Annotated in this window: 106 protein-coding genes, 2 tRNA genes, 2 other RNA genes and 1 pseudogene (2 of these 111 cut by a window edge); 57 read left to right on the top strand and 54 right to left on the bottom strand. The window is 56.7% G+C overall.

Going from position 1 to position 112,385, the window contains the following annotated elements; translation table 11 throughout:
* The 11 genes from tmk to yceD all read right to left on the bottom strand — a co-directional run.
* Positions 1-341: the 5' portion of a dTMP kinase gene (tmk, locus tag ACMYSO_RS23615; RefSeq protein WP_434668448.1), read on the bottom strand. Its footprint begins 301 nt before the window's first position; only the first 341 of its 642 coding nucleotides appear in the window; its start codon is at positions 339-341; its stop codon lies beyond the left edge, outside the window.
* Positions 331-1,353, bottom strand: coding sequence for a cell division protein YceG (gene yceG, locus ACMYSO_RS23610; protein WP_434668446.1), 1,023 nt, complete (start codon positions 1,351-1,353; stop codon positions 331-333). Before yceG ends, tmk begins: the two co-directional genes overlap by 11 nt.
* 2 nt (positions 1,354-1,355) lie before the next feature.
* Entirely contained in the window at positions 1,356-2,165 is an 810-nt protein-coding gene (gene pabC, locus ACMYSO_RS23605; protein ID WP_434668444.1) for an aminodeoxychorismate lyase, read from the bottom strand.
* 129 nt (positions 2,166-2,294) lie between these two features.
* Positions 2,295-3,536 (bottom strand): beta-ketoacyl-ACP synthase II, encoded by a 1,242-nt coding sequence (gene fabF / locus ACMYSO_RS23600; protein WP_434668442.1) that lies wholly within the window; start codon positions 3,534-3,536, stop codon positions 2,295-2,297.
* An 86-nt stretch (positions 3,537-3,622) separates the two neighbouring features.
* The gene (gene acpP / locus ACMYSO_RS23595) at positions 3,623-3,859 is read right to left on the bottom strand and encodes an acyl carrier protein (protein WP_000103754.1); all 237 of its coding nucleotides are present in this window, start codon (positions 3,857-3,859) and stop codon (positions 3,623-3,625) included.
* A gap of 210 nt (positions 3,860-4,069) precedes the next feature.
* The gene (fabG, locus tag ACMYSO_RS23590) at positions 4,070-4,804 is read right to left on the bottom strand and encodes a 3-oxoacyl-ACP reductase FabG (protein ID WP_123753820.1); all 735 of its coding nucleotides are present in this window, start codon (positions 4,802-4,804) and stop codon (positions 4,070-4,072) included.
* Positions 4,805-4,816: 12 nt separating this feature from the next.
* Positions 4,817-5,746 (bottom strand): ACP S-malonyltransferase, encoded by a 930-nt coding sequence (gene fabD, locus ACMYSO_RS23585; protein ID WP_434668440.1) that lies wholly within the window; start codon positions 5,744-5,746, stop codon positions 4,817-4,819.
* 15 nt (positions 5,747-5,761) lie between these two features.
* Positions 5,762-6,715 (bottom strand): beta-ketoacyl-ACP synthase III, encoded by a 954-nt coding sequence (locus ACMYSO_RS23580; RefSeq protein WP_123753818.1) that lies wholly within the window; start codon positions 6,713-6,715, stop codon positions 5,762-5,764.
* A 54-nt stretch (positions 6,716-6,769) separates the two neighbouring features.
* Complete coding sequence (gene plsX, locus ACMYSO_RS23575; RefSeq protein ID WP_434668437.1) at positions 6,770-7,867, bottom strand: phosphate acyltransferase PlsX; 1,098 nt, start codon at positions 7,865-7,867, stop codon at positions 6,770-6,772.
* Positions 7,868-8,009: 142 nt separating this feature from the next.
* Complete coding sequence (rpmF, locus tag ACMYSO_RS23570; RefSeq protein WP_000290724.1) at positions 8,010-8,183, bottom strand: 50S ribosomal protein L32; 174 nt, start codon at positions 8,181-8,183, stop codon at positions 8,010-8,012.
* Positions 8,184-8,199: 16 nt separating this feature from the next.
* Complete coding sequence (gene yceD / locus ACMYSO_RS23565; protein WP_123753816.1) at positions 8,200-8,721, bottom strand: 23S rRNA accumulation protein YceD; 522 nt, start codon at positions 8,719-8,721, stop codon at positions 8,200-8,202.
* 141 nt (positions 8,722-8,862) lie between these two features.
* On the opposite strand from yceD, the gene ACMYSO_RS23560 reads away from it, so the two are divergent.
* Positions 8,863-9,447, top strand: a complete 585-nt coding sequence (locus ACMYSO_RS23560) for a Maf family protein (RefSeq protein WP_434668434.1) — start codon at positions 8,863-8,865, stop codon at positions 9,445-9,447.
* Between the two features lie 131 nt (positions 9,448-9,578).
* Entirely contained in the window at positions 9,579-10,817 is a 1,239-nt protein-coding gene (locus ACMYSO_RS23555; RefSeq protein WP_434668432.1) for an MFS transporter, read from the top strand.
* A 34-nt stretch (positions 10,818-10,851) separates the two neighbouring features.
* Here the strand turns inward: ACMYSO_RS23555 and rluC are convergent, their stop codons facing one another.
* Positions 10,852-11,805 carry a 23S rRNA pseudouridine(955/2504/2580) synthase RluC gene (rluC, locus tag ACMYSO_RS23550; RefSeq protein ID WP_434585487.1) on the bottom strand — a complete coding sequence of 318 codons (954 nt, stop codon included), beginning with the start codon at positions 11,803-11,805 and terminating at the stop codon, positions 10,852-10,854.
* Between the two features lie 822 nt (positions 11,806-12,627).
* Between rluC and rne the strand changes: the two genes are divergently transcribed.
* A complete protein-coding gene (rne, locus tag ACMYSO_RS23545; protein ID WP_434668429.1) occupies positions 12,628-15,915 on the top strand; it encodes a ribonuclease E in 3,288 nt (1,095 codons plus the stop codon).
* Between the two features lie 42 nt (positions 15,916-15,957).
* Here rne and ACMYSO_RS23540 read toward each other — a convergent pair whose 3' ends face one another.
* Entirely contained in the window at positions 15,958-16,983 is a 1,026-nt protein-coding gene (locus tag ACMYSO_RS23540; protein ID WP_434668426.1) for a LysR family transcriptional regulator, read from the bottom strand.
* A gap of 16 nt (positions 16,984-16,999) precedes the next feature.
* Here ACMYSO_RS23540 and ACMYSO_RS23535 point away from each other — a divergent pair, with 16 nt between their 5' ends.
* Entirely contained in the window at positions 17,000-18,214 is a 1,215-nt protein-coding gene (locus ACMYSO_RS23535) for an MFS transporter (protein ID WP_434668423.1), read from the top strand.
* 52 nt (positions 18,215-18,266) lie between these two features.
* On the opposite strand, the gene murJ is transcribed toward ACMYSO_RS23535, so the two are convergent.
* The 4 genes from murJ to rimJ all read right to left on the bottom strand — a co-directional run bounded on the left by murJ (position 18,267) and on the right by rimJ (position 22,079).
* Positions 18,267-19,802, bottom strand: coding sequence for a murein biosynthesis integral membrane protein MurJ (murJ, locus tag ACMYSO_RS23530; RefSeq protein ID WP_434585491.1), 1,536 nt, complete (start codon positions 19,800-19,802; stop codon positions 18,267-18,269).
* A 112-nt stretch (positions 19,803-19,914) separates the two neighbouring features.
* A complete protein-coding gene (locus tag ACMYSO_RS23525; protein WP_434670863.1) occupies positions 19,915-20,838 on the bottom strand; it encodes a Gfo/Idh/MocA family protein in 924 nt (307 codons plus the stop codon).
* On the bottom strand, positions 20,838-21,485 hold the full coding sequence (locus ACMYSO_RS23520; protein ID WP_434668420.1) for a YceH family protein: 648 nt from the start codon (positions 21,483-21,485) through the stop codon (positions 20,838-20,840). The genes ACMYSO_RS23525 and ACMYSO_RS23520 overlap by 1 nt, the downstream gene beginning before the upstream one ends.
* Positions 21,486-21,494: 9 nt before the next feature.
* Positions 21,495-22,079: a ribosomal protein S5-alanine N-acetyltransferase gene (rimJ, locus tag ACMYSO_RS23515; protein WP_123753806.1), complete on the bottom strand. Its 585-nt coding sequence runs from the start codon at positions 22,077-22,079 to the stop codon at positions 21,495-21,497.
* Between the two features lie 229 nt (positions 22,080-22,308).
* Here rimJ and mdtH point away from each other — a divergent pair, with 229 nt between their 5' ends.
* The 7 genes from mdtH to ACMYSO_RS23480 all read left to right on the top strand — a co-directional run bounded on the left by mdtH (position 22,309) and on the right by ACMYSO_RS23480 (position 27,785).
* A complete protein-coding gene (gene mdtH / locus ACMYSO_RS23510; protein WP_123753805.1) occupies positions 22,309-23,517 on the top strand; it encodes a multidrug efflux MFS transporter MdtH in 1,209 nt (402 codons plus the stop codon).
* Positions 23,518-23,630: 113 nt separating this feature from the next.
* Positions 23,631-24,191: a lipoprotein gene (locus ACMYSO_RS23505; protein WP_434585494.1), complete on the top strand. Its 561-nt coding sequence runs from the start codon at positions 23,631-23,633 to the stop codon at positions 24,189-24,191.
* A 122-nt stretch (positions 24,192-24,313) separates the two neighbouring features.
* The gene (pyrC, locus tag ACMYSO_RS23500; RefSeq protein WP_434668417.1) at positions 24,314-25,360 is read left to right on the top strand and encodes a dihydroorotase; all 1,047 of its coding nucleotides are present in this window, start codon (positions 24,314-24,316) and stop codon (positions 25,358-25,360) included.
* Between the two features lie 71 nt (positions 25,361-25,431).
* Positions 25,432-25,683 carry a DNA damage-inducible protein I gene (gene dinI / locus ACMYSO_RS23495; RefSeq protein ID WP_434585498.1) on the top strand — a complete coding sequence of 84 codons (252 nt, stop codon included), beginning with the start codon at positions 25,432-25,434 and terminating at the stop codon, positions 25,681-25,683.
* A 387-nt stretch (positions 25,684-26,070) separates the two neighbouring features.
* Positions 26,071-26,325, top strand: coding sequence for a biofilm formation regulator BssS (bssS, locus tag ACMYSO_RS23490; RefSeq protein WP_004860493.1), 255 nt, complete (start codon positions 26,071-26,073; stop codon positions 26,323-26,325).
* Positions 26,326-26,464: 139 nt separating this feature from the next.
* Positions 26,465-27,577 carry an N-methyl-L-tryptophan oxidase gene (solA, locus tag ACMYSO_RS23485; RefSeq protein WP_434585500.1) on the top strand — a complete coding sequence of 371 codons (1,113 nt, stop codon included), beginning with the start codon at positions 26,465-26,467 and terminating at the stop codon, positions 27,575-27,577.
* 94 nt (positions 27,578-27,671) lie between these two features.
* Positions 27,672-27,785 (top strand): DUF2770 family protein, encoded by a 114-nt coding sequence (locus ACMYSO_RS23480; protein ID WP_123753799.1) that lies wholly within the window; start codon positions 27,672-27,674, stop codon positions 27,783-27,785.
* Here the strand turns inward: ACMYSO_RS23480 and ACMYSO_RS23475 are convergent.
* The gene (locus tag ACMYSO_RS23475; RefSeq protein ID WP_123753798.1) at positions 27,771-28,835 is read right to left on the bottom strand and encodes a rhodanese-related sulfurtransferase; all 1,065 of its coding nucleotides are present in this window, start codon (positions 28,833-28,835) and stop codon (positions 27,771-27,773) included. The genes ACMYSO_RS23480 and ACMYSO_RS23475 overlap by 15 nt on opposite strands.
* 210 nt (positions 28,836-29,045) lie before the next feature.
* Between ACMYSO_RS23475 and ACMYSO_RS23470 the strand changes: the two genes are divergently transcribed.
* The 3 genes from ACMYSO_RS23470 (at position 29,046) to ACMYSO_RS23460 (ending at position 31,851) form a co-directional block, all read left to right on the top strand.
* A complete protein-coding gene (locus ACMYSO_RS23470) occupies positions 29,046-29,966 on the top strand; it encodes a Kdo(2)-lipid IV(A) acyltransferase (RefSeq protein ID WP_434668414.1) in 921 nt (306 codons plus the stop codon).
* 156 nt (positions 29,967-30,122) lie between these two features.
* Positions 30,123-31,373 carry a multidrug efflux MFS transporter MdtG gene (gene mdtG, locus ACMYSO_RS23465; RefSeq protein WP_434668411.1) on the top strand — a complete coding sequence of 417 codons (1,251 nt, stop codon included), beginning with the start codon at positions 30,123-30,125 and terminating at the stop codon, positions 31,371-31,373.
* Between the two features lie 91 nt (positions 31,374-31,464).
* Positions 31,465-31,851 (top strand): MysB family protein, encoded by a 387-nt coding sequence (locus ACMYSO_RS23460; protein ID WP_004860482.1) that lies wholly within the window; start codon positions 31,465-31,467, stop codon positions 31,849-31,851.
* Here ACMYSO_RS23460 and ACMYSO_RS23455 read toward each other — a convergent pair whose 3' ends face one another.
* The 3 genes from ACMYSO_RS23455 to mdoG all read right to left on the bottom strand — a co-directional run bounded on the left by ACMYSO_RS23455 (position 31,852) and on the right by mdoG (position 36,220).
* Positions 31,852-32,079 carry a YceK/YidQ family lipoprotein gene (locus ACMYSO_RS23455; protein ID WP_123753795.1) on the bottom strand — a complete coding sequence of 76 codons (228 nt, stop codon included), beginning with the start codon at positions 32,077-32,079 and terminating at the stop codon, positions 31,852-31,854.
* A 66-nt stretch (positions 32,080-32,145) separates the two neighbouring features.
* Positions 32,146-34,674, bottom strand: coding sequence for a glucans biosynthesis glucosyltransferase MdoH (gene mdoH, locus ACMYSO_RS23450; RefSeq protein WP_434668408.1), 2,529 nt, complete (start codon positions 34,672-34,674; stop codon positions 32,146-32,148).
* Positions 34,667-36,220, bottom strand: a complete 1,554-nt coding sequence (mdoG, locus tag ACMYSO_RS23445) for a glucans biosynthesis protein MdoG (RefSeq protein WP_434585506.1) — start codon at positions 36,218-36,220, stop codon at positions 34,667-34,669. Before mdoG ends, mdoH begins: the two co-directional genes overlap by 8 nt.
* 251 nt (positions 36,221-36,471) lie before the next feature.
* Between mdoG and mdoC the strand changes: the two genes are divergently transcribed.
* Positions 36,472-37,632, top strand: coding sequence for a glucans biosynthesis protein MdoC (gene mdoC, locus ACMYSO_RS23440; protein WP_434668405.1), 1,161 nt, complete (start codon positions 36,472-36,474; stop codon positions 37,630-37,632).
* A gap of 73 nt (positions 37,633-37,705) precedes the next feature.
* On the opposite strand, the gene ymdB is transcribed toward mdoC, so the two are convergent.
* The 5 genes from ymdB to ghrA form a co-directional block, all read right to left on the bottom strand.
* Positions 37,706-38,230, bottom strand: a complete 525-nt coding sequence (gene ymdB, locus ACMYSO_RS23435; RefSeq protein ID WP_434668402.1) for an O-acetyl-ADP-ribose deacetylase — start codon at positions 38,228-38,230, stop codon at positions 37,706-37,708.
* Between the two features lie 215 nt (positions 38,231-38,445).
* A complete protein-coding gene (locus ACMYSO_RS23430) occupies positions 38,446-38,952 on the bottom strand; it encodes a DUF1097 domain-containing protein (protein WP_434668399.1) in 507 nt (168 codons plus the stop codon).
* Between the two features lie 91 nt (positions 38,953-39,043).
* Positions 39,044-39,598, bottom strand: a complete 555-nt coding sequence (locus ACMYSO_RS23425) for a TorD/DmsD family molecular chaperone (RefSeq protein ID WP_434585511.1) — start codon at positions 39,596-39,598, stop codon at positions 39,044-39,046.
* A gap of 22 nt (positions 39,599-39,620) precedes the next feature.
* Positions 39,621-40,358, bottom strand: a complete 738-nt coding sequence (locus ACMYSO_RS23420; protein WP_434585513.1) for a phosphatase — start codon at positions 40,356-40,358, stop codon at positions 39,621-39,623.
* 84 nt (positions 40,359-40,442) lie between these two features.
* On the bottom strand, positions 40,443-41,381 hold the full coding sequence (ghrA, locus tag ACMYSO_RS23415) for a glyoxylate/hydroxypyruvate reductase GhrA (protein WP_434668396.1): 939 nt from the start codon (positions 41,379-41,381) through the stop codon (positions 40,443-40,445).
* Between the two features lie 268 nt (positions 41,382-41,649).
* On the opposite strand from ghrA, the gene ACMYSO_RS23410 reads away from it, so the two are divergent.
* The 3 genes from ACMYSO_RS23410 to ACMYSO_RS23400 all read left to right on the top strand — a co-directional run bounded on the left by ACMYSO_RS23410 (position 41,650) and on the right by ACMYSO_RS23400 (position 45,341).
* A tRNA-Ser gene (locus ACMYSO_RS23410) sits at positions 41,650-41,737 on the top strand.
* A gap of 766 nt (positions 41,738-42,503) precedes the next feature.
* Positions 42,504-42,639, top strand: a non-coding RNA gene (locus tag ACMYSO_RS23405) — RtT sRNA.
* Positions 42,640-43,163: 524 nt separating this feature from the next.
* Entirely contained in the window at positions 43,164-45,341 is a 2,178-nt protein-coding gene (locus ACMYSO_RS23400) for a TonB-dependent siderophore receptor (protein WP_434668393.1), read from the top strand.
* 37 nt (positions 45,342-45,378) lie between these two features.
* Here ACMYSO_RS23400 and ACMYSO_RS23395 read toward each other — a convergent pair whose 3' ends face one another.
* Positions 45,379-46,284, bottom strand: a complete 906-nt coding sequence (locus ACMYSO_RS23395) for a LysR family transcriptional regulator (RefSeq protein WP_434668391.1) — start codon at positions 46,282-46,284, stop codon at positions 45,379-45,381.
* 114 nt (positions 46,285-46,398) lie between these two features.
* Between ACMYSO_RS23395 and ACMYSO_RS23390 the strand changes: the two genes are divergently transcribed.
* The 4 genes from ACMYSO_RS23390 to ACMYSO_RS23375 all read left to right on the top strand — a co-directional run bounded on the left by ACMYSO_RS23390 (position 46,399) and on the right by ACMYSO_RS23375 (position 49,356).
* A complete protein-coding gene (locus ACMYSO_RS23390) occupies positions 46,399-47,259 on the top strand; it encodes a pirin family protein (protein WP_434668388.1) in 861 nt (286 codons plus the stop codon).
* A 213-nt stretch (positions 47,260-47,472) separates the two neighbouring features.
* Positions 47,473-47,560: transfer RNA gene (locus ACMYSO_RS23385), tRNA-Ser, on the top strand.
* Between the two features lie 45 nt (positions 47,561-47,605).
* A non-coding RNA gene (locus ACMYSO_RS23380) (RtT sRNA) lies at positions 47,606-47,741 on the top strand.
* Between the two features lie 373 nt (positions 47,742-48,114).
* Positions 48,115-49,356, top strand: a complete 1,242-nt coding sequence (locus tag ACMYSO_RS23375; RefSeq protein ID WP_434668385.1) for an MFS transporter — start codon at positions 48,115-48,117, stop codon at positions 49,354-49,356.
* Between the two features lie 86 nt (positions 49,357-49,442).
* Here the strand turns inward: ACMYSO_RS23375 and phoH are convergent, their stop codons facing one another.
* From phoH to efeU, 4 genes are all read right to left on the bottom strand, one after another.
* Positions 49,443-50,231, bottom strand: a complete 789-nt coding sequence (gene phoH / locus ACMYSO_RS23370) for a phosphate starvation-inducible protein PhoH (protein WP_434585522.1) — start codon at positions 50,229-50,231, stop codon at positions 49,443-49,445.
* 512 nt (positions 50,232-50,743) lie between these two features.
* Positions 50,744-52,027: an iron uptake transporter deferrochelatase/peroxidase subunit gene (gene efeB, locus ACMYSO_RS23365; RefSeq protein WP_434668382.1), complete on the bottom strand. Its 1,284-nt coding sequence runs from the start codon at positions 52,025-52,027 to the stop codon at positions 50,744-50,746.
* A gap of 4 nt (positions 52,028-52,031) precedes the next feature.
* Positions 52,032-53,159 (bottom strand): iron uptake system protein EfeO, encoded by a 1,128-nt coding sequence (gene efeO / locus ACMYSO_RS23360; RefSeq protein WP_434668379.1) that lies wholly within the window; start codon positions 53,157-53,159, stop codon positions 52,032-52,034.
* A gap of 47 nt (positions 53,160-53,206) precedes the next feature.
* Positions 53,207-54,046: an iron uptake transporter permease EfeU gene (gene efeU, locus ACMYSO_RS23355; RefSeq protein WP_434585527.1), complete on the bottom strand. Its 840-nt coding sequence runs from the start codon at positions 54,044-54,046 to the stop codon at positions 53,207-53,209.
* 271 nt (positions 54,047-54,317) lie between these two features.
* Here efeU and ACMYSO_RS23350 point away from each other — a divergent pair, with 271 nt between their 5' ends.
* Positions 54,318-55,502, top strand: a complete 1,185-nt coding sequence (locus ACMYSO_RS23350; RefSeq protein ID WP_434668376.1) for a NupC/NupG family nucleoside CNT transporter — start codon at positions 54,318-54,320, stop codon at positions 55,500-55,502.
* Positions 55,503-55,565: 63 nt separating this feature from the next.
* Here the strand turns inward: ACMYSO_RS23350 and ACMYSO_RS23345 are convergent, their stop codons facing one another.
* On the bottom strand, positions 55,566-56,000 hold the full coding sequence (locus ACMYSO_RS23345) for a DUF3574 domain-containing protein (protein ID WP_434668374.1): 435 nt from the start codon (positions 55,998-56,000) through the stop codon (positions 55,566-55,568).
* 107 nt (positions 56,001-56,107) lie between these two features.
* A complete protein-coding gene (gene putP / locus ACMYSO_RS23340; RefSeq protein WP_434668372.1) occupies positions 56,108-57,616 on the bottom strand; it encodes a sodium/proline symporter PutP in 1,509 nt (502 codons plus the stop codon).
* 423 nt (positions 57,617-58,039) lie between these two features.
* Here putP and putA point away from each other — a divergent pair, with 423 nt between their 5' ends.
* Both putA and ACMYSO_RS23330 read left to right on the top strand, forming a co-directional pair.
* On the top strand, positions 58,040-62,002 hold the full coding sequence (gene putA / locus ACMYSO_RS23335) for a trifunctional transcriptional regulator/proline dehydrogenase/L-glutamate gamma-semialdehyde dehydrogenase (RefSeq protein WP_434668369.1): 3,963 nt from the start codon (positions 58,040-58,042) through the stop codon (positions 62,000-62,002).
* A gap of 130 nt (positions 62,003-62,132) precedes the next feature.
* Entirely contained in the window at positions 62,133-62,546 is a 414-nt protein-coding gene (locus ACMYSO_RS23330; RefSeq protein ID WP_434668366.1) for a lysozyme inhibitor LprI family protein, read from the top strand.
* Here ACMYSO_RS23330 and rutR read toward each other — a convergent pair.
* Positions 62,543-63,181 carry an HTH-type transcriptional regulator RutR gene (gene rutR / locus ACMYSO_RS23325; RefSeq protein WP_434668363.1) on the bottom strand — a complete coding sequence of 213 codons (639 nt, stop codon included), beginning with the start codon at positions 63,179-63,181 and terminating at the stop codon, positions 62,543-62,545. The two genes, ACMYSO_RS23330 and rutR, sit on opposite strands and share 4 nt — an antisense overlap.
* A 284-nt stretch (positions 63,182-63,465) precedes the next feature.
* Here rutR and rutA point away from each other — a divergent pair, with 284 nt between their 5' ends.
* The 7 genes from rutA to rutG are packed head-to-tail and all read left to right on the top strand — an operon-like array spanning position 63,466 to position 68,886.
* Positions 63,466-64,557 (top strand): pyrimidine utilization protein A, encoded by a 1,092-nt coding sequence (rutA, locus tag ACMYSO_RS23320; RefSeq protein ID WP_434587005.1) that lies wholly within the window; start codon positions 63,466-63,468, stop codon positions 64,555-64,557.
* Positions 64,557-65,267 (top strand): pyrimidine utilization protein B, encoded by a 711-nt coding sequence (gene rutB / locus ACMYSO_RS23315; protein ID WP_434668360.1) that lies wholly within the window; start codon positions 64,557-64,559, stop codon positions 65,265-65,267. The genes rutA and rutB overlap by 1 nt, the downstream gene beginning before the upstream one ends.
* Positions 65,260-65,655, top strand: a complete 396-nt coding sequence (gene rutC, locus ACMYSO_RS23310; RefSeq protein WP_123753772.1) for a pyrimidine utilization protein C — start codon at positions 65,260-65,262, stop codon at positions 65,653-65,655. The genes rutB and rutC overlap by 8 nt, the downstream gene beginning before the upstream one ends.
* Positions 65,652-66,437: a pyrimidine utilization protein D gene (gene rutD, locus ACMYSO_RS23305; protein ID WP_434668358.1), complete on the top strand. Its 786-nt coding sequence runs from the start codon at positions 65,652-65,654 to the stop codon at positions 66,435-66,437. Before rutC ends, rutD begins: the two co-directional genes overlap by 4 nt.
* A 13-nt stretch (positions 66,438-66,450) precedes the next feature.
* Positions 66,451-67,041: a malonic semialdehyde reductase gene (locus ACMYSO_RS23300; RefSeq protein ID WP_434668355.1), complete on the top strand. Its 591-nt coding sequence runs from the start codon at positions 66,451-66,453 to the stop codon at positions 67,039-67,041.
* Between the two features lie 9 nt (positions 67,042-67,050).
* On the top strand, positions 67,051-67,545 hold the full coding sequence (rutF, locus tag ACMYSO_RS23295; protein WP_123753769.1) for an NADH-dependent FMN reductase RutF: 495 nt from the start codon (positions 67,051-67,053) through the stop codon (positions 67,543-67,545).
* A gap of 21 nt (positions 67,546-67,566) precedes the next feature.
* The gene (gene rutG / locus ACMYSO_RS23290; protein ID WP_434668352.1) at positions 67,567-68,886 is read left to right on the top strand and encodes a pyrimidine utilization transport protein G; all 1,320 of its coding nucleotides are present in this window, start codon (positions 67,567-67,569) and stop codon (positions 68,884-68,886) included.
* 149 nt (positions 68,887-69,035) lie between these two features.
* On the opposite strand, the gene ACMYSO_RS23285 is transcribed toward rutG, so the two are convergent.
* Positions 69,036-69,209, bottom strand: coding sequence for a general stress protein (locus tag ACMYSO_RS23285; RefSeq protein ID WP_004860412.1), 174 nt, complete (start codon positions 69,207-69,209; stop codon positions 69,036-69,038).
* A 380-nt stretch (positions 69,210-69,589) separates the two neighbouring features.
* Here ACMYSO_RS23285 and wrbA point away from each other — a divergent pair, with 380 nt between their 5' ends.
* Both wrbA and ACMYSO_RS23275 read left to right on the top strand, forming a co-directional pair.
* A complete protein-coding gene (wrbA, locus tag ACMYSO_RS23280) occupies positions 69,590-70,186 on the top strand; it encodes an NAD(P)H:quinone oxidoreductase (RefSeq protein ID WP_123753767.1) in 597 nt (198 codons plus the stop codon).
* 20 nt (positions 70,187-70,206) lie between these two features.
* Positions 70,207-70,434: a YccJ family protein gene (locus ACMYSO_RS23275; RefSeq protein ID WP_123753766.1), complete on the top strand. Its 228-nt coding sequence runs from the start codon at positions 70,207-70,209 to the stop codon at positions 70,432-70,434.
* Between the two features lie 80 nt (positions 70,435-70,514).
* Here ACMYSO_RS23275 and agp read toward each other — a convergent pair whose 3' ends face one another.
* Positions 70,515-71,762 carry a bifunctional glucose-1-phosphatase/inositol phosphatase gene (agp, locus tag ACMYSO_RS23270; protein WP_434668348.1) on the bottom strand — a complete coding sequence of 416 codons (1,248 nt, stop codon included), beginning with the start codon at positions 71,760-71,762 and terminating at the stop codon, positions 70,515-70,517.
* A gap of 167 nt (positions 71,763-71,929) precedes the next feature.
* Here agp and ACMYSO_RS23265 point away from each other — a divergent pair, with 167 nt between their 5' ends.
* Positions 71,930-72,379 (top strand): winged helix-turn-helix transcriptional regulator, encoded by a 450-nt coding sequence (locus tag ACMYSO_RS23265; protein ID WP_434668345.1) that lies wholly within the window; start codon positions 71,930-71,932, stop codon positions 72,377-72,379.
* A gap of 103 nt (positions 72,380-72,482) precedes the next feature.
* Entirely contained in the window at positions 72,483-73,298 is an 816-nt protein-coding gene (locus tag ACMYSO_RS23260) for an SDR family NAD(P)-dependent oxidoreductase (RefSeq protein WP_434668342.1), read from the top strand.
* Here ACMYSO_RS23260 and ACMYSO_RS23255 read toward each other — a convergent pair.
* The gene (locus tag ACMYSO_RS23255) at positions 73,295-73,654 is read right to left on the bottom strand and encodes a winged helix-turn-helix transcriptional regulator (RefSeq protein WP_434668339.1); all 360 of its coding nucleotides are present in this window, start codon (positions 73,652-73,654) and stop codon (positions 73,295-73,297) included. The genes ACMYSO_RS23260 and ACMYSO_RS23255 overlap by 4 nt on opposite strands.
* A 102-nt stretch (positions 73,655-73,756) precedes the next feature.
* Here ACMYSO_RS23255 and ACMYSO_RS23250 point away from each other — a divergent pair, with 102 nt between their 5' ends.
* Positions 73,757-74,506: an SDR family oxidoreductase gene (locus ACMYSO_RS23250; protein ID WP_434668336.1), complete on the top strand. Its 750-nt coding sequence runs from the start codon at positions 73,757-73,759 to the stop codon at positions 74,504-74,506.
* Positions 74,507-74,526: 20 nt separating this feature from the next.
* Here ACMYSO_RS23250 and ACMYSO_RS23245 read toward each other — a convergent pair whose 3' ends face one another.
* Positions 74,527-74,751 carry a hypothetical protein gene (locus tag ACMYSO_RS23245; protein WP_434585563.1) on the bottom strand — a complete coding sequence of 75 codons (225 nt, stop codon included), beginning with the start codon at positions 74,749-74,751 and terminating at the stop codon, positions 74,527-74,529.
* A gap of 245 nt (positions 74,752-74,996) precedes the next feature.
* On the opposite strand from ACMYSO_RS23245, the gene ACMYSO_RS23240 reads away from it, so the two are divergent.
* Entirely contained in the window at positions 74,997-75,119 is a 123-nt protein-coding gene (locus ACMYSO_RS23240; RefSeq protein ID WP_154143297.1) for a small membrane protein, read from the top strand.
* Positions 75,120-75,216: 97 nt separating this feature from the next.
* Here the strand turns inward: ACMYSO_RS23240 and ACMYSO_RS23235 are convergent, their stop codons facing one another.
* Together ACMYSO_RS23235 and ACMYSO_RS23230 are read right to left on the bottom strand one after the other, a co-directional pair.
* On the bottom strand, positions 75,217-76,608 hold the full coding sequence (locus tag ACMYSO_RS23235) for an APC family permease (RefSeq protein WP_434585566.1): 1,392 nt from the start codon (positions 76,606-76,608) through the stop codon (positions 75,217-75,219).
* Between the two features lie 353 nt (positions 76,609-76,961).
* Positions 76,962-78,380 (bottom strand): glutamine synthetase family protein, encoded by a 1,419-nt coding sequence (locus ACMYSO_RS23230; protein WP_123753759.1) that lies wholly within the window; start codon positions 78,378-78,380, stop codon positions 76,962-76,964.
* 226 nt (positions 78,381-78,606) lie between these two features.
* On the opposite strand from ACMYSO_RS23230, the gene puuD reads away from it, so the two are divergent.
* From puuD to ACMYSO_RS23210, 4 genes are all read left to right on the top strand, one after another.
* Positions 78,607-79,359 (top strand): gamma-glutamyl-gamma-aminobutyrate hydrolase, encoded by a 753-nt coding sequence (gene puuD / locus ACMYSO_RS23225; protein ID WP_174510323.1) that lies wholly within the window; start codon positions 78,607-78,609, stop codon positions 79,357-79,359.
* Between the two features lie 25 nt (positions 79,360-79,384).
* Positions 79,385-79,942, top strand: coding sequence for an HTH-type transcriptional regulator PuuR (gene puuR, locus ACMYSO_RS23220; protein ID WP_123753757.1), 558 nt, complete (start codon positions 79,385-79,387; stop codon positions 79,940-79,942).
* A gap of 256 nt (positions 79,943-80,198) precedes the next feature.
* Complete coding sequence (gene puuC, locus ACMYSO_RS23215) at positions 80,199-81,686, top strand: aldehyde dehydrogenase PuuC (protein ID WP_434668332.1); 1,488 nt, start codon at positions 80,199-80,201, stop codon at positions 81,684-81,686.
* Positions 81,687-81,688: 2 nt separating this feature from the next.
* Positions 81,689-82,969 (top strand): NAD(P)/FAD-dependent oxidoreductase, encoded by a 1,281-nt coding sequence (locus tag ACMYSO_RS23210; protein WP_434668329.1) that lies wholly within the window; start codon positions 81,689-81,691, stop codon positions 82,967-82,969.
* Here ACMYSO_RS23210 and ACMYSO_RS23205 read toward each other — a convergent pair.
* A complete protein-coding gene (locus ACMYSO_RS23205; protein WP_434668326.1) occupies positions 82,966-83,955 on the bottom strand; it encodes a LysR substrate-binding domain-containing protein in 990 nt (329 codons plus the stop codon). The genes ACMYSO_RS23210 and ACMYSO_RS23205 overlap by 4 nt on opposite strands.
* 82 nt (positions 83,956-84,037) lie before the next feature.
* Here ACMYSO_RS23205 and ACMYSO_RS23200 point away from each other — a divergent pair, with 82 nt between their 5' ends.
* Positions 84,038-85,126, top strand: coding sequence for a tartrate dehydrogenase (locus ACMYSO_RS23200; RefSeq protein WP_434668323.1), 1,089 nt, complete (start codon positions 84,038-84,040; stop codon positions 85,124-85,126).
* 55 nt (positions 85,127-85,181) lie between these two features.
* On the opposite strand, the gene ptsP is transcribed toward ACMYSO_RS23200, so the two are convergent.
* Complete coding sequence (gene ptsP, locus ACMYSO_RS23195) at positions 85,182-87,683, bottom strand: phosphoenolpyruvate--protein phosphotransferase (protein WP_434668320.1); 2,502 nt, start codon at positions 87,681-87,683, stop codon at positions 85,182-85,184.
* 310 nt (positions 87,684-87,993) lie between these two features.
* On the opposite strand from ptsP, the gene ACMYSO_RS23190 reads away from it, so the two are divergent.
* The 5 genes from ACMYSO_RS23190 to ACMYSO_RS23170 are packed head-to-tail and all read left to right on the top strand — an operon-like array spanning position 87,994 to position 92,960.
* Positions 87,994-89,070: a PTS fructose transporter subunit EIIC gene (locus ACMYSO_RS23190; protein ID WP_154143586.1), complete on the top strand. Its 1,077-nt coding sequence runs from the start codon at positions 87,994-87,996 to the stop codon at positions 89,068-89,070.
* A gap of 20 nt (positions 89,071-89,090) precedes the next feature.
* Positions 89,091-89,411, top strand: coding sequence for a PTS fructose-like transporter subunit IIB (locus ACMYSO_RS23185; protein WP_434585578.1), 321 nt, complete (start codon positions 89,091-89,093; stop codon positions 89,409-89,411).
* Between the two features lie 53 nt (positions 89,412-89,464).
* Positions 89,465-91,762 (top strand): formate C-acetyltransferase, encoded by a 2,298-nt coding sequence (locus ACMYSO_RS23180; protein WP_434668317.1) that lies wholly within the window; start codon positions 89,465-89,467, stop codon positions 91,760-91,762.
* Positions 91,728-92,603, top strand: coding sequence for a [formate-C-acetyltransferase]-activating enzyme (locus tag ACMYSO_RS23175; RefSeq protein ID WP_434668315.1), 876 nt, complete (start codon positions 91,728-91,730; stop codon positions 92,601-92,603). The genes ACMYSO_RS23180 and ACMYSO_RS23175 overlap by 35 nt, the downstream gene beginning before the upstream one ends.
* 15 nt (positions 92,604-92,618) lie before the next feature.
* On the top strand, positions 92,619-92,960 hold the full coding sequence (locus tag ACMYSO_RS23170; protein ID WP_434668312.1) for a PTS fructose-like transporter subunit IIB: 342 nt from the start codon (positions 92,619-92,621) through the stop codon (positions 92,958-92,960).
* 108 nt (positions 92,961-93,068) lie between these two features.
* Here ACMYSO_RS23170 and ACMYSO_RS23165 read toward each other — a convergent pair whose 3' ends face one another.
* Positions 93,069-93,836 carry a phytanoyl-CoA dioxygenase family protein gene (locus ACMYSO_RS23165; protein WP_434585581.1) on the bottom strand — a complete coding sequence of 256 codons (768 nt, stop codon included), beginning with the start codon at positions 93,834-93,836 and terminating at the stop codon, positions 93,069-93,071.
* A gap of 252 nt (positions 93,837-94,088) precedes the next feature.
* Here ACMYSO_RS23165 and ACMYSO_RS23160 point away from each other — a divergent pair, with 252 nt between their 5' ends.
* Positions 94,089-94,922 (top strand): helix-turn-helix transcriptional regulator, encoded by an 834-nt coding sequence (locus tag ACMYSO_RS23160; protein ID WP_434668310.1) that lies wholly within the window; start codon positions 94,089-94,091, stop codon positions 94,920-94,922.
* Between the two features lie 12 nt (positions 94,923-94,934).
* Here ACMYSO_RS23160 and ACMYSO_RS23155 read toward each other — a convergent pair whose 3' ends face one another.
* Positions 94,935-95,846 carry a GGDEF domain-containing protein gene (locus ACMYSO_RS23155; protein WP_434668308.1) on the bottom strand — a complete coding sequence of 304 codons (912 nt, stop codon included), beginning with the start codon at positions 95,844-95,846 and terminating at the stop codon, positions 94,935-94,937.
* Positions 95,847-96,328: 482 nt separating this feature from the next.
* Between ACMYSO_RS23155 and ACMYSO_RS23150 the strand changes: the two genes are divergently transcribed.
* The 3 genes from ACMYSO_RS23150 to ACMYSO_RS23140 all read left to right on the top strand — a co-directional run bounded on the left by ACMYSO_RS23150 (position 96,329) and on the right by ACMYSO_RS23140 (position 99,284).
* On the top strand, positions 96,329-97,402 hold the full coding sequence (locus tag ACMYSO_RS23150; RefSeq protein ID WP_434668306.1) for a helix-turn-helix transcriptional regulator: 1,074 nt from the start codon (positions 96,329-96,331) through the stop codon (positions 97,400-97,402).
* Positions 97,403-97,690: 288 nt separating this feature from the next.
* Entirely contained in the window at positions 97,691-98,170 is a 480-nt protein-coding gene (locus tag ACMYSO_RS23145) for a hypothetical protein (RefSeq protein WP_434668303.1), read from the top strand.
* A gap of 46 nt (positions 98,171-98,216) precedes the next feature.
* Positions 98,217-99,284, top strand: coding sequence for a hypothetical protein (locus ACMYSO_RS23140; RefSeq protein WP_434668300.1), 1,068 nt, complete (start codon positions 98,217-98,219; stop codon positions 99,282-99,284).
* A 304-nt stretch (positions 99,285-99,588) separates the two neighbouring features.
* On the opposite strand, the gene hpxK is transcribed toward ACMYSO_RS23140, so the two are convergent.
* From hpxK to hpxU, 7 genes are all read right to left on the bottom strand, one after another.
* Positions 99,589-100,851 carry an allantoate amidohydrolase gene (gene hpxK / locus ACMYSO_RS23135; RefSeq protein ID WP_434668297.1) on the bottom strand — a complete coding sequence of 421 codons (1,263 nt, stop codon included), beginning with the start codon at positions 100,849-100,851 and terminating at the stop codon, positions 99,589-99,591.
* Positions 100,848-102,089 (bottom strand): pyridoxal-phosphate-dependent aminotransferase family protein, encoded by a 1,242-nt coding sequence (locus ACMYSO_RS23130; RefSeq protein ID WP_434668295.1) that lies wholly within the window; start codon positions 102,087-102,089, stop codon positions 100,848-100,850. Before ACMYSO_RS23130 ends, hpxK begins: the two co-directional genes overlap by 4 nt.
* A gap of 13 nt (positions 102,090-102,102) precedes the next feature.
* Entirely contained in the window at positions 102,103-102,840 is a 738-nt protein-coding gene (locus tag ACMYSO_RS23125; protein ID WP_123753742.1) for an amino acid ABC transporter ATP-binding protein, read from the bottom strand.
* The gene (locus ACMYSO_RS23120) at positions 102,821-103,477 is read right to left on the bottom strand and encodes an amino acid ABC transporter permease (protein WP_174510340.1); all 657 of its coding nucleotides are present in this window, start codon (positions 103,475-103,477) and stop codon (positions 102,821-102,823) included. Before ACMYSO_RS23120 ends, ACMYSO_RS23125 begins: the two co-directional genes overlap by 20 nt.
* The gene (locus tag ACMYSO_RS23115) at positions 103,477-104,142 is read right to left on the bottom strand and encodes an amino acid ABC transporter permease (RefSeq protein WP_434585589.1); all 666 of its coding nucleotides are present in this window, start codon (positions 104,140-104,142) and stop codon (positions 103,477-103,479) included. Before ACMYSO_RS23115 ends, ACMYSO_RS23120 begins: the two co-directional genes overlap by 1 nt.
* Before the next feature lie 9 nt (positions 104,143-104,151).
* A complete protein-coding gene (locus ACMYSO_RS23110; protein ID WP_123753739.1) occupies positions 104,152-104,937 on the bottom strand; it encodes a transporter substrate-binding domain-containing protein in 786 nt (261 codons plus the stop codon).
* Positions 104,938-105,150: 213 nt separating this feature from the next.
* A complete protein-coding gene (hpxU, locus tag ACMYSO_RS23105; protein WP_434585590.1) occupies positions 105,151-105,990 on the bottom strand; it encodes a MurR/RpiR family transcriptional regulator HpxU in 840 nt (279 codons plus the stop codon).
* Between the two features lie 163 nt (positions 105,991-106,153).
* Between hpxU and hpxW the strand changes: the two genes are divergently transcribed.
* Genes hpxW through hpxZ form a run of 4 tightly spaced genes read left to right on the top strand, consistent with a single transcriptional unit; the run spans position 106,154 to position 109,712 of the window.
* Positions 106,154-107,737: an oxamate amidohydrolase gene (gene hpxW / locus ACMYSO_RS23100; RefSeq protein ID WP_434668293.1), complete on the top strand. Its 1,584-nt coding sequence runs from the start codon at positions 106,154-106,156 to the stop codon at positions 107,735-107,737.
* A 9-nt stretch (positions 107,738-107,746) separates the two neighbouring features.
* Positions 107,747-107,935: an oxalurate catabolism protein HpxX gene (gene hpxX / locus ACMYSO_RS23095; RefSeq protein ID WP_434668291.1), complete on the top strand. Its 189-nt coding sequence runs from the start codon at positions 107,747-107,749 to the stop codon at positions 107,933-107,935.
* Positions 107,932-109,329 (top strand): AtzE family amidohydrolase, encoded by a 1,398-nt coding sequence (locus tag ACMYSO_RS23090; RefSeq protein WP_434668288.1) that lies wholly within the window; start codon positions 107,932-107,934, stop codon positions 109,327-109,329. The genes hpxX and ACMYSO_RS23090 overlap by 4 nt, the downstream gene beginning before the upstream one ends.
* On the top strand, positions 109,326-109,712 hold the full coding sequence (gene hpxZ / locus ACMYSO_RS23085) for an oxalurate catabolism protein HpxZ (protein ID WP_434668285.1): 387 nt from the start codon (positions 109,326-109,328) through the stop codon (positions 109,710-109,712). Before ACMYSO_RS23090 ends, hpxZ begins: the two co-directional genes overlap by 4 nt.
* Positions 109,713-109,790: 78 nt before the next feature.
* On the opposite strand, the gene puuE is transcribed toward hpxZ, so the two are convergent.
* The 3 genes and pseudogenes from puuE to ACMYSO_RS23070 form a co-directional block, all read right to left on the bottom strand.
* The gene (gene puuE, locus ACMYSO_RS23080; RefSeq protein WP_434668282.1) at positions 109,791-110,723 is read right to left on the bottom strand and encodes an allantoinase PuuE; all 933 of its coding nucleotides are present in this window, start codon (positions 110,721-110,723) and stop codon (positions 109,791-109,793) included.
* A 51-nt stretch (positions 110,724-110,774) separates the two neighbouring features.
* A pseudogene (gene hpxA / locus ACMYSO_RS23075) lies at positions 110,775-111,482 on the bottom strand (allantoin racemase); the annotation flags it as partial.
* Positions 111,482-112,198: a GntR family transcriptional regulator gene (locus ACMYSO_RS23070; protein WP_434668279.1), complete on the bottom strand. Its 717-nt coding sequence runs from the start codon at positions 112,196-112,198 to the stop codon at positions 111,482-111,484. The pseudogene hpxA and the gene ACMYSO_RS23070, both read right to left, overlap by 1 nt.
* A gap of 144 nt (positions 112,199-112,342) precedes the next feature.
* Between ACMYSO_RS23070 and ACMYSO_RS23065 the strand changes: the two genes are divergently transcribed.
* Positions 112,343-112,385, top strand: the 5' end (the start) of a protein-coding gene (locus tag ACMYSO_RS23065) for an NCS1 family nucleobase:cation symporter-1 (RefSeq protein ID WP_434668277.1). It continues 1,451 nt past the right edge of the window; 43 of the gene's 1,494 nt are visible here — the first part of the coding sequence; it begins with the start codon at positions 112,343-112,345; its stop codon lies off the right edge, out of view.

Below are 112,385 nucleotides of genomic sequence, written 5' to 3'. Positions count from 1 at the left end.
CCACGCCCTCCGCCCTGATAGGCCTGGGTCGACAGATCGTGACGGTCGCCGATCACCCACTGTCCGTTGGCCAGCGCTGGCTTAATCACCGTTTCCACCAACTGAACGCGGGCGGCATAAAACATCAGCACTTCGGCTTTGTCATTAATGACTTCATCGCCGGTGGACTGGATATCCAGTACCAGGCTGCGCAGTTTTTCAGCGAGAATGGTCCCGCCCGGTTCCCGGGTAAACACCAGATCGCTGATGCCCGATTGTTGCAGCGCCTCCACGACCAGATTGCGTGCCGTGGTCTTTCCCGCGCCTTCCAGGCCCTCGATGACAATATAATTACTGCGCATTTTTTTCCTTAAGTACTTTCAGATAATCCTGAACCGAGCGGTTGTGGCTGGCCAGATTAGTATTAAACGTATGCCCGCCCTTGCCGTCGGCAACAAAATAGAGATACGGCGACTTCGCCGGGTGGGCCGCCGCGTTCAGCGATGCCTCTCCCGGTGCGGCGATAGGCCCCGGCGGCATACCGGCGATCACGTAGGTATTGTAAGCCGTCGGCGTCTCGAGATCTTTGCGACTCAGCTTGCCATTATAGCTCTCACCCATCCCGTAGATCACCGTCGGGTCAGTCTGCAACCGCATGCCAATTCGCAGACGGTTAATAAATACCGACGCCACGCGGTCGCGCTCTTCCGCAACCGCCGTCTCTTTCTCAATGATGGATGCCATGGTCAGCAGCTGATTCTGGTCTTTGTACGGCAGGTTATCCATCCGCCCTTCCCAGGCTTTGTTGACCTGAGTGACCATTTTCTGATGCGCACGCTTGAGGATCGCCACATCGCTGGTATTGGCGGTATACATCCAGGTATCCGGCCAGAACCAGCCTTCAACCCAGTCCGCATGTTCAAGATCCAGAGCTTTGGCGACCGTAGCGTAGCTGTCGTCGGCAAGCGTATGTTTGACATAAGGCGCATCACGAAGCTGGCGCAGATAATCGCTGACCCGCATCCCCTCCACGAAACGCAGCGGGAACTGCGCCTCTTTGCCGCTACCCAACAATTGCAGCATCTCGCGCACCGTCATGGACGGCGTGAGGCGGTAGGTACCGGCTTTAAAATGGGATAATTCAGGCTCCAGGCGCAGCAACCATTGGAACACGCGTGGTCGGTTGATTAGCTTGTCGCCATAGAGCTGCTCGCCCAACGCCATGCGGCCGGTGCCAGCCTCCAGGGTGAAGATGGTCTCTTCTTTAATCAGCAGTTTGCTATCGGCAAGCTGGCGAACTTTCCAGATGCCCGCGCCGGCAGCAATGCCCAGCACCACCAATAACAGCAGGATAAAACGTAACATTTTCTTCATGACTAACCAGACAGCTCACACAATGGGGCTAAAAAATGATAAAGCTCTCGCGAGGACCAGCATGTCTCGTCCCAGCGGCGAACCGGTACCAGCGGCATCAGCGCATTGCAAATCAGCACTTCGTCAGCCTCCTGCAACGCATCGGGAGCCGCTGTGACTTCGACAACGCCAAACGGAGATTGTGCCAGCTGTGAAATACAGTGCTGGCGCATAATGCCGTTGACCCCCGCCTGATCGAGGCGCGGTGTAAAAACCCTCGTCCCTTTACGCCAGAACAGATTCGCGGCACAGCATTCCGTAAGCCACCCGTCGCTGTCAAGAACCAGCGCTTCATCGGCTTCCGTCTGCTCAAGATGAGAACGGATCAGCACCTGCTCCAGTCGGTTCAGATGCTTTAGCCCGGCCAGCGCCGGGTTACGTCCCAGCCGAATCGGGCTAAGTGCCAGGGTGACGCCCGTCTCTTGCCAGCGGGTATAGTGTGTCGGGTAAGGCGAAACGCTCAGAATACGCGTCGGTGCCTGGCATAACGTGCCGCTATAGCCGCGGCCGCCTGCACCACGGGTCAGAATGACTTTCAGCACACCGCTTTGCTGCGCAAGGGCAAGGCGCTGCATTTCCGCTTCCAGCGTTTGCCATTGGGTGTAGGGGATCAGCAGTTTTTCGCAGGCTTGCTGTAAGCGTCGCAGATGAGCCGGCAGCATTTGCACCTGACCGTCAACAATGCGCGCGGTGGTAAAGCACCCGTCGCCAAACTGTACGGCCCGGTCGCTGGCGGCCAGGGTGTCCTGTTCAATGCCATTAATCAAGAACATAGCGGCTCCTTATCGATGGCCTGTCAGTGTCTCAGGATGAATGTCGTGGGACAAGCAGAGAAAGCTGAAGAAAAAAGAAGGCCTGCATAAATGCAGGCCTGAGAGATGTCAGCGGGGTAAACGAGACGCTTAAACCTTTTTAAAGATCAGCGATCCGTTAGTGCCACCAAAACCAAAGGAGTTACACAGGGTGTATTCCATACCGGCAACCTGACGCGCTTCGTGTGGGACGAAGTCCAGGTCACAACCCTCATCCGGATTATCCAGGTTGATGGTCGGCGGAACCACGCCATCGCGCAGCGCCAGAATGGAGTAGATAGATTCTACTGCCCCGGCGGCGCCCAGCAGGTGCCCGGTCATTGATTTGGTTGAGCTGACCATCACACGGCTTGCTGCATCACCGAAGACCGACTTAACGGCCTGCGCTTCTGCTTTATCGCCAGCCGGCGTGGAGGTACCGTGCGCATTGACGTAAGCGATTTGACCCGCTTCAATCCCGGCATCGCGGATAGCATTAACCATCGCCAGCGCGGCGCCCGCGCCGTTCTCCGGCGGAGAGGTCATATGGTAAGCATCGCTGCTCATGCCAAAACCGACGATTTCTGCGTAGATTTTCGCGCCGCGTTTTTTCGCGTGCTCGTACTCTTCCAGCACCACCATACCCGCGCCATCGCCCAGTACAAAACCGTCGCGATCTTTGTCCCACGGACGGCTTGCAGCCTGTGGGTTTTCGTTGTGGGTAGAGAGCGCACGCGCAGCACCAAAGCCACCCACGCCAAGCGGGGTACTGGCTTTTTCTGCACCGCCAGCCACCATTGCGTCAGCATCGCCATACGCAATGATACGCGCGGCCTGACCAATGTTATGCACGCCTGAAGTACAAGCTGTCGCGATAGAGATACTTGGTCCACGCAGACCAAACATGATGGTCAGATGCCCGGCCACCATGTTAACAATTGTAGACGGTACAAAGAACGGGCTAATCTTACGAGGACCACCGTTCGTTAAAGAACTATGGTTTTCTTCGATCAGGCCGAGGCCGCCAATACCGGAACCGATAGCGGCACCGATGCGGGTTGCGTTCTCTTCCGTTACTTCAAGACCAGAATCCTGCATGGCCTGAACGCCAGCGACAATTCCATATTGAATGAAGGCATCCATCTTGCGCTGTTCTTTGCGCGAGATAATGTCATCACAGTTAAAATCCTTTACTAAGCCAGCAAATTTTGTTGCATAGGCGCTAGTATCGAAATGGTCGATCAGGCTGATGCCACTCTGACCGGCAAGGAGAGCTTTCCAGGTAGACTCTACGGTATTGCCGACAGGAGACAACATGCCCAGTCCGGTCACAACTACACGACGCTTAGACACGGTTGTCCTCCAGGGAGGGAAAATAGATTCTTGTGGGACAAAAAGATAAAACTCAGGCGGTCGAATGACCGCCTGGAGATGTTCACTTACGCCTGGTGACCGTTGATGTAATCAATGGCAGCCTGAACAGTGGTGATTTTCTCAGCTTCTTCGTCCGGAATCTCAGTATCAAACTCTTCTTCCAGAGCCATTACCAGCTCAACGGTGTCAAGAGAATCAGCGCCCAGGTCTTCAACGAAGGAAGCATTGTTGGTAACTTCTTCCTGCTTAACGCCCAGCTGTTCGCCGATAATTTTCTTAACGCGTTCTTCGATAGTGCTCATACTCTTAAATTTCCTATCAAAACTCGCTTTCGCGATGGTTTTCGTAGTGTATAAAATGTTGAAAAATTTGCAACTAAATCCCGGCAGGTCTTACCACGATTTTACGCTATTTTGAGGCCGTTTGCCCTCAGAACGCAAATCATTTTGCACAAAACCGTATGAGGGATCGCACAGACTGCGCGGTTCCTGAACGTTTTGTGCAAATCTCGGTCAGACCATGTACATTCCGCCGTTGACGTGCAGGGTTTCACCAGAGATGTAACCTGCTTCGTCAGAAGCTAAGAATGCAACCGCACTGGCGATTTCTTTTGCATCGCCGAGGCGACCCGCCGGAACTTGCGCCAGAATACCCGCACGCTGATCATCAGACAGCGCACGCGTCATGTCCGTTTCAATAAAGCCCGGAGCAACAACGTTAACCGTAATACCGCGGGACGCGACTTCACGTGCCAGCGATTTACTAAAACCAATCAGACCCGCTTTCGCCGCAGCGTAGTTGGCCTGACCAGCATTTCCCATGGTACCGACCACAGAACCGATAGTAATAATGCGGCCGTGACGCTTTTTCATCATAGCGCGCATTACTGCTTTTGACAGACGGAAAACTGATGACAGATTGGTTTCGATAATATCGTTCCACTCGTCATCTTTCATCCGCATTAACAGGTTATCACGAGTAATACCGGCATTGTTAACCAGGATATCAACTTCACCAAACTCTGCGCGAATATTTCCCAGAACAGATTCGATAGATGCTGGATCGGTCACATTCAACAGCAGACCTTTACCATTAGCACCTAAATAATCGCTGATCGCCTGCGCACCGCTCTCGCTGGTGGCAGTACCAATCACTTTCGCGCCACGGGCGACGAGAGTCTCTGCGATTGCACGGCCAATACCGCGACTTGCACCGGTAACCAGCGCGACTTTTCCTTCAAAACTCATGGTATTCCTCTTTTATTGCTCAAGCGCCGCAGACATCGCTGCAGGCTCGTTAAGCGCGGAAGCGGTCAGGGTGTCAACAATACGTTTAGTCAGACCGGTGAGGACTTTACCCGGACCCACTTCATACAGATGCTCTACGCCCTGGGATGCCATAAACTCAACGGTTTTGGTCCACTGAACCGGGCTGTACAGCTGGCGAATCAAGGCATCGCGAATCGCATCAGGTGCCGTTTCACATTTCACATCAACGTTGTTCACGACGGAAATGACCGGTGCGTTGAAAGTGATTTTCTGCAGTTCAACCGCCAGTTTCTCTGCTGCAGGTTTCATCAGTGCGCAGTGGGACGGCACGCTCACCGGCAGCGGCAGCGCACGTTTAGCACCCGCGGCTTTACAGGCGGCACCAGCACGCTCAACGGCTTCTTTGTTGCCGGCAATGACCACCTGGCCCGGAGAGTTGAAGTTTACAGGAGAAACCACCTGCCCTTCTGCAGACTCTTCACAGGCTTTCGCAATGGATGCATCGTCAAGGCCGATAATGGCGGACATCGCGCCGGTGCCTTCCGGTACCGCTTCCTGCATGAATTTACCGCGCAGCTCAACCAGACGCACGGCATCAGCAAAATCAATCACCCCGGCGCAAACCAGCGCGGAGTATTCACCGAGGCTGTGACCAGCCAGCAGCGCCGGGGCTTTGCCGCCCTGCTGCTGCCAGGCGCGATACAGCGCCACGGATGCGGTCAACAGTGCCGGCTGAGTCTGCCAGGTTTTGTTCAGTTCTTCTGCCGGGCCCTGCTGAACCAGCGCCCACAGGTCGTAACCCAACGCCGCAGAGGCTTCGCGGAATGTCTCTTCGATAACCGGAGAGGTTGCTGCCATGTCAGACAACATACCGACGGTCTGAGAACCCTGTCCCGGGAACACAAAAGCAAATTGCGTCATGTCTAAATCCTTATACTAAAAACGAACCAGCGCGGAACCCCAGGTGAAACCGCCACCAAAGGCTTCCAGCAGAATCAGCTGACCACGTTGAATGCGACCATCGCGTACCGCTTCATCCAGCGCACAAGGAACGGAAGCCGCAGAGGTGTTGCCATGACGGTCAAGCGTCACAACCACATTATCGATCGACATTCCCAGTTTCTTCGCCGTCGCGCTGATGATGCGCAGGTTCGCCTGATGCGGCACCAGCCAGTCCAGCGCGGAACGTTCGAGATTGTTCGCCGCCAGCGTCTCATCAACAATGCGCGCCAGCTCGGTCACCGCCACTTTAAATACTTCGTTGCCAGCCATCGTCAGATAGATCGGGTTTTCCGGATCCACGCGATCGGCGTTTGGCAGCGTCAACAGCTGGCCGTAACGACCATCTGCATGCAGATGGGTAGAGATAATGCCCGGCTCTTCAGAAGCGCCCAGCACCACGGCACCCGCACCATCACCAAAAATGATGATCGTCCCGCGATCGGTCGGATCGCAGGTGCGTGCCAGCACGTCAGCACCAATCACCAGCGCGTAATCTACTGAACCGTTTTTGACGTATTGATCGGCAATGCTCAGCGCATAGGTGAACCCTGCGCAGGCCGCCGCAACATCAAAGGCCGGGCAACCATTAATACCCAGCATAGACTGAATCTGACAGGCTGAACTTGGAAACGCGTGAGTCCCGGAGGTGGTCGCAACGATGATCAGACCAATTTGCTCCGGCGAAACACCCGCCATCTCCAGCGCATTTTTTGCCGCTTCAAAACCCAGCGTAGCAACGGTTTCATTCGGTGCAGCAATACGACGTTCACGGATACCCGTACGGGTGACAATCCACTCGTCAGACGTATCTACCATTTTCTCCAGGTCGGCGTTAGTACGCACTTGCTCGGGCAGATAGCTGCCGGTACCAATAATCTTCGTATACATGTACGCTCAGTCACTCTAGGGTAATATACCCGCCTTGTTCGAACCGCTGGTGCGTCAGTCTTGCAGGTTCGTCCCGCTTTGCTGACGGGAGTTGCCGTTGCTGTCGCCCGTGGGCAGTTCAAAACCAGCTGGGTATAAAGATTCCAGGCGAGCGGCAATCCGCTGAGGAATCTGCCGCTGCACCGCCTGCACTGCCTGCTCTATCGCCACGCTGAAGGCGCGCTGATTGGCAGCACCATGACTCTTAATCACGGAACCGCGCAATCCTAACAGACAGGCGCCATTATACTGGTCGGGGTTGAGGTGACTGAATCGCCTGGCCAGGCTTTTTTGTAACCAACGCTTCAATAACAGCAGCCACCACGACCGTTTTTTGCCCTCACCCTGCGATTTCAGCAGCGAAAGGAACATTCTGACAACACCTTCCATAGTTTTTAATGTGACGTTGCCCGTGAATCCATCACAAACCAGTACATCGGTTTTGCCCGCCAATAATTCGTTAGCTTCAAGATAGCCGATATAGTTAAGTGACGGCAGCGTTTTCAACACTGCAGCAGCATCACGGATGCTGCTGAGTCCTTTCATCTCTTCTTCGCCGATATTCAGCAGCGCGACGCGAGGATTTTCAATACCGACCACTTCTTCTGCCAGCACCGCCCCCATCACCGCAAACTGCACCAGCATCGTGCTATCACAATCGACGTTAGCGCCTAAATCCAGCACCACCGTTTTGCCCTTCTGCTGATGCGGCAGGACCGTCACCAGCGCCGGACGCTCAATCCCCTCAATGGGCTTGAGTAATAATTTTGCCAACCCCATCAGCGCACCGGTATTCCCGGCGCTGACACAGGCTTGCGCCCGGCCTTCTTTTACTAACTCCAGCGCCACGCGCATTGAGCTTCCGCGACTGCTGCGGATCGCTTGTGCGGGCCGCGCATCACTAGCAATAACTGACTGCGCAGGAATGACCTGCAGACGCGAACGTTGTTCGAAATCAGCTTTGGCAAGTAATGGCGTGATGGTGTCGGGATCGCCGACTAAAAGAAGTGTGAGTTGCGAATTAGAGTTCAGTGCCTGCAGTGCTGCAGGCACTGTCACGGTGGGGCCAAAATCGCCCCCCATGACATCTAACGCCAGGGTTAGACGTGTCAAGGTATCGTCGCTGCCCGCTTCGGTTATTCCCCAGTTGCCTGGGGATATCCTCGCTAAGCTTCATCACGCTTTTACTCTTTGTCTTTTACGCAACAAGTCGCTTGCGCTTTCTTGTCACGAAAATCCTGGGAGTAGTGCGTGATTACTTAGCGATGACCTTGCGACCGCGGTAGAAACCGTCGGCAGTGATGTGGTGACGCAGGTGTTTCTCACCAGAAGTTTTGTCTACAGACAGGCTGGTGACTGCGGTCAGAGCGTCATGGGAACGACGCATGCCACGTTTGGAACGGGTTGGTTTATTCTGTTGTACGGCCATGGACCTTACTCCTCAATTACTTATGCTTTAAGCTGGCTAATACGGCAAATGGATTTGGTTTTTGTGCCTCTTCAGGCAGTTCACCAAACACCATGTCCGCGTCGGACACTTCACAGTGTTCAGAATCATGCACCGGAACTACAGGCAAGGAGAGAATGATTTCATCCTCGACCATCGCTTGCAGGTCGATTTCACCGAATTCGTTAACCTCAATCGGCTCATACGCTTCCGGGAGTGCCTCAGCCTGCTCATCATTTTTGATCGGGCTGAAACAATACGTTATGTGGACATGACGGGGGAACGGTTTCCCGCAACGCTGACATTCGAGGGTTACTGATACCTTTGCATCACCGGTAATAACGGCAAGGCGCTGATTATCAATAGCGAACGACATGCTGCATTCCACATCGCTGTCCACGCTGACTACAGAATCGGCTACACGTTCAACCTGATCACGGGCATAAATACCTTCGTAATCGAGGCGTTTTTGAGCCGTGCGGACCGGATCAAGAGTCAGGGGTAATTTTACCTTTTGCATAGGGCGCGCATATTAACTTTGTAATGTCATAGAGTCAAAGAAAAAGGCAGCCTCAGGTTGCCTTTCGCCATTTATTCGCACACATTGCGGCCCATAGTTTAAAATGATGCTCTTCGAAGCGCTATATGTGGATGAAAAAATATGTCTGAGATTATCCTGGCGTCGACATCGCCCTGGCGACGCATGCTGATGGAAAAGCTGGCGATGCCGTTTGACTGCGCCGCGCCTGATGTCGATGAAACCCCACATCCCGGCGAACCTGCTCGCCAGTTAGTGGTCCGCCTGGCGCAGGCGAAAGCCCAGGCTCTGGCTGCACGTTACCCGAATCACTTAATTATCGGTTCTGACCAGGTCTGCGTCCTGGACGGTCAAATCACGGGCAAACCCCACACCGAGGAGAATGCCAGACGCCAGCTGCGTGCCGCAAGCGGGACGATTGTTACCTTCTATACCGGACTGGCGCTCTATAATTCAGCGAACGGTCATTTACAGACCGAGTGTGAACCCTTTGATGTCCATTTTCGCCACTTAAGCGATCAGGAGATCGACCATTACGTCCGCAAAGAGAACCCACTGCACTGTGCCGGGAGCTTTAAAAGTGAAGGGCTCGGCATTACGTTGTTTGAACGCCTCGAAGGACGCGATCCCAATACTCTGGTGGGCCTGCCGCTGATTACACTGTGCCAGATGCTGCGTCGGGAAGGCTGTAATCCGCTGTTAAGCTAAATCCCCTTCTCTTTTATCGGGCCGGAGTCTTCGCTCTGGCCCTGCTGTGGGTCATCATTTTTTCGTCATAGCTTTTTCAGCGCGCTGTCAGTACTCTCAGCATATTCCCCCTTTGCCGACTAAAACTCATCGTGGACTCACTTTCAGCAAAACCTGCCGCCGCCAGGATGTGGCTGCCTATTGCGCTCGCCAGCCTGATATTACTCATCACTATGGGCATCCGTCAGACCGTCGGCCTGTTTGTCCATCCGCTGATGGGCGAAACCACCATGAATATTGCCGAAATCAGTATGGCGCTGGCGATTGGCCAACTGATGTGGGGAGCATTTCAGCCGCTGTTTGGCGCCTGGGCCGACAAGCGCGGCGCGTTAGGCGTGCTGGTGATCGGTGCCCTGCTGATAGCCCTCGGGCAACTGGCGACGCTGTGGGCGACCTCCTTCTCCTCATTGACCCTGGCTCAGGGGCTGCTCAGCCCGGCTGGTGCGGCCGCGGGCAGCTTTTCCGTCCTGATTGGTATCGTCGCCGGGCGTTTACCTACCGACAAAGGGTCGATGGCCAGCGGGCTGATTAACGCCGGCGGTTCAATGGGGCAATTTATTTTTGCGCCGCTGGTGCAGCTGATCGTTAGCCTGCGTGGCATGGCTTCCGGGCTGATCTTTCTGGCGATTGCGGCGCTGGCGACGCTGTTCCCCTCGTGGCTGCTGTGCCGGGATAGCGTGAAAAAAGCCGATACTTCGCACGCCTGCGCGCCTGAACAAGGGCTGAAGCAGCAGATCCATGCGGCGTTTCGTAATCGTAGCTACCTGCTGTTACATACTGGATTTCTCACCTGCGGCTTCCATGTTGCCTTTTTGACCACCCATCTCCCGGGTGAAGTCACGCTGTGTGGACACGAAGCCTCGGTCTCAGCGGTCAGCCTGTCGCTGATTGGCCTATGTAATATTGCCGGCAGTATCTTCGCGGGCTATCTCGGCAAGCATTTTCCGATGAAATATATCCTCGCCGTGCTGTATGCCTCGCGTGCGGTGCTGATTGGCCTGTTCCTGGTCTCCGACAAAAGCGTACTCGACTTTTATATTTTTGCCGCGGCAATCGGCTTTACCTGGCTTGCCACTGTGCCACCGACCGCCGGGATCATTGGGAAACTGTTCGGCACCCGCTATCTGGCGACCTTATTTGGTTTCACCTTGTTCAGCCATCAGATTGGCGCCTTCTTCGGTGCCTGGCTTGGCGGACTGGCGATGGAGCACAACGGTAATCTGGATTGGGTGTGGTATGCGGATATCGCCCTCGCCCTGCTGGCGGCGCTGGTGAACTTACCGATAAAAGAGAAAAGCGTCGCCGTTAGTCTTAACGAAACGACGCAATAGCTTACAGCGGCGGACCGATGGCCCGCCGGGGGAATTACTTGGTTTTACGCAGCACCTGCAGACAGCGCTTAAGCTGGCTATCAAGCGGAGCTTCGACACGCATTTCCTCACCCGTTCCCGGATGAGTAAACTTCAGCGCGGCGGCGTGCAGGAACAGGCGATTGAGGCCAGTACCCGCCAGTTGCTTATCGAACTCGCGGTCACCATAGCGATCGTCAAAGGCAATAGGGTGGCCGGCGTACTGCGTATGCACACGGATCTGGTGCGTACGTCCGGTCACCGGACTACAGCGTACCAACGTCGCATGGGCATAGCGCTCTTCGACCTTAAAACGGGTCTCAGACGGTTTACCTTCCTGGCTGACGCGGACAATACGTTCACCGCTTTGCAGGATATTTTTAAGCAGCGGTGCCTGCACTACTTTAGTGTGCGACTGCCACTCCCCGCGCACCAGCGCCAGGTAATCTTTTTGCATGCCTTTTTCACGCAGCTGTTCATGCAGCGAACGCAGCGCAGAACGCTTCTTCGCCACCAGCAACACGCCGGACGTATCGCGGTCAAGGCGATGCACCAGCTCAAGGAAGCGCGCTTCCGGTCGCAAGGCGCGCAGGCCTTCTATCACGCCGAAGCTCAGGCCGCTGCCGCCGTGTACCGCGGTTCCGGAGGGCTTATTGAGCACCAGAATATGGTCATCTTCATACAGAATCACGTCCGCCAGCGCGGCGACCTTCTGCAGATGCGGAGAGATTGCCTCGTCTTCACGTTCGGCTACCCGAACCGGTGGAACCCGAACCTCGTCGCCTGCTTCCAGTTTGTATTCCGGCTTAACGCGTTTTTTATTCACCCGCACCTCGCCTTTACGCAAGATGCGATAAATCATGCTCTTCGGTACGCCCTTCAGCTGCGTACGCAAAAAGTTATCGATACGTTGCCCCGCTTCATCGGCGGTAATGGCAATCATTTTTACGCTTGGAGTCTCAGTTTTCATGGTGCGCGATTCTAAATAGCCCGACGCATTAGCGCCACTCATTTTTATATGCTTATATTTATCATTATCCGGTTTTGAGTGGATGCTTCATCGTCGTTTTGTTTGTTATTAGAACAATCTCAATGAGCTGGTGAAAAAACTGTGAGTAACCGGGTGATAAAAGGTAAAAGTCAACTTGCTATAACAAGCTTAGCAATGGAATAATGATGCCGTTTTCCGTGTTGAATCTTGTTAGAACAAGAAATTAGCGGAATGACCAATTTTGTCTGACCGATCATCCACGCAGCAATGGCGTAAGACGTATTGATCTTTCAGACAGTTAGCGGGCTGCGGGTTGCAGTCCTTACCGGTACAGGCCTCTATGGATTTCACGTCGCAGGAAGGCGTCGACTCCGGGTATTCCCGGGTGCGCTTCTCAGTCCACTGATTGAGGAGAGCGGGTTAAGCCACTACCTCTGCAACGTGAAAGACGACGAGATATACGCAACGTGACTCAGGATGCGTCAAGGCGGCGAAAGAAGAGAAACCCCGAAACTGACATCGTCAGTAACAGGGGTGAACGAGCATAGCCGACGCAGAAGCAACCTGAAAAATGACGTGTATAAATGGAATCTTCTCTGGTGATACATCCCAGGCTGTTCCCCTGCTAATTGCGCTGTGTTTCCGTTTGAAATACAGGCGACCGACACTCTGCGCCTCTTAAGCGAGCGACAACCGTGAGGTTGGCGACGTGAAACAGACACGAGGCCATCGGTTTTCCCCGGCAAGGCAATACTCTGCCCGCAGCTTAGTCGTCAATGTAAGAATAATGAGTAAGTTACGATGAAAAGAATGTTAATCAACGCAACTCAGCAGGAAGAGTTGCGCGTCGCCCTTGTTGATGGGCAGCGCCTGTACGACCTGGATATCGAAAGCCCCGGGCACGAACAGAAAAAAGCGAACATCTACAAAGGCAAAATTACCCGCATTGAACCTAGCCTTGAAGCGGCGTTTGTCGATTACGGTGCCGAGCGTCATGGTTTCCTCCCCCTCAAAGAAATCGCCCGCGAATACTTCCCTGCCAATTATAATTCTCACGGTCGTCCGAACATCAAGGATGTGCTGCGTGAAGGTCAGGAAGTCATTGTTCAGATTGATAAAGAAGAACGTGGCAACAAAGGTGCTGCGCTCACTACCTTTATCAGCCTGGCGGGAAGCTATCTGGTTCTGATGCCGAATAACCCACGTGCTGGCGGTATCTCACGTCGTATCGAGGGTGATGACCGTACTGAACTGAAAGAAGCGCTGGCCAGCCTAGAGCTGCCAGACGGCATGGGACTTATCGTGCGCACCGCAGGCGTCGGCAAATCAGCCGAAGCTCTGCAATGGGACCTCAGCTTCCGCCTGAAACATTGGGAAGCTATCCAGAAAGCCGCAGAAAGCCGCCCGGCGCCGTTCCTGATCCATCAGGAAAGCAACGTCATCGTGCGCGCATTCCGTGACTACCTGCGCCAGGACATCGGCGAGATCCTGATCGATAACCCGAAAGTGCTTGAGCTGGCTCGCCAGCACATTGCCGCGCTGGGTCGTCCGGATTTCAGCAGCAAAATTAAACTGTACACCGGTGAAATCCCGCTGTTCAGCCATTACCAGATCGAATCGCAGATCGAATCCGCTTTCCAGCGTGAAGTTCGCCTGCCTTCCGGCGGCTCTATCGTTATCGACAGCACCGAAGCGTTGACCGCTATCGATATCAACTCCGCTCGCGCAACCCGCGGCGGCGACATTGAAGAGACGGCGTTTAACACCAACCTGGAAGCAGCCGATGAGATTGCCCGTCAGCTGCGTCTGCGTGACCTTGGCGGTCTGATCGTTATCGACTTTATCGACATGACCCCGGTTCGCCACCAGCGTGCGGTTGAAAACCGTCTGCGTGAAGCCGTCCGCCAGGACCGTGCGCGCATTCAGATCAGCCACATTTCCCGCTTCGGTCTGTTGGAAATGTCGCGTCAGCGTCTGAGCCCGTCACTGGGTGAATCCAGCCACCACGTCTGTCCGCGTTGTAGCGGTACTGGTACCGTGCGTGATAACGAATCGCTGTCGCTCTCTATCCTGCGTCTGATTGAAGAAGAAGCGCTGAAAGAGAATACCCAGGAAGTTCACGCTATCGTGCCGGTGCCGATTGCGTCCTACCTGCTGAACGAAAAGCGTGCAGCTGTGAGCGCCATCGAAACCCGTCAGGGCGACGTTCGCGTGATCATCGTGCCAAACGATCAGATGGAAACGCCGCACTACTCTGTTCTGCGCGTTCGTAAAGGCGAAGAGACCTCAACCCTGAGCTATTTGCTGCCGAAACTGCACGAAGAAGAGATGGCGTTGCCAGCCGATGAAGAACCGGCAGAGCGTAAACGTCCTGAGCAACCGGCTCTGGCTACCTTCGTGATGCCAGACGTCCCGCCTGCGCCAGAACCAGCAGCACCTGTTGATGCCCCGGTCGCTGCAAAAGCCACCGCCGCGTCTACAACCGTTGCTGCACCAGCTCAGCCTGGCCTGCTCTCGCGTTTCTTCGGCGCACTGAAGAATATCTTCTCTGGCGCAGAAGAAGCTAAACCGGCTGAACCGCAGCAGGTTGAGAAGAAAGCCGAAGAGAAACCAGAACGTCAGCAGGAACGCCGTAAACCGCGTTCCAACAACCGCCGCGATCGCAACGATCGTCGCGATAATCGTGACAACCGCGATAATCGTGACAACCGCGATAACCGTGATATTCGCGCGGAAAATGGCGAAGGTCGTGAACCGCGTGAATCCCGCGAGGAAAACCGCCGTAACCGTCGCGAGAAACCGCAGCAGAACGTAGAGCAGCGTGAATCTCGTCCAGCGACGGCCGACGATGCTGATAAAGGCAAAACCCGCGATGAGCAGCAACCGCGTCGCGAGCGTAACCGTCGTCGTAACGATGATAAGCGTCAGGTATCCCAGGAAGCAAAAGCGCAAACCCGTGACGAGCCGGTTGTTCAGCCGGAAATCGAGCAGGAAGAGCGTGTTCAGACCCTGTCACGTCGTAAACCGCGTCAGTTAGCCCAGAAGGTTCGCATCGAGTCTGCCACGACTGAAACGGTTGAACAGATTGTTGAAACCGCTGTCGTTGCACAACCAGAAGTCGCTGCCCCACGCACCGCTCTGGCGAAAGTCGACCTGCCTGCCGTTGTAGAAAATCACGCTGAGCATGACGATAGCAACGACGCACGTGAATCCAACGGTATGCCGCGTCGCTCACGTCGTTCACCGCGCCATCTGCGCGTCAGCGGTCAGCGTCGTCGCCGTTACCGCGATGAGCGCTACCCGACCCAGTCAGCGATGCCTCTGACGGTTGCCTGCGCATCCCCGGAAATGGCTTCAGGGAAAGTGTGGATCCGTTACCCGGTGACTCGTCCACAGGATCAGCAGGAAGAGCAGCAGGTTGCTGAAGTTGTTGCTGAGGCTATTGCACCTCTCGCAGCCGCTGAGCCAGTTATCGCGCAAGCCGCCCCGGCTGTTGAAGCCGCTCCGGTTGCTGTAGCTGCTCCGGTTGCTGAAGCTGCTCCGGTTGTTGAAGCCGCCCCGGTTGTTGAAGCCGCCCCGGTTGTTGAAGCCGCTCCGGTTGTTGAAGCCGCTCCGGTTGTTGAAGCCGCTCCGGTTGTTGAAGCCGCTCCGGTTGTTGAAGCCGCCCCGGTTGTTGAAGCCGCTCCGGTTGTTGAAGCCGCTCCGGTTGTTGAAGCCGCTCCGGTTGTTGAAGCCGCTACAGTTGTTGAAGCAGCTCCGGTTGTTGAAGCCGCTCCGGTTGTTGAAGCCGCCCCGGTTGTTGAAGCAACTCCGGTTGTTGAAGCAACTCCGGTTGTTGAAGCCGCTCCGGTTGTTGAAGCAACTCCGGTTGTTAAAGCAGCGCCGGTTGCCTCCGCGGCGAGCGTTGCCAACCACCATGCTACGGCACCGATGACCCGTGCACCGGCTCCGGCGTATGAGCCAGAAGCACCGCGTCACAGCGACTGGGTTCGCCCGTCCTTTGACTTCGGTGGCAAAGGTGCCGCAGGTGGTCACAGCGCAACCCACCAGGCAACGGCGGAACCAACCCGTCCACAGCCTGTCGAGTAAGCGCGACACAACGTGTAAAACCGGCCTTAGGGCCGGTTTTTTTTATTCTCCTTCAGGCCGCTTCATCCCAGCCACCTGCGGCATCACCTCCCGCATCAGATCGAGAAATTTCCGCAAGCGGGTTGGATAATAACGCGCCCACGGATAGACCAGATGTACCGGCAGTGGCGCCGCTCGCCACGAGGTAAACGGCTCGACCAACCTCCCGGCGGCAATATCCTCAGCCACCGCCCAGCTCGATACGATAGCCACCCCCAACCCCGCTAGTGCGGTATTGCGTGCCACATAGACGCTATCGGTACTCAGACAGGGGACAATGCCAAACGTCAGTTCCTGGCCCTCCTCCTGCTGCAGCTTCACTTCATGCTGGTAGAACGTGCTGATGGCCACCCACGGCAGCTGTGACAGCTCCTCGGGCCGCGTTAATTCGGGATAACGCGCCAGCAGCGCGGGCGAAACCACCAGACTGCGGGGAACTTCCGCCAGCAGCACCGACACCGTCGCCGGGTCAACCTCCGCGCCCACTCGAATCGCACAATCGATATTGTCACTGAGGAAATCGACGGTTTTGTCGTTGAGCATCCACTCCACCGCCAGTTGCGGGTAGCGCTGCAAAAAGCTGACCAACGGATCTAATAGCTGCTGCTGGCCGAAGGCATGAGGCGCCCGAACCCGCAATGTACCCACCGGCCGGTCGTCAGCAATGCTCAAATCATCTTCCAGGGCCAGCCACGCATCCATCACCTGTCGCGCGTGTTGGTAGCAACGCTCACCATCATCAGTCAGTTTCATCGCGTGGGTGGTGCGCAGAATCAGCTTGCTGCCGAGCATCCCTTCCAGCGACTGCAGACGGCGACTCACCGTCGCCTGCGTCGTCTCCAGCTGCAGCGCCGCTGCGGAAAGCGAGCCGGCTTCAACAATGCGAATAAAGGTCCGCATCAGTTCAATCCGATCTATACGCTCCGGCTTCTTCATTATCATTTTCTCTATACGTTCTACGTATAACCGTTTTACCACCACGCTATCTACCGCGCCAGCCGTATTCGGGGAACAATAGCGCCATCTCATCTACGAGGACTTCATCATGACTCCAACGCCGTTATCCTCCCGCGAGGCAGGCTGGATTATTTTTATACTCGCTCTTGGCGCTGGCTTTAGCGTCGCGTCAATTTATTACGCTCAGCCTCTGCTGCCATTGATGGGGGCCAATCTGCATCTCAGTGTTGAAGGGATGGGGCTGGTCCCAACCCTGACTCAGGCGGGCTACGCGCTGGGCATTCTGTTCCTTCTGCCACTCGGCGACCGTCACGACCGACGGACGCTGATCCTGATGAAAAGCGCGGCGCTGGCGGTATTGCTGCTGCTGTGCAGCCTGACGGACCAGCTAACGTCACTGCTGGTGGTCAGCCTGCTGATCGGCATGGCCGCAACGATGGCGCAAGATATTGTCCCGGCCGCGGCGATTCTGGCGCCGGCAGGAAAACAGGGGAAAATGGTTGGCACGGTGATGACCGGCCTGCTGCTGGGGATTTTACTTTCAAGGACCGTTAGCGGGCTCGTCGGGGCGCTGTTTGGCTGGCGAGTAATGTATCAGGCCGCAGCGGTAAGCATCGCGCTTATTGGGGTGCTGATGTGGCGTGTTCTGCCCCGTTTTGCGATTCACTCGACCCTAAGCTATCCGCAACTGATGGCATCGATGGCGCACCTCTGGCGACGCTACCCTGCCCTGCGTCGCGCCGCCGTGGCTCAAGGTTTTTTATCTATCGCCTTTAGCGCCTTCTGGTCAACGCTGGCGGTAATGCTGCTCGAACATTATCAGATGGGCAGTGCCGTCGCCGGCGGATTCGGTATCGCCGGGGCCGCCGGGGCGTTAGCCGCACCGCTGGCTGGCGGGCTGGCCGATAAATATGGCGCCGGCAGAGTGACCCAACTGGGTGCCGGGCTGGTGACCATCTCGTTTGCCCTGATGCTCCTGATGTCGGCATTGCCGCCCCATGGCCAACTGATATTGATCGGGCTTTCGGCTATCGGTTTTGACCTTGGCCTGCAGTCCAGCCTGGTGGCGCACCAGAACCTGGTGTACAGCCTGGAGCCACAGGCCCGTGGCCGACTCAACGCCCTGCTGTTCACCGGCGTATTTATCGGCATGTCGCTCGGTTCAGTCCTCGGCAGTAAACTTTATGTGGTGGCAGGCTGGAACGGCGTAGTGATTCTGGCGGTGGTGACCGGCGCCATCGCCCTCGCCATCCGTCTGCGTGAAAGTGCCAGTCTGGCTGCCGCCCAGCGGATAAACCGATAAAAAAACCCGCTCCGCAAAGCGGAACGGGTCTCTTTCAGTCTGACGCATCATGTCATGCGGTGCGTCGGGCAAACTCTTTGATTCTAAAGCCCAGCAGCAGCAAGGTGGCGAAATAGGCCACCACACCCACTACCACCACCGCCATCAGACGCAGCAGACGGTACGGCATTGACCCCAGCGACCATTCAGGCATCAGATACATCATGCCGAGCAGCGCCGCGGACATCACCAGCACCGCCACCACCAGACGCAGCAGGAACGAGAACCAGCCCGGCTGCGGGGTGAAGATCTGTTGCTTACGCAGCTGCCAGTAGAGCAATCCGGCATTAAGACAGGCCGCCAGACCGATAGACAGCGACAGACCCGCATGCTTTAACGGCCCGATAAAGATCAGGTTCATCACCTGGGTCATTATCAGCGTCACGATGGCGATCTTCACCGGGGTTTTGATGTCCTGACGCGAGTAGAACCCCGGCGCCAGCACCTTAACGACAATCAATCCCATCAGCCCTACGGAGTAAGCCACCAGCGCACGCTGGGTCATCGCGGCATCAAAGGCGCTGAATTTCCCGTACTGGAACAGCGCCACGGTCAACGGCTTGGCAAGGATCCCCAGCGCCACCGCGCTCGGTAAGGCCAGCAGAAAACACAGGCGCAAGCCCCAGTCCATCAGGCGACAATACTCGTCATGGTTACCGCTGGCGAAGCTTTTTGACAGCGACGGCAGCAGAATCGTCCCCAGCGCCACGCCCAGCACTCCCGACGGGAACTCCATCAGGCGATCGGCGTAATACATCCACGAGACGGAGCCCGACACCAGGAATGACGCAAAAATGGTGTTAATGATTAACGAAATCTGGCTCACCGAGACGCCGAGGATCGCCGGCCCCATCTGTTTTACCACCCGTATCGCCCCGGCATCTTTAAGGCTGATACGCGGCAGGACCAGCATGCCAATTTTTTTCAGATGTGGCAGCTGATAGGCCAGTTGCAGCACGCCGCCCACGGTCACCGCCCAGGCCATCGCCAACATTGGTGGATGGAAATACGGGGCGGCAAACAGCGCAAAGCCAATCATGCTGACGTTAAGGAACGTCGGAGCAAACGCCGGAACGGAGAAGCGGTTCCAGGTATTGAGGATCGCCCCGGCTAATGAGGCCAGTGAAATCAGCAGGATATACGGGAAAGTGATCCGCAGTAGTTGGGTGGTCAGTGCAAATTTATCAGGGCTGTCGGCAAAACCCGGCGCGGTCACGGTGATGACCCAGGGGGCCGCCAACATCCCCAGCACGGTCACGACCGCCAGCACCAGCGTCAGCAGGCCAGAAACATAGGCCACAAAGACACGGGTCGCATCTTCACCCTGCTTGCTTTTATACTCCGCCAGAATCGGGACAAATGCCTGAGAGAACGCCCCTTCTGCAAAAATGCGACGCAATAAATTGGGTAATTTGAATGCCACGAAAAAGGCATCCGTCGCCATCCCGGCGCCAAAAATTCGGGCGACGATCGCATCACGCGCAAACCCGAGAACGCGCGAGAACATCGTCATCGAACTGACTGCCGCCAGTGATTTTAATAGGTTCATTAACGTGTGATTCCACAACCCTGAAGTAAAACGCCCGCAATGGCGGGCGCTGGAAAGTGGCGATAGTCTACCGGGTTCGTGATGAATTACTACTCCCAGTTGTTACAACCAATTATTCACTCATCGCCTCGCGCCAGAGTTTTTCAACGATGCGCTGGGCCAGCAAAGCCTGTTCGCCCGAGGTTTCGGGAACCGTCTGATTTTGCACGCATTCGATAAAATGCCGGGCGCAGCCGGTAAAACCGCGTTGCTCCAGCGTGGTCTGCCAACCCGGCACCGGGCGCTGCACCACACCCTGCCCGCGCTCTTCCTGCCATTCACGCATATCGCGGACTTCATACAGACCGCCATCGGTAACGGCCTGCACCCACTCCCTCTGGCTGCCGGCACGCCGGTGCATACTGGTGGTCACTTCAAGCTGCCCGGCGCTGAAATGGTGTTCAGCATAGAGCATTTCACCCTGGGCCGTCGTCTGCAACGTACCGCCGCTCAGGCGCGTGTTACCGCCAGCCAGCCACAGCGCGGTATCCACCACATGCAGATAATCATCCAGCAGCGTGAAACGCAGATCGTGGCCCACGCTGTCAGCGCGATGTTTATCCATGCGCAGCGATGCACCACTGCCCAGTTGCGCTTTGAGTTCGCGATAGAGTGGCGCAAATCGGCGGTTAAACCCGACCATTAACGTCAGCTTACGCCGCGCGGCAAGTTCAACTAACGATTCCGCCTCGTTCAGTTTATCGGCCAGCGGTTTATCGACACAGACGTGTACTCCAGCGTTCAGCAGACGGCTGACGACCTCAAAATGTGAGGCCGTCGAAGTATGGACGAATACCGCATCACACTGCGCCGCCAGTTGCTCCAGCGATCCCGCGTAGGGGATCCGCCAGGTATCGCAAACACGCAGCGCCTTTTCTTTGCCTGGCGACCAGGCGGTCTGCAGCGTCCAACCATCCGCGGCGCCGAGCACCGGTAGCCAGGCCTTCTGCGCAATGCCTCCCAGCCCCACCACGCCAACACGTAATGTCGTCACGATTAATCTCCCAGGTGTGCCAGCAATGAGTCCAGCCGGGCTTTGAGTTCAGCCACTTCATCTTCCAGTGCCGCCACTCTGCTGACCAGATCGTCCGCCGGTGGCGAGACGGCCTCCACAGCGGTAATCAGCGAGTCCATGTCGTCACAGAACAGGTGCATATAGCGGGACTCACGCTTCCCTGGCTCACGGGGCAGGCGTGCCACGAAGGGGCCGTCCTCACGATTGGCCAGCGTCTCCAGCACCCCTTCCACCTCAGCCATATCGCTGAAGTCATGCATTCGCTGGGCGCGGCTACGCAGTTCACCCGGCGTCTGTGCGCCGCGTAGCAGCAGGGTCGTGACTACCGCCACTTCCGCCGACGTCAGCTTCAGATCGCCAAATTCGGAATTGCAGAAGCGCTGTTCATATTTAGTCACCCGATTGCCAAAACCGCTGACCGTACGCAGATAGTGGCGTTTGACTAAGGTATCCAGCAGATCCTGAATATCACTTTCACTGAGCGACATCACCGGTTCACGGTTGGTTTTCTGATTACAGGCGGTTACCACCGCGTTTACCGACAGCGGGTACTGCTCTGGCGTGGTCACCTGCTTTTCCAGCAAACACCCAATCACGCGCGCTTCATGTGCGGTTAACTGATATTTCATGCTTTCTCCTTAGCGACCCGGAGTCCAGTCCGGTGTCGTTAACGCCGTCAGTACATGGTCACGCCACTGCCCATCAATGAGCAGATAATTTTTGGCATAACCCTCTTTTTCAAAACCGAGACGCGCCAGTAAACCGCCGCTGCGCTGATTATGCGGCATATAGTTGGCCATAATGCGATGGATATGCTGCGTACGCTGCATATAACGAATCGCTGAGGTCAATGCTTCAAACATCAGCCCCTGTCCCTGCCATTTCTCACCAATAGAGTAGCCGAGGTAGCAGGCATGAAATGACCCGCGAACCACATTGGAAAAATTCGCCACGCCAATAATCTCTTTCTCTTCCGGATCGAGCAGCGCAAAATAGAACGCTGTCCCTTGCTTGTGAAACTCAGAGATCATCGACAAGCGCGCCTGCCAGCCAGAGGGGTAGCAGTGGCTGTCATCGCGCACTGGCTCCCAGGGTTTTAAGAACCCTTTATTCTCCGCGTAATAATCGGCCAGACGCCAGGCGTCACGATCGTATACCAGCCGCACTACCAGCCTGTCCGTCGTCAAACGCACCTTCGGCACGTTACTGCGATAGCCAAACATTCCCTTCTCCTGTTCCCCTGACTGATTACCCTGCTCCCTTCACTATACCTGTCCTGAACGATTGTGTGAAAACAGCAACATACCATTTTCTGCACCATCTCCCCTTTTCGATGAATAGACTCTATCGATCTTGCATTTTGATAAAAAAATATTGTCACGGGGATGCTGGGAAAGTCTGCCGCTTCCCCGCACACTATCCGGGCAACTCTTTATTTTCCCAGGAGGGGAAATGTCCCGCGTATCGCAGGCAAGGAACCTGGGTAAATATTTCCTGTTAGTCGATAATATGCTGGTAGTGCTCGGCTTTTTTGTCGTCTTTCCACTCATTTCCATTCGTTTTGTCGATCAGATGGGCTGGGCCGCATTGATGGTCGGCATTGCCCTCGGTTTGCGCCAGTTAGTCCAACAAGGGTTGGGCATTTTTGGCGGCGCGGTCGCCGATCGCTTTGGCGCCAAACCGATGATCGTCACCGGCATGCTGATGCGCGCGGCCGGTTTCGCAGCGATGGCCGTCGCCCATGAACCGTGGGTGCTGTGGCTCTCCTGTATTCTCTCCGGGTTAGGCGGCACCCTGTTCGACCCGCCCCGTGCGGCGCTGGTGGTCAAACTGGTACGCCCGCATCAGCGTGGTCGGTTCTTCTCCATCCTGATGATGCAGGACAGCGCCGGGGCGGTGATCGGCGCCCTGCTCGGCAGTTGGCTGTTACAGTACGACTTCCGCCTGGTGTGTAGCGTGGGCGCTGCAATGTTTATTGCCTGCGCCGCGTTCAACGCCTGGTATCTCCCGGCATGGAAACTGTCGACGGTGAAAACGCCGGTACGTGAAGGGCTCGGCCGGGTACTGCGCGATAAGCGCTTTGTGACCTACGTTCTGACCCTCACCGGGTATTACATGCTGGCCGTCCAGGTGATGCTGATGCTGCCGATTATGGTCAATGATATCGCCGGCTCGCCCACTGCAGTGAAGTGGATGTATGCCATTGAAGCGGCAATATCGCTGACCCTGCTCTATCCCATCGCCCGCTGGAGTGAACAGCGTTTTCGTCTGGAGCACCGGCTGATGGCCGGATTGCTGGTGATGACCGCCGCCATGTTGCCGATTGGCCTGACCAGCAATTTACAGCAGCTGTTTACCCTGATTTGCCTGTTCTATATTGGCTCTATCATCGCTGAACCGGCTCGCGAGACCCTCGGCGCATCGCTGGCTGACGCCCGCGCACGCGGTAGCTATATGGGGTTTAGTCGGCTGGGACTGGCCTTCGGCGGTGCCTTTGGTTACGCCGGCGGCGGCTGGCTGTTCGACTCCGGGAAAGCGCTGAATCAACCGGAACTACCGTGGCTGATGCTGGGGATTATCGGCTTTATTACCTTTATTGCCTTGTGGTGGCAGTTCAGCCAGAAACGTTCCACATCCGGTATGCTCGAGCCCCGAACCTGACCGACATTCAGGCTGAAGCGCATTTTCAGCCTTTTCCGCTATTCCCTTCGGTACTGGCAGGCCATGCTGCTTTATGTCAGGATAAGTGCATGGCACGACCGTTAAGGAACCCAATGAAAAAGATGTTTATCGTGGCCGCGCTCATGGTTAGCGGCCTTCTGAGCGGCTGTAATCAGCTTACGCAGTACTCGGTGAGCGAGCAGGAAATTAACCAGGCGCTGCAGAAACGTAACCACTTCGCCAAGGATATAGGCCTGCCCGGCGTGGCGGATGCACACATTGAACTACACAATCTGACCAGCGCCATCGGCCGTGAAGAACCCAATAAAATCACCCTGAGCGGTATCGCCAATCTGGATCTGAACTCATTGTTTGGCAACCAGAAGGCCACCATTGACCTTAAATTGAAAGCGCTGCCGGTCTTTAATAAAGAGAAAGGGGCTATCTTCCTGCAGGAAATGGAAGTGGTTGACGCCAAAGTAACGCCCGACAAGCTGCAGTCCGTCGTGCAGACGCTGATCCCTTATCTGAATCAATCTCTGCGCAGCTATTTTAACCAGCAACCGGCCTACGTGCTGCGTGAAGATGCCAGCACCGGCGAAGCCCTGGCGAAAAAATACGCCAAAGGCATAGAAGTGAAGCCTGGGGAAATTATCATCCCGTTCACCAATTAATATCCCGGGCGCATTGGCGCCCGTTTTTTTACAGAAATTGATGCAAAGGGAAACGTTTACGCTTATCCTTAGTGCCCGGCAAAAACAGCCCTGATGACTGACCCTATTAGCCGGAGCTCTCCATGACAGCACAATCCCAGGTATTGAAAATCCGCCGCCCTGACGACTGGCATATCCATCTGCGTGATGACGATATGCTGAAGACCGTCGTGCCTTACACCAGTGAGTTTTATGGCCGGGCGATCGTGATGCCGAATCTGGTGCCGCCTGTCACCACCGTCGAGGCCGCCATCAGCTATCGCCAGCGCATCCTCGATGCCGTACCGGCCGGGCATGATTTCACGCCGCTGATGACCTGCTACCTCACCGATACGCTCGACCCGGCAGAGCTGGAGCGCGGCTTCCACGCAGGCGTGTTCACCGCAGCCAAGCTTTACCCGGCCAATGCCACCACCAACTCCAGCCACGGCGTCACCAGCATCGATGCGATTATGCCGGTGCTTGAGCGCATGGAAAAAATGGGCATGCCGCTGCTGGTTCACGGCGAAGTGACACACGCAGAGATCGATATCTTCGATCGTGAAGCGCGCTTTATCGAAACAGTGATGGAACCTCTGCGCCAGCGCTTACCGGGTCTTAAAGTGGTGTTTGAACACATCACCACCAAGGACGCCGCCGAGTACGTTCGGGATGGCAATGACCTGTTGGCCGCCACCATTACTCCGCAGCACCTGATGTTTAACCGTAATCACATGCTGGTTGGCGGCGTGCGTCCGCATCTTTACTGCCTGCCCATTCTGAAACGCAATATCCACCAGCAGGCGCTGCGTGAACTGGTCGCCAGCGGCTTTACCCGCGCATTCCTCGGCACGGATTCGGCGCCGCATGCCCGTCATCGTAAAGAAGCCAGCTGTGGCTGTGCCGGTTGCTTCAATGCTCCGACGGCGCTTGGCAGCTACGCAACGGTATTTGAAGAGATGAATGCTCTGCAACACTTTGAGGCATTCTGCTCGCTGAATGGCCCGCGCTTCTATGGGCTGCCGGTCAATGAGACCTTCGTTGAACTGGTACGCGAAGAGAGCACCGTCGTCGAGAGTATCGCGCTTCCGGGCGATACGCTGGTGCCGTTCCTTGCCGGCGAAACCGTGCGCTGGACGATGAAAAAATAAAAACGGTCCCCCTGTTGTAAACGCCAAATGCATACTGTATAAATAAACAGTATATTACACAGGGGGCAATCATGCGCATTGAAGTGTCTATCGCCAAAACTACAGCCTTACCCAACGGCGCCTTAGAAGCGCTAAACAATGAACTCTCCCGACGCATTGAACAACAATTCCCGACTAACCCAAGCCAGGTCACCGTACGCTTTGCCGCCAGCAACAATCTGTCTGTGATTGGTGGCCTCAAAGAAGATAAAGACCGGATTAGCGAAATCCTGCAAGAGACCTGGGAAAGCGCCGATGACTGGTTTATCCATGACGTATCCTGACGCCCTTTCGGCAGCCTGAAGACGCGTACGCGATCCACCCGCGTGCTCAGCGCGAGTTAATCTCGTGTTTTTACCAGGGTTGTCTGAAGTGTGGCAGGTGCAACAAATAACATTTGCTCCCTCATTGTGCTTTTTTTTGCCGGGTCGCCCCGGCTTTTTTTATCCCGCAAAATTCAGACTTTTCATTCCCCTCATGATTATTTCCTTTAAAAATAACCCTTCGCGACACTATATTTGTGCAAAAAAGCGTCAAACAGAGGAGTATTCGCTCTGTTTGCGTTAATTTCTCGAGTTTATTCTTAACTCCTGATATAATTAACTTGCTTCAAAAAACATGCATTAAACCTCGAGAATTGTTGTCTTTTAACATGTGAATAAGGGGTTATGATGGAAAAGAATAATGAAGTCATCCAGACCCATCCCCTCGTCGGATGGGACATCAGCACCGTTGATAGCTACGATGCAATGATGTTGCGCCTGCACTACCAAAACCCCACTCAAGAAAGCAGTAACGAAGCTGAAATTGGCCAGACGCTATGGCTCACCACGGAAGTCGCACGTCAATTTATCTCTATTCTGGAAGCAGGTATTGCCAAGATTGAATCAGGCGAATACCAGGCAAATGAGTACCGCAGGCATTAAAGATTATGCCGCACGCAATATACACACACTAAACAGGCACCCGTCGGGTGCCTGATTTATTTTCGTGCTTGTATTCGCACTTGTATAAGTGCAGACGGTTAATTACCCTGCTTATTAAAACAAAAAACCGGAACCTATCATGCAATACGATCTCATCATTATCGGCAGCGGCTCAACGGGTGCTGCCGCTGGCTATTATGCCCGCCAGGCGGGACTTAACGTGCTGATGACCGATGCGCACCAGCCACCACACCAGGAGGGCAGCCATCACGGTAATACGCGCCTTATCCGTCACGCCTACGGCGAAGGTGAAAGATATGTTCCGTTGGTCCTGCGCGCTCAGACATTGTGGGATGAGTTCGCCGCCAGCAGTGGCGAAGCAGTATTCGAACGCACCGGGGTCATTAACCTGGGTCCGGCAAACTCGACGTTCCTCGCTAACGCCGCCCACAGCGCCAGCACCTTTCAGTTGGAGACAGAAGAACTCGATGCCCAGGCCATCATGGCCCGCTGGCCTGAAATTCGCGTACCGCAAGATTATCGCGGCATTTTCGAACCCGCCTCCGGAGTGTTACGCAGCGAGCTGGCAATCAAAACCTGGATCCGCCTGGCGCGTGAAGCTGGCTGCGCACAGCTGTTCAACTGCCCGGTGACCGCCATCCATCACCATGCAGATGGCGTTTCTATCGAGACCGCTGATGGCACTTACCACGGTAAGAAGCTGCTGGTCAGCGCCGGAACCTGGGTTACGCGCCTGCTACCGGATCTGCCGATCCAGCCGGTACGTAAAATCTTTGCCTGGTTCCAGGCTGATGGTCGCTACAGCAGCAAAAACAACTTTCCGGCCTTTACCGGCGAGCTACCGAACGGCGATCAGTTCTATGGTTTCCCGGCGGAAGATAACGAACTGAAAATTGGCAAGCACAACGGTGGCCAGCCGATTGCCGCGCCGGAAGAGCGCACACCGTTTGGCGCAGTGGCCACCGATGGCTCTGAATCGTTTAATTTCCTGCGTAATGTCCTGCCGGGCATTGGTGGCTGCCTGCACGGTGCCTCCTGCACTTACGACAATACGGTAGATGAAGATTTTATCATTGATACCCTGCCCGGCCACCCGGATACCCTGCTGATAAGCGGGCTGAGCGGCCATGGTTTCAAGTTTGCGCCGGTGTTGGGTGAGATTGCTACCCAGTTTGCCCGTGGAGAGACGCCGGCCTTTGATCTGACGCCCTTCTCACTGTCACGTTTTTAGTCATACTGCAGGCTTTTCAGGCCGCGCAAACGTGGCCTGACATCACAGATAAAAAAACGGCCTCAACAGAGGCCATGGAATACCGAGAGAGATTATGCGTCGCCTGTATGAATTACTGGTCAACAACGTCCGCGAGCACTTTATGATTTACCTCGCGCTGTGGCTTCTGCTGGCGATCATCGATCTCATCTGGTTATGGTTTTTCTGACAGGTCAGGGTCGGGGATCCCCAGCTTGGTATTCAGACGACCGCGTGATTTATTGAAAATCTTGTTGCCATTTTCCCGCCCGGCACGCAGCTGACGCTGCTCTTCTTCCGGGAGCTTATGCTCTTCCATACACGCCTCACTGCAGCAGCCGGCAAATTTTTCGGCACAGCTCGGGCACTGGATAAACAGCAGATGGCAGCCGTCGTTCAGGCAGTTCGTGTGGCTGTCGCACGGCGTGCCGCACTGGTGACAATGGGCAATCACATCATCGGAGATGCGCTCACCCATACGCTCATCAAAGACAAAGTTTTTGCCAATAAAGCGGACCGGCAGCCCCTGTTCGCGGGCACGGCGTGCATATTCAATGATCCCGCCTTCGATATGCCAGACTTTGCTGAAACCGTTATGCTTCATCCAGGCACTGGCTTTCTCGCAACGAATTCCGCCGGTGCAGTACATCACGATCTTTTTATCTTTATGATCCTGCATCATTTCAACCGCTTTTGGCAGCTGATCGCGGAAGGTATCAGCCGGAATTTCAAGCGCCTGCTCAAAATGGCCGACTTCATACTCGTAGTGGTTACGCATATCGATAAAGACCGCGTCAGGATCGTCCAGCATCGCATTCACTTCCGCAGCTTTCAGATAATCGCCCACGTCTGACGCATCGAATGTCGGATCGTCGATACCATCCGCCACGATGCGGTCACGGACTTTCAACCGCAGTACCCAGAAGGATTTACCGTCGTCGTCCAGGGCAATGTTCATCCGCAGGCCATCCAGCGCCGGGTCGAAGGCGTAGAGAAACTCACGCAGGGCATTCACCTGGCTTTCAGGCACGCTAATTTGGGCGTTGATCCCTTCATGGGCCAGATAGATGCGGCCAAAGACGTTTAATCGGGTGAGGGCAATCCACAGTGCATCGCGCGTCGCTTTCGGATCTACGATGGTGAAATATTTATAAAACGAGATCGTCGTACGCGGTTCGCTCTCGGCTAACATCTGCGCTTTTAACGTCTCATTTGAAATGCGGTTGTGTAACACTGGCATGGTGTACCTGCTCGGCATAGGAAATGAGTAAAATAAACGGCCGGCATCATATAGCAAACAACCAAAATTTACATCCCCTCATTTTGCGCTACATTTCCCTCACGCCCCTGGGTTGCCGTTTAACAATAAATGCCACCTGGGACTGTCGTTTTGGCTGATGCACTAAATAATGCGATAATAGAACGAGTTGCTTACTTGAACAGGTATAAGATGACCCACTTACCTAAATTCTCTGTGGCGTTGCTGCACCCGCGTTACTGGCCACTGTGGTCAGGTATTGGTCTGCTGTGGTTGGTTGTCCAACTGCCCTATCCGCTGATTTACCGTCTTGGCACCGCCATTGGCCGCCTGGCACTGCGCTTTATGAAACGTCGCGCTAAAATCGCCTACCGTAATCTGGAACTCTGCTTCCCGGACAAAACTGAAGAAGAACGTCACCAGATGGTGGTGCAAAACTTTGAATCCGTCGGCATGGGATTAATGGAAACCGGGATGGCCTGGTTCTGGCCGGCACACCGCATCGCCCGCTGGACCGACTCTATCGGGGTCGAGCATATCAGAGCAGTTCAGGCCCAGCATCGCGGGATTCTGCTGATCGGCATCCACTTCCTGACGCTCGAAATGGGGGCCAGGATGTTTGGCATGAATGAACCCGGCATCGGCGTCTACCGTCCGAATGACAACCCGGTCATCGACTGGCTGCAAACCTGGGGACGCCTGCGTTCCAACAAAGACATGATCGACCGTAAAGATCTGAAGGGTATGATCCGTGCGCTGAAGAAAGGTGACGTGATCTGGTATGCCCCCGATCACGACTACGGCCCTACCGCCAGCGTCTTTGTGCCATTTTTCGCCGTCGACCAGGCCGCCACCACTTCCGGGACCTGGATGCTGGCGAAAATGTCGAAAGCCTGCATTGTGCCTTTCGTTCCGCGCCGTAAGCCCAATGGCCAGGGCTATGAACTGATTATCCTGCCACCGGAATGCGACCCACCGTTGGATGATGCTGAAACCACCGCGGCGTGGATGAACCGTATCGTCGAAAAGTGCATTCTGATGGCGCCGGAGCAGTATATGTGGCTGCATCGCCGCTTTAAAACTCGTCCACCTGATATGCCTTCACGCTACTAAGTTGCTCTCCCTCCGGTAGCATTAGCCTGCCGGAGGAGCCTCCCTTCTCGCGCTTTTAATCACTTGCCTTTATTGCGATGATCATTTCTCAGGCGCATAATTAGCAGGCTCATATTTCCACTTTGTCTGACCTGCCTGGCAGGCCACCGGAAGCCTATGTTGTCTGCAGATACCCCGATTAACTGGAAGCGAAATCTCACTGTTACCTGGTTTGGCTGTTTCTTGACTGGCGCCGCCTTCAGTCTGGTCATGCCCTTTCTCCCGCTCTATGTCGAGCAGCTCGGGGTCACGGGGCATAGCGCCCTGAATATGTGGTCCGGGTTAGTGTTCAGCATTACGTTCTTATTCTCAGCCGTCGCGTCCCCCTTCTGGGGCGGACTGGCCGACCGCAAAGGACGTAAAATCATGTTGCTGCGTTCGGCCCTGGGGATGGCTATTGTCATGATGCTAATGGGGCTGGCGCAAAATATCTGGCAGTTTATGGTACTGCGGGCTTTGCTGGGGCTGCTTGGCGGGTTTATTCCGAATGCCAATGCGCTTATCGCCACCCAAATCCCCCGTCAGAAGAGCGGCTGGGCGCTGGGCACGCTTTCCACCGGGGCAGTCAGTGGCGCCCTGCTCGGCCCACTGGCGGGCGGATTTCTCGCCGATCACTGGGGTCTGCGCATGGTGTTTTTTCTTACCGCCAGCGTACTTCTCATCTGCTTTATCCTGACGCTGCTGCTCATCCGCGAGCAGTTTGTACCGGTGGCGAAAAAAGAGATGCTGAACGCCCGCGCGGTGTTCTCCTCCCTGAAGAGTCCAAAGCTGGTCCTCAGCTTGTTTGTGACCACGATGATTATTCAGGTTGCCACCGGGTCAATTGCCCCTATTCTGACGCTCTACGTGCGTGACCTGGCAGGAGATGTTAGCAATATTGCCTTTATCAGCGGCATGATAGCTTCCGTGCCCGGCGTTGCGGCACTGATCAGCGCGCCGCGCCTCGGCAAGCTCGGCGATCGTATCGGCCCGGAAAAAATTCTCATCGTCGCCCTGCTGTTATCCGTGCTGCTGCTGATCCCGATGGCGTTCGTCCAGACGCCGCTACAACTCGGGATATTGCGCTTTCTTCTGGGGGCAGCCGATGGTGCGCTACTGCCTGCGGTACAGACGCTGCTGGTTTACAACTCCACCAGTCAAATCTCCGGACGAATCTTTAGCTATAACCAGTCGTTTCGCGATATTGGCAATGTCACCGGCCCGTTGATCGGTGCCTCTGTTTCTGCCAGCTACGGTTTCCGGTCGGTATTCTTAGTAACGGCCGCCGTGGTGCTGTTCAATGCCCTCTATTCCACCTTGAGTTTGCGGCGCCCCAACCGCGACAACTCCGCGCCACGTACCGATACCCGCGACGGTTCGGTAAATTAAGTTCAACATGGGGCCTTCCCCTTGACGCATTGCCGACTGCCTTCTATAGATTGAATCGTGTCCATTTTTCATTCTTCTTAGGGGGTTAGCCATGCCAAAGGATTCGATTTTCTACGCCACACTCGAAGAAGCTATCGATGCGGCCCGTGAAGAGTTCCTTGTCAATAATCCGGATAGCGACGAGGAGAGTGCCAACGTTGAGCAACTGAATATTCAGAAGTACGTTCTGCAGGATGGCGATATCGCCTGGCAGGCTGAATTTTTTGCCGACGAAGATGAAGAAGGTGAGTGCCTGCCCATGTTAAGCGGCGAGGCGGCACAGAGCGTGTTTGACGGTGATTATGATGAGATAGAGCTGCGCCAGGAGTGGCTGGAAGAGAATACGCTACATGAATGGGATGAAGGCGAATTCCAGCTGGAACCCTCTCTGGACACCGAAGAGGGTCAGACTGCCGCGGACGAATGGGACGAGCGCTGATCAGTTATACGGGCCGTGGCTGGCATCCAGCGGTAGCAACAGCGTATCGAAGACCAGCGAAAATGGCAGGTCGAGAATAGTGATATAGCGCCATGACGAATCACGGACATCCCATTGCACACCGGGATAATACTGATTTCCATGCCCCTGCCCTGGCACCGTACGGCTAATGATGCTGCCGCAGCCGCTAAGCAGCAGCGTCATGGCGACAATCAGTAAAACTCTCATCTCTACCTCAATTCTCAGATAAAAAAATACCGGCACTATTGCCGGTATTTTTCCTTAATAAACGGCTTATTTCGTCTTTAACGCCAGCGGGTTGAGCGTCGTCTGCTGATACGCACTCACCCACGAAGAGTATTTCTCCGGTGCAGCCCACACGCGATAGTGTAAACGAGACAGGGTGACCGGGTCACTCAGCAACACCAGACGGCGATCGCGATTGAGCTTATCCGGCGTTTCATTCAACGCCTGCTCAACGTGACGCTCACGGGCGATGTCCAGAATATGCCCGTGACGGTGACGTGCCGTTGCCATCGCTGTCGCCAGCGCGTTAAACGATGGGTTAAACACGGCATGCATAAAGCCATCATCCAGCGAACGCTGACGGTTCAGAGTCAGATAAGCATCAGTATCTTTCAGCACCTGCGGCGGCGAATACTCTTCCGGGATCAGGAACAGCTTCCAGCGTTTGGTGCGCAGGCCCATGGTCGCCCGGCTGGAGATCACCGAGACAAACGGCGACAGGATCAGCGAGAAGACAATCGGTGCCAGCCAGAACAGGAAACGCAGATCCAGCCAGGCCATACCAACCGCCCACACCAGACCCAGCAGCAGCTGAGAACCATGGCGCATAAAGGCCTCACCCCACGGCGTGGAGTCATCATCACGCTGCGGTGAGTTCCAGACCACTTCCCAGCCGAGGAACGCGCTGACCACAAACACGGTGTGGAACAGCATACGCACCGGCGCCAGCAGCACGGAGAACAGAACCTCCAGCAGCAGAGAAAGTGTCACGCGGAAAAATCCGCCGTACTCTTTCGAGCCTTTGCACCACACCAGAATAATGCTCAGCAGTTTCGGCAGGAACAGCAGCACCATCGTGGAGGCAAACAGCGCAATCGCCAGTTCAGGACGCCACTGCGGCCAGACCGGGAACAGCTGACGCGGCTGCAGGAAGTACTGCGGCTCCGTCAACGCATGAACGACCTGCAGCGCGGTGGACAGGGCAAGGAACATAAACCACAGCGGCGCCGACAGGTAGGACATCACGCCGGTCAGGAACACCGCACGGTGAACCGGGTGCATACCTTTCACCAGGAACAGACGGAAGTTCATCAGGTTGCCGTGGCACCAGCGGCGGTCACGCTTGAGTTCGTCCAGCAGGTTTGGCGGCAGCTCCTCGTAGGAACCCGGCAGATCGTAGGCGATCCACACGCCCCAGCCGGCACGACGCATCAGCGCCGCTTCGACGAAGTCATGTGACAGAATCGAACCGGCAAAGGAGCCTTCTCCCGGCAGCGGCGCCAGCGCGCAGTGCTCGATAAACGGTTTCACGCGGATAATGGCGTTGTGACCCCAGTAGTGCGATTCACCCAACTGCCAGAAATGCAGACCTGCAGTAAACAGTGGGCCGTAGACCCGGGTCGCAAACTGCTGGCAACGCGCATACAGGGTGTCCATTCCGGAGGCGCGCGGCGAGGACTGGATGATCCCGGCATTCGGGTTCGCTTCCATCAAACGCACCAGCCCGGTCAGACACTCACCGGTCATCACCGAGTCAGCATCCAGCACCACCATGTAGCTGTACTGGCTGCCCCAGCGGCGGCAGAAGTCATCGATGTTTCCGCTTTTACGCTTCACACGACGACGACGGCGGCGGTAGAAAATCTGCCCTTCGCCCTGCACTTCGGCAATCAGTTCCATCCACGCTTTCTGCTCAGCAACACAGATGTCCGGGTTGTAGCTATCGCTGAGGATATAGACGTCAAAATGCTGCTGTTGGCCGGTGGCCTTCACCGATTCCCAGGTCGCACGCAGCCCGGCGAAGACGCGATCGACGTCTTCGTTACAGATCGGCATGATCAGCGCGGTGCGGTGTTCGGGATTCAGCGGCTCGTCACCGACGGTAGAGGCGGAAATACTGTATTTATCTCGCCCCATCAGCAGCTGCAGGAAGCCCATCAACGCCGTCCAGAAGCCTGCCGATACCCAGCAGAACAGCACAGCAAAGAGGATCAGAATCCCGGTCTGCAGCATGTATGGCAACAGCTGCATAAAGGAGACCCACAGGTTCTGCCCTACCATATCTGCCGGGTTGATTAACGCCCAGCCCTGATACGGCAGAATCGTTTTCATATACCAGGTCGCGACGACGGTCTGCGCCAGCGTCAGCAGCAGCAGTGTGTAGCGACGAATGGTGCCGACGGTACGCCACTTCTGCTCACTCTCCTGCTCTTCCTTGGTCAGGCGAGAGAGATAGCGCGGGGTTACGTCGCGGCCACGCAGACGATCCCAGAAGCGGCCCACCGGATTGGTGCGCCACGGGTCCGGGAACATCGAGGAGCGCTTAGCTTTCGGCATTGCCTGTAACTGCGTGCGGCCTTCATCATCTTTTATCAACTGGTCAGCGGCCAGGGAGTCAGGCCAGCTGTGTTCCAGACGTGATTTAACGGACCCCAGTGGTGAGTCGTCTTCGCGAGCAAAAGTATGATGCTCCGCATCCAGCGCTTCGTGTACCGCCTGCAGGCTGGTCTCCGGAAGCGCCGCTTTTTCAGCATCGGACAGCGGCAATGCGTCAATGTACTTCGTTATCTTATTCATTGGCAGGCAGCTGATAGCTCCAGGTTTCGCTCAGCGGCTGATCAGCATTGACCAGTGCAGCGCGCATTTCCGTGGTTTTCTTCGGATCTTTGACTTTTACGCGCAGGATCATACGCCAGCCCTTAGTTACCGGGTTGTAACGCACGGTATTCTCAACGATCTCCGCGTTATCACCGATGCTCGCCTGCGCCGTTACCGGCGTGTCTGACGGCATTTTTTTCATGTCAGCGCCGGTAAAATCGACGATAAACGCAATGGTGCCATCCGGTTGACGGATCAGGTTTGACTGCTTCACATCGCCTGTGGAACGGCGAGTCTGCATCACGTAGGCGTTATCCGGCGCATGCAGTTTGTCTTCATCGCGACTGAAGGTAATCGAGTATTTGAAGTTCATCTCTTTACCCGGCTCCGGCAGCTGATCCGGCGTCCAGTAGGTCACGATGTTATCGTTAGTTTCGTCATTGGTCGGGATTTCAACCAGCTCGATTTTCCCTTTGCCCCAGTCGCCTTTCGGGGTGATCCACGCGCTCGGGCGGAGATCGTAACGATCGTCGAGGTCTTCAAAGCGGGAGAACTGGCGGCCACGCTGGAGCAGGCCAAAGCCCTGCGGATTTTCCATCGCATAGCTGCTGACGGCCAGATGTTTTGGATTATTCAGCGGACGCCAGATCCACTCACCGTTGCCGGCAAGAATCGACAGACCGTTGGAATCATGCAGCTCCGGACGGAAGTTAGATGCCGCGGAAGGCTGATTCGGCCCAAACAGGAACATACTGGTCAGCGGCGCCACACCCAGTTTGCCAACCTTGTCGCGCAGGTACACCTTGGACTGCACGTCAACCACGGTGTCGCGGCCCGGCATGATCACAAAACGATAGGCACCGGTGGCGCGCGGTGAGTCCAGCAGGGCATAAATCGTCAGGCGCTTATCCGTGGCTTTTGGACGTTCAATCCAGAACTCACGGAAACGCGGGAATTCTTCGCCGGAAGGCAGCGCGGTATCGATCGCCAGACCACGAGCGGATAATCCATACACCTGGCCCTGACCGAGAACGCGGAAGTAACTGGCGCCGAGCATGCTGACAATTTCGTCGTTCTTATCTTTGCTGTTGATCGGGTACAGTACTTTGAATCCGGCGAAGCCGAGGTCTTTCACCGTATCTTTATCATGCTGGACGCTGCCAAAATTAAAGTAATCCGGGCTATATTTAATCTTACGCACGCTGTTCACGGTGACTTCATTGATGGTTACCGGCGTGTCGAAGTACATACCCTGATGATAAAACTCAAGCTTGAACGGCGTCTTTTGATTGTTCCAGTAAGCCTTGTCGTGATTAAACTGAATTTGCTGATAGTCCGCGTATTTCATATCGCGGAAAACGGAGGGCAGGTTGCTCTTAGGGGCTTCATAGCCTTTCCCGGCTAACGTTTTGGCCTCTTTTGCAACGTCATCAATGCTAAACGCCCATGCAGATGAAGTACACAGGGACAACATTACGGCTGCGCTTAACCAGCGCATTTTCATCATCTGTGGTTTAAGTTTCATATAAGTAAGCACTTCCCCCTTTGTGTGCTTAAATCGATCCGATCTATTTTAATGGTAATTCAGGCAATCCGACAACATAATCCCTGCTTTGTTCATCTCAGCGGTGCAGGTAACAGACTGTTAACTCCACTTTTGTACTTTGCGTACTTATCCTGGAGACAGATACCCTGAGTTGATGTAGGGTTGCTGGGAATTTAAACGTTATCACCTTGAGTGATAAGACGAATTGTCTGAGAATGTAGTGATATTGTATGAATAACGCGCCAGCACAACGTGAATACTTCTTCGATAGCATCCGCGCATGGCTTATGCTGCTGGGGATCCCTTTTCATATATCCCTGATTTACTCCAGCCACAGCTGGCATGTGAATAGCATCGAGCCCTCCTGGTGGCTGACGTTGTTCAACGACTTTATCCATGCGTTTCGCATGCAGGTCTTCTTTGTTATTTCCGGCTATTTCTCCTACATGCTGTTCCTGCGCTATCCGCTCAAAAAATGGTGGAAAGTGCGCGTGGAACGCGTCGGTATCCCGATGCTCACGGCCATTCCACTGCTGACGCTCCCGCAGTTCATCATGTTGCAGTACGTCAACGGCAAGGCCGACAGCTGGCACGCGCTTTCTGGCTATGACAAGTTTAATACACTGGCATGGGAGCTGATCTCACACCTGTGGTTTTTGCTGGTGCTGGTGGTCCTGACCACCCTTGGGGTGGTGCTGTTTAAATGGCTGACAGGCCGTCGCCCGGCCGATGGCCCCACCTTTGGTGACACTGTCACATTGGCTCAGCTGTCGATGATTTTCCTCGCGCTCGGCGTGCTTTATGCCCTGATCCGTCGCACCTTGTTGGTGATTTACGCCCCGGTGCTGAGCAATGGCCTGTTCAACTTTATCGTCATGCAGACCCTGTTTTATCTGCCGTTCTTTATTCTTGGCGCTCAGGTGTTTATCAATGCGCGCTTGAAAGCGATGTTCACCACCCCCTCACCATGGTGCTTCGTAGGCGCTCTGCTAGGCTTTATTGCCTATCGCCTGAATCAGCAGTATGGCTCTGGTGACGGGTGGATGTACGAAGTCGAGTATGTCATTACCATGGTGCTGGGGCTGTGGATGGTCAACGTGGTGTTTTCGCTTGGCCACCGCCTGCTGAACTTCCAGTCGGCACGGGTGACCTATTTTGTGAATGCCTCACTGTTCATTTATCTGGTGCATCATCCGCTGACCCTGCTCTACGGCGCCTGGATAGCCCCGGCGATAAAATCGAACGCGCTCGGTTTTGTGACTGGCTTAATCTTTGTAGTGGGTATTGCCCTGGTGCTGTATGAAATTCACCTGCGCATCCCCCTGCTACGCTTTCTCTTCTCGGGGAAGTTTCAGAGCAAAGCCGCTAAACCGCAGGTTTCCGCCAGCTAACTCAACCTATATGTCCGGTCGTTCACCGGCTCAACTCTGGCAATGAACGACCAGCACTTCCCTTTCGCCGTGATTACTGCGGCTGCAATAACCGGCGGTAAATCTCCGCGGTTTCATCATCAAAGCAGACGAAAAAGACCCGCTCCAGCGGGTTATAACGGACCAGAAAAGCATTCACCGTCTGCACCGCAATTTCCGCCGCGGCTTGTTTCGGATAACCGTACACCCCGGTACTGATTGCCGGGAAAGCTATCGACCGATAGCTGTTGGCTGATGCCAGCAGCAGGCTGTTGCGGTAGGCGTCGGCGAGGATCTGCGCTTCATGTTGTTCGCCACCGCGCCAGACCGGCCCGACCGCATGAATAACCGCGCTGGCTGGCAACTGACCAGCAGTGGTAATCACCGCATGGCCCGGAGGGCACTCCCCTTGTTGTTGGCGCACCACCTTGCAGGCAGTAAGAAGTTCGGGCCCGGCGGCACGATGAATCGCGCCATCGACGCCCCCACCCCCCAGTAGTGAAGGGTTAGCGGCATTGACGATAACATCGACCTCCAGCGTGGTGATGTCGCCGAGAATCACCTCAGGTTTAACCGTCATTTTGCCTCCTGTCGGCTTACGTCTTTACATAATGCATTGTGGCTAATATGGCACGATAGTCCCCAGGACGAAAGTCTGTGTATTTGAGCACGGGCAATCGAACAGCGCAGAATAGCAAGGAAATGCTGCGGACTGGCCGCCCGGTATAAGGGATAAACGTGTAGAAAACAAAACAGGACCTGAGGTCCTGTTTTGGCATTAGGGGGTAATTAAGATCACGCCCGGTCGGGCGTTTCATTCACTAAAGCGGCTTTATTTTTCTGCGCTCGCGCGGCCAGCCATAACCCGCAATTTTTCATCGCGTAACCAAAGACCAGTCCCAGAGCCAGAGAAGGCACCACCACTCGCCAGTCACCGTTGCCAGCAAAGGTGGCACAAGCACCAATAAAGGTGCCGGGGACAAAAGAGAGCAACAGCTTGCGCGCCTGAATACACATCAGGAAGGCCACAACGCCGGTCATCATATAGCCCAGGATCTCAAGATGCGGCGCCAGCGCGCTGCCGTAGATAATGACCAGCGCCCACACCACGCCGCTCATTACCGTGCAGGTGGAGATCAACAGCCCTTTCAGACCGCCCTGCGGGCAGGCAAAATAGGCCGTACAGCCCAGGAAACCCGCCCAGCTCAGCAGGCCAAGCGCGACCGCCACCCATCCCCAGAGACCGGAGAGAATGCCTGTCGTTATTGCAATTGCGAGAAGTATGTTCATGGCACGTATCATAGCAGATACGTGCCGTTCAAATGAGATCTGAAGCACGTTATATGCAAGCAATGAGTTTCACTTGCACTTAATGTGTGATTTAAATCACATATTACTCTTCGGTTTCTTCTTCTAACTCATCCCACATCGCAGAGATCGCTTCGCGCGTCAGCAGGGCCATGGTGCGCCAGAACGGCGTCTCCGCATGGGCTTCGACTTTCCCGAGGAAGGTCCCGCACCAGGGCAGAATGTAGTCTGCGAACAGGGTTTCCAGGACTTCGCTTTCGTCTTCGGTTGCGTGATCTTCCAGCCAGGAGGCCGCCAGCAGCAAGGAACCAATATGGTCGGCTTTGCCTTCGCCAGTCGGGATGCCGTGGGCGCTCAGGAAACCACGCACTTCGGCTTCGCTCGCCCCTTCAACCCATGCGCTACGGTACGGGGGAACGCTGCATTCGTCCCCGACAAACAGTGCGTTATAGTCCGCAGCCAGCGGTTGTACATCGCAGCTTTTTTGCAGACGCTCCAGCAGCTCATCCTGTTCCAGCGGCCAGTTCGCCGCCAGCTTCCCTTCTCGAATCAAGGTAAACAGCGGCACCAGCAGCGGATCCTGAGGTTGGCGATAGTACAAAGAGCCCAGTACACGGCAGAGGATTGAAAACTCGTTCATTCAATTATTCCAGTTTTTCACATTAAAGATCGGCAAATTCAGGGATTGCCGGCATCCCGCGGGACTCAAGGAAATTCAGCAGCCGACGTGGAGAAACGTTAAGGATCCGATCCTCGGGGAAGCCCACTTCATCCAGGATCTTACGGCACGCGGAAAATTCCCCCAGGGTAAAGGCGGTGTGCGAATCAGAGCCCAGCGCCACCCAGCCGCCGGCATCGCGAACCGCGGCGGCAATGGCCCGGCAGTTATCTTCACTGCCCACGCGCGAGGAGACAAAGGATGAGTTATTGATTTCCAGCGCCACCTGATATTTTGCCGCAGCCGCGGCGATGGCCGGGATATCAACGGGGAATTTCGGGTTGCCCGGATGGCTGATAATGTGTACCGCGCCGCTGGCCATGGTGGCGATCATCGCTTCGGTGTGGGTCGCTTTATCCTGCGGCGGGAACACCGGCTCATGGAAGCCGGCGATGAACAAATCCAGCGACGACAGCATCGGCCCGCTGCAGTCAATTTCGCCCTGGATATTTTTAATATTGGCTTCAATGCCGCGCAAGATGCCAACGCCATCCACCATCCGCGGCCAGATGCGCATATTGACGAAGTGCCAGTAGTGCGGTGCATCGGCCATATCCGGACCGTGGTCGGTAATGGCGAAAAGTTTGATCCCCTTGCGCTTTGCTTCAGCAATATAATCGTGCAGGGTACTGTAGGCGTGGGTACTGGCGACGGTATGCATGTGCAGGTCAACAGGATACATCACATTCTCCTTCTCTGTTTGTGGCAAGGATAGCAGGAATCAGGACCTATGATTAGCAAAAACCCCGCCGCAGCGGGTGATGTCTTAGTATCCGCGCTGACGATCGACCTGCCCGCTTACCGTCTCACCCCGTTCCAACTGGCCGATGGTGCCAGCAATATAGGCAATGGCTTCCAGTGGACGAGTGACCGCAGCCACATGTGGGGTCATGGCCACCCGAGGATGCGCCCACAGCAGGCTTGCTGCCGGTAACGGTTCACGACTAAAGACATCCAGCATCGCCCCTTTAAGCTTGCCGCTATTCAGTGCCGCTAATAGATCGTCTTCCACAACGTGAACACCACGTGCCAGATTGAGAACATAGCTGTTATCCGGAAGCTGCGCCAACAGCTGCTGGTTAATAATCCCGGCAGTTTCCGCCGTGTTCGGTAGCAGGTTGATCAACACCCGGGTTCCGCCGAGAAATGCACCCAGCTCATCGGCGCCGGCAAAACTTTGCACCTGCGGCCAGGCTTTGCGGCTGCGGCTCCAGCTACGCAGCGGGAAGCCCCATACCTGCAGCGCTTCGGCGACTTTCGCGCCGAGTACGCCCGCGCCCATAATCCCGATAGTAAAGGTGTCTCGCGGATAGTCGTCCAGCGGTTGCCAGCGCGCTTGCTGTTTTAAGGCCTGATAGTCATCGAAGCGACGGAACCAGTGCAATACCTGGCTGACCGCGTATTCCTGCATCTGCTGACCCATTCCGGTGTCTTCGAGACGGAAAAGCGGGATCGACATTGGCAGCATTTCCGGGTGCTGGCGTAGTTTACTGAGGATCGAATCAACACCCGCTCCGAGGGCAAAGACCGCTTTTAAATCCCGTCCCTGAAGCATTTCGACTGGCGGATGCCAGACCAGCGCGTAATCAGCATGCTGGTTGTCACCGGATTTCCATTCACGGACGCGCGCGCCTGGCAGCCGTTTTTCCAGCTCTGCAATCCAGTAAGCGGTATCAAATGTCGGGTGATAATAAATAATGTCCATCGTGGCTCCTGATAGCTGACGCGTCGTGCAGGTCTACCCAAGCGTCATGTTTTATTTGTTGTTTTCTATTGGGTTGTCAGCATAACAAATTTCATTTTTCTATCGAGTAAAAAGAGAGTGGTGACAAAAAAATCGATTGTCGCGCATTTAAAACGCAAGTTGCGCGAAGTTTGGCTAAACGCACGGTTTTTTGAAAAAGTTGATTGACGAGAGATACGTATTTCCCTAAATTAGCGCCCGTTCCCAGCAGCAACGGGAACGACAATATGGTGAGGTGTCCGAGTGGCTGAAGGAGCACGCCTGGAAAGTGTGTATACGGCAACGTATCGGGGGTTCGAATCCCCCCCTCACCGCCATATTATAAGAAGAGCTCATACGCAAGTACGGGCTTTTTTTTCGCATGTAGCACCCCACCGGGGGGGATGAGAAGCCCCGACCGGGGTTCGACAACTGGCAACGCCAGTTGGACAGACAGCGAACCTGTGAGCGGGCTGCCCGTAGGGCGAGCAACGCGAGTCAATCCCCTCCTCACCGCCATATTTTAAGAAGAGCTCGTACGCAAGTACGGGCTTTTTTTCGCATGTAGCACCCCACCGGGGGGGATGAGAAGCCCCGACCGGGGTTCGACAACTGGCAACGCCAGTTGGACAGACAGCGAACCTGTGAGCGGGCTGCCCGTAGGGCGAGCAACGCGAGTCAATCCCCTCCTCACCGCCATATTTTAAGAAGAGCTCGTACGCAAGTACGGGCTTTTTTTCGCATGTAGCACCCCACCGGGGGGATGAGAAGCCCCGACCGGGGTTCGACAACTGGCAACGCCAGTTGGACAGACAGCGAACCTGTGAGCGGGCTGCCCGTAGGGCGAGCAACGCGAGTCAATCCCCTCCTCACCGCCATATTTTAAGAAGAGCTCGTACGCAGTCACGGGCTTTTTTTTCGCATGTAGCACCCCACCGGGGGGATGAGAAGCCCCGACCGGGGTTCGACAACTGGCAACGCCAGTTGGACAGACCGCGAACCTGTGAGCGGGCTGCCCGTAGGGCGAGCAAAACGAGTCAATCCCCCCCTCACCGCCATATTTTAAGAAGAGCTCGTACGCAGTCACGGGCTTTTTTTTTCGCATGTTGCACCCCACCGGGGGGGATGAGAAGCCCCGACCGGGGTTCGACAACTGGCAACGCCAGTTGGACAGACCGCGAACCTGTGAGCGGGCTGCCCGTAGGGCGAGCAAAGCGAGTCAATCCCCCCCTCACCGCCATATTTTAAGAAGAGTTCGTACGCAGTCACGGGCTTTTTTTCGCATGTTGCACCAGCCACACAGCCATTCACTCCCAGGCATACTACGCCATACTTGTTAACAAACTGTTATAATATGCGTTGGCGCAATGAATAGCCTGACGGCAATCGAAGAGTCTGGTATTGCGTCAATGGATGATATTGAATGTAAATATTTGTATTGAGAAAAACACGATTTCTCCTTATTTTTCGCTGCTACAGGGCTGTATTTTCGCGACTGTCTGTGAGCGAAAAAAATAACCATATAACCATAAGGTGTTACTATTTATATTTATCAATTGGTTATAAATAACATTCCACCTGCTATCCCTCCCCCTGGCCTTTACATCACGACTCGCAAGATTTTACATCCTCTTACATAAAAACGAAAAATTGACGAACAATGTAGAAAAAAAGGAGAAACACCGCACGCAATATACAATGATAATCAATCTCATTATCATCCGCATCTGCGCCTTATTCCTGCATATTATGGAGATAATGAAAATGAATGTTACTTTTTATGGTAGAAAGCGTCCGATAACGCTGCTTTTTGCCAGCTTACTGTCCACTCCTGCTTTGGCTGCCGAACCGACAGAAAATCTCGCTGATGATGAAGTCATGCTGGTCACCGCTGAACAGGAGCTAAAACAGCAACCAGGCGTCTCGATTATCACGGCAGAAGACATTCAAAAAAGCCCTCCGGTGAACGATCTTTCTGACATCATCCGTAAAATGCCCGGCGTCAACCTGACCGGCAACGGTGCCAGCGGCAGCCGCGGTAACAACCGCCAAATCGATATTCGCGGCATGGGGCCGGAAAACACCCTGGTGCTGATCGATGGTGTGCCGGTGAGTTCTCGTAACTCCGTTCGCTACAACTGGCGTGGCGAACGCGATTCTCGCGGCGATACCAACTGGGTGCCGGCGGAAATGGTGGAGCGTATTGAAGTGATTCGTGGCCCGGCAGCCGCCCGTTATGGCTCAGGTGCAGCCGGTGGGGTGGTGAATATCATCACCAAGCGCCCTACCAACGATTGGCACGGTTCACTCTCTCTCTACACCAACCAGCCTGAAAACAGCAAAGAAGGCGACACCCGTCGCGCTAACTTCAACCTCAGTGGTCCTTTGGCAGGCGACGCGCTGACAATGCGCCTGTACGGCAACCTCAACCGCACCGATGCTGATGCCTTTGACATCAATACCGCACAAAACGGCTCCTATGCCGCAGGCCGTGAAGGCGTGCGCAATAAAGACATCAGCGGCGTGCTGTCCTGGAAAATGACGCCGACCCAGATTGTTGACTTCTCCTATGCCTATAGCCGTCAGGGAAATATCTACGCCGGTGATACTCAAAATAGTAATAGTAATAGCAGCGCGAACGGTCTGGTTGAATCGTTATATGGCAGCGAAACAAACCGCTTATACCGTCAAAACTACGGTATCACCCATAACGGTATCTGGGACTGGGGGACATCCAGGCTTAACTTTAACTATGAAAAAACCAATAACACGCGCTTAAAAGAAGGTACCGGCGGCAGTACTGAAGGTATGATTAATAGTGATGAGAATTCGACCAGCCGTCTGGAAAGTTATCGCGCGGGCGGGGAGATAAACTTCCCTCTGCAACTGCTGGTTGATCAAACGGTGACGCTGGGGGCGGAATGGAACCGCGATGAGCTCAACGATCCCGCCTCCATGCAATCGGCAAACACGGACTTATATTTGCCGGGTAGCTCAGGTGACCCTTCCCAACGCAGCAGTAAAAACTCCGCCACCATCAGCTCACTCTATTTCGAAGATAATATTGCGGCAACCGACAGCACCGAAATTATTCCGGGTCTGCGCTTTGATTATCACGATCAATTCGGCGCTAACTGGAGCCCCAGCCTGAATATGTCGCAAGGGTTGGGCGAATATTTCGTCTTGAAAGCCGGTATCGCGCGCGCATTTAAAGCCCCCAATCTTTATCAGTCAACGCCAGGCTATCTCCTGTCCACGCGTGGCAACGGCTGCCCGATTGGTCTGAGCCAGTGCTATTTACTCGGTAACGATAACCTCGATCCTGAAATTAGCGTCAACAAAGAAGTGGGATTAGAATTCAGTCATGCAGGCTACACCGCCGGCATTACCTACTTCCGTAATGATTACAAAAATAAAATCGTCTCAGGAACGTCTGCTATTTATAGCAATGGCACCTATAACGTATTGCAGTGGGAGAACGGCGGTAAAGCCATCGTTGAAGGGCTCGAGGGTAACCTGAGTATTCCTCTGATCGCCGATACGCTGGAATGGCGCACCAACGCGACGTACATGTTCCGTTCTGAAAGCAAGAAGACCGGTAATCCGCTGTCCGTCATCCCGGAATTTACCATCAACTCCCAACTGGAATGGCAAGTCACTCAGGACCTGAGTACCGACATTAACTGGACGCAATATGGTCGCCAGAAACCGCGCCAGTATGCTGAAACCACTCTTGAAAACAGGAATGGACTTTCCCAGAAGGAGATTAGTCCCTACTCCATCGTGGGTTTAAACGTCAATTATGACATCACAAAAAGTCTGCGCGCCAATGCCGGTATCAACAACCTGTTTGATAAGCGTGTTTACCGCGAGAACGAAGGGGCTTCTACCTACAATGAGCCGGGCCGTGCTTATTACGCTGGGGTCACCATGTCGTTTTAATTGAAGTCATTTCCGTGCCCCAGCGGGCACGGAAAAATCAATCTTCTTCCATCCGCTGATATTCCTCACTGAGAAAATCCACCAGCGCCCTTACCGACGGCAGCAGGCCACGACGCGAGGCAAAGACTGCATGAATAACTTCCCGCTGCGGCTGCCACGCATCCAGCACCACTTCCAGCGTTCCGGCAGCCAGCTGATCGCGCACCATTAATAAAGGAAGCTGAACCACCCCCACGCCGGCTATCGCAGCTTCGCGCAGTGCCAGCATATCCGTCGTGACCATCCGTGGCGTAAAATAGACTTCCGCCCTCGCCCCCTCGGGCCCGCTCAGCTGCCATTTATGCTGATGTTTTCCGGCATCGAGACTCAGCCCCGGCCATGTGCTCAGCTGCGATGGCGCCTGAGGCCGCCCCATTCGGGCAATACACGCCGGGCTGGCGACCAGCCGTTGCCCGCGGTCGGCCAGCACCCGCATCACCAGATCGCTATCGTCAAACGGGCGCGGACGCACGCGGATCGCCACATCGATTCCTTCGCCGACAACGTCAACCCGCCGGTTGGTAGCCTCCAGCTGCACATTGACGCCGGGGTAGCGCAGCATAAATCGCGCCAGCATTGGCCCGACGTGGGCATGGAGTAAGGTTACCGGACAGGTGAGTTTCACGCTGCCGCGCGGCTCTGAACGCAACGTTTCCACCGCCTGCTGTGCCGCTTCGGCCTCTATCAGCATCGCTTTACAGTGCTGGTAGAAGGTCTGTCCTACTTCAGTGACCACGAACTGGCGGGTCGTGCGATGAATCAGCCGGACGCCAAGCCGCTCTTCCAGCTGCGCGATCCGACGACTTAATTTTGATTTCGGCTGATCGAGCGCCCTGCCCGCCGCGGCGAATCCTTGATGATCGACGACCTGGACAAACCAGGCTAAGTCATTAAGATCCAGCATCCTTCCTCCATTGTTCCATTTTAAGAACAGTATAGGCTACTTTTGCTATCTACCGGTTTATTGGCCACGCATGTAAGCTTATGGTCATTAGAAATCGCGAAACAGGAGAGCACTATGAAACAGATTACAGGCGTCTATACCGCACCAGCCCAACATTGGGTGGGGGATGGCTTCCCGGTCCGCTCACTGTTCTCTTACCAGACTCATGGCGAACCATTAAGCCCCTTCCTGCTGCTGGACTACGCTGGTCCGCACCACTTCCCGGCGGGAAGCGGCAGACGTGGAGTTGGCGAACACCCGCACCGTGGGTTTGAAACCGTCACCATTGTCTATTCCGGTGAAGTAGAGCACCGCGACTCAACGGGTAAAGGCGGGGTCATTGGCCCGGGCGATGTGCAGTGGATGACCGCGGGCGCCGGCATTCTGCATGAAGAGTTCCATTCTGCAGAGTTTACCCGCACCGGCGGAGAACTGAAGATGATCCAGTTGTGGGTCAATCTGCCAGCAAAAGACAAAATGGCTCATCCGGGCTATCAGAGCATTACCGCAGATGTTATCCCGGACGTCGCCCTGGCGGACGGCGCGGGAAATATCCGGGTTATCGCCGGCAGCTATGGCGAAGTGTCTGGTCCTGCGCATACCTTCTCGCCGCTGAACGTCTGGGATATGCAACTGAATCAGGGCCATGATATTACGCTCCGTCAGCCTGATGGCTGGAGCAGCGCATTAGTGGTCCTTGAAGGTGAGATTGCGGTCAACGGTGCCGAGCAGGCGCGTGAAGGACAGCTGGTCGTATTGAGCCAGCAGGGAGAAGCGATTCATCTCCAGGCAACGGCGAATGCCAAAGTGCTGCTGCTGGCCGGCGAGCCGTTACAGGAGCCCATTGTGGGTTACGGTCCGTTTGTGATGAACACCCGGCAGCAGATCGCCGAAGCCGTTAGCGATTTTAACAGCGGGCACTTCGGCCAGATCTGACATCAGCGCCTTACTGGTCTGCCAGCGTAGTGTTAAAGCATGGCAAACAGCTTGATTCTCTGCGTTAAAATTACTGCCCCGCCGGTTTTCGGCGGGGCAGTGTTCATTGCTTGACCGAACGGTAAAGAAAGAATAAATACTGCTTGACCGTTTTAGTGCAACTCCCTATAGTAGCGCCCCGTTGCCCACCCAAGGTGAGCAGCAAAACAATATGGTGAGGTGTCCGAGTGGCTGAAGGAGCACGCCTGGAAAGTGTGTATACGGCAACGTATCGGGGGTTCGAATCCCCCCCTCACCGCCATATTTTAAGAAGAGCTCGTACGCAAGTACGGGCTTTTTTTTCACATGTAGCACCCCACCGGGGGGGATGAGAAGCCCCGACCGGGGTTCGACAACTGGCAACGCCAGTTGGACAGACCGCGAACCTGTGAGCGGGCTGCCCGTAGGGCGAGCAAAGCGAGTCAATCCCCCCCTCACCGCCATATTTTAAGAAGAGCTCGTACGCAGTCACAGGCTTTTTTTCGCATGTTGCACCAGCCATTCTGCCAGCGCGGTGCGCCCTTCTCCCGGAGTCGGCATCAATCCCCCGACCGGGCTACCAGCAGCAACTCCAACTCCGCAGACAAAAATCCAACAATCGTCGTTTTTTATCGGCAGCATATTACGTCATCGACACTCACAAATTAAGCATTACCACTAATACTTAAAAATAAAAACCAGTCATTTACTCCACAATAATCATGCAATCATCCAGTTAATGCCATCCACTCGACCTACAACGCCCCCTTTGTCGTGTAGATCGCATTCGTTGACAAATCTATACTTGCCGCAAAATTGACTGCCAAAGGCCTGAACATGACGTTCTCTTCTTCACAAACAAAACGCGGCGTGACCCCGGCAAAAGCCATGGTCGCAGCCATCAGCGGCTATGCAATGGACGGCTTTGACCTGCTGATCCTCGGTTTTATGTTACCGGCCATCAGCGTTTCACTCGCCCTCAGCACCTCGCAGGCCGGCTCCCTGGTGACCTGGACGCTGATCGGGGCGGTGCTGGGCGGGATTATCTTTGGCCACCTTAGCGATCGCCTTGGTCGCATTCGCGTCCTGACCTTCACCATTCTGATGTTCTCGGTCTTTACCGGCCTGTGCGCCGTCGCCCAGGGCTACTGGGATCTGCTGGCCTACCGCACGCTGGCGGGAATGGGATTAGGCGGCGAATTCGGCATTGGCATGGCGCTGATCGCTGAAGTCTGGCCGGCGCACAAACGCAACCGGGCTTCTGCCTGGGTGGGCATCGGCTGGCAATTGGGCGTTCTGCTGGCCGCCTTTATCACCCCGCTGCTGCTGGATATTATCGGCTGGCGCGGAATGTTCCTCGTCGGCCTGCTGCCGGCGCTGGTGTCATTTGCCATCCGCCGCGGCATGGGCGAGCCGGAAGCGTTTACCAAAGATATCGATACCACCCAGCAGCTCTCATTCTCATCGCGGATCAAAATGCTGTTCTCCGACCGTGCCACCTCGAAGGCCAGCCTCGGTATCTTTATTCTGTGCTCGGTACAGAATTTTGGTTACTACGGTCTGATGATCTGGATGCCGAGCTATCTGTCGTCCAACTTTGGTTTTTCGCTCACCAAATCAGGCGTATGGACCGCCGTCACCGTGGTGGGAATGACCTTCGGCATCTGGTTGTTTGGCGTGCTGGCGGACCGTTTCGCGCGCTGGAAAATCTTCCTGATTTACCAGGCCGGCGCGGTCGTGATGGTGATTATCTACGCCCAACTGCGTGACCCAACCATTATGCTGTTTACCGGAGCGTTAATGGGCATGTTCGTCAACGGAATGATCGGCGGTTACGGCGCGCTGATCTCGGATACCTACCCGCTGCAGGTCCGCGCGACGGCGCAGAACGTCCTGTTTAACCTCGGTCGGGGCGTCGGTGGTTTTGGTCCGCTGGTGATTGGTCTGTTCGTCAGCCACTGGTCCTTTACCGCCGCCATCACCCTGCTGGCGCTGCTGTACCTGCTGGATATTTTCGCCACCCTGTTCCTGTTGCCGAAAAGCCAGGGAAATGAGGATGCGCTGGGCGCCATTGGCTAACCCGCAATACTAAGCAAAGCGTGGTTCACGCGAACCACAAAACAACAAAGCCCGGGTTTCCCCGGGCTTTGCACACTAATTAGCCGCTAGTAGTAAGCTTTCAGCGTTCGCTGGCAGAGCATCGAACGGACGCAATCATCGGCGGTAAAGCGCACGATACCGATCATCTCGTCTTCCTCAAAACGTCCCAACGCATCGACCAGGCCAGACTTCACACCAGACGGTAAATCACACTGGGTAATGTCGCCGTTGACGATGACCGTGACGTTCTCCCCGAGGCGGGTCAAAAACATTTTCATTTGCGCAGCCGTCACGTTCTGGGCCTCGTCCAGAATCACCACGGCATTTTCAAATGTACGTCCGCGCATGTAGGCGAACGGCGCAATTTCCACCTTGCCAATTTCCGGTCGCAGGCAGTACTGCATAAAGGAAGCGCCCAATCTCCGCACCAGAACGTCATAAACCGGTCGGAAATAGGGAGCGAACTTCTCGGCGATATCTCCCGGTAAGAAGCCGAGGTCTTCGTCGGCCTGCAGAACGGGACGGGTAACAATAATCCTGTCCACATCTTTGTGGACCAGGGCTTCGGCTGCTTTCGCGGCGCTAATCCAGGTTTTACCGCACCCGGCTTCGCCCGTGGCAAAAATCAGCTGTTTATTGTCGATGGCATTCAAATAATGCGCCTGAGCATCATTGCGTGCTTCAATTGGGGAAGTATCACGGCTATCCCGCGCCATGCCAATTGCTTCTACGCCACTCATGTGCACCAGCGATGTGACCGATTCTTCTTCGCGTTGCTTATGACTGCGCGAATCGCGTCTCAGCACACGTTTTGCTTCACGACGAGCTTTGGTCACTGCTTTTTGTCTTCCCATGGATAGCACCTTGCGTTGTTGGTTTACATCACACGCGTCACTATCGACGCGACTATGCGCACAAACGATTGAGGTTTGGCTTCCTTTTAAGCCATTGCTTGCCTGTTGAATTGACAATGAGTCACGGCTACGCGCACCGCGTACCCTGTCAGGGTTCGGATGTTCTGTCGTGGTGGAAAGGGGTGAATTTACGGTGACGAAGTCGCTGCCGGAGGTTTTCCCTCCGCGCTGAAGAGTACGGCGTGTTGTTTTGCGTTGTCCGGTACAGGACCCTACCATTCGCGATCTCCATAGTGAAACGACATCACTGCCGGGAACTACCGCGTCTGTAATAATTACATCAAAAATCGTCTAAGATGCAACTAATTTTTTACACAAACGCAACAAATAATTCCCCGAACAGCTGAAGAGAGTTTCCGTCATTTAGATTACAGAAAAATAACACAAGGCAGGAAATACAAAAAAAGAATGGAAAAACAGCAGAAAACGCCCTGCCCTTACGGGCAGAGCGATCAGGCTTCAAGCAGAGATTGTCCCAGGTAGTGCTGGCTGTCGATAACTCCCGGCAACACAAAGAAATAACCGCCGCCAATCGGTTTGACGTACTCCTCCAGCGCCTCGCCATTCAGGCGCTTTTGCACCGTCAGGAACCCCTTCTCGAGATCGTGCTGATAGCAGACAAACAGCAGCCCCATATCCAACTGACCGGAGTTGGTTACCCCTAATGAATAGCTGTAACCGCGGCGCATCATCAGGCTCGACTGGGTCTGCGGGGTCCGCGGATTTGCCAGTCGAATGTGGCTATCCAGGGCGATGGTATCGCCGTTGGGATCGTTGCTGTAATCCGGCACATCGTGCTCGTTCTGCATCCCCAACGGCGCACCGCTGTGCTTATCCCGGCCAAAAATAGTCTGCTGCTCTTTCAGCGGAGTACGATCCCAGAACTCCACATGAAACTGGATGATACGCGCCGCCTGATAGCTGCCGCCGGTCGCCCATGCGGGCTCGCCTTGCCCGGCAGTGACCCATACCACCTCATCCATCAACGCCTTATCGGTGCTGACCGGGTTTGCGGTACCGTCTTTAAAGCCCAGCAGGTTTACCGGCGTCTCTTTGCCTTTACTCTGCGCGGCGCTACTGGAGATAAACCCTTCACGCTTCCAGCGCACGCTCAGTAGATCCGGGGTGTGTTTAATCACATCGCGCAGCGCGTGGATGACCGTATCCTGAGTATTGGCACAGATTTGCAGCAGCAGATCGCCATGACAGAGCGCGGCGTCCAGTGAATCGTTGGGGAAGCGGGTCATCGGTTGCAGCTTTTTCGGCGCGTGGTTCGCCAGCCCGTAACGCTGGTCAAACAGCGAATGGCCCAGCGACACGGTCACCGTCAGGTTGTCCGGCGATATCCACGGTCCGAGGATCCCTGAATCCATTGGCGGCAGACGCGGATTCGGCGTATCCGGCGCTGGGCCACCTTTGGTCAGAAAGGCAATGCGCTGGGTCAGCAGACGAAACAGCCGTTCAAGATCGGCTTTATCACTGGCCAGCACATCAAAGGCCACCAGCATCATCGATGCCTGCTGCGGCGTCAGTACGCCCGCCTGGTGCTGCCCGTAAAAAGGCTGCGCCTCGGCTCGCGCGTCAGAAGACAGCACGCCCGGCGCGCTACCGCCCTTCGCCGCGTGCGCCACCGGACAGCCACCGGCAATGGCCAGCGCGCCACCCAGCGCGCCGATCCCTTTTAATAATTGACGACGTGAAGGTTCATCCACGTCGAATTGCTTCTGTTCTGCCATCGTCTTAATCCAGACCGAGGATCCCACGCAGCTGCGCCAGATCTTCCGCCAGCGTGGTGATCGGCCCTTTCAACGCATTGCGATCCGCATCGGTCAGCTTGTCATAGGTTTCGAAGCCGTCTTTAGTGCGGTATTTGCTGAGAATGCCGTCAACTTTCTTGAAGTTAGCGTCAATTTTCGCCAGCAGCGCGCTGTTCTCTTTTTGCAGCTGCGGACGCAACAGGTCAACAATCTTCTGCGCGCCGTCAATGTTGGCCTGGAAGTCCCACAGGTCGGTGTGGCTGTAGCGATCTTCTTCACCGCTGATTTTGCTGGCCGCCACTTCTTCGATCAGGCCAGCCGCGCCACCCACCACTTTAGACGGCGGGAAGGCCAGCTCGCTGATGCGTTTTTGCAGGTCCAGCACATCGTCGTTCAGTTGAGTGGCATACTGCTCCATCCCCTTGACGCTGTTGTCGCCAAACAAGGCTTTTTCCAGACGGTGGAAGCCAGTAAATTTCGGGTCTTCCGCCTTCTTCTCGTAATCGTCTTCACGGGCATCAATGCTGCCGTCAAGGTCAGAGAACAGCTCGGCGATAGGCTCAATGCGCTCGTAATGCTGACGTGTCGGCGCATACAGCGCTTTGGCTTTTTCGATATCGCCCGCTTTCACCGCATCGGTAAAGGCTTTGGTGCCGCTGACCAGCTCAGCGGTCTCTGCGGTGACATAGGCTTTATAGGCGGTGATCGCCTCGCCCAGGCTCAACAGCGCATCGGCTTTAGCCGCATCTTTGGTGGCCTCGCCGGTGACAATCAGCTTGCCTTTCGGGTTGGTCAGCAGGCCGCAGGTCATGTCATACTCGCCCGGCTGCAGGTTCGCCGTCAGCTTTTGGGTGAAGCCAGGCGCAATATTCTCGCGCTCTTCCACCACCATCACGCCCTTGAGGATCTCCCACTCCAGCGCTTTCTGGCTATGGTTCTGAATAATGAACTGTGTTTTACCCGCCTTCACGGTCACGTTCATTGGCTCACACTGTTTATCATTGACGGTGACTTTTACCTGCGGAATATCCGCAGCTTGAGCGTAAAAGGCAGAGCTGAACAACGCTGCGACGGCAAGCTGCAGCGCACTACGGCGAAAATGAATCATCATGATCATCCCTTTCGGTAAGTAGGTGTAACCCAATATCCTGCGGAGCTCTATTTAAGAGGAGCCGTACGCGAGGTTGCTGTATTGCTACGCGGCGGCAGGGCAAACAGCACCAGCGCCGGAATCAAATAGATAAAGTACACCGCCACTTCACTGACGGTCGGCGTTTCCTGGTATCCGAAGATCCCTTCAAGCAGCGTACCGAACAGGGTGTGCGTCGACAGCACGCCGCTCAGATCGAATGCGACGTCCTGGAAATGGTTCCACAGGCCGGCTTCATGGAACGCGCGAATCGCCCCGGCAGCCAGACCCGCCGCCACCAGCAGAATAAACAGGCTGGTCCACTTAAAGAACACCCCAAGATTAAGGCGAATACCGCCCCAGTACAGCAGGAAACCGAGGACAATGGCGGTCGCCAGTCCGAGCATCGCCCCAATCGGCGGCCAGATCCCAACATCTTGCTGAAAAGCTGCCAGCAGGAAAAACACCGACTCCAGCCCTTCCCGCGCCACGGCGAAAAAGACCATCAGGATCAGCGCCCAGCCGTGGTTGTTGCCTTTCTGCAACGCGTTATCCACCGCCTGTTCCAACTGCTGCTTCACATTGCGCGACACTTTGCGCATCCAGAACACCATCCAGGTCAGGATGCATACCGCCACCAGCGCGACAATACCTTCGAACAGTTCCTGTTCGCGCTGCGGAAATTCACCGGTGGTTTCGTTGATAAAGATGCCGAGACCCAGACAGAGTGCTGCGGCGAGGATAACGCCAATCCACATCACGCCAATCCAGTTGCCGCGCTGGGTGCGTTTGAGATAGCTGGCAATCAGGCTGACAATCAGCGCCGCTTCCAGCCCTTCGCGTAACATAATGAGAAATGGAACAAACATGCCGACACCTTAAATGTGAATCGCCGTCAGTGGATGCAAAGATAGGTAAATATTTCTGATAGTGATTATCATTACAATAAGCAGAAACACAAGCGAAATGTAGAGTGAATGGTATCGAGTTGTAAATTAATCGCTACAAAATAATTACTTATGCGATTATTTGCCTGCCCCGACAACGAAGCCGCGCCTCGGTGGTTTTTTCAGTTAGATATTTACCGGGCGTAACGGCTGTGGCTAAATAGCGGCCTTATTGACCTGCGAAATGAATAACATGACACAATTTTTGCACTTCCTGCTGGCGCTGGTGGTTATCCTTGCCCTTGCCTGGCTGGTCAGCTATGACCGACAAAAAATCCGCATTCGCTATATTAGCCAGCTCATTATCATTGAAATTGCCCTGGCATTCTTTTTCCTCCACGCCGAAAGCGGCCTGTGGATAGTGAAAAATATTTCCAGCTTCTTTACCTCTTTACTCGGCTTTGCCGCCGAGGGCACCAATTTTGTATTTGGCGGCATGAGCGAAAAAGGGATGGCCTTTATTTTCCTCGGCGTGCTGTGCCCGATTGTCTTTATTTCTGCGCTGATCGGGATCCTCCAGCACTGGCGCATCCTGCCGATCTTCATCCGCGTGATTGGCACCCTGCTGTCGAAAGTCAACGGCATGGGTAAACTCGAATCATTCAACGCCGTCAGTTCGCTGATCCTCGGGCAGTCCGAGAATTTCATCGCCTACAAAGGGGTGCTGGGCGACCTCTCATCGCGCCGACTGTTCACCATGGCCGCGACCGCGATGTCGACAGTGTCACTCTCCATCGTCGGCGCTTATATGAGCATGCTCGATGCGAAATATGTGGTAGCGGCGCTGATCCTTAATATGTTCAGTACCTTTATTGTGCTGTCGATTATTAACCCGACGCGTCCGGGCAGCGAAGAGGAAATTAAGCTCGAGAAGCTGCACGAATCGCAAAGCTTCTTCGAAATGCTCGGCGAATATATTCTCGCCGGCTTCAAAGTGGCGATGATTATTCTGGCCATGCTGATTGGCTTTATTGCCATCATCAGCGCCATTAATGCCCTGTTTGCCACGCTGTTTGGCCTTAGCTTCCAGCAGATCCTCGGCTATGTCTTTTATCCGCTGGCCTGGCTTATCGGTATTCCGCTGAGCGATGCGCTGAACGCCGGCAGTATTATGGCAACCAAACTGGTGGCTAATGAGTTCGTTGCGATGATTGAGCTGCAAAAAATTGCCGCCAGCATGACGCCGCGCGGGCTGGGGATCCTTTCGGTATTCCTGGTCTCTTTCGCCAACTTCGCCTCAATTGGCATCATTGCCGGCGCCATTAAGGGGCTGAACGAAAAGCAAGGGAATATCGTTTCCCGCTTTGGCCTGCGTCTGGTGTACGGCGCCACTCTGGTGAGCCTGCTGTCCGCCAGCTTTGCCGGACTGGTTCTGTAATCGCCTGAACTAAAAGCGAATCCCGGCTAAGCACAGCGCCAGCCGGGATTATCCCTCACACCGTCAGAAGTGAACGCAGACCGGCTGGTCGACACGCATTACCGACTCCTGAGCAAAGCGTGATTTATAGAGGTTACGCAGCGCTTCAATCCCCTCTTCGCTCTTGCCGTCTTTACCGTGAATCAGCATCAGCGCTTTGCTCTGCTCGCGGGCCACGCTACCGTCATTGCCCAGCCACTGGCCACGAGCATCAAACACCGTTAAGCCGTCACGAAAGCGCGGCGTCACGTCCCGGTCGACAAACTGCTGCCACTCCTGGGCGGTAATATCTTTCCCCGCCGGACGGCTTAACCCGAAGTAGAGCGTGGTCTGTACCATGGCATTATCTGCCGGGCATGCCGCGCTGGCCGGAACCGGGGCACTGTTCTTCGCCGGAGCCACACAGCCACCAAGCAGCCCTGCCATCACCAGCACCATCGCACCCTGTCTGAACGTCATTTTGCTATCCTCATTGTTTTTTGTGCCACGATATCAGCGTATTTTCAGCGAATTAGCAAGAGGATCAAAAAAGCCCGCTGGACGCGGGCTTGAGAGAAAGCGGGGGTTTACTCTGCGACGATATCTGTCGGCGGCGCAGAATGATAATGCGCGTCCGCTTCAGCAAAACGCTTCTGCATTGATGCCGAAGGGGCTTTATCCAGCAGGCTGAAGAAGACAATCCCGAGGCTTCCGAAGATAAAGCCAGGAATGATTTCATACAGGCCCAGCCAGCCGAACTGTTTCCAGACAATCACGGTCAGCGCGCCGATCACCATCCCGGCCAGTGCGCCATTACGCGTCATACGTGACCACATCACCGAGAACAGCACCACCGGACCAAACGCCGCGCCGAAGCCTGCCCAGGCATAGCTGACCAGACCCAACACCCGGTTGTTCGGGTTCGCTGCCAATGCGATAGCAATCAGCGCCACCACCAGCACCATGGTCCGTCCAACCCATACCAGCTCTTTCTGACCGGCGTTTTTACGCAGGAACGCTTTGTACAAATCTTCAGTAATCGCACTGGAGCACACCAGCAGCTGGCAGCTCAGGGTCGACATCACCGCCGCCAGAATCGCTGACAGCAGGATCCCGGCAATCCACGGGTTAAACAGCAGCTGCGCCAGTTCAATGAACACGCGCTCTGAGTTCTGGTTGACCGCCCCCGCCAGCGCCGGGTTGTTGTTGAACCAGGCAATACCGAAGAAACCAACCGCGACCGCACCTGCCAGACACAGGATCATCCAGGTCATGCTGATACGACGTGCGTGGACGATACTGTGGTGGGAATCCGCCGCCATAAAGCGCGCCAGAATATGCGGCTGGCCGAAATAGCCCAGGCCCCAGCCCATCAGCGAGATAATCGCCACAAAGTTCAGCCCTTTGAGCATATCGACGTTTTCAATGCTCTTCTGCTTAATCACTTCCAGCGAGCTGTCGAAGCCGCCAACGGAAATAATCACCATCACCGGCGTCAGGATCAGCGCGAAAATCATCAGGCTGGCCTGCACGGTATCGGTCCAGCTCACCGCGAGGAAGCCACCGACAAAGGTATAAATAATGGTGGCGGCCGCACCGGCCCACAGCGCTGTTTCATAGCTCATACCGAAAGTGCTTTCAAACAGACGGGCGCCAGCCACAATCCCGGAGGCACAATAGATAGTGAAGAACAGCAAAATAACCAGCGCGGAAATAATACGCAGCACCCGGCTTTTATCTTCAAAACGGCCGGTGAAATAATCCGGTAAGGTCAGTGCGTTATTATTCACTTCGGTGTGAACACGCAGGCGACCGGCAACCAGTTTCCAGTTAATCCATGCGCCCAAGGTCAGGCCAATGGCGATCCAGCTTTCGGAAATACCGGAGAGAAATATCGCCCCCGGCAGACCCATCAGCAGCCAGCCGCTCATATCAGAGGCTCCAGCAGACAGCGCCGTCACGAATGGGCCAAGGCTACGGCCACCGAGAATATAATCATCAAAGTTCTTCGTCGAACGCCAGGCAATAAAACCGATAAGTACCATGCCAAAAATATAAATAGTAAAAGTCACCAACATGGGGGTGCTGATAGCCATGCAAAATCTCCAGTTTTTTTGTCGACAACGTCCTGCTTTGTCATTTTATTCCACTACCGGAACGGGGTAATGGCACATTGGTTGTATTGGGCGACCGTATCCTGACGGAAGCAACTGCATTTCACAAACGATTTAACACAGCATTTACACTAATTTTTATCGTGACCAAACAGCATTTCGCCATAGGTTGCACTCTCTCACATTTTTATTGGTTGCACCTGGTGAAACTGTTAACTCACGCATATAAATCCCCTATTGGACAAATGTTAATTTTTGCCAATACGCACCATTGAATTTAACAACCAGCCCTTTTCTGACCGTGCGACACAAATCACGATTAACAAGGTTGCACAAAGTTGCAACATGGTAGATATTTTCGCGTAACCGAAAAAAGAACAATGATTCATTACAGGAGTGATAAGCATGGGCACCACCACCATGGGTGTTAAGCTTGACGACGCGACGCGCGAACGCATTAAGTTTGCCGCCAGCCGTATTGACCGCACGCCGCACTGGCTGATTAAGCAGGCCATCTTCAATTACCTGGAAAAACTGGAAAACGACGAGACGCTGCCTGAGTTACCGGCGCTGCTCTCCGGTGCCGCCAACGAAAGCGACGAAGCCGGCAGCCCGGCGGATGAGCCGTATCAGCCGTTCCTGGAATTTGCCGAACAAATCCTGCCGCAGTCCGTCTCCCGCGCCTCGATCACCGCCGCGTATCGCTGGGCAGAAACCGACGCCGTACCGATGCTGTTAGAACAGGCCCGTCTGCCACAGCCTCTGGGCGAGCAGGCGCATAAGCTGGCGTACCAGCTGGCGGAAAAACTGCGCAATCAGAAAACGGCCAGCGGCCGCGCGGGCATGGTGCAAAGCCTGCTGCAGGAGTTCTCCCTCTCTTCACAAGAAGGGGTGGCGCTGATGTGTCTGGCGGAAGCGCTGCTGCGTATTCCGGATAAAGCCACCCGTGACGCCCTGATCCGCGACAAAATCAGCAACGGCAACTGGCAGTCGCATATCGGCCGCAGCCCGTCGCTGTTCGTCAACGCAGCCACCTGGGGCCTGCTGTTTACCGGTAAGCTGGTCTCGACCCACAATGAAACCAGCCTCTCACGCTCGCTGAACCGGATTATCGGTAAAAGCGGCGAACCGCTGATTCGTAAAGGCGTCGATATGGCGATGCGCCTGATGGGCGAACAGTTCGTCACCGGAGAGACCATTGCCGAAGCGCTGGCCAACGCCCGCAAGCTGGAAGAGAAAGGGTTCCGTTACTCCTACGACATGCTGGGTGAAGCGGCGCTTACCGCCGCCGATGCGCAGGCCTACATGGTCTCCTACCAGCAGGCGATCCACGCCATTGGCAAAGCCTCCAATGGCCGGGGCATTTATGAAGGCCCGGGGATTTCCATCAAGCTTTCCGCCCTGCATCCGCGCTACAGTCGCGCGCAATATGACCGGGTCATGGACGAACTCTACCCGCGTTTGAAATCACTGACGCTGCTGGCCCGCCAGTACGACATCGGGATCAACATCGATGCCGAAGAGGCCGATCGTCTGGAGATCTCGCTCGATCTGCTGGAAAAACTGTGTTTTGAACCGGAACTGGCCGGCTGGAACGGCATCGGCTTCGTTATTCAGGCCTATCAGAAACGCTGCCCGTTTGTCATTGACTCGCTGATCGACCTCGCCACCCGCAGCCGCCGTCGCCTGATGATCCGTCTGGTGAAAGGGGCCTACTGGGACAGCGAAATCAAACGTGCGCAGATGGACGGTTTAGAAGGCTACCCGGTCTATACCCGCAAAGTGTATACCGACGTCTCCTACCTCGCCTGCGCCAAAAAACTGCTGGCGGTTCCGAGCCTGATCTACCCGCAGTTCGCCACCCATAACGCCCATACCCTGGCAGCCATCTATCAGCTGGCGGGACAAAACTACTACCCTGGTCAGTATGAGTTCCAGTGCCTGCACGGCATGGGTGAACCGCTGTACGAGCAGGTCGTTGGTAAAGTGGCCGACGGCAAACTGAACCGTCCGTGCCGTATCTACGCTCCGGTCGGCACCCATGAAACGCTGCTGGCGTACCTGGTGCGTCGTCTGTTAGAGAACGGCGCGAATACCTCCTTCGTCAACCGCATCGCCGACACCACCCTGCCGCTCGATGAGCTGGTTGCCGACCCGGTCAGCGCAGTCGAGAAACTGGCGCAGCAAGAGGGCCAGGCTGGCCTGCCGCACCCGAAAATCCCGCTGCCGCGCGATCTCTACGGCAAAGGCCGCATCAACTCCGCCGGTCTCGATTTGGCGAATGAACACCGTCTGGCCTCCCTCTCCTCTTCACTGCTGAACAGTGCGCTGCACAAGTGGCAGGCCCTGCCGGCGCTGGAGCATCCGGTGATTGAAGGGGAACTGCAGGCCGTGGTGAACCCAGCCGAGCCGAAAGATATTGTCGGTCACGTGCGTGAAACCCGCCCGGAAGAGGTCGAGCTGGCGCTCAGCAGCGCGGTCAATAACGCGCCGATCTGGTTTGCAACACCGCCGCAGGAGCGCGCCGCGATCCTCGAACGTGCCGCGATCCTGATGGAAGGCCAGACCCAGACGCTGATTGGCATTCTGGTCCGTGAAGCGGGTAAAACCTTCAGTAACGCCATCGCTGAAGTCCGCGAGGCGGTGGACTTCCTGCACTACTACGCCGGCCAGGTTCGTGACGATTTTGACAATGAAACCCACCGTCCGCTGGGCCCGGTGGTCTGTATCAGCCCGTGGAACTTCCCGCTGGCTATTTTCACCGGCCAGATAGCCGCCGCGCTGGCGGCAGGTAACAGCGTGTTGGCAAAACCGGCCGAACAGACGCCGCTGATTGCCGCTCAGGGCGTGGCGATCCTGCTGGAAGCCGGCGTACCGCCGGGCGTCATTCAGTTGCTGCCGGGCCGCGGGGAAACCGTCGGCGCCGCGCTGACCAGCGATGAACGCGTGCGTGGCGTAATGTTCACCGGTTCCACCGAAGTCGCCACTCTGCTGCAGCGCAATATTGCCAGCCGCCTCGATGCTCAAGGCCGCCCGACGCCGCTGATCGCCGAAACCGGCGGGATGAACGCCATGATCGTCGACTCCTCGGCCCTGACCGAACAGGTGGTGGTCGATGTGCTGGCCTCGGCATTTGATAGCGCCGGGCAGCGTTGCTCCGCCCTGCGTATCCTCTGCCTGCAAGAAGAGATCGCCGACCATACCCTGACCATGCTGCGCGGCGCGATGGGCGAGTGCCGGATGGGCAACCCGGGTCGTCTGACCACCGACATTGGTCCGGTAATTGACGCCGAAGCCAAAGAGAATATTGAACGCCATATTCAGACTCTGCGCGCCAAAGGGCGTAGCGTCTTCCAGGCAGTGCGTGAGAACAGCGACGATGCGCGGGAGTGGCAAAGCGGTACCTTTATTCCGCCGACGCTGATCGAGCTGGACAGCTTTGATGAGCTGAAAAAAGAGGTCTTTGGCCCGGTGCTGCACGTGGTTCGCTACAACCGCAATGAACTGGATAAGCTGGTTGAGCAAATTAACGCGTCGAACTACGGTCTGACCCTCGGCGTACATACCCGTATCGACGAGACCATTGCCCAGGTCACCGGCAGTGCAAAAGTTGGCAACCTGTACGTCAACCGCAATATGGTCGGCGCAGTGGTTGGCGTCCAGCCATTCGGTGGCGAAGGTCTGTCGGGAACCGGTCCGAAAGCCGGCGGCCCGCTGTATCTGTATCGTCTGCTCTCCAGCCGTCCGCAAAACGCGGTGGGGACCACCCTCGCCCGTCAGGATGCTGAACGTCCGCTGGATGCGCAGCTGAAAACCCTGCTGGAAAAACCGCTAATGGCCCTGCAGCAATGGGCTGCCGGTCGTCCGGAGCTGCAGGCCCTGTGCCAGCAGTACAGCGAGCTGGCACAGGCCGGGACCCAGCGCCTGCTGCCGGGTCCAACCGGCGAGCGCAATACTCTGACCTTTATCCCGCGTGACCGCGTGCTGTGCATCGCGGATAACGAGCAGGATGCGCTGATTCAGCTGGCGGCGGTCACCGCCGTAGGGTCTGAAATCCTGTGGCCGGATAGCGCCCTGCAGCGTGAGCTGGCGAAGAAGCTGCCGCGTGACGTCAGCGAGCGCATCCATTTTGCCAAATCAGAGACGCTGACCACCCAGGCCTTCGACGCGGTGATCTACCACGGCGATTCCGATCAGCTGCGTGAGCTGTGCGAACAGGTGGCGGCACGTGATGGTGCAATTGTTTCGGTGCAGGGCTTCGCCCGCGGTGAAACCAATCTGCTGCTGGAACGCCTCTATATTGAACGCTCGCTGAGCGTCAATACCGCAGCAGCAGGCGGCAACGCCAGCCTGATGACCATCGGTTAAGCCGGTGCCCCTCCCGGATAGCGGCGCTAACGCGCCTTATCCGGGGAAACCCACGGCAGCGGATGACAGCAGGCCAAAGCTGTGCTTAATTAAAGCTCCCCGACGGGAGCTTTTTTATGGGAGAAAACTAATGAAACGTACTGTAATTGCCCTTGCCGCCCTTGCCGCCCTTGCCGCCCTGCTGGCAAGCGGACAGGCGCTGGCAGACGAATGCGCCAGCGCCAGCACGCAAGCGGAAATGAACCAGTGTACGGCGGCGCAGTATCAGGCAGACGATCAAAAACTCAATCAAACCTATCAGGAAGCGCTGAAGCGGGCCTCAGGCAAACAGCAGGAAATGTTGAAAAAGGCGCAGCTGGCCTGGATTGCGCTGCGCAACGACGACTGCGCGTTCCTCGTCTCCGGGGCAGAAGGCGGCAGCGCCCAGCCGATGTTGCTCAATCAATGCATGGCGGATAAAACCGTCGAGCGCGAATCGTTCCTCGCCTCGCTCCTGCAGTGCGAAGATGGCGATCAGAGCTGCCCGCTGCCTCCGGCCAATTAACGAACCCGGATCCCTTCAATGATCATCCGCTGAACGTTATCCACGGTTTGCTGGAAAAAGGTCTCGTCGCGTAACGTTGCGCCGGTCACTGCCTCAATCTGAGTGGCAAAATCGGCGTAATGCTGCGTGGTGGCCCAGATCATAAAGATCAGATGCTGCGGGTCCACCGGCGCCAGTTTGCCGCTCTCAACCCAGCCAGAGACGATAGCCGATTTTTCATCCACCAGGGTTTTCAGATCGCCGGTTAGCTCGCCCATCAGCAGCGGCGCGCCCTGCAGCATCTCCAGACAGAACAGCCGCGAGGCCTGCGGATAATCACGGGAAACTTCCAGCTTCAGGCGAATATACTCGCGGATTGCCACCAACGGGCTGATATCCTCGCGAAACGCCCGCAGCGGCGCCAGCCAGATGGTCAGGATCTGTTGCAGCACCGCGATGTACAGCGCCTCTTTCGACGGGTAGTAATAGAGCAGATTGGTCTTTGATACCCCAGCCAGATCGGCCACCTGTTCAAGCCGCGTCCCATGAATACCAAATTGTGAAAACGCGTCCAGTGCCGCGGCCAGAATCGCCTCTTTTTTGGCGTTCACCGCCTGTACACGCTTGCCGGTTTTTTTCACAGCGCCCTGCGCCATACGTCATCTCCTGTAATCAACGCCCTCAGCATAGCAAAAGCCCAACGCCGACACGACGTTATGCACCCCAATTGCGCATGACTGCCGTTTTTTCGTGCACTCTTTTTGACCATTCAGTCCACTTTTTCAATCAACACATTCAGCAACCAACGCGCAACACATTAATAACATTGATTTTTGAAAAACTGGCATCGAGTTTGCTTTATCTTTCAGGCGAGGTGACCAGGGAGATGCAGGATGCAGCACCACGCGCCTTCTTCTTCCCCGACTGCAGAGAGGTACGTATGAAAATTGGTGTCTTCGTTCCGATTGGCAATAACGGCTGGCTGATCTCCACTCACGCTCCGCAGTACATGCCGACCTTTGAGCTGAATAAGGCGATCGTGCAGAAAGCCGAGCACTACCACTTTGATTTCGCACTGTCGATGATCAAACTGCGTGGCTTCGGCGGCAAAACCGAATTCTGGGATCACAACCTTGAATCCTTCACCTTAATGGCCGGGCTGGCGGCGGTGACCTCGCGGATCCAGATCTATGCTACCGCCGCCACCCTCACCCTACCCCCGGCGATTGTGGCGCGCATGGCCTCCACCATCGACTCCATCTCCGGCGGACGCTTCGGGGTCAATCTGGTGACCGGCTGGCAAAAACCGGAATACGATCAGATGGGCATCTGGCCCGGCGACGAATACTTCTCTCGTCGTTATGAGTATCTCACCGAATATGTCCAGGTGCTGCGCGACCTGTGGGGAACCGGGCGCAGCGACTTTAAAGGTGACTATTTCACCATGAACGACTGCCGCGTCAGCCCGCAGCCGTCACAGCCAATGAAGGTGATCTGCGCCGGACAAAGCGACGCGGGCATGGCCTTCTCCGCACAATACGCCGACTACAACTTCTGCTTCGGCAAAGGGGTGAACACGCCTACCGCCTTTGCCCCTACCGCGGCACGCATGATGCAGGCGGCAGAAAAAACCGGTCGCGACGTCGGCTCGTACGTCCTGTTTATGATTATCGCCGACGAAACCGACGAGGCGGCGCGCGCCAAATGGGAACACTACAAAGCCGGTGCCGATGACGACGCCCTGGCCTGGCTCACCGAACAGAGCCAGAAAGACACCCGTTCCGGCAGCGACACCAACGTGCGCCAGATGGCGGACCCGACCTCGGCGGTCAATATCAACATGGGCACGCTGGTCGGCTCCTACGCCAATGTCGCACGCATGCTCGACGAGGTGGCGACGGTGCCGGGCACCGACGGCGTGCTGCTCACCTTTGACGATTTCCTGCTCGGCATTGAAGCCTTTGGCGAGCGTATCCAGCCGCTGATGCGTTGCCGCGACGCTGTTTCCACCGTTACCCGAGAGGTTGCCTGATGATTACCCTTCCCGCCCGTCCGGAATCCCTGACCTTCCCGGCGCAGAACAGCGCGCTGATCGTCGTCGATATGCAAAACGCCTATGCCAGCCAGGGCGGCTACCTCGACCTCGCCGGGTTTGACGTCTCCGCCACCCGGCCGGTGATCGACAATATCAATACCGCCGTTGCCGCAGCCCGCGCCGCCGGCATGCTGATTATCTGGTTCCAGAACGGCTGGGACGAACAGTACGTCGAAGCCGGCGGTCCCGGTTCGCCGAACTACCATAAATCAAACGCCCTGAAGACCATGCGCAGCCGCCCGGAGCTGCAGGGCAAACTGCTGGCGAAAGGCGGCTGGGACTACCAGCTGGTCGATCAACTGCAACCGCAGCCCGGCGATGTGGTGCTGCCGAAACCGCGCTACAGCGGCTTTTTCAACACCCCGCTCGACAGCATCCTGCGCAGCCGCGGCATTCGCCATCTGGTGTTTACCGGGATTGCCACCAACGTCTGCGTGGAGTCGACCCTGCGCGACGGCTTCTTCCTTGAGTATTTCGGCATCGTGCTGGAAGACGCCACCCACCAGGCGGGCCCGGCCTTCGCCCAGCAGGCCGCATTGTTCAATATCGAAACCTTTTTTGGTTGGGTCAGCGATGTCGCCAGCTTCTGCGACGCGCTGGAGCCCGCCGCCCCGCTCTCATTCCCGGAGGAGAAACGTTATGCCTAAACAGGTCATTATACCGCCCGGCACCACCACGCCGATTGCCCCTTTTGTCCCCGGCACCCTGGCCGACGGGGTGGTCTATGTCTCCGGCACGCTGCCGTTTGATAAACAAAATAATGTGGTTTATCCCGGCGACCCAAAGGCGCAAACCCGCCACGTCCTCGACACCATCAAAACGGTGATCGAAACGGCGGGTGGCAGTATGGAGGATGTGACGTTCAACAGCATCTTTATCACCGACTGGAAAAACTACGCCGCGATTAACGAAGTCTATGCCGAGTTTTTCCCCGGCGATAAACCGGCGCGTTTTTGTATCCAGTGCGGGCTGGTCAAGCCTGAGGCGCTGGTCGAAATCGCTACCGTCGCCCACATCGGGAAACCAGCCTTATGAAACTGAATATCTCCCCAGCCCCTTTCGATGGCGCACCGGTGGTGGTGCTAAGCGCGGGTTTAGGCGGTGCGGGCAGCTACTGGCTCCCGCAGCGCGCGGTGCTGGCGGAGCGGTATCAACTGGTGAGTTATGACCAGAACGGCACCGGCGAAAATGCCGGCCCGCTGCCCGCCGGTTACAGCATGGCGGCGATGGCGCTGGAGCTTAAGCAGGCGCTGCAGACGGCGGGTATCACCCGCTTTGCCTTCGTCGGCCACGCCCTGGGTGGCCTGATTGGGCTCCAGCTGGCACTCGACTTTCCGCAGGCGGTCAGCGCGCTGGTGCTGGTTAACGCCTGGCTACGCCTCTCGCCACATACCCGCCGCTGTTTTCAGGTGCGCGAACGCCTGCTGCACGCCGGCGGCGCCCAGGCGTGGGTCGAAGCCCAGCCGCTGTTCCTCTACCCGGCAGAATGGATGGCCGCCCGCATGCCGAGGCTGGAAGCGGAAGATGCGCTGGCCCTCAGCCATTTCCAGGGTAAAGACAACCTGCTGAAGCGCCTGCATGCGCTGAAAGAGGCCGATTTTTCACGCCGGGCGGCCCAGCTGGCCTGCCCGGCGCTGATCGTCAGCGCCAATGACGATTTGCTGGTCCCCGCCTCCTGCTCCCGTACCCTGGCGGCGGCGATACCGAACAGCCAGCAGGTGGAGATGGCATGGGGTGGACACGCCTGTAACGTGACCGATGCCGGGACCTTCAACCCTATTTTATGCGACGGACTGGCCAGGATGCTGGCCCCGTAATTAAGGAAAATCTATGAGCGAAAGCATTAGCCAGAACGCGCGAGACACCCTGTTCACTCACGCCAGAACCCATAACGGCTGGCTGGATCAACCGGTCACTGATGAGGTGCTGCGCGACATTTACGACCTGATGAAAATGGGGCCGACCTCCGCCAACTGCTCCCCGGCGCGGATCCTGTTTGTCCGCACCCCGGAAGGCAAAGCGCTGCTGCGCCCGACGCTCTCCAGCGGCAACCTCGAAAAAACCATGACCGCCCCGGTAACGGCGATCGTCGCCTGGGACAGCGCCTTCTACGATCGCCTGCCGGAACTGTTTCCCCACGGCGACGCCCGCAGCTGGTTCACCTCCAGCCCGCAGCTGGCGGAGGAGACCGCCTTTCGCAACAGCTCGCTGCAGGCGGCGTATCTGATTTTCGCCTGTCGCGCCCTCGGGCTGGATACCGGCCCGATGTCGGGATTCGATCGCCAGAAGGTCGATGCGGCGTTCTTCGCCGACAGCGGCTGGCAGAGCAACCTGCTGATCAATATCGGCTATGGCGACGCCGGCAAGCTGTATGGCCGCCTGCCGCGTCTTGCGTTTGATGATGCCTGCCAGCTGGCGTAAGGAGCCCTCATGTCCGTAGCGGATAAACAGCATTTTCGTGACGCCATGGCGCAGGTCGGCGCGGCGGTCAACATTATTACCACCGATGGTCCGGCGGGACGCGCCGGGTTTACCGCCAGCGCGGTCTGCAGCGTCACCGATACGCCGCCGACGCTGCTGGTGTGCCTGAACCGCTCGGCCTCGGTGTGGCCGACGTTTAATCAGCATCAGGCGCTGTGCGTCAACACGCTGGCGGCCGGGCAAGAGTCGTTATCTAACGTCTTTGGCGGCAAAACCCCGATGGCGGAGCGCTTTGCCGCCGCCGCATGGCAAACCGGTCTTACCGGCTGTCCACGGCTGGTCGATGCGCTGGTCAGCTTCGACTGCCGTATCAGCCAGATAGTCAGCGTCGGCACCCACGATATTTTGTTCTGCGAAGTCGCCGATATTGTCAGACACCCAGAGCCGCGCGGGCTGATGTGGTTCGACCGCGGCTACCACACGCTCATGCGTCCAGCCTGTTAACCTCAAACCCGGGATATCATCATGGCACTTTTCGATTTTCCTCGCTGGCAGTTGACCTCACCTTCCGCCGCTTCCGGCGTTGTGGCCCCCGATGAACGGCTTTCCTTCGGGCAGACGATGGTAATGGGCGTCCAGCACGCGGTGGCGATGTTTGGCGCCACCGTACTGATGCCGATCCTGATGGGGCTGGATCCGAACCTCGCGATTTTACTCTCCGGGGTCGGGACCCTGCTGTTTTTCGTGGTCACCGGTGGCCGGGTGCCCAGCTATCTTGGCTCCAGCGCCGCCTTCATCGGAGTGGTGATCGCCGTAACCGGCTTTAACGGCCAGGGGCTGAACCCGAATCTGAGCGTCGCGCTCGGCGGGATCATCGCCTGCGGCCTGGTGTATACCCTGATTGGACTGGTGGTGATGAAAGTCGGCACCCGCTGGATTGAACGGCTGATGCCGCCGGTGGTGACCGGCGCAGTGGTGATGGCGATCGGCCTGAACCTCGCGCCCATCGCCGTGCGCAGCGTCTCGGCAACGGCCTTCGACGGCTGGATGGCGGTGCTGACCGTGCTGTGCATTGGGCTGGTGGCGGTGTTTACCCGCGGGATGGTGCAGCGACTGTTGATCCTTGTCGGCCTGATCGTCGCCTGCGCGCTGTACGCGCTGCTGGCGAACGTGTTCGGGCTGGGTAAACCGCTCGATTTTAGCCTGCTGGAGCAGGCCGCGTGGTTCGGCATGCCGCACTTCACCGCCCCGACCTTTAGCGGCCCGGCGATGATGCTGATCGCCCCGGTAGCGGTCATTCTGGTGGCGGAAAACCTCGGTCACCTGAAGGCAGTCGCCGGTATGACCGGACGCAATATGGACCCGTATATGGGCCGGGCGTTCGTCGGTGACGGGCTGGCAACCATGCTTTCCGGCGCGGTTGGCGGTAGCGGGGTGACCACCTACGCGGAAAACATTGGGGTAATGGCGGTCACCAAAGTCTACTCTACGCTGGTGTTCGTGGCGGCGGCGGTGATTGCGATACTGCTTGGCTTCTCGCCGAAGTTTGGTGCCCTGATCCACACCATTCCCGGACCGGTGATCGGTGGCGCATCGATCGTAGTGTTCGGCCTGATTGCGGTGGCCGGCGCGCGTATCTGGATCCAGCACCGGGTGGATTTGAGTCAGAACAGCAACCTGATTATGGTAGCGGTCACGCTGGTGCTCGGCGCCGGCGATTTCGCCCTCTCCCTCGGCGGCTTTACCCTCGGCGGTATTGGGACGGCCACCTTTGGCGCCATCCTGCTCCACGCCCTGCTTAACCGTCGCGTACCGGAGACGGCGCAGTCCAACGTGCCAGTGTAACCCCCCTCTGTGCATCGGGGCGACGGTACCCACCGTGCCGTTCGCCCCGTATACAGGCATAAAAAAACCGCCGGTAGAGACCGGCGGCGGGGAGGATGTAGCGGGTGCCCAGGAGATTAACGCCACATCACAAACAATCAGCCTGCTCGTCAGCTATGACGGTTTCCGTGACTGTTTTTCCCTCCTTTTTTGCCAGCTTCCGACGCGCGTTGAGGATCGTTTTTAAAGTTCCCCCCGCTATGCTGGCCACCTTTGCGACCTGCTTCTGATGCTCTTTCACGGTCCTCGGCAAAGTTGCCGGAACCGCCACGATGGTTTGCCATCACTGACCTCCACTTGGTTAGACATCATCTTGCATTACCGGCAGCACCTGGCCCTGCAGCGCAGCATAGGGCATGGCCATTTTGGTGTTGCGTATTGTTAAGCGTAGTGAATGAAACGCATTCACCTGGCAAATGGAAATATTTTGCAATACCTGCCGGGGTAAAACGGCCCCTCCCTCGCTCGCGTCACGCTAAGCGTCTCTTATGGCTCACGAAAAGCCGTCCGGCAAAGATGTTTCTTTTTGCGACAGCGCCACTTTTTGCAATTTTGTTATAAATCAAATAAATGATTGTTAGATTTGCACTCTTAGCCAGACGCCTTATCTTTAAAGGTAGCCAGTCGATTGGCTGGTCTCAAACGCAACCGAGGAGTGATGCAAATGGCTAAAATTCTGGTGCTTTATTATTCAATGTATGGACACATCGAAACCATGGCTCATGCCGTCGCCGAAGGGGCGAACAAAGTAGATGGCGTTGACGTGGTCGTGAAGCGCGTGCCGGAAACTATGCAAGCAGAGGCGTTTGCCAAAGCAGGCGGGAAAACGCAGAATGCGCCCGTCGCCACGCCGCAGGAACTGGCAGAGTACGACGCCATCATCTTTGGTACCCCAACACGCTTCGGCAATATGTCCGGACAGATGCGCACCTTCCTCGATCAGACCGGTGGCCTGTGGGCATCGGGTGCACTGTACGGCAAACTGGCCAGCGTCTTTTGCTCCACCGGTACCGGTGGTGGGCAAGAACAAACCATTACCTCCACCTGGACGACCCTGGCCCATCACGGGATGGTGATTGTGCCAATCGGCTACGGCGCGCAGGAACTCTTTGATGTGTCGGCGGTTCGCGGCGGTACGCCGTATGGCGCGACCACCATCGCCGGCGGTGACGGTTCACGTCAGCCAAGTCAGGAAGAGCTGGCGATTGCCCGCTATCAAGGTGAACACGTCGCAGGACTGGCAGTTAAATTACACGGCTAACCTTCAGCAGGAGGATGTGCATGCCAACTCAAGAAGCGAAGACCCACCATGTGGGCGAATGGGCAAGTTTACGTAATACCTCTATCGAGATCGCCGAGGCGATTTTCGAATTAGCCAAATACGATGAAAAGCTAGCAGAAAAAATCTGGGAAGAAGGCAGCGACGAAGTGCTCTCTTTGGCCTTCGCCAAAACGGACAAAGACGCGCTGTTCTGGGGCGAACAAACCATCGAGCGTAAAAACGTCTGACGCAGAACGCCCCGGTATCGCTACCGGGACGCCAGTACTGAGAACCGGAGCGGCCAGCAGGCCGTCCGGTTTTTTTATGCCTATTTTGCCGCCTCGTTCATCACCTGCTTAAAGGTTGCCATCGGGCAGAAACCGTCGGCATCCACCGGGCAACCGTTAAGCGCCAGGGTCACCCGCTGCGGTGGTGACTGCAGGGTTAAGGGTTCAGCATTGCGCAGCTGCGAGGTGCTTTGATAGACGTACTCAATTTTCATCAGCTCGCGGTTGCTGCCGCTGTCATGCCAGCGTTGGAAGACGATTTTGCCGCCGATGGGGGTACGTTCATACTGGTTATGCAGCTGATAAGGCTTGAAATCCAGCGCGGTCAGCAGGGAAGCGATATTGGAATCGTGCCCCACCAGCAGCGTCACTTTGGCCGCCTGCTGCTCATCGCTAACCAGCGCCTTATCGATATATTTCACCAACGGTTTAGCCACGTTGCGCGCCACCTCTGGCGAGGTGAACAGACTGTCCTGATAGCCGTTTTTCAGCTTCGACAACACCTGCCACTGTTTATCGGTTTTGATCTGCCCCCATGCCACCTGATCCAGCGGGAAACCTTCGTAATACTGCAACGTGAAAGCATCGACCAGCGAGTTACCCACCTTCAGCGGCCCGGAAACGCCGGGCTCCTGCTGGTATTTCGCGCTGAAAGTATCTTTCGCTGCGCTTAACTCACACACCTGTTTCTCTTTGCAGGAGGGCGAGTTTTGGTAGTCCGTCATTTCCTCGAGCAGCTTGTAGCTGTCGGTGAGCTGCATGCCCTGTCGCTCTTTGGTCATCGCCTGCACCGCTTTTTCGCTGAAGGCGGCGGAATCTTCGGTGATCACCGGGTTAAAGGTCGGGTCCATGGTGCCCATTTGCGGCTGGTGATGGACCGTCACGCCGCAGCCGGGAAAGGCGCCGATGATAAAGAACTGGGCGGTGGCGACGGTACGTTGCAGGCTGTTGGCGTAAGCGTAAACCGCGTTATCCGGCGGGCACTCACCGCTGGTCACCAATCCCTGCTGCGCCAACCATTCGCGCATATAGTGGCCCATGTACACCTCGAGCACCCCGCCTTTGGTGGTCAGCTGACCGCCGGGGACATCCCACTCCGGCCATGATTTCGGCGTTGACTGTTCCAGTACGCTGCCATTGTTGGCCAGCGGCGCGCGCAGGTTGTGGCGGCTCATGATCAACACCTGCTGGAGCTGGTAGCCCTGCGGTGCCACCGCTTCCTGCGCCTGGGCCGCCGCGGATAACACCAGCGTCTGGGCCACGATACCTGCGAGTAGACTCTTTCTCATCCCTTTATCCTCAGTCATTTTCATCGCTTTTTATTGTGGCAAATTTATGACATTTTTCCGCTTCGTCGCTCGCAAACTGAGGCACCGGGAGAAACTTTTATCAACCCGCTGAAATAGTTTTATAATAAAACAATTATGTGCCAGGCACTAAAGCTGGAGGAGCTCTTGTGAAACGTACCCGTCTGGAAAACAGCAGTTGCCCTATCGCCCGCTCACTGGATGTCATTGGCGACTGGTGGTCGCTGCTCATCGTCCGCGAAGCGTTGGGCGGAACCCGGCGCTTCAGCGAGTTTCAAAAGCACCTTGGCATTGCTAAAAACATGCTCGCCGGACGGTTGAAAATGCTGGTGGAAGAAGACATCCTGACGCTGCAGCCCGCCTCCGACGGCAGTGCGTGGCAAGAGTACGTGCTCACCGAAAAGGGCCGTGGGCTGCAAACCGTGCTGGTGGCGCTCGCGCAGTGGGCCGATGAATACCTGTTGACGCCCGACGAACCCGCAACCGTGTTGGTGGATAGCCTGACACGCCAGCCGCTGCGTAAGCTGGTACTGCAGGCCGCCGATGGCCGGACCCTCCAGCCCGATGACATTCGCGCTAAACTCCCGGTAACCGACTGATTTAAAACAATAGCCACTCAAACCCAGGTGGCATAACCAAAAAATACCGCGCTATATGGTTGCATTATTAAACCACTTATCTCATGCTTAATTTGGTTTAATAATGCAACCAACATATCAGAGGCACACCATGACAACCCACACCGCTTTAATTACCGGCGCCTCCTCCGGCATCGGCGCCGTTTACGCCGAGCGCCTCGCCGCCCGGGGCTACCACCTGATCCTGGTCGCACGCCGTGAAGCGCGTTTGCAGGCTCTCGCCGGGCAGTTGCAAAGCCAGTACGGTATTCAGGCCGATGTACTGACGGCAGATCTGAGTGAAGAACGCGGTATTCACACCGTAGAAGCGCGCCTGCAGGCAGATCCGACGATCGCGCTGGTGATTAACAACGCCGGGACAGCCAAAATGGGCGGGTTGCTGGCCAGCGATGTCGCCGATCATCAGATGATCCATACCCTCAATACGACCGCCCTGCTGCGTCTGAGCTATGCGGCACTGGCCGCCTTCCAGCCTCGCGGCAAGGGGACGCTGATCAATATCGCCTCAATTCTCGCGATCCATGCGCTGCCGGGAAGCGCGGTGTATAGCGCCAGCAAAGCGTGGGTGCTCAGTTTTACCCGCGCGCTTCAGGAGGAGTTTGCCGATAGCGGCCTGCGCATTCAGGCGGTTCTCCCAGCGGCCACCGCCACCGACTTGTGGCCTACCTCTGGCGTGGCCCTTGATGCTCTGCCAGCCGGCTCGGTGATGACCACGGAAGACCTCGTCGATGCAGCGCTTAGCGGGCTGGACCAGGGTGAAAATATCACCCTGCCGCCGGTACATGACCTGGCGCTGTGGGAGGATTTCGATCGGGCAAGAGTGGCGCTGTTCGGCAGTGCGCGCACCGGCCAGCCGGCGCCGCGCTACCGCCTCGTTTAACGCCTGAGCAGATGACCGTGCTGGCTCATCCACTCCGCCAGCGGCTGTAACGCGCTGCGCATCGACAACCCCAGCCCGGTTATCTGGTATTCCACCCGAGGGGGGATTTCGGCATAGACGCAGCGCGACACCAGCCCGCGCTGCTCGAACAAGCGGAGCTGACGGGTCAGCTCTTTTTGCGTAATGGGCGCCGCCGCCCGTAGCAGTTCGCCGAAGCGCACCGGTGCATTGAGGACGATCAGTCGGTAGAGGATCGGGATCGCCCATTTCCCGGCAATCAAATTAACAAAGTCGGTCATCGGGCAAGATGAGTGCCCAAAATTTTTTTCATCGACGCTCGCCGCGGTCTTCGCCATAGCACACCTTTTGCCTCGTTAGTATCCAATTGGTACCTGGTATCCTTTGGATACTAAAGCTTTTATAGTCCCTTTTCCACAGACTCAGTCAGGAGCAAGATCATGGGACGTTTAGCAGGAAAATATACGCTGATTACCGGGGGCACCAGCGGCATTGGCCTCGCCACCGCGCAGGAATTTATTGCCGAAGGGGCGCAGGTGGCGGTCACTGGTCGCCAGCCTGCAGCGCGCGAACAGGCGCAGGCGCTGCTAGGGGAAAACGCATGGGTTATTGCAGCAGATGCCGGTGATGCCGCCGGGCAGCGCCAGCTGGCAGAGACCCTGAGCGCACGCTGGCCGCGGCTGGATGCCGTCTTTATCAACGCCGGTGACGTGACCCACGGTGCCTTTGGTGAGTGGCATGAGGAGGAGTGGGATCGGCTGATGAACATTAACCTCAAAGGGCCATTCTTCTTGCTGCAGGCGCTGCTGCCGCTGCTCGCCAACCCCGCGTCGGTGATTCTGTGCGGATCGGTCAGCGCCCATATCGGCTTGCCGACCAGCAGCGCTTACGCCGCCAGTAAAGCCGGGCTGCTGTCGCTGGCGCGCACCCTGTCGGCAGAGCTGCTGCCGCGCGGCATCCGCGTGAATGGCCTGAGCCCCGGTCCGGTTCGCACCCCGGCGCTGGATAAACTGGGCCTCAGCGCGCAGGCCTTGAGCGCCCTACAGGAGGAGATCAAGAACCTGGTACCTGTAGGACGCATGGGCACGCCGCAGGAGCTGGCCAAAGCCGCGCTGTACCTGGCATCGGATGAGTCCAGCTACGTGGTTGGCAGCGAGCTACTGGTGGATGGCGGGACGAAAAATCTCTGATATCACGGTGGCGGCGGGCGTTACTCCGGCAGCGGGACCGCCGCCAGGGTGCAGATGGCTTCATGCTGTCCGCCGCGGCGATCGATCATCACCACTTTGTCGCCGGCTTTTTTGCCTTCACAGGGTTTTAATACCTGGTCCATAACCCGTTCGCGGGTTTGCTGGCTCTCTGACTCTGCCACAGTGGTAAAGGAGGTCAGGATCAAGGTCAGCCCAAGCAGGCCGACGATAGGTTTCTTACACATGCATTGTTCTCAGATAATTCTCACTCCGGTACAGGGTAACAGTCTGAAGGTCTTACGTCTGTAAAATCAGTTAACGGATTGTTTCTCAGCGAGAAAACTGGAATTTACATCAGTCACAAAAACCATATCACCCTGATTTACGTCGAATTTATCACTGTTAAATGTCACATTTCAGACACATCCTGATGCTATCGTGGCGGCAAATTTATAGAGTTCGTGGTTTCCACTCAAGCCCAGGATCGCTTATGTCCGGTATTGTTCTCATTGTTGTCGCGGTCATTTTGCTAGGGGTTGCGCTCTACAGTCTGGTGTCATACATCAAAGAACGCCGCGCCAGCCAGCTCCCTTTCCATAAAAAGAAAAAGTAGCCCGCTCTGTTAGTCACCATGAACAGAAACAGGCTGGTCACCTTCGTGACCAGCCTCAGGCACTATGCCGGCTTTGACTCCCGAGCAGCCTGAACGGCTACGACTCCCATGCCCGCTCCGCTTTCGCCGCATCAAACTGCGGCGGCGGCTGACGGAAGCGACGGGTCAAATAGGTCAAATACAGCAGCCCCACCGCTCCCCATACCAGCCCCAGCGTCAACGATGTCGCCTCGAGGTTGATCCACAGTACCGCCACCGTCGCGGCGCCAATCAGCGGAAGAATCAGATAATGCAGGCGATCCTTCCACGTTTTGTTATAGCCCTTGCGCCGCCAGAAGTGGTTGAACACCGACAGGTTAACGAAGGTAAAGGCCACCAGCGCGCCAAAGTTGATCAGCGCCGTCGCGGTCACCAGATCGAAGAACAGTGCCGACAGCGCCACTACCCCGACCATCAGGACGTTCAGTGCCGGCGTCCGCCACTTCGGATGCACATAGCCGAAAATACGTTCCGGGAAGACGTTATCCCGCCCCATAACATACAGCAGACGCGACACGCTGGCATGCGATGCCAGGCCTGACGCCAGGGTGTTCACAAAGGTGGTGCACAGGAAAATCGACTGGAACAGCTTCCCGCCAACATACAGCGCAATTTCCGGCAGCGCCGCATCCGGGTCCTTAAAACGACTGATATCAGGGAAAAAGAGCTGCATAAAGAACGAGGCAACGATAAAGATAATGCCGCCGTACACCGCCGTCAGAAAAATCGCTTTCGGGATCGTCCGCGCGGCGTCCGGGGTCTCTTCTGACAGCGTCGTCACCGCGTCAAAACCAAGGAACGAGAAGCAGACGATCGTCGCCCCGGTAATGATCGGGATCAGATGGGCGTTCTGGCTGATAAACGGCTGCAGCGACCAGACGGTACCGACCCCTTCCCCTTTATGCAGTCCCTGCACCACCAGGAAAATAAAGACCACCATGATCGCAATCTGCACCAGTACAAACAGCGTATTAAAGTTTGCGACCAGATTAACGCTTTTAAGGTTTGCCGCCGTCAGAATCGCCACGAACCCCACCACCCAGATCCACGGCGGTACTTCCGGGAACAGCGCCGACAGATAAATCTTCGCCAGTAAGACGTTAATCATCGGTAAGAACAGGTAGTCGAGCAGCGATGACCAACCCACCATAAAGCCGACATGGGGGCTGATCGACTTTTGCGCGTAGGTGTACGCCGACCCAGCTTCCGGGAACTGCCGCACCAGCTTACCGTAGCTGATAGCCGTAAACAGCACCCCGGCCAGCGCCAGAATATAGGAGGCGGGGACGTGGCCGTTGCTGATGCCGGACACAATCCCGAAGGTATCAAATACCGACATTGGCGTGAGATAGGCAAGCCCCATCACCACCACTTGCCACAGCTTGAGCGACTTGCGCAGTCCGGGTTTGCCGGCGGCAGACGACACATCGAGTGAAGTGTTAGCAACCATGAGCATCCCCCCCCATGCAAACGTGGGTTTGTGCGCACAACGATCGGGTGACAAACCTGCTTAACAGGGGGGTAAGGTATAAAAAATCGCTTCGGACAGACCAACGAGCGGCGGTTGATTCGGACATCTTGCGGCCTTCATGGCCCCCTTCTCCCTGCGGATATTTGAACATCGGCATCATCTCTTTCCTCGTCACACACTGTGTCGTTAACTGAAGCCCGGTATCGCCTGCGCTCCTTTACGCGACATCCGGGAAATCGCTGGAATTCCAGCAAAACGTCCGACCAGGCTCCGCTCAGGCCGTATGATGCAACTTTATCGCTCGACGACAGTGGCCCCTTGCGGGGCGACCATCAGGCGTTTTTCAACATCCACTCAATTTCGGTTTCGGTGATAAGCCGTTCAAACTGCATTAATTCATCATTTTTACAGGCATGGTAAACGTGGCAAAAACGTTCACCCAAACGCGCGCGCAAACTATCGTTTTGCATAAACTCCCACAGCGCATCGCTTTGTCGGATCGGGAACGGCAGCCCTTCCTGCTCCAGGCCATTGCCTTCCACTTCTTCCTGCAGCGGCAGCGTATTGTCCAGCCCGTGCAATATGCCGGCGAAGATCGCCGCCATCACCAGATACGGGTTGGCATCCGCGCCGGCCACGCGGTATTCCACGCGGTGGTTTTGACGATCGCCGCACGGGATCCGCAGCGCCACGGTGCGGTTGTTATGCCCCCAGGAAGCCTGGGTCGGGACATACATCCCCGGCTGGAAACGACGCCACGAGTTGACGTTCGGCGCCAGCAGCGCCATCGACGACGGCATCAGGTCAATCATCCCGGCCAGCGCGCGTTTCAACAGCGCAGAATCTTCACCATCGGCATCCGCCAGCACGTTTTCGCCCCGGTGGTTTTGCATACTGATATGGATATGCATCCCGCTGCCCGCGTGCTCTTCATAGGGCTTGGCCATAAAAGTGGCATGCATCTTATGCTTCTCGGCCATCAAACGCACGAGGCGTTTTAACGCCAGCGCATCATCGCAAGCATCGAGCACGTTATCGGTGTGGTGAAGGTTGATTTCAAACTGGCCCGGTGAGGCTTCAGCTACCGCGCCATCGGCCGGAATCAGCTGCAGCTGGGCCAGCTCATCGATGTCATTGAGCACGTCGGCGAAGTGGTTAAGGTTGTCCACCGAGTAAACCTGGCTCTGGGTGTTACGATCGCCGGTGCCCGGCGCGCAAGGCGGCTGCAGATAGCCTTCGGCATCACGTTTACGATCCAGTAAATAGAACTCCAGCTCTACCGCTACCACGGGGAACAATCCGCGCTGGCGCAGCTGCTGCCAGAGGCGGTTAAGTACGTTCCGCGGCTCAACGTCAAAGGGAGCGCCATCTTCATCCACCATCGTCAGCTGTACCTGAGCGATAGATTGCGGATCGGCAGCTGAAGGGGTTAAGGTCCCCGGCACCGGGATGCAGGAACGATCCGGCTCCCCCATATCCTGACCCAGACCGGCCTCTTCCACCACATTACCGAGAATATCCATCGCAAAAACTGACGCCGGGAAGTAACAGCCTTTCTCCAGCTTGCTCAGGCTGGAGACCGGAATACGTTTTCCACGGAAGCAGCCGTTCAGGTCGGTCAGCAACACGTCGACATACTGCGTCTCGGGATAACGCTCAAGGTAGCGCTTCACTTCATGAGTGAATGCGCTGCCCCGTCTCTCTTCTGACTGCTGAACAAAATTCTCAACTTCTACAATATTGGTTTCCATCATTCACCGCCGTTGTGTTGGTTTCGGACCGCTGGCTATCTTGCCGTTAAATATAATGTCCACCATTCGAATGTGTATGCAAACAAAATGTTTGTCAAATGTTAAATTAAGTTTGCAAACGGCTATTTGCGCTGCTAGATTGAGAAAATATTGAACGATATGGCCATTTGGCACGCTAGATGGTCATTATTTAGTCCACTTTGTGAGGGCGATCATGGAAAATATAATGTACAGACCAGTTATTGGTGTCGTGATGTGCAGGAACAGGCTGAAGGGTCACCAGACCCAGACTCTGCAAGAAAAGTACCTGAATGCCATTATTAACGCCGGAGGGTTACCCATTGCCCTGCCGCATGCGCTGGCCGAGCCGGAAATGCTTGCCGCGTTGTTACCTAAACTGGATGGCATCTATCTGCCAGGCAGCCCCAGCAATGTGCAGCCGCACCTTTATGGTGAAAACGGCGATGAGCCTGACGCCGATCCCGGGCGTGATCTTCTGAGCATGGCATTGATTAACGCCGCGCTCGAAAGGCGCATCCCCATTTTCGCCATCTGCCGTGGGTTACAGGAACTGGTTGTCGCCACCGGAGGGACTCTGTATCGTCGTCTTTTCGAACAGCCGGAGCTCCTTGAGCATCGCGAAGATCCGGAGCTGCCGGTTGAGCAACAATATGCCCCCTCTCACGAAGTTCTGGTTCAGGAAGGAGGATTACTTTCTCAGTTAATACCGGGCTGCAACACGTTTTGGGTAAACTCGCTACATGGGCAAGGAGCGCGCACCGTAAGCTCACGTCTGCGCGTCGAAGCTCGTTCTTCAGATGGACTGGCAGAGGCGGTCAGCGTCAATGACCACCCTTTCGCGCTAGGCGTGCAATGGCACCCGGAATGGAACAGTAGCGAATATGCTCTCTCGCGTTTGTTGTTTGAAGGTTTTATCACCGCCTGTCAGAACCACATGGCTGAAAAGCAGCGGCTCTGACCATTACAGTTAAGGAAATGCAAATATGAGCGATGACGGCCTGGCGCCAGGAAAACGTCTGTCAGCGATCCGCCAACAGCTGGGTCTCTCACAACGTCGTGCCGCCGAACTGTCTGGGTTAACACATAGTGCCATCAGCACCATAGAACAGGACAAAGTCAGTCCTGCCATCAGTACGCTGCAAAAGCTGCTGAAAGTTTATGGGCTGTCGCTCTCGGAATTCTTTTCTGAACCAGAAAAACCTGATGAACCCCAGGTGGTGATTAATCAGGATGACCTTATCGAAATCGGCAGTCAGGGGGTTTCGATGAAGCTGGTCCACAATGGAAATCCGAACCGTACGCTGGCGATGATTTTTGAAACTTACCAGCCTGGAACCACGACCGGGGAGAGGATCAAACATCAGGGTGAGGAAATTGGCACCATACTGGAAGGTGAAGTCGTACTGGAGATGAACGGCCAGTCGTATCATCTGGTAGCTGGACAGAGCTATGCCATTAATACCGGCATACCGCACAGTTTCAGCAATACCTCGGCAGGTGTTTGCCGAATTATCAGTGCCCATACTCCCACCACATTCTGATTTTTTAGCCTGAGACTATCTCAGGCTTTCTTCAGGCCAGCGCCGTCGGAAGCCCCTTTTCCGGCAGCGCGAAGAACACGCAAATATCCTGCCGCGCAACGATTCTGCTGCGTCGTGCGGCGGCTTATTTCCTGCGGGCCCACGAATATATACGCGTAAGTAAAACGCGCAATAACGGTATCTGACCCCGGGGACGCCCTACGCCCCGCACGGTCCGGCATGCCCACAATTCGATTATGTGATTAAGGAGTCTTATATGGATTTCAAACATCTGGCCTGGTGGCAGGATAAAGCGCAAAGCATGGAGATTGAAACGCGGTTATTTATTAATGGCGACTATTGCTCTGCTGTCGATAATACCACGTTTGAAACCATCGACCCCGCCGCACAGCAGACCCTGGCGCACGTTGCCAGGGGCAAAAAGGCCGACGTCGAACTCGCCGTTCAGGCCGCCCGCCGCGTGTTCGATCGCGGCGACTGGTCCCAGGCCTCGCCGGCACAGCGTAAAGCCGTGCTGAACAAGCTGGCGGACCTGATGGAGCTCCATCGTGAAGAGCTGGCGCTGCTGGAAACCCTTGATACCGGGAAACCGATCCGCCACAGCCTGCGCGACGATATTCCCGGCGCCGCCCGCGCCATCCGCTGGTATGCCGAAGCCATCGACAAAGTGTATGGCGAAGTGGCTCCCACTGGCGCCAATGAACTGGCGATGATCGTCCGCGAACCGGTAGGCGTCATCGCCGCCGTGGTGCCGTGGAACTTCCCTCTGCTGCTGGCCTGCTGGAAGCTTGGCCCGGCGCTGGCAACCGGCAACAGCGTGATCCTCAAACCGTCAGAAAAATCCCCGCTGACCGCCCTACGCCTGGCCGGGCTGGCGAAAGAGGCCGGCCTGCCGGACGGCGTGCTGAACGTGATCAGCGGCTACGGCCATGAAGCGGGTCAGGCCCTGTCGCTGCACCCCGACGTCGAGGTACTCACCTTTACCGGCTCCACCCGAACCGGCAAACAGCTGTTAAAAGATGCCGGCGACAGCAACATGAAACGCGTCTGGCTGGAAGCGGGCGGCAAGAGCGCCAACATCGTCTTTGCCGACTGCCCGGATCTGCAAAAGGCAGTTAACGCCACCGCCGGCGGCATCTTCTACAACCAGGGCCAGGTCTGCATCGCCGGTACCCGTCTGCTGGTTGAAGCGAGCATCGCCGACGAGTTTCTGCGTCGCCTGCAGGAGCAGGCTCGCCTCTGGCAGCCGGGCAACCCGCTGGATCCACAGACCACCATGGGTATGTTGATTGATAACACCCATGCCGACAGCGTGCACAGCTTCATCCGCATCGGAGAAAGTCACAGCACCCTGCTGCTCGACGGGCGTAAAAACCCGTGGCCCGCCGCCGTCGGCCCGACAATTTTCGTTGACGTTGATCCGGCTTCCCCGCTGAGCCGCGAGGAGATTTTTGGCCCGGTGCTGGTAGTGACCCGCTTCACCTCAGAAGAAGAAGCCCTGCGTCTTGCCAATGACAGCAATTACGGCCTGGGCGCCGCGGTCTGGACACGCGATCTTTCCCGCGCCCACCGGATGAGCCGCCGTCTGAAAGCCGGCTCCGTGTTTGTGAACAACTATAATGATGGTGACATGACCGTGCCGTTTGGCGGGTATAAGCAGAGCGGCAACGGACGCGACAAATCGCTGCACGCGCTGGAAAAATTCACCGAACTGAAAACGATATGGATGACTCTGGAGTCTTAATCATGACCGAACATACCACCAGTTATTATGCCGCCAGCGCCAACCGCTACGAGCCCTTCCCGACGCTGAGCGAATCCATCAGCTGCGATGTCTGTGTTGTCGGCGGCGGCTATACCGGCCTCTCTTCGGCCCTGCATCTGGCCGAAATGGGCTACGACGTGGTGCTGCTGGAAAGCGCGCGCATTGGCTTTGGCGCCAGCGGGCGCAACGGCGGCCAGTTGGTCAACTCCTACAGCCGCGATATCGACGTGATTGAACGAACCTACGGCCCCGATGCGGCACGCATGCTCGGCAGCATGATGTTCGAGGGCGGCAATATTATTCGCGAGCGCATCCAGCGCTACCAGATCCAGTGCGACTACCGCCCCGGCGGTCTGTTTGTGGCGATGAACCACAAACAACTGGAAACCCTGGAAGAGCAGAAAGCGAACTGGGAGCGCTACGGTAATCAGCAACTGGAGCTGCTGGACGCCAACGCCATCCGCCAGGAAGTCAACAGTGACCGTTACACCGGCGCCCTGCTCGACCATAGCGGCGGACATATTCATCCACTGAACCTGGCCATCGGCGAAGCGGATGCCATTCGCCTGAACGGCGGCCGGGTGTACGAACAGTCGCCGGTGACCCGCATCCAGCACACCAGCCCGGCGGTGGTCACTACCGCCAAAGGCCAGGTCACCGCCCGCTACGTGATCGTCGCTGGCAACGCCTACCTTGGCGATAAAGTGGAGCCCGAACTGGCCAAACGCAGCATGCCGTGCGGCACCCAGGTCGTCACCACCGAACCGCTTTCGGACGAGATGGCGCGCTCGCTGATCCCGAAAAACTACTGCGTGGAAGATTGTAACTACCTGCTGGATTACTACCGTCTGACCGGCGACAACCGCCTGCTGTACGGCGGCGGCGTAGTCTACGGCGCCCGTGACCCGGACGACGTCGAACGCCTGATTATGCCGAAGCTGCTGAAAACTTTCCCGCAGTTGAAAGGGGTGAAAATCGATTACCGCTGGACCGGCAACTTCCTGCTGACGCTCTCGAGGATGCCGCAGTTTGGCCGCCTGGATAACAACATCTATTACATGCAGGGCTACAGCGGCCACGGCGTGACCTGTACGCACCTCGCCGGACGGCTGATCTCCGAGCTGCTGCGCGGAGATGCCGAGCGCTTCGACGCCTTTGCCAACCTGCCGCACTATCCGTTCCCCGGTGGTCGCAGCTTACGTATTCCGTTTACCGCCATGGGCGCGGCCTACTACAGCCTGCGCGATAGACTGGGCGTTTAATCCCCTCTGCCGACGGCGCCCGCCGTCGGCAACGTTGCCTCACGGTCTTGCTCTGGCAGGCTCAATGGGAAATGCTGCTGAAAGTAGTGGCGCAAAAACTCCACGCAGATGCGAATTTTCGCCGAAGTCGCCAGTCGCGACACGTACACCGCCCAGATACTGGCGGGTTGATAATACTCCGGCAGCAGATGCAGCAGATTGCCGCTGGCAATATTTTCCCTGACATCCCACCACGAGCGCAGCGCAATGCCCTGCCCCTCCAGACACCACTGGTGAACGATTTCACCGTGGTTCGATGACAGCGGCCCGGTCACTTTAATCGCGTGTTCCCCCTCTTTATCGTGCAGCTGCCAGACACCAAAAGGCCGGTCGCGCTCTTTGATCACCAGGCAAGGCAGTGCGGCAAGGTCGCTCAGCTGTTTTGGCCGGGAATGGCGGGCCACAAATTCCGGCGAGGCGCAGAGAATGCGGTGATTGGTGGCCAGCTTGCGGGCAATCAGATGAGGAGCGATATCGTCCCCGACGCGGATATCCAGATCGACGCCCTCATTAGCCAAATCCACCAGCCGGTCGGCGACATCAAAACGGATCTCCAGCTGCGGATAGCGCAGGGCCAGCTCAGACAGCGCCGGAGCAACCACCCGGCGGCCAAAACCAAAACTGCTGATAATCCGCAGCGTCCCCTGTGGCACCTGCCGCACATCGGAAAGCTCATCCATCATCTGGTCGACATCCTGCAAAATGCGCTGTCCCCACTCGTAGATGCGCTCTCCCTCTTCGGTGATAGCAACCCGGCGGGTGGTGCGGTGCAGCAGCTGGACATTGAGCGTTTGCTCCAGCAACGACACCCGCTTGCTGACAAACGCCGGTGAGACGCCCAGCTCTTCGGCGGCGGCGGCAAAACCGGCGCGACGGGCAACCAGCATAAAGACGCGTAAATCGTTCAGCAGCGGCAGATTATTCATGATTCGTGTTTTATGTTTCACCAGTTGACGGGATTAATTATGAATCAGTCAATTATAGGATAGCGGTGATGTCAATTTCCCTTACCGCAAACTGAGAACAACGATGAATAAAACCCTACGTATTGCCGCCATCCCCGGCGATGGCATCGGTAAAGAAGTGCTGCCTGAGGGCATTCGCGTACTGCAGGTCGCCGCCGAGCGCTGGGGGCTGGCGTTAAGCTTCGAGCACTTTGAGTGGGCCAGCTGCGATTACTACGCCGAGCAGGGAAAAATGATGCCCGACGACTGGCAGACGCAGCTGAAACCGTTCGATGCTCTCTACTTCGGCGCGGTCGGCTGGCCGGCTATCGTGCCGGATCACATCTCCCTGTGGGGCTCGCTGCTGAAGTTCCGCCGCGAGTTCGACCAGTACGTCAACCTGCGCCCGGTGCGCCTGTTTCCTGGGGTTCCCTGCCCACTGGCCGGCAAACAGCCCGGCGATATCGATTTTTACGTGGTGCGCGAGAATACCGAAGGGGAATATTCCGCCCTCGGTGGGCATGTTAATCCGGGGACCGAGCATGAAGTGGTGATTCAGGAGTCGGTGTTTACCCGCCGCGGCGTAGATCGGATCCTGCGCTACGCCTTTGAGCTGGCGCAAAGCCGCCCACGTAAAACGTTAACGTCGGCCACCAAATCCAACGGCCTCGCCATCAGCATGCCGTTCTGGGATTCACGCGTTGAAGCGATGTCCCGGCACTATCCGCAGGTGCAGTGGGATAAGCAGCATATCGATATTCTGTGCGCCCGTTTTGTGCTGCAGCCGGAACGTTTTGATGTGGTGGTCGCCTCAAACCTGTTCGGCGATATTCTCTCCGATCTTGGTCCGGCCTGTACCGGCACCATCGGGATTGCCCCGTCGGCAAACCTCAACCCTGAGCGCACCTTCCCGTCGCTGTTTGAAGCGGTGCACGGTTCGGCACCGGATATCTACGGTAAAAATATCGCCAACCCCATCGCCACCATCTGGGCCGGGGCGATGATGCTTGATTTCCTCGGCAACGGAGATGCGCGTTATCGGGCCGCCCATGACGGCATTCTGGCGGCGATTGAGCAGACCATCGCCAGCGGACCGAAAACGCCGGATATGCAAGGCAGCGCCTCTACCCAACAGGTGGGCGCCGCAATTTGCCACGCGCTCGCCGGACGGTAATCCAGACAGGAAGTAGCCCCGGTAAGCACAGCGCTACCGGGGAGACGCTCCAGAGCTACAGCTCCAGCTCGCGCTGCAACAGGGTGGCAATCGCCTCGCTGCTTTCCGCCGTCACCAGCGATTGGCGGAACGCTTCGTGCATAATGCGTCGCGCCAGCCGCGAGAAGATCCGCATATGCTGGTCGCCGGCGGAATGCTTGTTGAGGGTCAGCATAATCACAAACTGCGCCTCGTCATCACCCCACACCACCGGCTGCGCCAGACGCGCCACGCTGATGGTCGACTGCTCAATATGCTCTGACTTGCTGTGCGGAATGGCAAAACTAAAACCTAAACCCGTGGAGAACACCGCCTCACGAGCCCACAGGTCGGCCTCCAGCTTGCGTGGGTAGCGGCAGCGGCCGGCCAACAGCAGGTTATCGGTCATGCCTTTGAGCACCTCCTCTTTACTGCGCCAGTCGCTGTTCAGCGTAATGCACTGGGCAGTAATCAGCGGCGCATCCTGCTGGGTCATGCGGAACTGGGCTAGCAGATGCTCTACCTCCAGCGAGGTGCGGCACTGCATCGCCTGATTCAGCAGTTGCCGACAGGCGCGGCTGTCGAGCTGTGCCAGACGCGCTTTGGTCGCCGGGATCGACGGCGCGCTCATGCTCAGCTCGTCCAGCCCCAGCCCCACCAGCAGCGGCAGCACCGACCCCTTAGCCCCCAGCTCGCCGCACAGGCCGATCCATTTCCCCTGGCGATGCACCGCCTGAACCGCATAATCCAGCGCGCGTAAAAACGCCGGATTGAGGCTGTTATAGTGGCGCGTCACCCGGGCGTTATCACGATCCACCGCCAGCAGATACTGGGTCAGGTCGTTGCTGCCGATACTAAAGAAATCAATCTCTTCACAGCACTGGTCGATGATAAACATCACCGACGGCACTTCGAGCATAATGCCGAAGGGGATCGTCTCATCAAACGGAATGTGTTCGCTGCGTAGCGACTGTTTGGCATCCGCCAGCTGCTCCTTCACCCATAAAATCTCCTCCATTGAGGAAATCATCGGGATCATGATCTTCAGCGAACCGTGCGCCGACGCGCGTAAAATGGCCCGCAGCTGGGTACGGAACAGCGCCTGATACTCTTCATAGATCCGCACCGCCCGGTAGCCGAGGAACGGATTGTTCTCCGCCGGAATATTAAGGTAGGACACGGGCTTATCACCGCCGATATCCATGGTGCGAATGATAATGCTGCGTCCGTTGGCCGGCTCCAGCGCCTGACAAAAAATATTGTAGAGCTCGTTTTCCGACGGCGCGCTCGGGCGATCCATATACAGCATTTCGGTGCGGAACAGCCCCACCGATTGCGCGCCATGACTGAACGCCGCCGCGGCTTCAACAGAGTGCGCAATATTCGCCGCCACCTCTACGCGGATGCCGTCTTCGGTGCGGCCCGCTTTATCCAGCCAGGCCTGCTGCTGCTGGCGTATCTGCTCCTGTACCCAGGTTTCCTGCCGGTAGTAGCGTGTCACCGCTTCGTCCGGCTGTACCACCACCAGACCGGCGTTGCCGTCGATCTGCACCGGCTGGTCAACCCATGGCAGTAGCGCCGTCACATCGACCCCCACCAGGGTCGGAATATTAAACGACCGCGCGAGGATCACCGTATGCGAGGTGGTGCCGCCGCTGCGTAACAGCAGACCTTTGAGCAGCGTTTTATCCAGCTCCAGAAACTGACTGGGAGTTAACTCATCGGCAAGGCACACGGACGCTTGCGTCAGTTTGCCCGGCGCCGGAAAGCGCGATTCGCCATAGATATGCTGCAGCAACTGGAAGCAGACATCGCGAACGTCCAGCACCCGCTCCTGCAAATACGCGTTACCGGAGGCGCTGAACTGCGCGCAAAAATGTTCACCAGTGGCGACGATCGCCTCGGCGCAGCTCAGGCCGGTCAACAGCCCGCCCAGCAGGTGCTGGCGCAGCGAGGCATCGGTCGCCAGAGAGCGATGCGCTTCGAGGATCGCGCTGGCGGTGCCATCGTTGTCCAGCAGCCGAAACTCAATAGTTTTGACCAGCAGCGTCAGGCCGTTATCCAGCAACGCCTGCTCCTGCTCGATACTCCCCGCCGCAGGCAGCGTCCCGGCGTCGCGCAGATCCAGAGATTTCAAATGCGTGAGCACGCCCCCGGCGCTGCCCGCACAGACCGGTAACGCGTGAAACAGGATCGGATTAAGACGTGACAGCGATTGCGGCACCGGCTGGATATCCATCTTGTCCGCCGTCGGCAACGGCGCATCGCAGTGCGGAAACTCATCACGCATAAACGCCGACAGCGCATCGAACGCCTGCTGCTGGTCCTGACCCGCAATAATCAGCTGACAGCCATCCCCTTTGAGGGTATTTGTGCCAATAATCGCCAGCGCGCTTTTGGCGTTGCCGCGCCCGTCGCTGCGGGTATTGACCCATTCGACCGAAGACGAAAACCTGTTACACAGCGTTTCTACCAGACTTGCCGGTCGCGCATGGACGCCATTGGGCAAATCACATATGAATTCAATTACCAGAGCCATCGCCTTCCTCCTGAGCAATGCGTGAGTTATTCAAAAGGTAAAGAATGTCTTTGCCAGTCACTACGCGACAAAACTGGCAATTACTGGACAATTGTATGCTTCGTTCGTTTTTATGCTCGCCATCACAAATCCCGTGGCAACATCATTAAATCTCCCGGAAAGACTAACATTTGAGGTGGATCGCAATTTTCCGCTCACCTTACAAATATCCAGTAAATGCACTTTTTCTCTACTGTTTTAAGCGTCGCCCTTTTTCTAAGGTTGATGCATCAACTCAGTCACGGGCCACACAGCGCTCAGGAGAAAAATGATGAACGAACTGGTGCAAATACTAAAAAATACACGCCAGCATCTTATGACCGGGGTCTCGCACATGATCCCCTTTGTCGTTTCCGGGGGGATCCTGCTGGCGGTCTCCGTCATGCTGTATGGCAAGGGGGCGGTGCCCGATGCGGTCTCCGACCCTAACCTCAAAAAACTGTTTGATATCGGCGTGGCCGGCCTGACGCTAATGGTGCCGTTTCTGGCGGCCTACATCGGCTACTCCATCGCCGACCGCGCGGCGCTGGCCCCTTGTGCCATCGGCGCCTGGGTCGGCAACAGCTTTGGCGCCGGCTTCTTCGGCGCGCTGATTGCCGGGCTGATTGGCGGCCTGGTGGTCTACTACCTGAAAAAAATCCCGGTGCACAAAGTGCTGCGCTCGGTGATGCCTATCTTCGTTATTCCGATTATCGGCACCTTTATTACCGCCGGGATCATGATGTGGGGCCTCGGCGAGCCAATTGGCGCGCTGACCGCCAGCCTGACCGGATGGCTGCAGGGAATGCGCGAAGGCAGCATCATCGTGCTGGCCGTCATTATGGGGCTGATGCTGGCCTTCGACATGGGCGGCCCGGTCAACAAAGTGGCCTACGCCTTCATGCTGATCTGTGTCTCACAAGGCGTCTACAGCGTGGTCGCCATCGCCGCCGTCGGTATCGCCGTTCCGCCGCTGGGTATGGGGCTGGCGACGCTGATTGGCCGCAAATACTTCTCCGCGGAAGAGCGCGAAACCGGTAAAGCCGCGCTGGTGATGGGATGCGTAGGCGTCACCGAAGGCGCTATTCCTTTCGCCGCCGCTGATCCGCTGCGGGTGATCCCCGCCAATATGATTGGCGCAGCGGCAGGCTGCGTGACCGCAGCGCTGCTCGGCGCACAGTGTTACGCCGGCTGGGGCGGGCTGATTGTCCTGCCGGTGGTGCAGGGCAAAGGCGGCTTTATTGCGGGCCTGCTGGTGGGAGCCGTGGTCAGCGCGGGCTGCGTCATCTTGCTCAAAGCCCTCGCCAGAAAGAAAGCGTCCGCCGCGAAAGCCGACGACGAGATAGATCTTGATTTCGAAATTAACTGATACACGGGAAGGAATATTGTATGACCAAAATTATCGCCGTTACCGCTTGCCCGTCTGGCGTTGCCCATACCTATATGGCCGCCGAGTCGCTGGAGAGCGCCGCCAAAACTAAGGGCTGGCAGGTCAAAGTCGAAACGCAGGGCTCTATCGGGATTGAGAACGAGCTAAACAGCGAAGACGTCGCCAGCGCCGATATCGTGATCCTCACTAAAGATATCGGTATCAAGTTCGAAGAACGCTTCGCCGGAAAAACCATCGTGCGCGTCAACATCAGCGACGCGGTGAAACGGGCCGACGCCATTATGAACAAAATCGACAGCCATCTTGCCCAGAAGGCCTGAATGAATAACGCGGGGCACGGTTTGTGCCCCGCCTGAATAACATGGAGTTTGTCATGACCAATCGCACTCAACGCCTGAAAGACCGTCTGTTCGCCCAGCCGCGGGAGATCTCCCTCGAGCGCGCCCTGCTCTATACCGCCAGCCATCAGCAGACAGAAGGAGAACCGGTGATGATCCGCCGGGCCAAAGCGACCGCCTGGATCCTCGACCATGTGCAGATTTCGATTCGTGATGATGAACTGATCGCCGGTAACCGCACCGTTAAGCCGCGTGCCGGGATTATCTCTCCGGAGATGGACCCCTACTGGCTGCTCAACGAGCTGGATCGTTTTCCAACGCGTCCACAGGACCGCTTTAACATCAGTGAAGAAGACCAGCGCATCTACCGGGAAACGCTGTTCCCCTACTGGGAAAAGCGCTCAATGAAGGACTTTATCAACCAGCAGATGACCGATGAGGTTAAACGCGCCATCAGCACGCAGATTTTTAGCGTGAACCAGACCGATAAAGGCCAGGGACATATCATCATCGACTACCCGCGCCTGCTGGGCAATGGCCTTGCCGCGCTGGTGGCGGAACTGGATGCGCTCCACGCGCAGCACCCGCAAAACGCGTTTTACGAGGCGGTGCTGATCCTGCTGCAGGCCTCCCAGCGCCATATCCTGCGCTATGCGGCCCTGGCCGATGAGATGGCCGTCGCCTGCGTTGACCCGCAGCGGCGCCAGGAACTGGAAACCATTGCCGCCACGTCGCGCCACAATGCGCGGCACCGTCCGGAAGATTTCACCCAGGCCTGCCAGCTGTTCTGGTATATGAACATCATTTTGCAGTATGAATCTAACGCCAGTTCGATTTCCCTGGGACGTTTTGACCAGTACATGCTGCCCTATTATCAGGCGTCGCTGAATCGCGGCCAGGACCCGCAGTTCCTGCAAGAGCTGCTGGAGTCACTGTGGGTGAAATGTAACGATATCGTCCTGCTGCGTTCCACCAGCAGCGCGCGCTATTTCGCCGGCTTCCCTACCGGCTATACCGCTCTGCTCGGCGGCCTCACCGAAACCGGGCGCAGCGCGGTGAATATCCTCTCCTTTTTGTCCCTCGACGCCTATCAGAACGTTCGTCTGCCGCAGCCGAACCTCGGCGTGCGGGTCAACGAGCTGATTGACCGCCCTTTCCTGCGCAAAACCGCCGAGACCATCCGCCTGGGCACAGGTATTCCGCAAATCTTCAACGATGAAGTGGTGATCCCGGCGTTCCTCAACCGCGGCGTGTCGCTGGAGGACGCGCGGGATTACGCGGTGGTCGGCTGCGTGGAGCTGTCGATCCCCGGGCGGACGTACGGCCTGCACGATATCGCGATGTTCAACCTGCTGAAGGTGATGGAAATCGTGATGCTGGAAAACGAAAACAACCCGGACATCACCTGGGACGGGCTGATGGCGCAGATCCGCGACAAGATCCGCTACTACATCAAGCTCATGGTCGAAGGCAGCAATATCTGCGATATCGGCCACCGCGACTGGGCACCGGTGCCTTTGCTCTCCTCGTTCGTCGAGGATTGCGTGCCGCATGGCAAAGACATTACCGAAGGCGGCGCGCGCTATAACTTCTCCGGCGTACAGGGTATCGGCATTGCCAACCTGAGCGACTCGCTGCACGCCCTCAACGGGATGGTGTTTGAGCAACAACGCCTGAGCTTCGCGGAGCTGGTTGCAGTGCTGAAAGCCAACTTCCAGACGCCGGAGGGCGACAAAATTCGCGCCCGGCTGATCAACCGCTTTGAAAAGTACGGTAACGATATCGACGAGGTGGACAACATCAGCGCCGATCTGCTGCGCTTTTACTGTAAAGAGGTTGAACGCTATGAGAACCCACGCGGCGGCCGCTTTACCCCCGGCTCCTACACCGTCTCTGCCCACGTGCCGCTGGGCTCGGTGGTCGGCGCGACGCCGGACGGACGCCTGGCTGGTGAACAGCTAGCGGACGGCGGGCTGTCACCGATGGTCGGTCAGGATGCCCTCGGGCCGACGGCGGTGCTGAAATCGGTCAGCAAGCTGGATAACACTCTGCTTTCCAACGGGACGCTGCTGAACGTCAAATTTACCCCAGCGACGCTGGCCGGGGATAGCGGGCTCAACAAGCTGGCGGATTTTTTACAAGCCTTCACCCGGCTGAAGCTGCAGCATATTCAGTTCAACGTGGTCAACGCCGATACGCTGCGCGAAGCCCAGCAACGACCGCAGGATTTTGCCGGTCTGGTGGTGCGCGTCGCGGGCTACAGCGCCTTTTTCGTCGAGCTGTCGCAGGAGATTCAGGATGACATTATCCGTCGCACCGCGCATCAGCTGTGAGGTGATGGCCACGCGTGCTGACAGGGCACGCATTTTTAACATCCAGCGCTATTCGTTGAACGACGGTCGGGGTATCCGTACCGTCGTGTTCTTTAAGGGCTGTCCGCACGCCTGCCCGTGGTGCGCCAACCCGGAGTCGATCTCGCCCAAAATCCAGATCGTGCGCCGGGAGAGCAAGTGCCTGCACTGCGCCCATTGCCAGCAGGATGTGGTCGAATGCCCCACCGGTGCCTGGGAGCAAATAGGCCGCGACGTCACCCTGGATAATCTGCTGAAGGAGGTGCTGAAAGATGAGGTCTTCTTCCGCGCCTCCGGCGGCGGCGTCACGCTGTCGGGCGGCGAAGTGCTGATGCAGGCTGAATTTGCTACTCATCTCCTGCGCCGGCTGCGCGAATGGGGGATCCGCACCGCCATTGAAACGGCGGGCGACGCCGCATTCAGCCGCTTTTTCCCGCTGGCGCAAACCTGCGATGAAGTGCTGTTCGATCTGAAAATTATGGATGACGCCCGGGCTCAAACGGTACTGCAGATAAATATGCCGCGGGTACGGGATAATTTCACCCGGCTGGTCGCGGCGAATATTCAGGTTATTCCCCGGGTGCCGCTCATTCCGGGATATACCCTCAACGAAGAGAATTTCCGCCAGATTCTGGCGTTTCTGGCCCCCTTTAAGCTGCCGGAAATTCATCTTCTGCCGTTCCATCAATACGGCGAAGCCAAATACCAGTTACTGGGAAAAATCGGGGCACTGTCGCAGGTTCGCGCCCCACAAGCGTCTGAGATCCACCCCTTCAGGGTGCTGGCTGAACAGTCCGGTTTTCAGGTGACCATCGGCGGATAACGCCAGGAGGATACGATGGATGTCAATATCGTTGCCGTAACGGCCTGCGTCAGCGGCGTCGCGCATACCTACATGGCGGCCGAGCGTCTGGAAAAGGTGGGCAATCTTGAAAAGTGGCATATTAAAATCGAGACCCAGGGCGCGCTGGGAGTAGAGAACAAAATCACGGCTGACGATATCGCCCATGTTGATGTCGTCCTGCTGGTGACGGATATTGAAATTGACGACGCAAAACGTTTTCACGGCATCCGCACCATTAAGACCAGCATCAAAACCTTCCTGTTGCAGCCGCAGCTGATTATCGAGGCGGTGAAGTGCATTATGAAAAAGCCGGTGGTTTATATCGACATCCCCTGACCGCCCGGCTATGCGCGGCACCCTTCCCGAATGGCGGCGTAAAACGTCTTATCCGGGCTACCGCACTCAGATAATAGCCCGGCTAAGCGCAACGCCAGCCGGGGATTATCACGCTACGCCCAGCAACCATTTTTGCGCCGGCGTCAGGCGGCTCGCGGTCTGCGGCGTTAACCAGCGCTGCTGATCCTGCTGCGCGGTATCTTCCCGGTCGATGTACAACCCGTGCAGCACCCGGCGCCTGCTGCCGACCCGATTGCGGGTCCCGCCATGCCAGGCGTGGGCGTTATAAATCATCACGCTGCCCGCCGGAGCGGCAAACACCACCTCGTCAGGGTGCGTTAACTCCGGATCGTCCAACACCTCTTCCGGCAGCTCCGGGCGCTGATGCGTGCCGGGAATAATACGCGGCGCGCCATTTTCCGCGCTTAAATCATCGATAGCCCAAATGGTGTTCACCAGATGCACTTTCGGAAAATCCGGGCGAGGCTTCTTCCAGTCCGCATGCAGCGGCTGCTGGCCGCCGTTAAACAACGCTTCCCGCGCGTTCAGGCTGGAAACCTTAAAATCGCCCTGAAAAACATACTGGCAGGCGGAGAGGATCAGCGGATGCGACCAGACTTTTTCCCAAATCACCCCTTTGTTAATCAGGTTGGCAATGCGCGTCGCCGTTGCCTCCTGATGATGTTCGATCGCCAGATTGTCGCCCTCTTTCTCGACGATAGCGTCAATCAACTCGCGCATCGCCGCCAGCCACTCCGGGTCCGCAACGTTATGCACCACGGTATAGCCCAGGGTATCCAGCTCTTCTTTCATCTTCGGAGGCAGTTCGATGTTCGCCCCCAGCGCATTCAGATAAACCGCAGATTGTTGTTCCATATTTATATTCCTTAACGTATCGATAACACAGAACAAACTCTAAGCTGCGGCGAGGCGGAAAACATGAAGGCAAAACTACGAAAAACTGGACACGCGTACACGGCAGGGAAAAATGTGATACGCCTCAAAGTCTGTCGTCCCGACCCGTCTGCTCGATGCGATCCATGATGTGAATAGCGCATCGTGTGCGTTCAGCTGTTATAAAATAGATGACAATCAACAAGATAATTGCTCCATGCTAAGGCCTACAGGATGATTGACGATCTGGCAGATATTTTAAATCGTTTGGTAAATCAGAAAGATAATCTGCATGCCAGGTTCCCCGACCCGGATATCTCCGAGCCTGCGCTGGCGCTGAAAGTCCCCTTTCCGCGACTGGAAATTGTGCTCGAGGGTGAGCTAAAGGAGAACGGGCTGCCGCTGTCGGAGACAATGCTCTCCGCCTCACAGGTCCTGTATGTTCAGGCCGGGAAATGGACGCTGCCGGAATGGAACGGGCCGGCATCAACGCTCAGCATCCTGTTTGGCCGCCAGAAGCTGGGGTTTTGTCTGCAGCACTGGGACGGCAAACAGCTGCGGACGGAAAAACAGAACGTCGCCCGTCTGGGGCCGCGGGTCGGCTCCTATCTGCTGCTGTCGCTGAATGAAATCTGCCTGCAACCGGACCCGGTGACCGCCCGACTGGTGGTCTCTGCGTTACTGAGCCACTGTCTTGAGCAACTGGTGGGGCTGGAGATGCGGGTCAGCCGCAGTCGCGACCTGTTTATGGCGGTGCAGGATTATCTTGAAGAGCACCTCAGCCAGCCTTTAACCCGCGAATCGGTAGCAAAGCGCTTTCATATTACGCCGAACTACCTGTCGCATATTTTCCAGAAATCAGGCTCCGTCGGCTTCAATGAATTCCTCACCAGCGTACGCCTGGAAAAGGCGAAAAAGCTGCTGCGCGGCTACGATCTCAAGGTCAAAGAGATTGCCCATAACTGCGGATTTGTCGATAGCAACTACTTCTGCCGGGTATTCAAACGCTACACCGAGCGCTCGCCGTCCGAATACCGCCGCCACTGCCGCAGCGCGCAGCAGGGGTAAGGCAAGGCCATGCTAGACAGCCCACTCCACCCGGCCGCGACCGTTGTGTTTCGCAGCGTAGAGCGCTTCATCCACTTTCTTAATAAACGCATCCTGGGGTTCATCTTTTTCCCGCATCCCAACGCCAATGCTCACCGACAGCGGATAATCGTGATTAATCAGAATGGAACCGACATTGAGCAGAATGGACTCTGCGAGCTGTGCCACCTCATCGGCGGGCATCCCATCAACGATGATGGCAAACTCCTCGCCGCCGATCCTCGCCGGCAGGACCGTGTTGCTGGTCAGTTTCGACAGTTGCTTACCCAGCGCGAATAGCACCTCATCGCCCACCAGATGGCCGTAGGTATCGTTAATTTTCTTGAAGAAATCGATATCGAGGATCATCAACGCCACCGGGCTGTGGCCCTGTTTTTCGCGGATCGTATCGATAAAGAAACGTCGGTTAGGCAGCTGGGTCAGTTCATCTTTTAATGACTGGGAGCGCGCGTCGACGTACAGAACGTTAATCCGTTCGATGATTTTGTAGATGCCAATCGTGGTCAATAGCATGCCCGACAGCCGCAACAGATCTTCGCAGTAGTACCCCATCCATCTCGGCTGAACGAACATTTCATCCATTAAATCAAAGGTGCCCCCGGCTATCCACAGCAGCAGCCCGTAGCGCACCCAGTTCACCGCGACATGGCTCATTCTGACTTTCGACGAGATCCACAACATAAAGACCAAAAACAGCAGCGCCAGCAAATCGATATACAGTCCGGCTTTAGCAAAAATCACGTCCCAGGGGCCTAATGGTGTCGAAATGGCAATACATAACGCGGCGACGGCGATGATCACTAGTAACGCCGGGAAAAGGTTGGTATGGGGACTGACTGGCTGGGTTTTTATATTGATATTCTTTTCTGAGTTCAACATCGGCATGTCTCTCGGCGGTATCAGAACTTTTCAACAGGTAGCATAGCAGCCTGTTGGTTTTCGTCGAATAAAAATGATAATTTTCTGAGGGTTAAAGATAAATTCGGTTTGATTTCAAGGAATCATAAGGATGGGACGAAAAGAATAGACTGACCCCGCGGAATTTTTCCAACGTGCTACCAATCCATGGCGACGAGGTCAGTGGCGCGGATGGTATCACGTTAGTGCTGCGGAGATTTAGCTATGGATGCTGGGTGCAAGGACTTTGTAGGACAGTGGAATGCCGGAAGATTCTGTTACTGAGACAGCGAGAAATTTTATGAAAAGCACGAAGCCCATCTAAAAATAATGGGGTCAAAGCCATTTATGAATTTCCATGCCAACTGCCCGAGGCAAGATTGCCATCATTTATCTACCGGGACTATGATAACAGTACCTGCATCATTAGCCACATCCGGCAGGCTAAACACTAAATATAAGGTGTCGTTATGGCTATTGATCCAGAAATAATATACCTGGAAATTTTAGAAAATATCCTAATGGCAACGCTTGACCCGCAATTTTGGAAACCCGCGCTGCAGAAACTTTCGTTACTGACAGGACATCAGTACGCGGCATTGCTTTATTATGATAAAGGTAATGCGCATCTGATGACAGATTCATTGCTTTTCGATGAAAAGGTCTTTACGGCCTATCGGGATGTGTTTCTGGCAATCGATCCTGCTGAAAAAATATTGACGGGATTACCTATCGGGCAGATGTACAGAGACAGAGATTTTTTAGGAGATAAATTCATTACCAACAGTATTTATTACAATGAATTTCATCACCCGAACGATCTTAATTATTTAACCAGTGTGAAGTTATGTACCATCAACGGTTATTCCACCTATCTATCGCTGATGACAGCGAATGACGCTACCTATCCCCGCCCTGAACAATTTGACGTGTTCCGACGCCTCATCCCAGCGTTAATTGCCGCTAGTCAGATTCACGCCAGGTTTGAACAGCTTCGTGATACCATTAAATATCAGAGCACCATCATCGATAACGGGATTTACCCGGTCTGGCTGGTGGATCATGCCGGGAGAATTCTTTACGCCACTGCCCACGCCGAAAATTACCAGCGCAACAATCATAAGGTGGTCTGGCCCGTGGGAACTGACACGCTAAACCTCGATACCGACAGTAAAAAACTGAGACATGCCATCGAACAGGCCACTCTGACAACCGCGCGACCTCGGGCAGGATTATGCTATACCGCCGGACGGAATCCCACACCGATTCTGGTCATTCCCGCCCCAAGAAGTCCCGGTACGGCTTGCATCATCATTCCTGAGCCTTTCTTCAGCAGCAGTGCATTAATGGAGCTATTTAATGTCAAACCCGCCGAGAATGCGGTGGCTGAACTGCTGGTCAGAGGGATGACCCCGAATGAGTGCGCCTTGCATCTTGGCGTGTCTATCACCACTGTCAGAACCCACCTTAGCACCCTTTACCGGAAGACACACACCCGTAATCAGTCTGAACTCCTGCTCATTATCAGGGCTATTCACGGCTGATTTTTTTTAACCACTCATTCATTTGAATGAATGTAGGTTATCGTTCCACCATTATACTTAACCTTATACAAGCGTGTTTTTCAGGAACCTGGAACAGGCAATAAACACGCTCATATATAGCTTATAATAAACAGGCTAGAGAGCGGAGGTGGAATGCGTAAAAATAAAACCATCAACATCGCTGCAAGGGAAAGATACTACCCGGCTTTACGCATAAATGCCTGTGCGTATTATTTCACCTTCAAGCGCCAATCATAAGTGAATTGAATATTAACGAGGAGTACACTTATGTCTTCATCAAACAGTTACTCATTTTTAGTTTATCTTGTATTTTTTATCGTCATCTTTGGCACATTACTTTCCATTTTAGTCATCCGCAAGTCTCTCCCTAAAGAATGGTCTTTAGCTGATGCGCTTTCTGAAGATGTTGAATTATCTGCTACCACAGAGGTTAAAGAATCTAAGAACGGCGTTGATACGGTGACAAAGACTCCCCTTTATGATGGTGATGGCAAACCGTTTCTGGTCACAGAAATGAAAGCCAGCTCAAGCCGACTTATTGCACTGATCGGCATGCTGGTCATTTTATTCATGTATATCGGCTTCGGCTCCTTATTACTACTTGATTTTGGTAAGACGGGAAAAATATCAGACCCAGATACTCTTAGTGAAATTATTAAATTCCTGGTTGCCGGTATGACATTGTTTGCACCTTATCTGGTGAATAAGTTCGCGTCTCTATTTCAGGGGTTAACCTCTAATAAATAGACCAATAAACATCGCAATGTTAATAAACATCATGAAGGAGAGTGTTATGGATGCTCTAAACAAACGCATATTCATCACGACTCGCTACCCTGTGAGCGCGCAACACGCCCGCCCACCCATAGAGTTTCTGGAACAGTTAGTCGATACTTTAGAGGCTTTACCTGATGATATTTTTGCTGAAAATAAGCTTCATGATATCTATGCGGTCATGAAAGGAGCGCTGGGGCCCTACACCAGCCTTTTACACCGTAAAGCCGTCATGTGTGAAGTGCTTCGTGTGCAAGCGGGGTTTGAATCAGACTGGCGCTGGAAGGAAGGCGTTGATGAGGAAAATGAACGCTCAAAGGCTCACATTGAAAGCGAAGAAACAGGGGCGTTTCAGGTGTCATTTGACAGTATCGGCAAAGGGGGCCCGGCACTCCTTGATTTTGTCAGGCAGCATGGCATAGATAACCCCGAAACATTCATTACCAAAATGAAAACAGACCACAAGCTGGCTATAGAATATTGTGCTCGATTGTTACGTTTCAACACCAGCTGGTGCGGAACGATAAAAGACCCCACTAAGGTTATTTCTCACGTGCGACGCGATGCCGTGGAAGAGTTTCAGACATTTGTCACGCTACATACCCCCGCTGCTGAGATTTTAGCTGATAAAATACAGCCTCTAAGCGACAAAGAAAAAATGCTCGAGGTGTTGAATATTGCCAGCACGCCTGCACGTTACGAAAAAGTTCAGGCTGTCGCTGCAATTGAGCTTTTCAAATTAGCTCATGAGCATTGGCCACATGATGGTTGCGCCCTAAATTTATCTAACTTATTACAAGCAGGAGGAATTGCCGTTCCCGATATTATGCAGGCATTAGCGTTGGGTAATTATCTTCGCGATGAAAGAAAATGGAACGTCATCCCTGTTGGTCAACAGCAACCTGGCGATGTCGGCTCCACCTGCGGCCCTACTGCACATCATGGTTATGACCATATTTATCTGGTTCTGAAACGTAGCGATAGCGACAAAATGCTGATTGCCGACAATCAGCAACCTGTACCTCATGAACGGTTCGCCAGTGGAAATGGCAGAACACCCACGACATTCTTTTTGCGTCCAGTCTGATACAACACAAAGAGAATCATCGCAATATGAAAGCCAAATCGGCCACTGCTGTATCTCAGCGGTGGCCGCCCTGCTGGAGCCGCCATCAACATCGTCGCCATTGCGATCGACAGTCAGCCTCTCTCCTGTTCCATGGCGTAATGCTCCTGAACACCCCGCTTAGCCGGACAGCAGACGTTATCACTGAGCAGGCAAAACCAGCATTACTGCTGCTAAAGCATGCCCGGCAACCACTCTGCTACAACGCAATGTCCCACCCGGCACGCCGCTCTATTTCGCGAACGCATCCCGCGCCTTTCGGCTCTTATTTCGCCTCATCCAACGCCAGGACCGCGCGAGAATACGCGTCAATCGCCAGCGCCACATCGTCGATAGTCACCGACTCCGCCGGATGGTGGCTGACGCCGCCTTTGCAGCGCACAAACAGCATCCCTACCGGCCAGCGCTCGCCGATGGCGATCGCGTCGTGTCCGGCCCCGCTCGGCAGGGAGAGCGATATCTCCTGCACCTCCTGCACCGCCGTCGCCAGCACCGTCTGTAAATGTCGGTCGCAGGCGGTGGCCGCAATGCGGTAAAACTCTGCGGCGCTGAATTGCAGCTGGCGCCGGGCCGCAATCGCCTGGGCCTCCTCCAGCAACGTATTGAGCAGCGCATCCAGTGGACCATCCTGCGGCCCGCGAATATCCAGCGTCAGGGCCACCTCGCCGGGGATTACGTTCACTGCGCCGGGCGCACAGCTCAGCGTCCCGACCGTCGCCACCAGGTTGCCGGCCTGCTGCCGGGTCATGGTTTCAATCTGCACCATCCATTCGGCGGCGGCGGCCAGCGCATCCCGCCGATGGAGCATCGGTACCGTACCGGCGTGGCCCGCCTCGCCGGTAAAGCGGCAGTTCAGGCGGCGCGCGCCATTGATGGCCTCCACCACGCCGAGCGCCAGCCCGGCCTGTTCAAGACAAGGTCCTTGCTCAATATGCAGCTCAAGATAGGCGCTAATGTCGCCAACCGGACGTTCGGCCTGGCGGATGCGGGCCGGGTCGAGACCGGCCTGAACCATCGCCTGCGCCACGCTGATGCCATCCGCATCGCACTGCGCCAGCCAGCCCTCCGGCCACGTCCCGGTCAGGCCACGGCTGCCGAGCAGCGTAATGCCAAAGCGCGTTCCCTCTTCATCGCCGAAGCCGACAATCTCAATGGCTTTCGCCAGCCGTTGTCCCTGCCGGTGCAGATCTTCCACCACGGCGATCGCCGTCAACACCCCCAGCATGCCGTCATAGCGCCCGGCATTGCGCACCGTATCAAGGTGCGACCCCAGCAGGATCGCCGGCGCCCCTTCCTGTGCTCCTTCATAACGCCCGCAAATGTTGCCGACGCTGTCCTGCCAGACGGTCATCCCCGCCTGCGTCATCCAGCGGGCCACCCGTTGATTGGCCTGCAGATGCTCCGGGGAGAGATACACCCGGGTCAGCCCTTGCGCGGTGGCGCTGATTGCCGCCAGTTCATCGGCGCGGGCCATCACCCGCGCCGCCGCTTCCGTTATCTCCGCCTGCTGGCGTGGCAATAGACTCATAGCGCACTCTCGCGGCGATAGTGATCCCACGCCGCCTGCATGGCGGCGCCCTGAGTAGTGGCAAATTTCAGGTGATTCAGCACCGACTCCAGCGCGCTGAGCGTGGTCATCACGCAATCTTTTCGCGCGTTGTAGCCCATGGTGCCGATGCGCCAGACTTTGCCATGCAGCGGGCCGAACGAGGTGCCAATCTCAATGCCAAAGTCTTCCAGCATCAGCTTACGGACCTGGTCGCCGTTGATGCCGTGGGGAATCACCACCCCGAGCACGTTGTTCATTTTATGTTTCAGGTCGCCGAAGGTATCGAGCCCCATTGCCTGAATGCCCTTAAGCAACGCATCGCCGTGGAGCTTGTGCCGGGCAATGCCGTTATCCAGCCCTTCCTGCAGGATCAGCCGCGCGCATTCCCGGGCGGCAAACAGCGCCGAAGTGGCCTCGGTATGGTGGTTCAGGCGCTCCGGCCCCCAGTAATCCATCACCATGCCAAGATCGAAATAGTTGGAATAGACCATTTCGTCGACGCCATCCTGATGAGCATCGGTACGAATACCCGCTTCAACGCACTTGCGGCGGCGGATCGCCTCTTCCATGCGTTCGCTCAGGGTGATCGGCGACGTGCCGGACGGCCCGCCGAGGCATTTCTGCATTCCGGCCGACACCGCATCCAGCCCCCAGGTGTCGCTCTCAAGGGCGTTGCCCCCCAGCGAGGCAGTGGCGTCAGTGTAAAACAGCACGTCGTAACGGCGGCAGATCGCCCCCAGTTCGGCCAACGGCTGAAGCATGGTGGTGGAGGTATCGCCCTGCACCGTCAGCAGCAGACGCGGACGGACGCGCTTGATCGCCTCTTCAACCTGATCCGGGGTAAAGACCTCGCCCCACGGCACCTCAATAGTGTGCACTTCGGCGCGGCAGCGGCGGGCAATTTCACACAGCAGATGGCCAAAGCGACCGAATACCGGCACCAGCACCTTGTCGCCGGGGCGGATCGCCGAAATCAGGATCGCTTCGATCCCCGCGCGGGAGGTGCCGTCCACCAGCATCGTCCAGCGGTTTTCGGTGCGAAAGACGCCGCGATAGAGCGCCATCACTTCATTCATATAGTGGGTCATCGCCGGGTCGTACTGGCCGATCAGCTGGCTTGCCATCGCGCGCAGTACCCGCGGGTCGGCGTTGATTGGCCCCGGCCCCATCAGCAGGCGCTGCGGTGGGTTAATTTGCGAAAACTGTGTGATATCCATCTTTTAGTCCTTATTAATTGAGACCGCGCACGGAGGAGATAAACTGCTTCAGTTCACTGGTCTGCGGGTTGGCAAACAGCGTCTTGCTGTCGCCCTGCTCCCAGACGCGCCCCTGATGCATAAACACCACGCGGTCGCCCACTTCACGGGCGAAATTCATTTCATGGGTGACGAGAATCAGCGTCATGCCTTCCGCCGCCAGTTGCTCCAGCACTTTGAGCACTTCGCCCACCAGCTCCGGGTCCAGCGCCGAGGTAATCTCGTCACAAAGTAAAACCTTGGGCGACATAGCCAGCGCCCGCGCAATCGCCACGCGCTGCTGCTGGCCGCCGGAGAGGCTGGAGGGGTAATAATCGATCCGGTCACCCAGCCCCACTTTCTCCAGCATCCGCTGCGCCAGTTCCCGGCATTCGGCGGCGCTTTTCTTCAGCACCCGCCTCGGCGCCAGCATCACGTTTTCGAGGGCGGTCATATGCGGGAACAGATTAAAATTCTGGAAGACCATCCCGACGGAGCGGCTGATCTCCCGCGCCTGCGAGTCACGATCGGTGATGGTCATGCCGCCGAGCTTAATGCTGCCTTCCTGGTACCCTTCCAGCCCGTTGATACAGCGCAGCAGCGTGCTTTTCCCCGAGCCGCTGCGGCCGATAATCGAAATCACCTCGCCCATATCAATGTCCAGATCGACACCCTTAAGCACGTGGTTGTCGCCGTAGTACTTCTGCATCTGATTAATGGTGATGAGAGGCATTGAATTTATTCTCCAGATAGCGGCTGTAACGGGACAGCGGGTAACACAGAACGAAGTAGCCCAGCGCCACCAGCGCAAAGACTTTAAACGGCTGATACGTGACGTTAGTCAGCATGGTGCCGGCTTTAGTCAGTTCGACAAAACCGATAATCGACGCCAGCGCGGTGCCCTTCACCACCTGCACCGCAAAGCCGACGGTCGGGGCAATCGCAATCCGTAACGCCTGGGGCGCCACGACGCGAAACAGAGTCTGGCCAAAGCTGAGGCCCAGGCAGCGCGACGCTTCCCACTGCCCTTTCGGCAGTGCGCGAATGCTGCCGTACCAGATATCGAGCAAAAAGGCGCTGGTGTAAAACGTCAGGGCCAGCGAGGCGGCGGTCCACGGCGACACATCGATGCCGAACAGCGCCACGCCGAAGAAGGCCAGAAACAGCTGCATCAGCAGCGGTGTGCCTTGAAACAGCTCAATATAGCCACGGATCAGGCGCTTCACCTGGCGCCCGCCGGTCAGGCGCAGTAGCAGAAGCGGCAGGGTCACCAGCGCGCCGCCGATAAACGCCACCAGCGACAGCAGCACCGTCCAGCGTCCCGCCAGCAGCAGGTTGCGGATAATGTCCCAGTCGGTAAAAGTGGTCATCATGCCTGTACCCTCAGCCATTTTCGTCCTGCTGCCATCAGCAGTTGACGCATTGTTATCGACAGCAGCAGGTAGATCCCCGTGGTCACCAGATAGACCTCAAAGCTCAGGAACGTCCGCGACTGAATCAGGTTGGCGGCAAAAGTCAGCTCTTCATAAGAGACCTGCGACACCACCGACGACCCCAGCATCACGATGATGCACTGGCTCACCAGCGCCGGATAAATTCGCTGCAACGCCGGGGGCAGCACCACCCGGATAAAGGTCTGGGTGCGGCTCAGTCCGAGTACTCTCCCGGCCTCCCACTGCCCTTTCGGCGTCACCTGAATACCGGCGCGCACGATCTCGGTACTGTAGGCGCCAAGGTTGACAACCATCGCCAGCAACGCCGCTTCGCCGGCGGTCATCTTGAGCCCAAGATTCGGCAGCCCGAAGACAATAAAGAACAGCTGAACCACAAACGGCGTGTTGCGAATCAGCTCCACATAGCCGCCCCAAATCCGGCTGAACCATGATGGACGCCCGCTACGAATAGCGGCCCCAAAAATACCGATGGTCAGACCGCCGGCGGTCGCCAGCACCGTCAGCTGAATGGTCACCCACAGCCCGGCCAGCAGCTCCGGCCAGTGCGGCCAGAGCTCAGAAAAATGAAGTTGTTCCGTCATGCACAGACCTTATGCAGCAAAGTCGGCGGGCAGCGGAGCTTTCAGCCACTGTTGAGAGAGAGCATTCAGGGTGCCGTCCTTCACCCCCTGCTCAATCAAGGCGTTCACTTTCTCTTTCAGCGCCGGTTCATTCTTTTTCAGGCCAATCACGCACGGTGAATCTTTCAGCATAAAGCTCGCCACCGGTGCCTTCGCCGGGTTTTGCCGGGAGATCGCCGCCACCACCAGGTTACCGGTCGCCACGTACTGCACCTGCCCTGAGAGATACGCCGACAGCGTAGTGTTGTTGTCTTCGTAGCGTTTAATCTGCACCTCTTTCGGGGCGATGCCGGTCAGCACCATATCTTCCACCGCGCCACGGGTCACGCCGATGGTTTTGCCGCTCAGCGCCGCCACATCTTTCACTTCCGCCCCTTTCGGGCCAAACACGCCGAGGAAGAACGGCGCGTAGGCGCGGCTGAAATCAATCACCTTCTCACGCTCGGCGTTTTTCCCGAGGCTGGAGATAACCAGATCCACCTTATCGGTTTGCAGATACGGCACCCGGTTGGCGCTGGTTACCGGCACCAGCTGCAGTTTGAGCTTCATCTGCTTTGCCAGATAACGCGCCATATCGATGTCATAGCCCTGCGGCTGCAGATCGGTCCCCACCGAACCGAACGGCGGGAAATCCTGCGGAACCGCAATGCGGATCACGCCGCGCTTTTCGATATCCTGCAGCTGGTCGGCTTTTGCCGCGGTGATGTTGGTGAACAGACAAGCGGCCCCGGCCAGGGCGATCAGCAGTTTTTTCATGGTGTTTACCCGTTACGTTAGTATGAAACAAAAGATTCTTTAAATAAACTTTTGCAACTAATGTGCCAGGTACAAAAATCCATGACCTCACCGCGTCGGGCGCAATAAAAGAGAGAATAAACAAGAGATAGCGAAAAACGGTGACAAAGTCGCTGTTATTTACTCACCGTTTTATTGCACTAAAAAAAGGCAAAGCACCAGCCTGAGGCCCCATTATCGTTGCTCAAGCTCATCCAGCTGCTGATAAAGGGTGGCAATATCGTGGATCCGCGGGCGGCCTTTATCGAGAATTTCATGCAGAAAAGCGTTCGCCAGCAGGTTGATTAAACTGTTCACCGCCCCGTAGCTGTCGTAGGCCGATACACTGTCCAGCGGTGCGCACAACTGCCAGTTGGACAGCGGGAACAGGCTATAGGCTTGCGGTTCGCACATCAGCAGCAGCGGAATACCGCGCTGCTGCAACTGCTGTAACAGCGGGCGGATAATACGTGGGCGACGGCGAAAGGCCACCATCACCACCAGATCGTCCGGCGACAGATCCACCAGCTCTTCACTTAAGCTCTGTCCCGGCTGCGGCAGCACCTGCACCTGCCCGCGCGCCTGCAGCAGCTGCTGGCGCAGGTGCAGCGCCACAGGCCAGGAGTTTCGCATCCCAATGATGATAATCCGCCGGGCGTTGACCATCGCGCTTATCGCCTCAGCAAACTGCTGCGCATCGAGCGTGTTGACCCACTGGGTCAGATTAGCCATCTCCTGTTTATAATGCCGCGCCAGCAGCGTGTTGCCCTGCACCGCGTCGCGCTGGTCGGTCAGCGGCATACCGCTCTGGCGCAGGGTGCGTAGCTCGTCGCGCATATCCTTATATTTTTCGTAGCCCAGCCGCTTAAACAGGCGGCTGACCGTGGCCTTTGACACCCCGCTCAGCTGCGCCAGCTCGGCGCTGTTATAGCTGATCAGGTCATCAAAATGGTCGAAGATAAAATCGGCGACCCGCTGTTCCTGAGGCGACAGTGACGCATATTGTCCCTTCAGGCGTTCATCTAGTTGCTCCATAAAACCTCTGTAACTTTTGTTTCATCAAACTATACATGCAAGCCCTTTCACAATGCATGCCAGTTTACTAAAAATAGGGTTTTCCCGGGGCGCTGAAACTTTACGCTCAAAGTGGAACAGCTTTTGCAAACCTGACCTCACGATTCGATTACGAGGAAAGCCCATGCAAAGTCATGTATCCGCCCACGGGATGGCGGTTGCCCCCCATCATCTGGCCAGCCAAAGTGCGGTTGCCGTCCTGCGCGAAGGCGGTAGCGCAATAGAAGCGATGGTCGCCGCTGCCGCCACCATTGCGGTGGTCTACCCGCATATGAACGGGCTGGGCGGCGATGGATTCTGGCTGATCGTGCCGCCAGAAGGTGAGCCGATCGCCATTGACGCCAGCGGCGCGGCAGGATCGCTGGCGACGCCGGAGGCCTACGCCGGACTGGCGCATATTCCGCACCGTGGGCCGCAGGCGGCGCTGACCGTAGCCGGTACCGTCAGCGGCTGGGATGAAGCGCTGAAGGTATCGCAGTCCCTGACCGGTCGCGCGCTGCCGCTGGCTCGTCTGCTTGAGGATGCCATTGGCTACGCCGCCGACGGCACGCCGGTGACCGCCTCGCAGTCCAGCGCCACCGCCAGCAAACTGGCCGAACTGCAGCACCTGCCAGGCTTCGCGGATACTTTTCTGGTCAACGGACAGCCGCCGGAAACCGGCAGCCGTTTTCGTCAGCCCGCGCTGGCGGCAACGTTGCAGCAGCTGGTTGATGACGGCCTCGACAGCTTTTATCGTGGCCCGCTGGCGACTCGTCTGGCGCAGGGCATGGCGCAACATGGTCTGCCCATCACCCTGACCGATTTACAGGAGCATCGCGCTCGCCGCCCGGCTCCGCTCAAGCTTACGCATCAGCAGGGCGAACTGTGGAATCTGGCACCGCCGACGCAGGGGCTGGTCTCTTTGGCGATCCTCGGGATCACCGACCAGCTGGCGATGAGCGACACCGACGACGCGCAGACCGTCCACCGGATTGTCGAGGCCACCAAGCTGGCCTTTGGCCTGCGCGATGCCCATATAACCGATCCGCGCCATCTGGACGTTGATATCCAGAGCCTGCTTGCGCCGCAGGCGCTACAACAGCTGGCCGCGAAGGTGGACTATCAACAGGCCGCCCCCTGGGGTGCCGGCAAAGGCCCCGGCGATACCGTCTGGATGGGGGTTATCGATAGCAGCGGGCTGGCGGTCTCCTTTATTCAGAGTCTCTATCACGAGTTTGGTAGCGGCGTGGTGTTGCCTGAGAGCGGGATAGTCTGGCAAAACCGCGGCGCCTCGTTCAGTCTCGACCCCGCGCACCTGCTGGCACTGGCGCCCGGGAAACAACCGTTCCATACCCTCAACCCTGCCGCCGCACGCCTCAACGATGGTCGGGTGATGGTCTATGGCTCCATGGGCGGGGATGGGCAGCCGCAAACTCAGGCCGCCATCTTCACCCGCTACATCCTGCAGGGCGTACCGCTGCAGGAGAGTATTTCACGCCCGCGCTGGCTGCTGGGCCGCACCTGGGGGCAGACCTCCGATTCGCTGAAGCTGGAAGGACGCTTCTCCCCAGAAAGCATCGCCCGCCTACGGGCGCTGGGCCACGATGTTGACGTGCTGGCCGATTACAGCGAAGCCATGGGCCACGCGGGCGCCATCGTGCGCCATCCCAACGGCCTGTTTGAAGGGGCATCCGATCCCCGCAGCAACGGCTCCGCCGCCGGTTATTAGGAGATACCCATGCAGCAACCCATCACTGACTGGAGCGCTTATCTGGCGCAGATGGAACAGATCCTTGGCCTCGAGCTGGATGCGCAACGCCGCGACGAGCTGCGACTGCAGTTCAGCCGCATTGCCGCAATGGCTGAACCGCTGATGGCCTACCCGCTGGCGGAGCGCCAGGAAATTGCCGGAGTGTACAAAGCATGAAGCTCAATCAGATGACCATTGCCGGGATCCAGCGCGCGCTGGCCGCCGGCGAACTGAGCGCCAGAGAGATTGCCCGCCATAGCCTCGACGACATTGCGCGGGTGAACCCGCAGATCAACGCCTGGACGCAGGTTACCGAAAGCCGGATGCTCGCCGAAGCCGACCGCATTGACAGCCTGCGCCGGGACAAGCAGCCGCTGCCGGCGCTGGCCGGCATTCCCTATGCGGTGAAAAACCTGTTTGATGTTGCTGGCGAAACCACTCTGGCCGGCGCTCAGCTGTTCAGCGACCGTCCGGCGGCCGCTGCCGACGGCTGGGCGGTACGCCAGATCCAGGCGGCGGGCGGCCTGCTCAGCGGCATGGTGAATATGGACGCCTACGCCTACGGTTTTACCACCGAAAACAGCCACTACGGCGCCACCCATAACCCCCACGATCTGCAACGCATTGCCGGCGGCTCGTCCGGCGGTTCAGCGGCAGCGGTGGCCGCCGGGCTGGTCCACTTTGCGCTGGGCAGCGATACCAATGGCTCAATCCGTGTTCCCGCCTCGTTGTGCGGGATCTTTGGCCTGAAACCGACCTTTGGTCGCCTGTCGCGGGCGGGCAGCCATCCATTTGTCGCCAGCCTCGACCACATCGGCCCGTTTGCCCGTCACGTCGGCGATCTGGCGGCAGTGTATGACGCTTTGCAAGGGCGAGACCCTGACGATGATGCCCAGGCCGATCGCGCCGTGGCGCCTGCCAGCCCGTTGCTCGAACGCGGGCTGGACGGTCTGCGATGCGCGGTGCTCGGCGGCTACTTCACCACCTGGTGCGACAGCGACGCCCGCGCCGCCGTGGCTCAGGTGGCGCAGGCCCTCGGCGCGGATCGGGAGCTGCAGTTCCCTGAGGCCGAGCTTTCCCGTTCTGCGGCCTTTATCATCAGCGCCTCCGAAGGGGGCAACCAGTATCTCCCCGCCCTACGTGGCGAGCCGGAGCGCTTTGAGCCGCACTCCCGGGAGCGGCTGCTGGCCGGGGCGATGATCCCCTCCGCCTGGTATCTTCAGGCGCAGCGTTTTCGCCGCCATGCCCGGGAAGCGATGGCCGCGCTGTTCGATCATGCCGAGGTGCTCATCGCCCCGGCAACCCCGTGCAGCGCGACCCTAATCGGTCAGCAAACCATGGCGATCAATGGCCAGTCGCTGCCGGTGCGCGCCAGTATGGGCATGCTCACCCAGCCGATTTCGTTCCTCGGCCTGCCGGTGGTGACGGTGCCGTTGCGCACGGCCAGCGGGCAGCCCATTGGCGTGCAGTTGATTGCCGCGCCGTTTAATGAGCAGGCCTGCCTGCGCGCGGCGCATGTTCTGGAAGCGATGGGCCTTACCGAGGCTCAACCTGCGGAGATAGCAGCATGATGAATCAGGATAATATTAACCGCCCGCTGGTGCTGGCCGAGGTCACGGCGGCGTTTTATCGTTATGAAGAGGCGCTGATCAGCAACAACATTACGGTGCTGGATGAGCTGTTCTGGCATGACAAGCGAACCGTGCGCCTGGGGGCCGGAGAGAATCTCTACGGCATCGATGAGATCCGCGCCTTTCGCGCCGCGCGCCCGTCGGCGGGGTTACAGCGTGAATTGCGCCACACCGAAATCGTGACCTTCGGCGAGGATTACGCGGTGTGCAGTACCGAGTTTACCCGCGACGGCAGCGAGCGTATCGGCCGCCAGCAGCAGACCTGGGTGCGCTTTCCTTTTGGCTGGCGGATTGTCGCCGCCCAGGTCAGCCTGATGAGTTAACGCCAGCGCCCTACGCAATATCGTAGCCCGGGTCAGCCGCGTGCGGCATGACCCGGAAACAGGTGGTTCGCCCGTCGGTTATGGCTGGTATGGATGCACGTCGCGCCAGTGTTCGGCGATCTGCTGACGGGTACACACCCACACCCGATCGTGCTGCTGCACATAATCGAGGAAACGCTGCAACGCCCGGAAGCGCCCCGGTCGGCCTAACAGGCGGCAATGCATCCCGACCGACATCATCTTCGGCGCCTGTTCCCCCTCTTCGTACAGCACATCGAAACTGTCTTTCAGGTAGGTATAAAACTGCTCGGCGGTATTAAACCCCTGGGCGGTGGCGAAGCGCATATCGTTGGCGTCGAGGGTATAGGGCACGATCAGGTGCGGCTTGCGTGAACCATCGCTGCAGGCCACCTCGGTCCAGAACGGTAAGTCATCACCGTAATAGTCGCTGTCGTAAGCAAAACCGCCGTGCTCCACCACCAGTTGGCGAGTGTTGGGGCTGTCGCGCCCGGTATACCAGCCCGTCGGCGCTTTGCCAAACAGGTCGGTCAGGACATGCACCGCTTTGTGCAGATGCTCGCGTTCACTGTCGATATCCATATGCTGGTAGTGGATCCAGCGCCAGCCGTGGCTCACCACGTCATAATCAGCGGCTTTAATGGCGGCGACGATCTCGGGGTGACGCGCGAGGGCCATCGCCACGCCAAACACCGTCAACGGCAACCCGCGGCGGCTGAACTCCTGGTGAATGCGCCAGAACCCGGCACGGCTGCCGTACTCATACAGCGAGTCCATCGACATATGGCGATCGGGATAGCTGGCGGCCCCGATAATATCAGAGAGAAACTGCTCGGAGCCGGCGTCACCATGCAGCACATGGTTCTCTGCCCCTTCCTCATAATTGAGCACGAACTGCACGGCAATCCGCGCCTTTCCCGGCCACTGCGCATGCGGCGGCTGCCCGGCGTATCCCCGCAGATCGCGCGGGTAATGTTGTTCGGAAAACGTCATCTCCACCCCTTACCGTTAAAATGAATTGAATGCCCGAAATGGCCCGCTCAGCGTTTTGGCTTCCGGAAACGCCAGGTCTCCCCGCTTGCTGGTCGACAGCCCCAGCGATACCAGCGACTCCACCATCTTCACCGCCGCGCTGACGCCATCGATCACCGGAACCTGCAGCTCGTGGGTCAGTTCCTGGGCCAGCGTCGCCATGCCGCCGCAGCCCAGCACAATCGCGCCGCAGCCGTCTTCCCGCAGCGCCTGTATACAGCGCTGGCGCACTTTTTCCTGCGCCAGCCCGCTGCCGTCCTCCAGCGCCAGGACCGGCAGGTCGATGGCGTGCAGCCCGGCACAGTGGTTATAAAAGCCATATTGATGCAGCAGGTGACGCGCAATAATCAGCGTCCGCGGCAGCGTGGTGACGATGGAAAAGCGCGTGGCGACCAGCGTCGCCATATGCATCGCCGCTTCGGCAATGCCGATCACCGGCCCCTGCGCCAGTTCGCGGGCCGCCAGCAGACCCGGATCGCCGAAGCAGGCGATAACATGCCCCGAAACCCCCTGCTGGCGACCAGCCTGAATCTGTTCCAGTACGCCAATGGCGGCAATGGCCTCATCAAAGTGGCCCTCTATCGACGGCACCCCCTCCCGCGATGAGACCGCCAGGATTTCGGTTCCCGGTGCCGCCACGGTTCTGGCCGCGCGGGCGATGGTTTCCGTCATCCCGGCGTTGGTGTTGGGATTAATCACTTGTATACAAATAGCGGTCATCACTGCTCCTTGTTCCCGGCGAAGAGGCGGGCGAAGTCCGGCAGGGACTCGCCATCGCGCTCAAAGCACAGGCTGGAGACGATATGTTCAAAATGGTGCGTTAGCGCGTCGCTCAGGGGTGTCAACGCCTTCTCCCTCAGCAGCTGAATGATCTGGTCATGATCGTTGCACCGGCACCCCTGACGCCACGGTGCCCCCCAGGTAGCAATCGCTAATGAAGAGCGCTGACTCAGGCGAGTCACCATGTCGGTCAGCACCGGGTTGCCGGAAATCGCCTGCAGCTGAATATGAAATTCGGCGGAGTAACGGATCGCCGCCGGGCCGTCGTAGGCGTCATGCGCCTGCTGCTCCTGCAACGTGATGGCCTCCAGCGCCGCCAGATGCGGCGGCTGGCAATGGGCGAGCACGTCCGGTAGGTTGGCGACCTCCAGCAGCATGCGGGTACGGAAGATGGCCTGGGCCTCTTCAACCGTCGGGCTGGCGACCTGTGCACCACGCTTGGGCGTGAGGGTGACCATTTGCACAGTCGCGAGTCGTTGCAGCACTTTACGGATCCCGGTGCGGCTCACGCCGAAGACCTCCGCCAGCGCCTCTTCCGGCAATTTACTGCCCGGCGGCAACTGATGCTCCACAATCGCGGTCATCAGGGCCTGATAGATGGTTTCATCCTTGTCATGCAGCGCTGCCGCGGCCTGCTGACGATGTTCATTACGCATTCACCCGCTCCACATTTACCTTTCGAGACTTAATCGTATACATGAAATAAAAATCTTGTATACAAAATTCACTGTTATGGCCTGGATCCTGCAACAGCATCCGCAACACCCTAATCAGGGGTTTCATTCACAGGAGCAGGTTTCATGCCAAACAGTCAACATACCCAGCAGAATACGGCCGCTGATT

This window comes from Klebsiella sp. B345 (assembly GCF_051131735.1).
Taxonomy (GTDB): domain Bacteria; phylum Pseudomonadota; class Gammaproteobacteria; order Enterobacterales; family Enterobacteriaceae; genus Klebsiella.
This window is presented reverse-complemented; position numbering and strand designations above follow the sequence as displayed.

What these genes read in the sequence shown, in the direction of transcription:
- yceG (WP_434668446.1), bottom strand. Translation starts at nt 1,353, where the DNA reads ATGAAGAAAATGTTACGTTTTATCCTGCTGTTATTGGTGGTGCTGGGC.
- pabC (WP_434668444.1), bottom strand. Translation starts at nt 2,165, where the DNA reads ATGTTCTTGATTAATGGCATTGAACAGGACACCCTGGCCGCCAGCGAC.
- acpP (WP_000103754.1), bottom strand. Translation starts at nt 3,859, where the DNA reads ATGAGCACTATCGAAGAACGCGTTAAGAAAATTATCGGCGAACAGCTG.
- fabG (WP_123753820.1), bottom strand. Translation starts at nt 4,804, where the DNA reads ATGAGTTTTGAAGGAAAAGTCGCGCTGGTTACCGGTGCAAGTCGCGGT.
- fabD (WP_434668440.1), bottom strand. Translation starts at nt 5,746, where the DNA reads ATGACGCAATTTGCTTTTGTGTTCCCGGGACAGGGTTCTCAGACCGTC.
- ACMYSO_RS23580 (WP_123753818.1), bottom strand. Translation starts at nt 6,715, where the DNA reads ATGTATACGAAGATTATTGGTACCGGCAGCTATCTGCCCGAGCAAGTG.
- rpmF (WP_000290724.1), bottom strand. Translation starts at nt 8,183, where the DNA reads ATGGCCGTACAACAGAATAAACCAACCCGTTCCAAACGTGGCATGCGT.
- yceD (WP_123753816.1), bottom strand. Translation starts at nt 8,721, where the DNA reads ATGCAAAAGGTAAAATTACCCCTGACTCTTGATCCGGTCCGCACGGCT.
- ACMYSO_RS23560 (WP_434668434.1), top strand. Translation starts at nt 8,863, where the DNA reads ATGTCTGAGATTATCCTGGCGTCGACATCGCCCTGGCGACGCATGCTG.
- rluC (WP_434585487.1), bottom strand. Translation starts at nt 11,805, where the DNA reads ATGAAAACTGAGACTCCAAGCGTAAAAATGATTGCCATTACCGCCGAT.
- rne (WP_434668429.1), top strand. Translation starts at nt 12,628, where the DNA reads ATGAAAAGAATGTTAATCAACGCAACTCAGCAGGAAGAGTTGCGCGTC.
- ACMYSO_RS23540 (WP_434668426.1), bottom strand. Translation starts at nt 16,983, where the DNA reads ATGAGATGGCGCTATTGTTCCCCGAATACGGCTGGCGCGGTAGATAGC.
- ACMYSO_RS23535 (WP_434668423.1), top strand. Translation starts at nt 17,000, where the DNA reads ATGACTCCAACGCCGTTATCCTCCCGCGAGGCAGGCTGGATTATTTTT.
- murJ (WP_434585491.1), bottom strand. Translation starts at nt 19,802, where the DNA reads ATGAACCTATTAAAATCACTGGCGGCAGTCAGTTCGATGACGATGTTC.
- ACMYSO_RS23520 (WP_434668420.1), bottom strand. Translation starts at nt 21,485, where the DNA reads ATGAAATATCAGTTAACCGCACATGAAGCGCGCGTGATTGGGTGTTTG.
- rimJ (WP_123753806.1), bottom strand. Translation starts at nt 22,079, where the DNA reads ATGTTTGGCTATCGCAGTAACGTGCCGAAGGTGCGTTTGACGACGGAC.
- mdtH (WP_123753805.1), top strand. Translation starts at nt 22,309, where the DNA reads ATGTCCCGCGTATCGCAGGCAAGGAACCTGGGTAAATATTTCCTGTTA.
- ACMYSO_RS23505 (WP_434585494.1), top strand. Translation starts at nt 23,631, where the DNA reads ATGAAAAAGATGTTTATCGTGGCCGCGCTCATGGTTAGCGGCCTTCTG.
- pyrC (WP_434668417.1), top strand. Translation starts at nt 24,314, where the DNA reads ATGACAGCACAATCCCAGGTATTGAAAATCCGCCGCCCTGACGACTGG.
- dinI (WP_434585498.1), top strand. Translation starts at nt 25,432, where the DNA reads ATGCGCATTGAAGTGTCTATCGCCAAAACTACAGCCTTACCCAACGGC.
- bssS (WP_004860493.1), top strand. Translation starts at nt 26,071, where the DNA reads ATGGAAAAGAATAATGAAGTCATCCAGACCCATCCCCTCGTCGGATGG.
- solA (WP_434585500.1), top strand. Translation starts at nt 26,465, where the DNA reads ATGCAATACGATCTCATCATTATCGGCAGCGGCTCAACGGGTGCTGCC.
- ACMYSO_RS23480 (WP_123753799.1), top strand. Translation starts at nt 27,672, where the DNA reads ATGCGTCGCCTGTATGAATTACTGGTCAACAACGTCCGCGAGCACTTT.
- ACMYSO_RS23475 (WP_123753798.1), bottom strand. Translation starts at nt 28,835, where the DNA reads ATGCCAGTGTTACACAACCGCATTTCAAATGAGACGTTAAAAGCGCAG.
- ACMYSO_RS23470 (WP_434668414.1), top strand. Translation starts at nt 29,046, where the DNA reads ATGACCCACTTACCTAAATTCTCTGTGGCGTTGCTGCACCCGCGTTAC.
- mdtG (WP_434668411.1), top strand. Translation starts at nt 30,123, where the DNA reads ATGTTGTCTGCAGATACCCCGATTAACTGGAAGCGAAATCTCACTGTT.
- ACMYSO_RS23460 (WP_004860482.1), top strand. Translation starts at nt 31,465, where the DNA reads ATGCCAAAGGATTCGATTTTCTACGCCACACTCGAAGAAGCTATCGAT.
- ACMYSO_RS23455 (WP_123753795.1), bottom strand. Translation starts at nt 32,079, where the DNA reads ATGAGAGTTTTACTGATTGTCGCCATGACGCTGCTGCTTAGCGGCTGC.
- mdoH (WP_434668408.1), bottom strand. Translation starts at nt 34,674, where the DNA reads ATGAATAAGATAACGAAGTACATTGACGCATTGCCGCTGTCCGATGCT.
- mdoG (WP_434585506.1), bottom strand. Translation starts at nt 36,220, where the DNA reads ATGAAACTTAAACCACAGATGATGAAAATGCGCTGGTTAAGCGCAGCC.
- mdoC (WP_434668405.1), top strand. Translation starts at nt 36,472, where the DNA reads ATGAATAACGCGCCAGCACAACGTGAATACTTCTTCGATAGCATCCGC.
- ymdB (WP_434668402.1), bottom strand. Translation starts at nt 38,230, where the DNA reads ATGACGGTTAAACCTGAGGTGATTCTCGGCGACATCACCACGCTGGAG.
- ACMYSO_RS23430 (WP_434668399.1), bottom strand. Translation starts at nt 38,952, where the DNA reads ATGATACGTGCCATGAACATACTTCTCGCAATTGCAATAACGACAGGC.
- ACMYSO_RS23425 (WP_434585511.1), bottom strand. Translation starts at nt 39,598, where the DNA reads ATGAACGAGTTTTCAATCCTCTGCCGTGTACTGGGCTCTTTGTACTAT.
- ACMYSO_RS23420 (WP_434585513.1), bottom strand. Translation starts at nt 40,358, where the DNA reads ATGTATCCTGTTGACCTGCACATGCATACCGTCGCCAGTACCCACGCC.
- ghrA (WP_434668396.1), bottom strand. Translation starts at nt 41,381, where the DNA reads ATGGACATTATTTATTATCACCCGACATTTGATACCGCTTACTGGATT.
- ACMYSO_RS23400 (WP_434668393.1), top strand. Translation starts at nt 43,164, where the DNA reads ATGAATGTTACTTTTTATGGTAGAAAGCGTCCGATAACGCTGCTTTTT.
- ACMYSO_RS23395 (WP_434668391.1), bottom strand. Translation starts at nt 46,284, where the DNA reads ATGCTGGATCTTAATGACTTAGCCTGGTTTGTCCAGGTCGTCGATCAT.
- ACMYSO_RS23390 (WP_434668388.1), top strand. Translation starts at nt 46,399, where the DNA reads ATGAAACAGATTACAGGCGTCTATACCGCACCAGCCCAACATTGGGTG.
- ACMYSO_RS23375 (WP_434668385.1), top strand. Translation starts at nt 48,115, where the DNA reads ATGACGTTCTCTTCTTCACAAACAAAACGCGGCGTGACCCCGGCAAAA.
- phoH (WP_434585522.1), bottom strand. Translation starts at nt 50,231, where the DNA reads ATGGGAAGACAAAAAGCAGTGACCAAAGCTCGTCGTGAAGCAAAACGT.
- efeB (WP_434668382.1), bottom strand. Translation starts at nt 52,027, where the DNA reads ATGGCAGAACAGAAGCAATTCGACGTGGATGAACCTTCACGTCGTCAA.
- efeO (WP_434668379.1), bottom strand. Translation starts at nt 53,159, where the DNA reads ATGATGATTCATTTTCGCCGTAGTGCGCTGCAGCTTGCCGTCGCAGCG.
- efeU (WP_434585527.1), bottom strand. Translation starts at nt 54,046, where the DNA reads ATGTTTGTTCCATTTCTCATTATGTTACGCGAAGGGCTGGAAGCGGCG.
- ACMYSO_RS23350 (WP_434668376.1), top strand. Translation starts at nt 54,318, where the DNA reads ATGACACAATTTTTGCACTTCCTGCTGGCGCTGGTGGTTATCCTTGCC.
- ACMYSO_RS23345 (WP_434668374.1), bottom strand. Translation starts at nt 56,000, where the DNA reads ATGACGTTCAGACAGGGTGCGATGGTGCTGGTGATGGCAGGGCTGCTT.
- putP (WP_434668372.1), bottom strand. Translation starts at nt 57,616, where the DNA reads ATGGCTATCAGCACCCCCATGTTGGTGACTTTTACTATTTATATTTTT.
- putA (WP_434668369.1), top strand. Translation starts at nt 58,040, where the DNA reads ATGGGCACCACCACCATGGGTGTTAAGCTTGACGACGCGACGCGCGAA.
- ACMYSO_RS23330 (WP_434668366.1), top strand. Translation starts at nt 62,133, where the DNA reads ATGAAACGTACTGTAATTGCCCTTGCCGCCCTTGCCGCCCTTGCCGCC.
- rutR (WP_434668363.1), bottom strand. Translation starts at nt 63,181, where the DNA reads ATGGCGCAGGGCGCTGTGAAAAAAACCGGCAAGCGTGTACAGGCGGTG.
- rutA (WP_434587005.1), top strand. Translation starts at nt 63,466, where the DNA reads ATGAAAATTGGTGTCTTCGTTCCGATTGGCAATAACGGCTGGCTGATC.
- rutB (WP_434668360.1), top strand. Translation starts at nt 64,557, where the DNA reads ATGATTACCCTTCCCGCCCGTCCGGAATCCCTGACCTTCCCGGCGCAG.
- rutC (WP_123753772.1), top strand. Translation starts at nt 65,260, where the DNA reads ATGCCTAAACAGGTCATTATACCGCCCGGCACCACCACGCCGATTGCC.
- rutD (WP_434668358.1), top strand. Translation starts at nt 65,652, where the DNA reads ATGAAACTGAATATCTCCCCAGCCCCTTTCGATGGCGCACCGGTGGTG.
- ACMYSO_RS23300 (WP_434668355.1), top strand. Translation starts at nt 66,451, where the DNA reads ATGAGCGAAAGCATTAGCCAGAACGCGCGAGACACCCTGTTCACTCAC.
- rutF (WP_123753769.1), top strand. Translation starts at nt 67,051, where the DNA reads ATGTCCGTAGCGGATAAACAGCATTTTCGTGACGCCATGGCGCAGGTC.
- rutG (WP_434668352.1), top strand. Translation starts at nt 67,567, where the DNA reads ATGGCACTTTTCGATTTTCCTCGCTGGCAGTTGACCTCACCTTCCGCC.
- ACMYSO_RS23285 (WP_004860412.1), bottom strand. Translation starts at nt 69,209, where the DNA reads ATGGCAAACCATCGTGGCGGTTCCGGCAACTTTGCCGAGGACCGTGAA.
- wrbA (WP_123753767.1), top strand. Translation starts at nt 69,590, where the DNA reads ATGGCTAAAATTCTGGTGCTTTATTATTCAATGTATGGACACATCGAA.
- ACMYSO_RS23275 (WP_123753766.1), top strand. Translation starts at nt 70,207, where the DNA reads ATGCCAACTCAAGAAGCGAAGACCCACCATGTGGGCGAATGGGCAAGT.
- agp (WP_434668348.1), bottom strand. Translation starts at nt 71,762, where the DNA reads ATGAGAAAGAGTCTACTCGCAGGTATCGTGGCCCAGACGCTGGTGTTA.
- ACMYSO_RS23260 (WP_434668342.1), top strand. Translation starts at nt 72,483, where the DNA reads ATGCAACCAACATATCAGAGGCACACCATGACAACCCACACCGCTTTA.
- ACMYSO_RS23255 (WP_434668339.1), bottom strand. Translation starts at nt 73,654, where the DNA reads ATGGCGAAGACCGCGGCGAGCGTCGATGAAAAAAATTTTGGGCACTCA.
- ACMYSO_RS23250 (WP_434668336.1), top strand. Translation starts at nt 73,757, where the DNA reads ATGGGACGTTTAGCAGGAAAATATACGCTGATTACCGGGGGCACCAGC.
- ACMYSO_RS23245 (WP_434585563.1), bottom strand. Translation starts at nt 74,751, where the DNA reads ATGTGTAAGAAACCTATCGTCGGCCTGCTTGGGCTGACCTTGATCCTG.
- ACMYSO_RS23240 (WP_154143297.1), top strand. Translation starts at nt 74,997, where the DNA reads ATGTCCGGTATTGTTCTCATTGTTGTCGCGGTCATTTTGCTAGGGGTT.
- ACMYSO_RS23235 (WP_434585566.1), bottom strand. Translation starts at nt 76,608, where the DNA reads ATGGTTGCTAACACTTCACTCGATGTGTCGTCTGCCGCCGGCAAACCC.
- ACMYSO_RS23230 (WP_123753759.1), bottom strand. Translation starts at nt 78,380, where the DNA reads ATGGAAACCAATATTGTAGAAGTTGAGAATTTTGTTCAGCAGTCAGAA.
- puuD (WP_174510323.1), top strand. Translation starts at nt 78,607, where the DNA reads ATGTACAGACCAGTTATTGGTGTCGTGATGTGCAGGAACAGGCTGAAG.
- puuR (WP_123753757.1), top strand. Translation starts at nt 79,385, where the DNA reads ATGAGCGATGACGGCCTGGCGCCAGGAAAACGTCTGTCAGCGATCCGC.
- puuC (WP_434668332.1), top strand. Translation starts at nt 80,199, where the DNA reads ATGGATTTCAAACATCTGGCCTGGTGGCAGGATAAAGCGCAAAGCATG.
- ACMYSO_RS23210 (WP_434668329.1), top strand. Translation starts at nt 81,689, where the DNA reads ATGACCGAACATACCACCAGTTATTATGCCGCCAGCGCCAACCGCTAC.
- ACMYSO_RS23200 (WP_434668323.1), top strand. Translation starts at nt 84,038, where the DNA reads ATGAATAAAACCCTACGTATTGCCGCCATCCCCGGCGATGGCATCGGT.
- ptsP (WP_434668320.1), bottom strand. Translation starts at nt 87,683, where the DNA reads ATGGCTCTGGTAATTGAATTCATATGTGATTTGCCCAATGGCGTCCAT.
- ACMYSO_RS23190 (WP_154143586.1), top strand. Translation starts at nt 87,994, where the DNA reads ATGAACGAACTGGTGCAAATACTAAAAAATACACGCCAGCATCTTATG.
- ACMYSO_RS23185 (WP_434585578.1), top strand. Translation starts at nt 89,091, where the DNA reads ATGACCAAAATTATCGCCGTTACCGCTTGCCCGTCTGGCGTTGCCCAT.
- ACMYSO_RS23180 (WP_434668317.1), top strand. Translation starts at nt 89,465, where the DNA reads ATGACCAATCGCACTCAACGCCTGAAAGACCGTCTGTTCGCCCAGCCG.
- ACMYSO_RS23175 (WP_434668315.1), top strand. Translation starts at nt 91,728, where the DNA reads ATGACATTATCCGTCGCACCGCGCATCAGCTGTGAGGTGATGGCCACG.
- ACMYSO_RS23170 (WP_434668312.1), top strand. Translation starts at nt 92,619, where the DNA reads ATGGATGTCAATATCGTTGCCGTAACGGCCTGCGTCAGCGGCGTCGCG.
- ACMYSO_RS23165 (WP_434585581.1), bottom strand. Translation starts at nt 93,836, where the DNA reads ATGGAACAACAATCTGCGGTTTATCTGAATGCGCTGGGGGCGAACATC.
- ACMYSO_RS23160 (WP_434668310.1), top strand. Translation starts at nt 94,089, where the DNA reads ATGATTGACGATCTGGCAGATATTTTAAATCGTTTGGTAAATCAGAAA.
- ACMYSO_RS23155 (WP_434668308.1), bottom strand. Translation starts at nt 95,846, where the DNA reads ATGCCGATGTTGAACTCAGAAAAGAATATCAATATAAAAACCCAGCCA.
- ACMYSO_RS23150 (WP_434668306.1), top strand. Translation starts at nt 96,329, where the DNA reads ATGGCTATTGATCCAGAAATAATATACCTGGAAATTTTAGAAAATATC.
- ACMYSO_RS23145 (WP_434668303.1), top strand. Translation starts at nt 97,691, where the DNA reads ATGTCTTCATCAAACAGTTACTCATTTTTAGTTTATCTTGTATTTTTT.
- ACMYSO_RS23140 (WP_434668300.1), top strand. Translation starts at nt 98,217, where the DNA reads ATGGATGCTCTAAACAAACGCATATTCATCACGACTCGCTACCCTGTG.
- hpxK (WP_434668297.1), bottom strand. Translation starts at nt 100,851, where the DNA reads ATGAGTCTATTGCCACGCCAGCAGGCGGAGATAACGGAAGCGGCGGCG.
- ACMYSO_RS23130 (WP_434668295.1), bottom strand. Translation starts at nt 102,089, where the DNA reads ATGGATATCACACAGTTTTCGCAAATTAACCCACCGCAGCGCCTGCTG.
- ACMYSO_RS23125 (WP_123753742.1), bottom strand. Translation starts at nt 102,840, where the DNA reads ATGCCTCTCATCACCATTAATCAGATGCAGAAGTACTACGGCGACAAC.
- ACMYSO_RS23120 (WP_174510340.1), bottom strand. Translation starts at nt 103,477, where the DNA reads ATGACCACTTTTACCGACTGGGACATTATCCGCAACCTGCTGCTGGCG.
- ACMYSO_RS23115 (WP_434585589.1), bottom strand. Translation starts at nt 104,142, where the DNA reads ATGACGGAACAACTTCATTTTTCTGAGCTCTGGCCGCACTGGCCGGAG.
- ACMYSO_RS23110 (WP_123753739.1), bottom strand. Translation starts at nt 104,937, where the DNA reads ATGAAAAAACTGCTGATCGCCCTGGCCGGGGCCGCTTGTCTGTTCACC.
- hpxU (WP_434585590.1), bottom strand. Translation starts at nt 105,990, where the DNA reads ATGGAGCAACTAGATGAACGCCTGAAGGGACAATATGCGTCACTGTCG.
- hpxW (WP_434668293.1), top strand. Translation starts at nt 106,154, where the DNA reads ATGCAAAGTCATGTATCCGCCCACGGGATGGCGGTTGCCCCCCATCAT.
- hpxX (WP_434668291.1), top strand. Translation starts at nt 107,747, where the DNA reads ATGCAGCAACCCATCACTGACTGGAGCGCTTATCTGGCGCAGATGGAA.
- ACMYSO_RS23090 (WP_434668288.1), top strand. Translation starts at nt 107,932, where the DNA reads ATGAAGCTCAATCAGATGACCATTGCCGGGATCCAGCGCGCGCTGGCC.
- hpxZ (WP_434668285.1), top strand. Translation starts at nt 109,326, where the DNA reads ATGATGAATCAGGATAATATTAACCGCCCGCTGGTGCTGGCCGAGGTC.
- puuE (WP_434668282.1), bottom strand. Translation starts at nt 110,723, where the DNA reads ATGACGTTTTCCGAACAACATTACCCGCGCGATCTGCGGGGATACGCC.
- ACMYSO_RS23070 (WP_434668279.1), bottom strand. Translation starts at nt 112,198, where the DNA reads ATGCGTAATGAACATCGTCAGCAGGCCGCGGCAGCGCTGCATGACAAG.